Annotated in this window: 75 protein-coding genes and 1 riboswitch; of the genes, 46 read left to right on the top strand and 29 right to left on the bottom strand. The window is 54.8% G+C overall.

Annotated elements, in window-relative coordinates; translation table 11 throughout:
- Positions 1-225: 225 nt before the first annotated feature.
- From metA to aceK, 4 genes are all read left to right on the top strand, one after another.
- On the top strand, positions 226-1,155 hold the full coding sequence (gene metA, locus ACSEMK_RS22515; RefSeq protein WP_045396850.1) for a homoserine O-acetyltransferase MetA: 930 nt from the start codon (positions 226-228) through the stop codon (positions 1,153-1,155).
- Between the two features lie 260 nt (positions 1,156-1,415).
- Positions 1,416-3,017, top strand: coding sequence for a malate synthase A (gene aceB / locus ACSEMK_RS22510; protein ID WP_430915469.1), 1,602 nt, complete (start codon positions 1,416-1,418; stop codon positions 3,015-3,017).
- A gap of 31 nt (positions 3,018-3,048) precedes the next feature.
- Entirely contained in the window at positions 3,049-4,353 is a 1,305-nt protein-coding gene (gene aceA / locus ACSEMK_RS22505) for an isocitrate lyase (protein ID WP_015368800.1), read from the top strand.
- Between the two features lie 100 nt (positions 4,354-4,453).
- Complete coding sequence (gene aceK / locus ACSEMK_RS22500; protein ID WP_271032799.1) at positions 4,454-6,238, top strand: bifunctional isocitrate dehydrogenase kinase/phosphatase; 1,785 nt, start codon at positions 4,454-4,456, stop codon at positions 6,236-6,238.
- Between the two features lie 51 nt (positions 6,239-6,289).
- On the opposite strand, the gene iclR is transcribed toward aceK, so the two are convergent.
- Positions 6,290-7,120, bottom strand: coding sequence for a glyoxylate bypass operon transcriptional repressor IclR (gene iclR, locus ACSEMK_RS22495; protein WP_020079887.1), 831 nt, complete (start codon positions 7,118-7,120; stop codon positions 6,290-6,292).
- Positions 7,121-7,315: 195 nt separating this feature from the next.
- Here iclR and metH point away from each other — a divergent pair, with 195 nt between their 5' ends.
- Entirely contained in the window at positions 7,316-10,999 is a 3,684-nt protein-coding gene (gene metH, locus ACSEMK_RS22490) for a methionine synthase (protein ID WP_213317897.1), read from the top strand.
- Positions 11,000-11,293: 294 nt separating this feature from the next.
- On the top strand, positions 11,294-12,925 hold the full coding sequence (locus tag ACSEMK_RS22485) for a Na/Pi cotransporter family protein (protein ID WP_015368796.1): 1,632 nt from the start codon (positions 11,294-11,296) through the stop codon (positions 12,923-12,925).
- Between the two features lie 69 nt (positions 12,926-12,994).
- On the opposite strand, the gene pepE is transcribed toward ACSEMK_RS22485, so the two are convergent.
- Positions 12,995-13,684, bottom strand: coding sequence for a dipeptidase PepE (gene pepE / locus ACSEMK_RS22480; protein WP_271032798.1), 690 nt, complete (start codon positions 13,682-13,684; stop codon positions 12,995-12,997).
- Between the two features lie 146 nt (positions 13,685-13,830).
- On the opposite strand from pepE, the gene ACSEMK_RS22475 reads away from it, so the two are divergent.
- Complete coding sequence (locus ACSEMK_RS22475) at positions 13,831-14,076, top strand: YmjA family protein (RefSeq protein ID WP_020079884.1); 246 nt, start codon at positions 13,831-13,833, stop codon at positions 14,074-14,076.
- A gap of 61 nt (positions 14,077-14,137) precedes the next feature.
- On the top strand, positions 14,138-15,013 hold the full coding sequence (gene rluF / locus ACSEMK_RS22470) for a 23S rRNA pseudouridine(2604) synthase RluF (RefSeq protein WP_213317898.1): 876 nt from the start codon (positions 14,138-14,140) through the stop codon (positions 15,011-15,013).
- On the opposite strand, the gene ACSEMK_RS22465 is transcribed toward rluF, so the two are convergent.
- The 3 genes from ACSEMK_RS22465 to rtcR form a co-directional block, all read right to left on the bottom strand.
- Positions 15,010-15,282 (bottom strand): DUF3811 domain-containing protein, encoded by a 273-nt coding sequence (locus tag ACSEMK_RS22465; protein WP_045379134.1) that lies wholly within the window; start codon positions 15,280-15,282, stop codon positions 15,010-15,012. The genes rluF and ACSEMK_RS22465 overlap by 4 nt on opposite strands.
- A gap of 126 nt (positions 15,283-15,408) precedes the next feature.
- The gene (gene panS, locus ACSEMK_RS22460; RefSeq protein ID WP_015368789.1) at positions 15,409-16,338 is read right to left on the bottom strand and encodes a ketopantoate/pantoate/pantothenate transporter PanS; all 930 of its coding nucleotides are present in this window, start codon (positions 16,336-16,338) and stop codon (positions 15,409-15,411) included.
- 125 nt (positions 16,339-16,463) lie between these two features.
- On the bottom strand, positions 16,464-18,035 hold the full coding sequence (gene rtcR / locus ACSEMK_RS22455) for an RNA repair transcriptional activator RtcR (RefSeq protein WP_213317899.1): 1,572 nt from the start codon (positions 18,033-18,035) through the stop codon (positions 16,464-16,466).
- Between the two features lie 418 nt (positions 18,036-18,453).
- On the opposite strand from rtcR, the gene ACSEMK_RS22450 reads away from it, so the two are divergent.
- The 3 genes from ACSEMK_RS22450 to ACSEMK_RS22440 are packed head-to-tail and all read left to right on the top strand — an operon-like array spanning position 18,454 to position 21,607.
- Positions 18,454-19,596, top strand: coding sequence for a slipin family protein (locus tag ACSEMK_RS22450; RefSeq protein ID WP_213317900.1), 1,143 nt, complete (start codon positions 18,454-18,456; stop codon positions 19,594-19,596).
- Positions 19,586-20,812 (top strand): RtcB family protein, encoded by a 1,227-nt coding sequence (locus tag ACSEMK_RS22445; protein WP_213317901.1) that lies wholly within the window; start codon positions 19,586-19,588, stop codon positions 20,810-20,812. The genes ACSEMK_RS22450 and ACSEMK_RS22445 overlap by 11 nt, the downstream gene beginning before the upstream one ends.
- A gap of 6 nt (positions 20,813-20,818) precedes the next feature.
- The gene (locus ACSEMK_RS22440; protein ID WP_213317902.1) at positions 20,819-21,607 is read left to right on the top strand and encodes a nucleotidyltransferase domain-containing protein; all 789 of its coding nucleotides are present in this window, start codon (positions 20,819-20,821) and stop codon (positions 21,605-21,607) included.
- Positions 21,608-21,664: 57 nt separating this feature from the next.
- Here the strand turns inward: ACSEMK_RS22440 and lysC are convergent, their stop codons facing one another.
- Positions 21,665-23,014, bottom strand: coding sequence for a lysine-sensitive aspartokinase 3 (gene lysC / locus ACSEMK_RS22435; RefSeq protein ID WP_087858850.1), 1,350 nt, complete (start codon positions 23,012-23,014; stop codon positions 21,665-21,667).
- A gap of 183 nt (positions 23,015-23,197) precedes the next feature.
- A riboswitch (Lysine riboswitch) is annotated at positions 23,198-23,431 on the bottom strand.
- Between the two features lie 340 nt (positions 23,432-23,771).
- Here lysC and pgi point away from each other — a divergent pair.
- Positions 23,772-25,421, top strand: coding sequence for a glucose-6-phosphate isomerase (gene pgi, locus ACSEMK_RS22430; protein ID WP_020079879.1), 1,650 nt, complete (start codon positions 23,772-23,774; stop codon positions 25,419-25,421).
- Positions 25,422-25,470: 49 nt separating this feature from the next.
- Here pgi and ACSEMK_RS22425 read toward each other — a convergent pair whose 3' ends face one another.
- From ACSEMK_RS22425 to ACSEMK_RS22405, 5 genes are all read right to left on the bottom strand, one after another.
- Positions 25,471-25,950, bottom strand: a complete 480-nt coding sequence (locus tag ACSEMK_RS22425; protein ID WP_087858849.1) for an acyltransferase — start codon at positions 25,948-25,950, stop codon at positions 25,471-25,473.
- A gap of 108 nt (positions 25,951-26,058) precedes the next feature.
- Positions 26,059-26,439 (bottom strand): Rid family detoxifying hydrolase, encoded by a 381-nt coding sequence (locus tag ACSEMK_RS22420; protein WP_430915471.1) that lies wholly within the window; start codon positions 26,437-26,439, stop codon positions 26,059-26,061.
- A 20-nt stretch (positions 26,440-26,459) separates the two neighbouring features.
- Positions 26,460-26,780: an AzlD domain-containing protein gene (locus tag ACSEMK_RS22415; RefSeq protein ID WP_015368778.1), complete on the bottom strand. Its 321-nt coding sequence runs from the start codon at positions 26,778-26,780 to the stop codon at positions 26,460-26,462.
- On the bottom strand, positions 26,773-27,513 hold the full coding sequence (locus ACSEMK_RS22410) for an AzlC family ABC transporter permease (protein WP_430915472.1): 741 nt from the start codon (positions 27,511-27,513) through the stop codon (positions 26,773-26,775). The genes ACSEMK_RS22415 and ACSEMK_RS22410 overlap by 8 nt, the downstream gene beginning before the upstream one ends.
- A gap of 83 nt (positions 27,514-27,596) precedes the next feature.
- Positions 27,597-28,874: a serine dehydratase subunit alpha family protein gene (locus ACSEMK_RS22405; RefSeq protein ID WP_430915473.1), complete on the bottom strand. Its 1,278-nt coding sequence runs from the start codon at positions 28,872-28,874 to the stop codon at positions 27,597-27,599.
- Between the two features lie 364 nt (positions 28,875-29,238).
- Between ACSEMK_RS22405 and psiE the strand changes: the two genes are divergently transcribed.
- Complete coding sequence (psiE, locus tag ACSEMK_RS22400) at positions 29,239-29,649, top strand: phosphate-starvation-inducible protein PsiE (protein WP_015368775.1); 411 nt, start codon at positions 29,239-29,241, stop codon at positions 29,647-29,649.
- Between the two features lie 193 nt (positions 29,650-29,842).
- Here the strand turns inward: psiE and malG are convergent, their stop codons facing one another.
- The 3 genes from malG to malE all read right to left on the bottom strand — a co-directional run bounded on the left by malG (position 29,843) and on the right by malE (position 33,612).
- Positions 29,843-30,733 carry a maltose ABC transporter permease MalG gene (gene malG, locus ACSEMK_RS22395; protein WP_015368774.1) on the bottom strand — a complete coding sequence of 297 codons (891 nt, stop codon included), beginning with the start codon at positions 30,731-30,733 and terminating at the stop codon, positions 29,843-29,845.
- Between the two features lie 14 nt (positions 30,734-30,747).
- The gene (gene malF, locus ACSEMK_RS22390; protein WP_113374990.1) at positions 30,748-32,292 is read right to left on the bottom strand and encodes a maltose ABC transporter permease MalF; all 1,545 of its coding nucleotides are present in this window, start codon (positions 32,290-32,292) and stop codon (positions 30,748-30,750) included.
- 129 nt (positions 32,293-32,421) lie between these two features.
- Positions 32,422-33,612 (bottom strand): maltose/maltodextrin ABC transporter substrate-binding protein MalE, encoded by a 1,191-nt coding sequence (gene malE, locus ACSEMK_RS22385; RefSeq protein ID WP_087858845.1) that lies wholly within the window; start codon positions 33,610-33,612, stop codon positions 32,422-32,424.
- Positions 33,613-33,982: 370 nt separating this feature from the next.
- Here malE and malK point away from each other — a divergent pair, with 370 nt between their 5' ends.
- The 5 genes from malK (at position 33,983) to ubiA (ending at position 39,112) form a co-directional block, all read left to right on the top strand.
- Entirely contained in the window at positions 33,983-35,092 is a 1,110-nt protein-coding gene (gene malK / locus ACSEMK_RS22380) for a maltose/maltodextrin ABC transporter ATP-binding protein MalK (RefSeq protein ID WP_015368770.1), read from the top strand.
- 99 nt (positions 35,093-35,191) lie between these two features.
- Positions 35,192-36,490 carry a maltoporin gene (locus ACSEMK_RS22375; protein WP_015368769.1) on the top strand — a complete coding sequence of 433 codons (1,299 nt, stop codon included), beginning with the start codon at positions 35,192-35,194 and terminating at the stop codon, positions 36,488-36,490.
- Positions 36,491-36,596: 106 nt separating this feature from the next.
- Entirely contained in the window at positions 36,597-37,544 is a 948-nt protein-coding gene (malM, locus tag ACSEMK_RS22370) for a maltose operon protein MalM (RefSeq protein ID WP_087858844.1), read from the top strand.
- Positions 37,545-37,732: 188 nt separating this feature from the next.
- Entirely contained in the window at positions 37,733-38,230 is a 498-nt protein-coding gene (gene ubiC, locus ACSEMK_RS22365) for a chorismate lyase (protein WP_087858843.1), read from the top strand.
- Positions 38,231-38,242: 12 nt separating this feature from the next.
- Positions 38,243-39,112 carry a 4-hydroxybenzoate octaprenyltransferase gene (ubiA, locus tag ACSEMK_RS22360; RefSeq protein WP_015368766.1) on the top strand — a complete coding sequence of 290 codons (870 nt, stop codon included), beginning with the start codon at positions 38,243-38,245 and terminating at the stop codon, positions 39,110-39,112.
- A 51-nt stretch (positions 39,113-39,163) separates the two neighbouring features.
- Here ubiA and plsB read toward each other — a convergent pair whose 3' ends face one another.
- On the bottom strand, positions 39,164-41,587 hold the full coding sequence (plsB, locus tag ACSEMK_RS22355) for a glycerol-3-phosphate 1-O-acyltransferase PlsB (protein ID WP_087858842.1): 2,424 nt from the start codon (positions 41,585-41,587) through the stop codon (positions 39,164-39,166).
- A 130-nt stretch (positions 41,588-41,717) separates the two neighbouring features.
- Between plsB and ACSEMK_RS22350 the strand changes: the two genes are divergently transcribed.
- The 4 genes from ACSEMK_RS22350 to ACSEMK_RS22335 all read left to right on the top strand — a co-directional run bounded on the left by ACSEMK_RS22350 (position 41,718) and on the right by ACSEMK_RS22335 (position 44,598).
- Positions 41,718-42,086 (top strand): diacylglycerol kinase, encoded by a 369-nt coding sequence (locus ACSEMK_RS22350; RefSeq protein ID WP_087858841.1) that lies wholly within the window; start codon positions 41,718-41,720, stop codon positions 42,084-42,086.
- Between the two features lie 122 nt (positions 42,087-42,208).
- A complete protein-coding gene (gene lexA / locus ACSEMK_RS22345) occupies positions 42,209-42,817 on the top strand; it encodes a transcriptional repressor LexA (RefSeq protein WP_015704040.1) in 609 nt (202 codons plus the stop codon).
- Positions 42,818-42,887: 70 nt separating this feature from the next.
- Entirely contained in the window at positions 42,888-44,213 is a 1,326-nt protein-coding gene (gene dinF / locus ACSEMK_RS22340) for an MATE family efflux transporter DinF (RefSeq protein ID WP_430915474.1), read from the top strand.
- A 175-nt stretch (positions 44,214-44,388) separates the two neighbouring features.
- The gene (locus ACSEMK_RS22335; protein WP_015704042.1) at positions 44,389-44,598 is read left to right on the top strand and encodes a CsbD family protein; all 210 of its coding nucleotides are present in this window, start codon (positions 44,389-44,391) and stop codon (positions 44,596-44,598) included.
- Positions 44,599-44,678: 80 nt separating this feature from the next.
- On the opposite strand, the gene zur is transcribed toward ACSEMK_RS22335, so the two are convergent.
- A complete protein-coding gene (gene zur / locus ACSEMK_RS22330) occupies positions 44,679-45,194 on the bottom strand; it encodes a zinc uptake transcriptional repressor Zur (protein WP_045379090.1) in 516 nt (171 codons plus the stop codon).
- 114 nt (positions 45,195-45,308) lie between these two features.
- Here zur and ACSEMK_RS22325 point away from each other — a divergent pair, with 114 nt between their 5' ends.
- From ACSEMK_RS22325 to pspG, 3 genes are all read left to right on the top strand, one after another.
- On the top strand, positions 45,309-45,797 hold the full coding sequence (locus ACSEMK_RS22325) for a cupin domain-containing protein (protein ID WP_430915475.1): 489 nt from the start codon (positions 45,309-45,311) through the stop codon (positions 45,795-45,797).
- A gap of 102 nt (positions 45,798-45,899) precedes the next feature.
- Positions 45,900-46,898: a tRNA dihydrouridine(20/20a) synthase DusA gene (gene dusA, locus ACSEMK_RS22320; RefSeq protein WP_430915476.1), complete on the top strand. Its 999-nt coding sequence runs from the start codon at positions 45,900-45,902 to the stop codon at positions 46,896-46,898.
- A gap of 141 nt (positions 46,899-47,039) precedes the next feature.
- Complete coding sequence (pspG, locus tag ACSEMK_RS22315; protein ID WP_015368757.1) at positions 47,040-47,282, top strand: envelope stress response protein PspG; 243 nt, start codon at positions 47,040-47,042, stop codon at positions 47,280-47,282.
- A gap of 193 nt (positions 47,283-47,475) precedes the next feature.
- On the opposite strand, the gene ACSEMK_RS22310 is transcribed toward pspG, so the two are convergent.
- Positions 47,476-48,459, bottom strand: coding sequence for a quinone oxidoreductase (locus ACSEMK_RS22310; RefSeq protein WP_213794922.1), 984 nt, complete (start codon positions 48,457-48,459; stop codon positions 47,476-47,478).
- 432 nt (positions 48,460-48,891) lie between these two features.
- On the opposite strand from ACSEMK_RS22310, the gene dnaB reads away from it, so the two are divergent.
- The 6 genes from dnaB (at position 48,892) to ACSEMK_RS22280 (ending at position 54,666) form a co-directional block, all read left to right on the top strand.
- Positions 48,892-50,307 carry a replicative DNA helicase gene (gene dnaB, locus ACSEMK_RS22305; protein WP_015368755.1) on the top strand — a complete coding sequence of 472 codons (1,416 nt, stop codon included), beginning with the start codon at positions 48,892-48,894 and terminating at the stop codon, positions 50,305-50,307.
- 31 nt (positions 50,308-50,338) lie between these two features.
- Positions 50,339-51,418 (top strand): alanine racemase, encoded by a 1,080-nt coding sequence (alr, locus tag ACSEMK_RS22300; protein ID WP_316425521.1) that lies wholly within the window; start codon positions 50,339-50,341, stop codon positions 51,416-51,418.
- A gap of 184 nt (positions 51,419-51,602) precedes the next feature.
- A complete protein-coding gene (gene tyrB / locus ACSEMK_RS22295; protein ID WP_430915477.1) occupies positions 51,603-52,796 on the top strand; it encodes an aromatic amino acid transaminase in 1,194 nt (397 codons plus the stop codon).
- Positions 52,797-53,036: 240 nt separating this feature from the next.
- Positions 53,037-53,750, top strand: coding sequence for an acid phosphatase AphA (gene aphA / locus ACSEMK_RS22290; RefSeq protein ID WP_015368752.1), 714 nt, complete (start codon positions 53,037-53,039; stop codon positions 53,748-53,750).
- A gap of 142 nt (positions 53,751-53,892) precedes the next feature.
- Positions 53,893-54,309 carry a secondary thiamine-phosphate synthase enzyme YjbQ gene (locus ACSEMK_RS22285; RefSeq protein WP_113374999.1) on the top strand — a complete coding sequence of 139 codons (417 nt, stop codon included), beginning with the start codon at positions 53,893-53,895 and terminating at the stop codon, positions 54,307-54,309.
- Between the two features lie 3 nt (positions 54,310-54,312).
- Positions 54,313-54,666, top strand: coding sequence for an MmcQ/YjbR family DNA-binding protein (locus ACSEMK_RS22280; RefSeq protein ID WP_087858835.1), 354 nt, complete (start codon positions 54,313-54,315; stop codon positions 54,664-54,666).
- A 1-nt stretch (position 54,667) separates the two neighbouring features.
- Here ACSEMK_RS22280 and ACSEMK_RS22275 read toward each other — a convergent pair whose 3' ends face one another.
- The 3 genes from ACSEMK_RS22275 to uvrA form a co-directional block, all read right to left on the bottom strand.
- A complete protein-coding gene (locus tag ACSEMK_RS22275) occupies positions 54,668-54,985 on the bottom strand; it encodes a hypothetical protein (protein WP_430915478.1) in 318 nt (105 codons plus the stop codon).
- Entirely contained in the window at positions 54,985-55,392 is a 408-nt protein-coding gene (locus ACSEMK_RS22270) for a hypothetical protein (protein WP_430915479.1), read from the bottom strand. The genes ACSEMK_RS22275 and ACSEMK_RS22270 overlap by 1 nt, the downstream gene beginning before the upstream one ends.
- Positions 55,393-55,534: 142 nt before the next feature.
- Positions 55,535-58,360, bottom strand: coding sequence for an excinuclease ABC subunit UvrA (gene uvrA, locus ACSEMK_RS22265; protein ID WP_045396741.1), 2,826 nt, complete (start codon positions 58,358-58,360; stop codon positions 55,535-55,537).
- Between the two features lie 254 nt (positions 58,361-58,614).
- On the opposite strand from uvrA, the gene ssb1 reads away from it, so the two are divergent.
- Positions 58,615-59,139: a single-stranded DNA-binding protein SSB1 gene (gene ssb1, locus ACSEMK_RS22260; protein WP_015368746.1), complete on the top strand. Its 525-nt coding sequence runs from the start codon at positions 58,615-58,617 to the stop codon at positions 59,137-59,139.
- Positions 59,140-59,219: 80 nt separating this feature from the next.
- Here the strand turns inward: ssb1 and ACSEMK_RS22255 are convergent, their stop codons facing one another.
- Positions 59,220-60,800 carry a lytic transglycosylase F gene (locus ACSEMK_RS22255; RefSeq protein ID WP_213317915.1) on the bottom strand — a complete coding sequence of 527 codons (1,581 nt, stop codon included), beginning with the start codon at positions 60,798-60,800 and terminating at the stop codon, positions 59,220-59,222.
- Positions 60,801-61,251: 451 nt separating this feature from the next.
- On the opposite strand from ACSEMK_RS22255, the gene iraM reads away from it, so the two are divergent.
- A complete protein-coding gene (iraM, locus tag ACSEMK_RS22250) occupies positions 61,252-61,605 on the top strand; it encodes an anti-adapter protein IraM (protein WP_087858830.1) in 354 nt (117 codons plus the stop codon).
- A gap of 70 nt (positions 61,606-61,675) precedes the next feature.
- Here iraM and ACSEMK_RS22245 read toward each other — a convergent pair whose 3' ends face one another.
- A complete protein-coding gene (locus ACSEMK_RS22245; RefSeq protein ID WP_015704055.1) occupies positions 61,676-61,957 on the bottom strand; it encodes a YjcB family protein in 282 nt (93 codons plus the stop codon).
- 550 nt (positions 61,958-62,507) lie between these two features.
- On the opposite strand from ACSEMK_RS22245, the gene ACSEMK_RS22240 reads away from it, so the two are divergent.
- On the top strand, positions 62,508-64,112 hold the full coding sequence (locus ACSEMK_RS22240; protein WP_113375004.1) for an EAL domain-containing protein: 1,605 nt from the start codon (positions 62,508-62,510) through the stop codon (positions 64,110-64,112).
- Here the strand turns inward: ACSEMK_RS22240 and soxS are convergent.
- Positions 64,097-64,426, bottom strand: a complete 330-nt coding sequence (gene soxS, locus ACSEMK_RS22235; protein ID WP_430915480.1) for a superoxide response transcriptional regulator SoxS — start codon at positions 64,424-64,426, stop codon at positions 64,097-64,099. The genes ACSEMK_RS22240 and soxS overlap by 16 nt on opposite strands.
- Positions 64,427-64,510: 84 nt before the next feature.
- Here soxS and soxR point away from each other — a divergent pair, with 84 nt between their 5' ends.
- The 4 genes from soxR (at position 64,511) to ACSEMK_RS22215 (ending at position 69,427) form a co-directional block, all read left to right on the top strand.
- Positions 64,511-64,969 carry a redox-sensitive transcriptional activator SoxR gene (soxR, locus tag ACSEMK_RS22230; protein ID WP_087858828.1) on the top strand — a complete coding sequence of 153 codons (459 nt, stop codon included), beginning with the start codon at positions 64,511-64,513 and terminating at the stop codon, positions 64,967-64,969.
- A 274-nt stretch (positions 64,970-65,243) separates the two neighbouring features.
- Positions 65,244-65,912 carry a glutathione S-transferase family protein gene (locus ACSEMK_RS22225; RefSeq protein WP_087858827.1) on the top strand — a complete coding sequence of 223 codons (669 nt, stop codon included), beginning with the start codon at positions 65,244-65,246 and terminating at the stop codon, positions 65,910-65,912.
- 371 nt (positions 65,913-66,283) lie between these two features.
- Positions 66,284-67,633 (top strand): NCS2 family permease, encoded by a 1,350-nt coding sequence (locus ACSEMK_RS22220; protein WP_015368730.1) that lies wholly within the window; start codon positions 66,284-66,286, stop codon positions 67,631-67,633.
- A gap of 147 nt (positions 67,634-67,780) precedes the next feature.
- The gene (locus ACSEMK_RS22215; RefSeq protein ID WP_015368729.1) at positions 67,781-69,427 is read left to right on the top strand and encodes a Na+/H+ antiporter; all 1,647 of its coding nucleotides are present in this window, start codon (positions 67,781-67,783) and stop codon (positions 69,425-69,427) included.
- A gap of 130 nt (positions 69,428-69,557) precedes the next feature.
- Here the strand turns inward: ACSEMK_RS22215 and ACSEMK_RS22210 are convergent, their stop codons facing one another.
- Positions 69,558-70,439, bottom strand: a complete 882-nt coding sequence (locus tag ACSEMK_RS22210) for a LysR family transcriptional regulator (protein WP_087858825.1) — start codon at positions 70,437-70,439, stop codon at positions 69,558-69,560.
- Between the two features lie 103 nt (positions 70,440-70,542).
- Between ACSEMK_RS22210 and ACSEMK_RS22205 the strand changes: the two genes are divergently transcribed.
- The 7 genes from ACSEMK_RS22205 to ACSEMK_RS22175 all read left to right on the top strand — a co-directional run bounded on the left by ACSEMK_RS22205 (position 70,543) and on the right by ACSEMK_RS22175 (position 77,613).
- Positions 70,543-70,953, top strand: a complete 411-nt coding sequence (locus tag ACSEMK_RS22205; protein WP_113375005.1) for a CidA/LrgA family protein — start codon at positions 70,543-70,545, stop codon at positions 70,951-70,953.
- The gene (locus tag ACSEMK_RS22200) at positions 70,946-71,635 is read left to right on the top strand and encodes an LrgB family protein (RefSeq protein ID WP_087858823.1); all 690 of its coding nucleotides are present in this window, start codon (positions 70,946-70,948) and stop codon (positions 71,633-71,635) included. The genes ACSEMK_RS22205 and ACSEMK_RS22200 overlap by 8 nt, the downstream gene beginning before the upstream one ends.
- Before the next feature lie 450 nt (positions 71,636-72,085).
- Positions 72,086-72,646 (top strand): fimbrial protein, encoded by a 561-nt coding sequence (locus ACSEMK_RS22195; protein WP_162750243.1) that lies wholly within the window; start codon positions 72,086-72,088, stop codon positions 72,644-72,646.
- 53 nt (positions 72,647-72,699) lie between these two features.
- On the top strand, positions 72,700-73,386 hold the full coding sequence (locus ACSEMK_RS22190) for a fimbrial assembly chaperone (protein ID WP_087858822.1): 687 nt from the start codon (positions 72,700-72,702) through the stop codon (positions 73,384-73,386).
- On the top strand, positions 73,340-75,913 hold the full coding sequence (locus ACSEMK_RS22185; protein WP_430915482.1) for a fimbria/pilus outer membrane usher protein: 2,574 nt from the start codon (positions 73,340-73,342) through the stop codon (positions 75,911-75,913). Before ACSEMK_RS22190 ends, ACSEMK_RS22185 begins: the two co-directional genes overlap by 47 nt.
- 22 nt (positions 75,914-75,935) lie before the next feature.
- Entirely contained in the window at positions 75,936-76,499 is a 564-nt protein-coding gene (locus ACSEMK_RS22180; RefSeq protein ID WP_430915483.1) for a fimbrial protein, read from the top strand.
- 19 nt (positions 76,500-76,518) lie between these two features.
- Entirely contained in the window at positions 76,519-77,613 is a 1,095-nt protein-coding gene (locus ACSEMK_RS22175) for a type 1 fimbrial protein (protein ID WP_430915484.1), read from the top strand.
- Between the two features lie 41 nt (positions 77,614-77,654).
- On the opposite strand, the gene actP is transcribed toward ACSEMK_RS22175, so the two are convergent.
- From actP to acs, 3 genes are all read right to left on the bottom strand, one after another.
- Positions 77,655-79,304 (bottom strand): cation/acetate symporter ActP, encoded by a 1,650-nt coding sequence (gene actP / locus ACSEMK_RS22170; protein WP_435336646.1) that lies wholly within the window; start codon positions 79,302-79,304, stop codon positions 77,655-77,657.
- Positions 79,301-79,615 (bottom strand): DUF485 domain-containing protein, encoded by a 315-nt coding sequence (locus tag ACSEMK_RS22165; RefSeq protein ID WP_045398145.1) that lies wholly within the window; start codon positions 79,613-79,615, stop codon positions 79,301-79,303. Before ACSEMK_RS22165 ends, actP begins: the two co-directional genes overlap by 4 nt.
- Before the next feature lie 183 nt (positions 79,616-79,798).
- Complete coding sequence (acs, locus tag ACSEMK_RS22160; protein WP_015704069.1) at positions 79,799-81,757, bottom strand: acetate--CoA ligase; 1,959 nt, start codon at positions 81,755-81,757, stop codon at positions 79,799-79,801.
- Between the two features lie 414 nt (positions 81,758-82,171).
- Between acs and gltP the strand changes: the two genes are divergently transcribed.
- Positions 82,172-83,482: a glutamate/aspartate:proton symporter GltP gene (gene gltP / locus ACSEMK_RS22155; RefSeq protein WP_045398139.1), complete on the top strand. Its 1,311-nt coding sequence runs from the start codon at positions 82,172-82,174 to the stop codon at positions 83,480-83,482.
- Positions 83,483-83,517: 35 nt separating this feature from the next.
- Here gltP and ACSEMK_RS22150 read toward each other — a convergent pair whose 3' ends face one another.
- Both ACSEMK_RS22150 and ACSEMK_RS22145 read right to left on the bottom strand, forming a co-directional pair.
- Positions 83,518-84,201 carry a tetratricopeptide repeat protein gene (locus tag ACSEMK_RS22150; protein ID WP_087858852.1) on the bottom strand — a complete coding sequence of 228 codons (684 nt, stop codon included), beginning with the start codon at positions 84,199-84,201 and terminating at the stop codon, positions 83,518-83,520.
- A 201-nt stretch (positions 84,202-84,402) separates the two neighbouring features.
- Positions 84,403-85,513: molybdopterin-dependent oxidoreductase (locus ACSEMK_RS22145; RefSeq protein ID WP_435336645.1), on the bottom strand; the 1,111-nt coding region annotated here is incomplete at its 5' end.

Raw genomic sequence — 85,513 nt, 5'->3', positions numbered from 1 at the left:
CGTAGCAACCCGTAGCCCGGGAAAGGCGCCTCGCGCCGCCCCCGGGGAAAGCGACCATATCAATACTTCCCCGGCCTGCACTGCCTGCGTGAGATCCAACCTTTTAAATCCTCCTTGAAACTTTCTCACCTTCCACTTGCAGACTCGACATTTTGCTTATTCCTGGTTATTGTCAGCTATCTGGATGTCTAAACGTTTATACGTATGTAATGGGGTGATACAGCTATGCCAATTCGGGTGCAGGACGAGCTACCGGCCGTCAATTTCTTGCGCGATGAAAACGTCTTCGTGATGACGACATCGCGTGCCACCACTCAGGAAATCCGCCCGCTGAAGGTGTTAATTCTCAATCTAATGCCAAAGAAGATCGAGACGGAGAATCAGTTCCTGCGGCTGCTGTCGAACTCGCCGCTACAGGTCGATATCCAACTGCTACGCATCGATGCGCGTGAGTCGCGTAATACGCCGACGGAGCATCTGAATAACTTTTACTGCAACTTTGACGACATTCGCGAGCAGAACTTCGATGGTCTTATTGTTACCGGCGCGCCGTTGGGGCTGGTTGAATTTAACGATGTTGCCTACTGGCCACAGATCAAACAGGTACTGGAGTGGGCTAAGGATCACGTCACGTCAACACTATTTGTCTGTTGGGCGGTACAGGCGGCGTTGAATATTCTTTATGGTATCCCCAAGCAAACTCGTACCGAAAAGATCTCTGGCGTTTATGAACACCATATTTTGCACCCGCATGCGCTGCTGACTCGCGGGTTTGATGACACCTTCCTTGCGCCTCATTCGCGCTATGCCGACTTCCCGGCCGGGCTGATTCGTGATTACACCGACCTCGACATTCTTGCTGAAACCGAAGATGGCGATGCCTATCTTTTCGCCAGCAAAGATAAACGTATCGCTTTTGTTACCGGTCACCCTGAATACGATCCGCATACCCTGGCAAGTGAATACTTCCGCGATCTGGAGGCTGGTTTAGCGCCACAGCTTCCGGACAACTACTTCCCGAATAACGATCCAAACAATAAACCGCGGGCGACCTGGCGCAGCCATGGCAATCTCCTGTTTGCTAACTGGCTTAACTATTACGTCTACCAAATCACACCATACGATCTGCGTCATATGAATCCAACGCTGGATTAATCTACCAGCGCGTACGATCCTAAAGCGTTTCAGCATCTCGCCTCAGGCACCTTAGGGTGCCTTTTTTATTTCCGAAAATTACTTCCCCTTCTATTTAAACTTTAATTTCTTTGTTATCAAAGTGTTGAATTGATTTTAAATTAAAAATGGAAATTGTTTTTGATTTTGAAAAATTCTTGAGTAGTCTTAATTGTGCTGAGCGAAAAGCAGACAACGATCTTTCGCTCGCGCTACCAGGATCAACCAAGAGGAGCTGCACAATGACGCACCAGGCGACAATGACCGATGAACTGGCCTTCAGCCAGCCTTATGGCGAGCAGGAGAAGCAAATTCTGACTGCGGAAGCGGTGGAGTTCCTGACGGAACTGGTGAGCCGTTTTATGCCTGAGCGTAATCAGCTGTTGGCGGCACGCGTCCTGCAACAGCAGGCCATTGATGGTGGTAATCTTCCTGATTTTATTTCGGAAACGGCTTCCATTCGTAATGGTGGCTGGAAGATACGCGGTATTCCGGCCGATTTGCAGGACCGCCGCGTAGAAATCACCGGTCCGGTTGAACGCAAGATGGTAATTAACGCCCTGAATGCTAACGTTAAAGTCTTTATGGCTGATTTCGAAGACTCGCTGGCGCCGGATTGGCACAAAGTGATTGATGGCCAAATCAATCTGCGCGATGCGGTCAATGGCACCATCAGCTACACCAACGAAGCGGGGAAAATTTATCAGTTGCAGCCCGATCCCGCGGTACTGGTCTGCCGCGTTCGCGGCCTGCATCTGCCGGAGAAGCACGTTACCTGGCGTGGTGAGGCGATTCCCGGCAGTTTGTTCGATTTTGCGCTCTATTTCTTCCACAACTACCAGGCGCTGCTGGCGAAAGGGAGCGGCCCCTATTTCTATCTGCCGAAAACCCAGTCCTGGCAAGAGGCGGCATGGTGGAGCAAAGTCTTCAGTTTCACCGAGGATCGTTTTGAGCTGCCGCGGGGCACCATTAAGGCCACGTTGCTGATTGAGACGCTGCCGGCAGTATTCCAGATGGATGAAATCCTGCATGCGCTGCGCGACCATATTGTTGGCCTGAACTGCGGGCGCTGGGACTATATCTTCAGTTATATCAAGACGCTGAAAAATCACCCCGACCGTGTCCTGCCGGATCGCCAGGTGGTGACGATGGATAAACCTTTCCTGAGCGCCTATTCACGCCTGCTGATTAAGACTTGCCATAAGCGCGGCGCCTTCGCGATGGGCGGTATGGCGGCGTTTATCCCGAGCAAAGATGCCGAACGCAATCGTCAGGTGCTAAATAAAGTCACCGCCGATAAAGAGCTGGAGGCCAACAATGGCCACGATGGCACCTGGATTGCGCATCCGGGCCTTGCGGATACGGCGATGAACGTCTTTAACCGCGTACTGGGTGAACATCCTAACCAGCTGTTTGTTACCCGCAATGACGACGCGCCGATTACCGCCGAGCAGCTGCTGGCTCCCTGCGAGGGCGAGCGTACTGAAGCCGGCATGCGCGCCAATATCCGCGTAGCGGTGCAGTACATTGAGGCCTGGATCTCCGGCAACGGTTGCGTACCGATTTACGGCCTGATGGAAGATGCGGCGACGGCTGAGATTTCGCGTACCTCTATCTGGCAGTGGATCCATCACCAGAAAACCCTGAATGACGGTACACCGGTTACCAAGGCGCTGTTCCGCCAGTGGCTGGCTGAAGAGCTGATGGTGATTCAGGAAGAGTTGGGGGAACACCGCTTCAGCCACGGTCGCTTTGACGATGCGGCGCGGCTGATGGAGCAAATCACCACTTCCGACGAACTGATCGACTTCCTGACTCTGCCAGGTTACCGCCTGTTGGCGTAATTCACCCCATCACAATATGGAGCATCTGCACATGAAAACCCGTACCCAACAAATCGAAGAATTAAACAAAGAGTGGACGAACCCGCGCTGGGAAGGCATTACCCGCCCATATAGCGCGGAAGAGGTGGTGAAGTTACGCGGCTCGGTGAACCCGGAATGCACGCTGGCGCAGCTTGGCGCGGCGAAAATGTGGCGTCTGCTGCATGGTGAAGCGAAAAAGGGTTATATCAATAGCCTTGGCGCGTTAACCGGCGGCCAGGCGCTGCAGCAGGCGAAGGCGGGCATTGAAGCCATCTACTTGTCTGGCTGGCAGGTCGCCGCCGACGCCAACCTGGCCTCCAGTATGTACCCGGATCAATCGTTGTACCCGGCTAACTCGGTGCCGTCGGTAGTTGATCGGATCAACAACACCTTCCGTCGCGCCGATCAGATCCAGTGGGCGGCGGGGATTGAGCCGAACGATCCGCGTTTTATCGACTATTTCCTGCCGATCGTCGCCGACGCGGAAGCCGGTTTTGGCGGCGTACTGAACGCCTTTGAGCTGATGAAATCGATGATTGCGGCCGGTGCAGCGGCCGTGCATTTCGAAGATCAGCTGGCGTCGGTGAAGAAGTGCGGACATATGGGCGGCAAGGTGCTGGTGCCGACGCAAGAAGCGATTCAGAAGCTGGTCGCTGCGCGCCTGGCGGCGGATGTGATGGGCGTGCCGACGCTGCTTATTGCCCGTACCGACGCCGATGCCGCTGACCTGATTACCTCGGATTGCGATCCTTACGATCGCGAGTTTATCTCCGGCGATCGCACCAGCGAAGGTTTTTATCGCACCCATGCCGGAATCGAACAGGCAATCAGCCGCGGCCTGGCCTACGCCCCTTACGCTGACCTGGTATGGTGTGAAACCTCCAAACCGGACATTGAACAGGCACGCCGTTTCGCCGAGGCGATTCACGCCCGCTTCCCGGGCAAGCTGCTGGCCTATAACTGCTCGCCATCCTTTAACTGGAAGAAGAATCTCGACGATAAAACCATCGCCAGCTTCCAGCAGCAGCTATCGGATATGGGCTATAAATTCCAGTTCATTACCCTGGCGGGTATTCACAGCATGTGGTTCAACATGTTCGACCTGGCTCACGCCTACGCGCAGGGCGAAGGCATGCGTCACTATGTCGAAAAGGTTCAGCAGCCGGAGTTTGCCGCTGGGCCGGAAGGCTACACCTTCGTCTCGCATCAGCAGGAAGTGGGCACCGGGTACTTCGACAAAGTGACCACCATTATCCAGGGGGGGACCTCGTCGGTAACGGCGCTGACCGGCTCGACCGAAGAATCACAGTTTTAAGCAATGCCCGGTGGCGCTGCGCTTACCGGGCCTACAAAGGTGTAGGCCGGATAAGCTAACGCGCCATCCGGCATGATGTTGTGCCGGATGGGGGAAAGCGATGACGCGTGGCCTGGAACTACTGATTGCCCAAACCATTTTACAGGGATTCGACGCCCAGTACGGGCGTTTTCTGGAAGTCACTTCCGGCGCGCAGCAGCGCTTTGAACAGGCTGACTGGCACGCCGTGCAGCAGGCGATGAAGCAGCGTATCCATCTCTACGATCACCACGTGGGTCTGGTGGTAGAACAGCTGCGCTGCATTACCGAAGGGAAAAGTACCGACGTCGATTTTCTTCTGCGGGTGAAACAGCAGTACACCCAACTGTTGCCGGATTACCCTCGCTTTGAAATTGCGGAGAGCTTTTTCAACTCGGTCTACTGCCGACTGTTTGACCACCGCTCGCTGACCCCCGAGCGGCTCTTTATTTTTAGCTCCCAGCCGGAACGTCGTTTTCGCACGATTTCGCGACCGCTGGCGAAGGACTTTTATCCCGAACGCGGCTGGGAATACCTGATGCATAACCTGCTTGCCGATTTGCCGCTGCGCCTGCCGTGGCAAAACAAAGGGCGTGATATCGGTTATATCGTCAGTCATTTACGCGAAGCTCTCGGTGGCGAGTTGCTGTCGCAGTCGCATCTGCAGGTGGCGAATGAGCTTTTTTATCGTAATAAAGCCGCCTGGCTGGTGGGTAAATTGATCACGCCGATGGCGACGCTGCCGTTCCTGCTGCCGATACATCGTAGCGATGACGGGCAGCTGTTTGTTGATGCCTGTCTGACGACTCACGCCGAGGCGAGTATCGTCTTTGGTTTCGCCCGCTCCTATTTCATGGTCTACGCGCCGCTGCCCGCGGCGCTGGTTGAATGGCTGCGCGAGATTCTGCCGGGAAAAACTACCGCCGAGCTGTATATGGCGATAGGCTGTCAGAAGCATGCTAAAACGGAAAGTTATCGCGAGTACCTGCACTATGTTACCCGCAGTGATGAGCAATTTATCGAAGCGCCTGGCATCCGTGGGATGGTGATGTTGGTCTTTACCCTGCCGGGATTCGACCGGGTATTTAAGGTGATTAAAGACCGCTTTGCGCCGCAAAAAGAGATGACCGCCGCCCACGTTCGTGCCTGCTATCAGCTGGTCAAAGAACACGACCGCGTCGGGCGAATGGCGGATACTCAGGAATTTGAAAACTTTGTGCTCGATAAGCGACAAATTGCGCCCGGGCTGATGGCGCTGTTGCAGGCGGAAGCGGGGAATAAGTTGACCGACCTCGGCGATCGCATTGCCATCAGTCATCTTTATATTGAACGACGGATGGTGCCGCTCAATATCTGGCTGGAGCAGGTGGAAGGCCAGGCGCTGCGCGACGCGGTAGAAGAGTACGGTAATGCCATTCGCCAACTGGCGGCCGCCAATATCTTCCCCGGCGACATGCTGTTCAAAAACTTCGGCGTCACGCGCCACGGACGGGTGGTATTCTACGATTACGATGAAATTTGCTATATGACCGAGGTGAATTTCCGCGATATTCCGCCGCCGCGCTATCCGGAAGATGAGTTGGCCAGTGAACCCTGGTATAGCGTGTCCCCTGGCGATGTCTTCCCGGAAGAGTTCCGTCACTGGTTGTGCGCCGATCCGCGGATCGGGCCATTACTGGAGGAAATGCACGCCGATTTGCTGCGTGCCGATTACTGGCGCGAATTACAGACGCGCATTAAAAACGGGCACGTGGAAGATGTTTACGCTTACCGGCGTAAGCAGCGTTTTAGCGTGCGTTATGGCGCCGACAGTAGGCCGGATAAGGCGTTTACGCCGCCATCCGGCAAGGTGCGCCGATCTGCCTGATGGCGCTACGCTTATCAGGCCAACTTAAAATGCCCCTCTGGGGCATTTTTATTATTTAACCCCGCCGTATGCCAACGTGACTTCCTTGGCGGCCTTAATGACAAGCGCGCCAAGCTCGGTCACCCGATCATCGGTCATGCGTGAAATCGGCCCGGAGATGGAGATTGCGGCGAACGGCTCGCGGTGTTCGTCGTAAATGCAGGAAGCGATACAGCGCAGCCCCAGCGCATGTTCTTCATCATCAAATGAATAGCCGCGTTTACGCGTCTGGGCCAAATCCTCTTTCAAATGTACCGGAGAAACCAGGGTGGCGTGGGTGTAAGCATGCAGCCCTTTCCGATGTAGCAGCGTGGTGACCTCTTCTTCGCTCAACTGCGACAGAAACGCTTTTCCGGCGCCTGACGCGTGCATCGGCAATTTGCCGCCAATCGGCGCCGACATGCGCATCAGCTGCGTACATTGCACCTGGTCGATGATAATCGCCTGATGATCGCTTTTATCCAGTACCGCCAGGTTGACCGTTTCGCCGGAATCTTCCATCAGCTGGCGCAGAATAGGATGGACGATGGCCAGCAGATTGCGGCTTTGCAGGAAGCTGCTGCCGACGACAAACGCATGCGCGCCAATCGCCCAGTGCCCCAGCTCGCCGACCTGGCGCACAAAACCGAGCTGCTGCATGGTGGTAAGCAGACGATGGGTGGTGGAGTTAGGTAGCCCCGCCTGCTGCGCCAGTTCGGTGAGCGCGACGCTGCTATGCGATTCAGAAATCCATTCAAGCAGTTTCAGACCGCGGGTAAGCGACTGCACTTGTCCGCCAGCCTGAGCGGCAGGGGCGGCGGCAGCGGGTTTTCTGCCGCGTTTGGCGGGAACCGGGGTAGCCATGATGAACTCCTTTTTTCTGTATCGTGGAAATGATTTTCGTTTTATTTGGCGATAATGCAATCACAACCGGACTGATCGGAGGAGTGAAGTTGAACTTGTCTCATGTTGCTGCAGGTTTCCTTTTCCGGCAGGTTGGTTTATGCCAGTATGGTTTGTTGGCTTTTTGGTCTGAGTTGAGCGCTGTCGGGAGTCTGTGTGAGTAACAAAGTAGAACAATTACATCAGCAGTTAAGAGAACGCATTCTGGTTCTGGACGGGGGCATGGGCACCATGATCCAGGGCTATCGTCTGAGTGAGCAGGATTTCCGCGGCGAACGCTTTGCCGATTGGCCGTGCGACCTGAAAGGCAATAACGACCTGCTGGTGCTCAGCAAGCCTGAGGTCATCCGCGAGATCCACGACGCCTATTTCGCCGCCGGCGCGGACATTATCGAGACCAACACCTTCAACTCGACAACCATCGCGATGGCGGATTACCAGATGGAATCCCTGTCGGCAGAAATCAACTTTGCCGCCGCGAAGTTGGCTCGCGCCAGCGCCGATGCATGGACCGCGCGTACGCCGGAAAAACCGCGCTATGTGGCGGGGGTGCTCGGGCCGACCAACCGCACCGCTTCTATTTCTCCGGACGTCAACGATCCGGCATTTCGGAATATTACGTTCGATCAGCTGGTGGCCGCCTATCGTGAATCCACCAAAGCGCTGGTGGAAGGCGGCTCGGATCTCATTCTGATTGAAACGGTCTTTGACACCCTGAACGCCAAAGCGGCGATTTTCGCGGTCAAAGAAGAATTTGAGGCGCTTGGCGTCGAGCTGCCGATTATGATTTCCGGCACTATCACCGATGCCTCCGGACGTACACTGTCCGGGCAGACGACCGAAGCGTTCTATAATTCGCTGCGCCACGCCGATGCCCTGACCTTCGGCCTGAACTGCGCGCTGGGGCCAGATGAGCTGCGCCAGTACGTGCAGGAGCTTTCGCGGATCGCCGAATGCTACGTTACCGCGCACCCGAACGCCGGCCTGCCGAACGCCTTCGGCGAATATGATTTGGATGCCGACACCATGGCGGCGCAAATTCGCGAATGGGCGCAGGCAGGTTTCCTTAATATTGTCGGCGGCTGTTGCGGCACCACCCCGGAACATATCGCCGCCATGAGCCGGGCGGTAGAGGGCTTGCCGCCGCGCCAGCTGCCTGAACTCCCGGTTGCCTGCCGTCTGTCGGGCCTGGAGCCGCTGAACATCGGCGACGATAGTCTGTTCGTCAACGTGGGCGAGCGGACCAACGTTACCGGCTCCGCTAAATTTAAGCGCTTAATCAAAGAAGAGAAATACAGCGAAGCGCTGGACGTGGCGCGTCAGCAGGTGGAAAGCGGCGCGCAGATTATCGATATCAACATGGATGAGGGGATGCTCGATGCCGAAGCGGCGATGGTGCGTTTCCTCAACCTGATAGCGGGTGAACCGGATATTGCCCGCGTGCCGATTATGATCGACTCCTCCAAGTGGGAAGTCATCGAAAAAGGGCTCAAGTGTATTCAGGGCAAGGGCATCGTTAACTCGATCTCGATGAAAGAGGGCGTCGAACTCTTTATTCATCACGCTAAGCTGGTTCGCCGCTACGGCGCGGCAATGGTGGTCATGGCCTTTGATGAAGTGGGCCAGGCCGATACCCGCGAGCGCAAAATCGAAATTTGCCGTCGCGCCTACAAAATCCTCACCGAAGAGGTCGGCTTCCCGCCGGAAGATATTATCTTCGACCCCAACATTTTTGCCGTCGCCACCGGTATTGAAGAGCACAATAACTACGCTCAGGACTTTATCGGCGCCTGCGAAGACATTAAACGCGAGCTGCCGCATGCGCTGATTTCCGGCGGCGTCTCCAACGTGTCGTTCTCGTTCCGCGGTAACGATCCGGTACGTGAAGCGATCCACGCCGTCTTCCTCTACTACGCTATCCGCAACGGTATGGACATGGGTATCGTCAATGCTGGCCAACTGGCGATATACGACGATCTGCCTGGCGAGCTGCGCGACGCGGTTGAAGATGTGATTCTTAACCGCCGCGATGACAGCACCGAAAGATTGCTTGAGCTGGCGGAAAAATATCGCGGCAGCAAAGTGGACGACGGCGCTAACGCTCAGCAGGCGGAATGGCGCAGCTGGGACGTGAAAAAACGTCTTGAATACTCGCTGGTCAAAGGGATTACCGAATTTATCGAGCAGGATACGGAAGAGGCGCGCCAGCAGGCCGAACGGCCGATTGAGGTGATTGAAGGGCCGCTGATGGACGGCATGAACGTGGTCGGCGACCTGTTCGGCGAAGGCAAAATGTTCCTGCCGCAGGTGGTAAAATCCGCGCGGGTGATGAAACAGGCGGTGGCCTACCTCGAACCTTACATCGAAGCCAGCAAAGAACAGGGCTCCAGCAACGGTAAGATGGTGATCGCCACCGTGAAAGGCGATGTGCACGATATTGGTAAAAACATCGTCGGTGTAGTGCTGCAGTGCAACAACTACGAAATTATCGATCTCGGCGTGATGGTGCCGGCAGAGAAAATCCTGCGTACCGCGCGCGAAGAAAACGCCGATCTGATTGGCCTCTCCGGGCTTATCACGCCGTCGCTGGACGAAATGGTCAACGTGGCGAAAGAGATGGAGCGTCAGGGCTTCACCATCCCGCTGCTGATTGGCGGGGCGACGACCTCGAAAGCCCATACCGCGGTGAAAATCGAACAGAACTACAGTGGCCCGACGGTCTACGTGCAGAACGCCTCGCGTACCGTAGGGGTGGTCTCAGCCCTGCTGTCGGCAACCCAGCGCGATGATTTTGTCGCCCGTACGCGTAAAGAGTATGAAACGGTGCGTATTCAGCACGGGCGCAAAAAGCCGCGCACGCCGCCTGTGACTCTGCAGGCGGCGCGGGAAAACGATCTGGCGTTTGATTGGGAGAGCTACACTCCGCCGGTAGCCCATCGTCTGGGCGTGCAGGAGGTGGAAGCCAGCATCGAAACGCTGCGTAACTACATCGACTGGACGCCGTTCTTTATGACCTGGTCGCTGGCGGGTAAATATCCGCGTATCCTGGAAGATGAAGTGGTGGGTGAAGAGGCGCAACGCCTGTTTAAAGACGCCAACGATTTGCTGGATAAACTCAGCGCCGAAAAAACGCTCAACCCGCGCGGTGTGGTCGGGTTGTTCCCGGCCAACCGCGTTGGCGACGACGTGGAAATCTATCGTGATGAAACCCGCACCCACGTGCTGACGGTCAGCCATCACCTGCGCCAGCAAACCGAAAAAGTCGGCTTCGCGAACTACTGCCTCGCCGATTTTGTCGCACCGAAGCTGAGCGGTAAAGCGGACTATATCGGGGCTTTCGCGGTGACCGGCGGGCTGGAAGAAGACGCGCTGGCGGAAACCTATGAAGCGCAGCACGACGACTATAACAAGATCATGGTCAAAGCCATCGCCGACCGCCTGGCGGAAGCCTTCGCCGAGTATCTGCATGAGAAGGTGCGTAAGGTTTACTGGGGCTATGCGGCCAATGAGAATCTCAGCAATGAAGAGCTGATCCGCGAAAACTACCAGGGGATCCGCCCGGCGCCCGGTTATCCGGCCTGCCCGGAACACACCGAGAAAGCGACCATCTGGGAACTGTTGGATGTGGAAGCGCGTACCGGCATGAAGCTCACCGAGTCCTTCGCCATGTGGCCTGGCGCATCGGTTTCCGGCTGGTACTTCAGCCATCCGGACAGTAAGTACTTCGCCGTGGCGCAGATCCAGCGCGACCAGGTGGAAGATTACGCCCTGCGTAAAGGGATGACGGCGGCGGAAGTTGAGCGTTGGCTCGCCCCTAACCTCGGTTATGATGCCGACTAACGAAATATGTTTCGTTACAACAAACAGGGCGCTCTTTGAGCGCCTTGAGGTTGATGACAAGCCTCATGCAACCGTTGGACTTACCGATTGCGCCAGATAAAAAACATGGAAAATCAATTTATTGATTTTCGGCTGATAACCACAAAGAAGGAAAAACCACGTTTTTTCCTTCTTTGCCAGCAGTCAGACAGGGCGCTCTTTGAGCGCCTTGTCTCTTTATTGAAGTTAACCCCTTATACTGAAGGGAGGTTTAAACCTCAGGAACACTTATTACGATAAGGAGAAGCTGATTCTGTGTTAACGCTGTTACACCTACTTTCCGCCGTAGCCCTACTGGTGTGGGGGACCCATATTGTGCGCACCGGCGTGATGCGCGTCTTTGGCGCGCGCCTGCGTACCGTGCTCAGCAGCAGCGTGGAGAAAAAACCGCTCGCCTTCTGCGCGGGGATTGGCGTCACCGCGCTGGTGCAGAGCAGTAACGCCACCACCATGCTGGTGACGTCGTTTGTGGCCCAGGATCTGGTCGCGCTGGCGCCAGCGCTGGTCATGGTGCTGGGTGCGGATGTGGGGACGGCGCTGATGGCGAGGGTACTGACCTTCGACCTCTCCTGGCTATCGCCGCTGCTGATATTTATCGGCGTTATTTTCTTCCTCGGGCGTAAACAGACCCGCGCGGGCCAGCTTGGACGGGTGGGTATCGGCCTCGGGCTTATCCTGCTGGCGCTGGAGCTTATCGTCCAGGCGGTGCATCCGATTACCCAGGCCAACGGCGTTCAGGTGATTTTCGCCTCGCTGACCGGCGATATCATGCTGGATGCGCTGATTGGCGCCGTGTTCGCCATTATCAGTTACTCCAGCCTGGCGGCCGTGCTGCTGACCGCAACGTTAACCGGCACCGGGGTGATCTCTTTCCCGGTGGCGCTATGTCTGGTTATCGGCGCTAACCTTGGCTCAGGCCTGCTGGCGATGCTTAACAACAGCGGCGCCAATGCGGCGGCGCGGCGGGTGGCGCTTGGCAGCCTGCTGTTCAAGCTGGTGGGGAGCTTGATAATTTTGCCATTTGTGCACGTACTGGCGGATGTCATGCACAAATTGCCGCTGGAAGAGTCGGAGCTGGTCATCTACTTCCACGTCTTCTACAACCTGATTCGCTGCGTGGCGATGGTGCCATTCGCCGGGCCGATGGCGAACCTGTGTAAACGCCTGATCCGCGATGAGCCGGAGCTGGATAACCATCTCAAGCCGAAGCATCTGGATCCCTCGGCGCTGGATACGCCGGCGCTGGCGTTGGCCAATGCCGCCCGTGAGACCCTGCGTATCGGCGACGCCATGGAGCAGATGCTGGAAAGCCTGCGCAAGGTGATGCACGGCGAGCCGCGTGAAGAGAAAGAGCTGCGACGGATGGCGGACGATATCAACGTTCTGTATACGGCGATTAAGCTTTATCTGGCGCGGATGCCGAAGGACGAGCTGGCGGAAGAGGAGTCTCGCCGCTGGGCGGAAATTATCGAGATGTCGCTCAACCTGGAGCAGGCGTCTGACATCGTCGAGCGAATGGGCAGCGAAATCGCCGATAAATCTCTGGCGGCGCGGCGCGCATTTTCCGTCGAGGGGCTAAAAGAGTTGGATGCGTTATACGAGCTACTGCTCAGTAACCTGCAGCTGGCAATGTCGGTCTTCTTTTCCGGCGACGTGCCGAGCGCCCGTCGGTTGCGCCGCAGTAAGCACCGTTTTCGTATTCTTAACCGCCGTTACTCGCACGCGCACGTTGACCGCCTGCATCAGCAAAACGTGCAGAGTATCGAAACCAGTACGTTGCATCTGGCGCTGTTGGGCGATATGAAGCGTCTGAACTCGCTGTTCTGCGCTGTTGCCTATAGCGTGATGGAGCAGCCGGATGAAGACGACGAGCGGGATGATTATTAGCTGAATGTACGCAGGGTAACCCGGATAAGGCGCAACGCGCCGCTATCCGGGTAATGTTCGCCAACCAGCCTAGAAACGGTGGCCCGCAGCCAGGATTACCGCTTCTTCTCCTGCTTTGAACAACAGCGTCGGGTTCGGGCCGCCGAGCGTGGCGTGTCCGTCGCTGACCTGAATCCAGTTCCCCTCCGGCAGGCCAATCACCGTTAATTCCGGCGCCACGACCAGCAATTCGCGAATACGTTGCTCACGGGTCTCACCCTGATGCCCGGTCGGCAGCGCGTTGGTGAAGTGTGGATTAATCTGCAGCGGGAACAGCCCTAACGCGTCAAACCCCTGAGGATCGACAATTGGCATATCATTGGTGGTGCGAATGGTCGGGCAGGCGAGGTTAGAACCCGCGCTCCAGCCGATATACAACGCCCCGCGTTTGACGACATCGACAATCGGCGCCAGCAGCCCGCGGCTGCGACACTCTTTCAGAAGCTGGAAGGTGTTTCCGCCGCCGACGATGACCATCTCGGTACTTTCAATGGCGGCGATAGGGTCGGCGACGCTGTGGATACCGGTTACGCTGACGCCCATCGGCGCCATGACTGCGGCGGCTTTGGCGGTGTAATCATCCCAGCTTTGCGTCACCCCGGCGAAGGGAATAAATACCGCCGAACGGCGGCCTTTGACCTGGCCGGCAATCAGCGGCAGCGCATGTTCCATCCAGGCTTTGCCCGGCAGCGTAGAGTTACTCAGTAACAGCAGTTCCATCTTTTCATCCTGTGTAAGCATGTCATTTGACGCCGATTCTATCATTGGCCCGGCGTCGGGGCGCTGATATGGCTCACGGTGCAGGCAAGCTGAATGTTATTATCGGGGCCGAAAAACGCAGATGCTAACTCCCCCGGAGACGACCTATGAACAATGAAATACCGCTGAAATATTATGACATCGTGGATGAGTACTCGACGGAGTGCGCAGAAGCGGTAAAAGAGTCCGAGCGCGATTGTCTGGCGCATTACTTTCAACTGCTGATTACGCGCTTAATGAATAACGAGGAGATCAGCGAGGAAGCGCAGCAGGAGATGGCCCGTGAAGCAGGCATTGCCGAACAGCGTATCGACGATATCGCCAATTTCCTCAATCAATGGGGTAATGAATAACGCCATCCCTGTTTTTTATCGCCAGTAAGGTGAGGTATATTTCGCTGTCAAAGGAGAAACTATGCTGACCGACTCATCTACTCGATTAAACAAATACATCAGCGAAAGCGGGATTTGCTCGCGCCGCGAAGCAGACCGCTTTATTGAACAAGGCAACGTCTTTATCAACGGCAAGCGCGCCGCCATTGGCGATCAGGTGAAGCCTGGCGATGTGGTGAAAGTGAACGGTCAGCTGATTGAGCCGCGAGAAGCCGATGATTTGGTGCTGATTGCGCTGAATAAGCCGGTAGGTATTGTCAGCACTACCGAAGATGGCGAGCGCGATAATATCGTCGACTTCGTGAACCACAGTAAACGCGTGTTCCCGATTGGCCGTCTCGATAAAGATTCCCAGGGGTTAATTTTCCTGACCAACCACGGCGATCTGGTGAACAAAATCCTGCGCGCTGGCAACGACCACGAAAAAGAGTATCTGGTTACCGTCGATAAACCGGTTACCGATGAATTCATTCGGGGCATGGGAGCGGGCGTACCGATTCTCGGTACCGTGACCAAGAAATGTAAGGTCAAGAAAGAAGCGCCGTTCGTGTTCCGCATTACGCTGGTTCAGGGGTTAAACCGTCAGATCCGCCGCATGTGTGAGCATTTCGGCTATGAAGTCACGAAGCTGGAGCGGACGCGCATTATGAACGTTAGCCTGACGGGCATTCCGCTGGGTGAGTGGCGCGATTTAACCGATGATGAGCTGATCGACCTGTTCAAGCTGATTGAAAACTCCTCTTCCGAAGCGAAGCCAAAAGCTAAACCGAAGGCCAAAGCGGCGACCGCCGGGATCAAGCGCCCGGTGGTGAAGATGGAAAAAACCAACGATAAAGGCCGCCCGGCCTCGAACGGTAAACGTTTCGCTCAGCCGGGACGTAAAAAGAAAGGCCGCTAACGCCTGCCGCGGGTCGGCGTATTCGCCGACCACGAAAATGTCGCTTCTTTGTCTACTTTGTAAGCCTGCTGTTTTTTCGCCTGGCGGGCTTTCTTCGCTTCCGCTTCGCGCTGCGCCATCAGCTTATCGATATATTCCTTTTTTACGCTGTTCGTTTCCGCATTGCTCAGCGGGCGGCCGTGCGCGATACGCGCGCGGTCCAGCAGCGTTTTCAATTCGCGCTGTTCGCGCTCGGTCATCTCTTTTTGTGTAATGCGGGGGAGTGCCATGGTGGTGCCCTCAATCAGACCAGAGAGTCCAGTGTACGGCAATAGGTGAATTACCGATAGCTTACCCTTGCGAGAATGCAAGGGGAGGGAAGACACGTCCGGGCATATGGCCCGGACGTATACCGATTAGCGCTGGTTGCCTTTTTTGGTTGTCGGCTTACCGGACCAGTAACCCGCCAGCAGCGAGCCGGAAAGGTTATGCCATACCGAGAACAGCGCGCCGGGCAGGGCGGCCAGCGGGCCGAAGTAAATTTTCCCGAGGGCCGCGGCGAGGCCAGAGTTCTGCATACCCACTTCGATAGCCAGAGTGCGGCAGGTGGATTCATCAAAACCGAACAGGCGCCCGCCCCAGTAGCCGCCGAGCAGGCCGATGGCGTTATGCAGAATGACCGCCACGATGACTACCAGGCCAACCGAGGCGATATGCGATGCCGAACCGGCGACCACGGCGCTGATAATCGCCAGAATGCACAGCATGGAGAAGGCGGGAAGGAACGGCTCCACCGCCTTCACCACTTTTGGCAACAGGTGATGAACAATCAGACCGAGGCCGATTGGGATCACCACGATTTGCAGGATGCTTAGCAGCATACCCATCACATCGACCTGAATGTGCGCATCAACGTACAGGCGCGTCAGAAGCGGCGTGGCGACCACGCCAACTAGCGTAGAAACGGAAGAGATAGTTACCGACAGCGCGACATCACCTTTCGCCAGATAGATCATGACGTTGGAAGCGGTTCCGCTGGCGACGCTGCCGACCAGCACCATCCCGGCGGAGAGCTCTGGCGGCATGTGGAACAGCAGCGCCAGTACCCAGGCGGCGAGCGGCATCACCAGGTAATGCAGAAAAATTCCCGCTGCGACCGGCGCCGGTCGTGACAGCACGCGCTTAAAATCGTCCAGCTTCAAATGGACGCCCATGCCGAACATAATCAGCATCAGCAGCGTGGTGACCCACGGGCCGATAGGGGTAAAAGTGGTTGGCGTGTAATAAGCCAATACGGAGAGCAGCAGCGCCCATAACGGGAACAGCCGCGTAAGCGTGGCGAGCATAGTGTATTCCTTGCGACAGTGTTTGTTGTGTTGGTGTTGTTATAAAAAAGCCGGGTTCGAGCCCGGCTATAGGTATTGTTTATCGCGCCAAGGAATAATATTCAAACAAATTATGCTCATGATGATTAGCCCAGGCTTTCCCAACTGAGACCAAAGCGGGCGAGGTACTTGCGTAACCGGTCGGCATCATTCGGATTGGCCTTTTTCAGCCGGGAGACCGCAAACAACTCACGACCGGCTTCAGATAGCGAAGCGCTGCGGCGGCAAACCTCCAGCACCGTTTCCAACTGACGGCGATCGAACAGATCGATCTCGTCGATGACGGCGGGAAGAGGATCGTTGATCTGCCAGCTTTCGCTCAGTCGCGAAATTTCCTCATCGACCACATCCAGCGTAATTCGGCCCTGTTCGGCGAGGGTCGCCATGCGGGTCACCGAGGCGCCAAGCTCGCGAAAATTTCCGCGCCACTGGGCCCGCGGCGAACTGGCGAAAGCCAAATAGCGCACGCGCGCGTCTTTATCAAAACGTATTTGCTGCTGTCTGGCGCTGGAGAAACGTTGCAATTCGTACTCAATATTGGGCGCAATATCTTCTCTACGCTGCGCCAGACCGGGTAGCGCAAAGCTCCACATGTTGATACGCGCGTATAAATCCTCACGAAAGCGGCCATCGGCGACCCACTGGCGCATGTCGCGGTGGGTACCAGCAATCAGTTGAAAATCACTGTGCACTTCTTTGTCGGAGCCAAACGGGAAAAAGCTTTTTTCTTCAATCGCTTTTAGCAACATCGCCTGTTCATCGAGGCCCAGTTCGGCAATTTCATCGAGAAACAACACGCCGCCATCGGCCTCGCGTAGCAGGCCGCTACGCGCCGCTTGCGCGCCAGTAAAAGCGCCTTTGACGTGGCCGAATAGCGTCGACATGGCGTTATCGCCACGCAGCGTGGCGCAGTTAATGGCGACAAACTTACCCGCCACCAGGTGGCGTGACTGGCGTAGCTGGAAAATGCGTTTCGCGAGAAAGGATTTGCCCGCGCCGGTAGGCCCGGTGAGTAGAATCGGATCGGTTGAACGCAGAGAAACCCGCTCAATGCGATCGATAAGCTTATTGAAGGTGGCGTTGCGGGTTTCAATCCCGTCCTTAAGAAATGAAACGGACTGCTGTTGTTCACGCTGAAAACGGCTGGTTAGAGTGGCATAGCGGCTTAAATCCAGATCGATAACCGAGGCGGTACCGGCCGCGATTTGCTCGTCGGTGGCGCCTTTTGGCGCCGGCCCGGTCTGCAGCAAACTGGCGGGCAGATAGCGCGCCTCGGTCAACAGGAACCAGCAGATCTGCGCCACGTGCGTTCCGGTGGTGATATGCACCAGATACTCTTCATTGTCGGTATCGAACGGATAGCGGGTCGCAAAATCAAGAAAGGCGGCATACACCTCTTCGAAATCCCAGGGATTGGCGATGGCTACAGCATGCGGATGTACTTCGGTTTGTGGCGAGACCAACGCCACATCTTCGGCGAGCTGCTGCGCCATGCCGATGTCACGAGGCTGATGCAGTAGTTCCAGCCGATCAATGGGCATTTCAGCTTGTTGGCACAACCCAACCGTTGGCCGCCATTTGCGAAAACGGTTGGCGCGCTTGCCACGTTTATCGAGCACCGTCCCCAGTACGCCAATAACCACCCGACGTTTTCTCATGATTTATCCCACAAGATAAAATTAGATACTTAAGGATAAAAACATATCTTGCCGTAGGCAATCTGAATAGATGCTTAATAAATAAAAGTCATTAATTTTCATTTGGTTAAAAAATTATTTTGTTGTTTTACGTTTTTGGCACGCTTCTGGCAATAACTCTATTGTCAACGCGCTGAAATGCAGGGGGTTAAACCCCGCCGGCGCTGTAGAAACGGCGCAGTCCGTTTTTCTGCCGCGTTCCGTCAGCAACTGACACCCATTGTTATGAGCAAAAAATCAAAATAATAAATCGGGGAACTGCGAGTTTGGCGGTCCCCAAAACAGGTTGCCGATAATAACGCCGGGCGCCAGGCAAAAGGGAGTTCCCCTGCCGCTTCGCCTTTGCATCCGCGCCTGCTCCATTTTTAAGGAACGAATAATGGCTAAGAAAATAACGATACGAAAAGGTCAATTAGGTCTGCTGGCGAAAGCGGGCGACTACTATCAGGTACTGGAAGCCGGCGAGCATCGCTTACCGTGGTTTTCCACGCCGGAAGTGCTGATTGTCACCACCGACGGCAGCGAAGTACCGCAGGCGTTGGCCGACTATATGCGCCGCTTCCAGCCTGAATGGATCGGCCGTTACTGTCTGGCGGCTGATATGGCGGAAGAGGAAGCCGGCGCGCTGTATATCGATGGCGTACTGCAGGAGATCATCCCGCCAGCGACGCGCCGCCTGTACTGGCAATATGATAATGCGCTGAAGCTGGTACGCATGGATACCCGCGCGGTGCTGGTACCCGCCGAGGTGATGAACGCGGTACTGCAACCTCGGCGCAGCGGCGCGGTAAAAGGGCGTGAGTCGATACTGACGGTACAGGTTCCTGCCTGGCATGTTGGGGTGTTGAAAATTGACGGCGAGCTGCAGAACGCTCTACCACCCGGTTTGACTGCCTACTGGAAGATTAACCATCTGGTGGAAGCCGAAGTGGTGGATACTCGTCTGCAGGTGCTGGAGGTCAGCGGTCAGGAGATCCTGACCAAAGACAAAGTTAATTTACGTCTGAATCTGGCGGCGAACTGGCGTTATCAAGACGTGCTGACGGCATTTTGCCAGTTAACTAAACCGCTGGATCATCTGTATCGTGAACTGCAGTTCGCGCTGCGCGAAGCGGTCGGTACACGTACGCTGGATGAGCTTTTAGAAAATAAACAGATGATTGATGAAGTGGTGAGCGCGCAGGTGAAAGAGCGTATGGCGCCATTCGGCATCGAGATTGCCTCGTTGGGAGTAAAAGATATCGTCCTGCCAGGCGACATGAAGGCCATTTTGTCGCAGTTGGTGGAAGCGGAGAAATCGGCCCAGGCCAACGTTATCCGCCGCCGGGAAGAGACGGCGGCAACCCGTTCTTTATTGAACACCGCCAAAGTAATGGAAAACAATCCGGTCGCCCTGCGCTTAAAAGAGCTTGAAACGCTCGAACGCGTCGCGGAGCGAATCGATAAAATTTCCGTATTTGGCGGGCTGGACCAGGTATTACATGGACTTATCAACATTAATGGAGTGAACCATGGCGCATAACGATTATCACCTGCTGACGGCGGAAAATAGCGCGCCGATCAAAATGTGGACCCGCGGCGTGCCGGTAGAGCCGGAAGCGCGCGTCCAGTTGCTGAATACGGCAAAAATGCCGTTTGTCTTTAAACATCTGGCGGTGATGCCGGACGTGCATCTCGGGAAAGGCTCGACCATTGGCAGCGTGATCCCGACAAAAGGGGCAATCATTCCGGCGGCCGTCGGCGTGGATATTGGCTGCGGTATGATTGCGGTGCGTACTTCGCTTATTGCCAGCGATCTGCCGGATAACCTGGGTGGGTTGCGCAGCGCGATTGAGCAGGCGGTACCGCACGGGAGAACTAACACGCGCTCCCGCCGTGATAAAGGCGCCTGGGAGACGCCGCCGCAGGAAGTCGATCAGCAGTGGTCGTTACTGGCACCGCGCTTTAAGCGCCTGACGGACAAATATCCGCAGTTGTTGAAAACCAATAATCATCAGCATCTCGGGACATTGGGTACCGGCAATCACTTTATTGAAGTGTGCCTGGATGAACAGCAGCGGGTATGGGTGATGCTGCATAGCGGTTCGCGCGGCGTCGGCAATGCTATCGGCAACCTGTTTATTACCCTGGCGCAGAACGATATGCAGCAGCATATTGCTAACCTGCCGGACAGAAATCTGGCCTACTTTCAGGAAGGTAGCCCTCACTACGAGGATTACATCGAGGCGGTGGAATGGGCGCAGGATTTCGCCAGGCATAATCGCGAGGTAATGATGGCGCGGGTACTGGCGGCGCTATCGGCCATTGTGACGAAACCGTTTATGACCCAGCAGGAGGCCGTCAATTGCCACCATAACTATGTGCAGAAAGAGCGGCACTTTGGCGAAGAGGTTCTGGTCACGCGTAAAGGCGCGGTATCGGCACAGAAGGGGCAGATGGGCATCATTCCCGGCTCAATGGGGGCAAAGAGCTTCATTGTGCGCGGATTGGGTAATGAAGAGAGTTTCTGCTCATGTAGCCACGGCGCAGGACGCGTGATGAGCCGAACGGCGGCGAAAAAGCAGTTCACCGTCGCAGACCAGATCCGCACCACCGCCCATGTCGAATGCCGAAAAGATAGTGAGGTGATCGACGAAATTCCGCTGGCTTATAAAGACATTGAGGCGGTGATGGCCGCGCAATCGTCGCTGGTGGAGGTGGTACATACCCTGCGTCAGGTCGTCTGTGTCAAAGGATAAAAAATAATGAGTGAAAATAGCGTCGATGCCGCGATGCGCCAGCGCGTGCGGCGGCAGTTAGCCGACATAGAACAACGCTACCAGGTCAGAGTGCTGTATGCCTGCGAATCGGGTAGCCGTGGCTGGGGTTTTGCCTCGCCGGATAGCGATTATGATGTTCGCTTTTTATATGTTCATCAACCCGAATGGTATTTACGTGTGGAAGCGCAGCGCGATGTTATCGAACTGCCGATTGATAATGAGCTGGATGTCTGCGGCTGGGAGTGGCGCAAAGCGCTGGGGCTATTGAAAGCGGCGAACCCTACGCTTATAGAGTGGCTGGATTCACCGGTGGTGTATCAGCAGGATGCGTCGACAGTGGCGGCGTTAAAAGCGCTAGTGCCGCAGTGGTTTTCACCGCTGCGCGCTCGTTGGCACTACTATTCAATGGCGCGGAAGAACTTTCGCGGTTACCTGCAAGGTGAGCAGGTACGGTTGAAAAAATACTTCTATGTACTGCGCCCGCTGTTGGCAGTGCGCTGGGTTGAAGCCGGTAAAGGCGTGCCGCCGATGCGTTTTAGCGAGCTACTGGCGGGCAGTGAACTGGAACCCGCCCTGCGTAATGAAATTGATGAGCTGCTGGTTCGCAAACAACGTGCCGGCGAAGCTGAGTACGGCATGCGACGCCCGCTTTTGCATGCCTTTATTCAACATGAGCTGGCGTGCGGCGAGATAGCGCCGGAGCTGCCGGATAGCCGAACGGGGCGCGTTGAGCAACTCGATCGCTTGCTGATGAACACGGTACTGGCGCCATAAAAAAGGCCCGGCTTCTGACGAAACCGGGCCTTTTGATAACGGGCTTTCCCGTCGCGATTATTCAAACAAATTATGATGCAGCTTCTGCACCACTTTCTCCGCGTCGTCGCCAGGCACCAGGAAGCACAGGTTGTGGCTGGATGCGCCGTAACAGATCATGCGGATATTGAACGGTTCCAGTACGCCAAACACCTCTTTACCGACGCCGCAGGCTTTCGATAGCTCGTTGCCGATCAGGGCGACCAGCGCCAGATTTTCTTCCACTTCGACGCGGCACAGTGAAGAGAGCTCGGTCAGCAGCGCCTGGGTGAGCAGAGTGTCGCCAGCGGAGGTTGAACCGGTGGTGTCCATGGTCAGCGCAATACTCACTTCCGAGGTGGTGATCAGATCGACGGAAATATTATGCCGCGCCAGAATACCGAACACTTCTGCAAGGAAGCCGCGGGAGTGCAGCATATGCAGGCTGTGCAGGGTCAGCAGCGTTTGACGACGACGCAGCGCCAGCGCGCGGAACAGCGGTGGATTTTCGGTTTTATGACAGACCATCGTGCCGCCGGCTTTAGGTTCTTTGCTGGAGCCGACGAATACCGGGATATCGCTACGTACGGCCGGCAGCAGGGTGGCCGGATGCAATACCTTGGCCCCGAACGTGGCCATCTCCGCGGCTTCAGCGAAAGCGATCACATCGATGCGCTTCGCCGCTGGCGCGACGCGCGGATCGGTTGTGTAGATCCCAGGGACATCGGTCCAGATATCCACACGGCTGGCGTTTAAGGCTTCGCCGAGCAGCGCGGCGGTGTAGTCGCTGCCGCCGCGGCCAAGGGTGGTGGTGCGGCCTTTGGCTTCACTGCCGATAAAGCCCTGGGTAATCACCAGGCCTTCTTCCAGCCGTGGCGTTAGTTGTTGCTGCGTCAGTTCCGCCAGCGCGGCGATATCTGGTTCGGCGCGGCCGAAACGATCGTTGGTGCGCATCACTTTACGTACGTCGAACCACTGCGCCGCAATACCACGCTCGCGTAGGATCTCAACGAACAGTAAGGTGGACATCAGTTCGCCGTGGCTCACCAGTTCATCGGTCAAGGCTTCCGAGCTGGCCAGCGAGGCGGCTTCCGCCAGGGTAGTAATGTTTTCCAGCAGACGCTCGATCTCTTCGCGAATAACGTTGGGATAACGTAAACGCTCCAGAATATTGAACTGGATTTGGCGCATTTCATCGAGCTTAGCGAAACGTTCGGTGGGTTCCAGCCCTGCCGCTAAAGCAACTAAGATATTGGTAACGCCAGCCGATGCGGATAACACCACTACGCGGGTATTCGCATCCAGCAGCGCGACGTCGACGCTACGATTCATCGCGTCGAAATCGGCCACGCTGGTGCCGCCGAACTTAGCAACAACTAAATCTGTCATAACAACCTCGTGTCAGGGGGCCTGACTTATTAAAACGATTCCTGAACAACCGCTCCTGGTTCGGGCTGGAAATAACCGGAGCGCTACAAAATGTCTTAATAAGCCAGGCCAAATTAACTCAGCCATGGCACAAGGGAAGAGCGAAAAGTAGGGTGGGCGCAGAGCGATAAACAAACTACGATGTCACCCAGAAGTGCTCCACCTTGTAGACCCGTTCGCCGATGACGCGCATCGGTTCGCGAGTATGAAACGCCCGACTGCGAACGCTTCTGGTGACAACCCAGGGGATTCAGCCCCTGTGGCCGGCGACAGACTTAACCAGATGCCTGTGCGCCTCGGCGTTGCTCCCCCTCACGTATTTTCCCCGGACTGGTTCCTCCAATACGGTTACCTGGGCAACGCACCTCTTCTGGCAATTACTGACGTCTTTCACTATGCCTGGGGAGAGACTGGTCATTATACCCCCCAACGATACTCTTCGCTGTAGCGTGAAATGCGCGAGCAATACATACCTACGGTTCCGTAGGCAGTTCAGCTATATAAAGGCTTCCGGACGGGTATGTCAACGACAGGGTTATGCGGATTTTTCATGCATCGGCGGATAACAGAAAAAAGCCTAATGATCGCTATAATATGGGAGCTCTTTACCCTATTTCTGACCCCCGTCAACGGCATAACACAAAAATCATCACAATTTTCCGCCGCTGAGGCTACAATCGACCGAAGTCACATTTTTCAAATCAGAAGAGTATTGCTAATGAAAAATATCAACCCAACGCAGACAGCTGCATGGCAGGCATTACAGAAACACTTCGATGAAATGAAAGACGTCACTATCAGCGAGCTTTTCGCCAAAGATAGCGATCGTTTCTCTAAATTCTCCGCTACTTTTGACGATCTGATGCTGGTGGACTTCTCCAAGAACCGCATCACTGAAGAGACGCTGTCTAAGCTGCAGGATCTGGCGAAAGAGACCGATCTGGCCGGCGCTATCAAGTCGATGTTCTCCGGCGAAAAAATTAACCGTACCGAAGACCGCGCGGTACTGCACGTCGCGCTGCGCAACCGCAGCAATACGCCGATTGTGGTTGATGGCAAAGATGTCATGCCGGAAGTCAACGCGGTGCTGGAGAAGATGAAAGCCTTCTCAGAAGCGATTATCTCCGGTAGCTGGAAAGGCTACACCGGTAAACCGATCACCGACGTGGTGAACATCGGTATCGGCGGTTCAGACCTCGGCCCGTTCATGGTGACCGAAGCGCTGCGCCCGTATAAAAACCATCTCAACATGCACTTCGTTTCTAACGTTGACGGCACTCATATCGCCGAAGTGCTGAAAGCGGTGAATCCGGAAACCACGCTGTTCCTGGTGGCTTCTAAAACCTTCACCACTCAAGAAACCATGACCAACGCCCACAGCGCGCGTGACTGGTTCCTGGCGACCGCGGGCGACGAGAAACACGTGGCGAAACACTTCGCGGCGCTCTCCACCAACGGTAAAGCGGTTGGCGAGTTCGGTATCGATACGGCTAACATGTTTGAGTTCTGGGACTGGGTTGGCGGTCGTTACTCCCTGTGGTCCGCCATCGGTCTGTCTATCATTCTGTCCGTCGGCTTCGACAACTTCGTTCAGCTGCTGTCCGGCGCCCACGCCATGGACAAACACTTCTCCACCACCCCGGCTGAGAAAAACCTGCCGGTACTGCTGGCGCTGATTGGCATCTGGTACAACAATTTCTTCGGCGCCGAAACCGAAGCGATTCTGCCGTACGATCAGTACATGCACCGCTTTGCCGCTTACTTCCAGCAGGGCAACATGGAATCCAACGGTAAGTACGTTGACCGTAACGGCAACGTTGTGGATTACCAGACTGGCCCAATCATCTGGGGCGAGCCGGGGACTAACGGCCAGCACGCGTTCTATCAGCTGATCCACCAGGGCACCAAAATGGTACCGTGCGATTTCATCGCCCCGGCTATCACCCATAACCCGCTGTCTGACCACCATCAGAAACTGCTGTCTAACTTCTTCGCCCAGACCGAAGCGCTGGCCTTTGGTAAATCCCGCGAAGTGGTTGAGCAGGAATATCGCGATCAGGGTAAAGACCCGGCTCAGCTTGAGCACGTGGTGCCGTTCAAAGTGTTCGAAGGCAACCGTCCGACCAACTCCATCCTGCTGCGTGAGATCACCCCGTTCAGCCTGGGCGCATTGATTGCGCTGTATGAGCACAAAATCTTCACCCAGGGCGCGATCCTCAACATCTTCACCTTCGATCAGTGGGGCGTTGAGCTGGGTAAACAGCTGGCTAACCGCATCCTGCCGGAACTGAAAGATGGCGCAGACGTTAGCAGCCACGACAGCTCTACCAACGGTCTGATTAACCGCTATAAAGCCTGGCGCGCATAAGCGCTGCGCAATTAAGCCTGAATGCCGACCCTCGGGTCGGCATTTTTATTTATAGCCGCCGCAGCAGCCTCGCCGGGTTGCCCGCCCAAACGCCTTTCTCAGTGATGGATTTTGTCACCACGCTACCGGCGCCGATGACCACGCCATCGCAGATACTCACCGCCAGAATGGTGGCGCCGCTGCCGATAGACACGTCATTGCCGATTTCAATGCGCCCCCAACTGTCGCGGTCGGCATTCGGTTTGCCATCGCGGAACATGTCGTTGGCGAACATCACGCCGTGGCCGATAAAACAACGTTGGCCGATGGTGACGTACTCGCAGATAAAACTGTGGGACTGGATTTTGCTGTCCGCGCCGATGCGCGTGTGCCCTTGAATCTCGACGAACGGCCCGACGAAGACGTTATCGCCGAGCTGGCAATCATAGAGGTTGGCGGGCTGGTATATGACCACGTTTTCGCCGCAGATGACGTTGCGAACGCCGGTATCGCGAAGCGTAAAAGGGGGAATATTTGGCTCATTCGACATGCTGCATTCCTCGTTCGGATCTCATCGTATAGTGCCTGCAAAATGAGCAATGAGGAACGGCGAAAAACGGTGGGGAAGGAGGCTGGAGGTTTCCCCCCAGCCGGGTGATTAACGAGCGAAGGCGATGGCTTCGATTTCGACGCCGGCGTCTTTCGGCAGCCTTGAGACCTCCACGCAGGAACGCGCCGGGAAGGCGGCCTGATGCTTGGTAAAGAAGGCCTCATAAGCGGCGTTGATGGCGGCAAAATCCTGCAGGTCTTTGACAAACACCGTGGTTTTAACAATCTGCCCCACCGAGAGTCCGGCAGCTTCAACGATGGCTTTCACATTTTCCAGCGATTGCCGCGCCTGTTCGGCGATATCGCTGGGCATGGTGCCGTCCAGCGGATTAATCGGTAGCTGACCGGAGGTGATGGTCATCGCGCCGAGATTGACGCCCTGCACGTACGGGCCGATAGCGGCAGGCGCGTCAGCGGTGGTAATAATCATACGGTTTATCCTTCAAACGGTTACATAAAATAATTCAACAGCACCAGCGAGCCAACGCCGCTCACTACCACCCATACCAGGCCTAAACGGAAACTGGCGAGCGTGCAGATAATGGCGGCAATCACCTTCGGATTCTTTAAGTCAAACTCCATGCTGGAATTCACGCTCAGGATCTGAATGGTGATAATGGCCGGCAGGACGGTGACCGGGACGAAGCGCAGCGTTTTCGTCACCCGTTCGGACATCTGGATTTTTCCGGCCAGGCCGATAAACGAAAATCGGATCAGGAAGGTCACGGCGGCCATACCCAAAGTCAGGGCGATAAAGTAGCTATTATTCATGTTCCAGCGCCTCCACGAGCGGCATCCCGGATTCGGCAATCGCTGCCTGTTTACGTTCTTCAGTCAGGTCGACGCACAGCCCGGCGAGCACGCCAAGTACTGAGGCGACGACAATACCCAGGGAGTAGGGCAGGATGACCAACAGCACGCCGGAGACGGCGGCCACCACGGCGGCGACGGTACAGGCCTGGCTTTTTATTTGCGGCACCACGATGGCGATAAAGGCGGCGACCATGGCGAAATCCAGACCATACTTTTCAATATTCGGGAAGGAAGCGCCGACCAGCGCGCCGAGGAAATCGGCCAGTACCCAAATCGCCCAGAAGGTGATCATCGCCGAGCCATAAAACAGATATTTATCCTGCTTATTGCCCTCCATCTCTTTGACGGTGGTGGCGTACACTTCGTCGGTCAGCGCGTAGGACATAAAGCATTTTTTAAAGAAGGATGCTTCACGGACGGTACCGGAAATAGAGGCACTGTACAGTACATGACGTAGGTTAATTATTAATGTGGTGAATATAATAACCCCGAGCGTAGCGCCGGTTTTAAGCATATTTAATGCCAGCATTTGCGCCGAACCGGCAATAACAATCGCCGACCACGCCGTGCTCTGCCAGACGCTCATGCCTGCGCTGACGCTTAATGCGCCGACAATAAATGAAAATGGAAAGTCGCCGATGCACAGCGGCATAATGGCGCTGGCGCCACGGAAGATGACTTTTTTATTCATCTGCTATACCTGCTAATTTATAAATAATAATGTGGGTAGGGTAGGTTAATCAGGGCCTGAATATTCAGGCCCGTTAAATATTATTATTTAGCGACCATAATGCTAATAATTTCTTTATCGGTGAGGGTCATTGGTTTAATCACCAGGCGGCACAGGTTATTAATAGTCTGCTCGACATCGGCGCAGACAATACCATCATTGGCGCCAGCGCAGCTATTTTGCATCGCCATCAGTACCGCCTTAAACGCGCTGGATACCACGGACGAGACTTTCATCGCACAGCTATTAGAGGCGCCATCACAAATCATGCCGGTAATATCGCTGACCATATTAATAATCGCGGTATTAATGGTGTTGATATCGCGGGTAAACAGCCAGGCCATCCCGGCAGCTGCGCCCATGGCGGCGGTTGAGGCCGCGCATAGCGCAGATAAGCGCGTATAACGAGAATGAATTGAGATGGCGGTGAGATGAGATAGAGACAAAGCGCGCGCCAGGGTCTCTTCATCGACGCCGAGATGCTCTGCAACCACCACTACCGGCATGGTTGCCGTAATGCCCTGATTGCCCGAACCGAAGTTAGACATTGCGACTACCGGCGCGCCGCCCATGCGGGCATCTGAAGCGGCGACGGTGTTGATGATCACCTTGCTTAACAGATCGTTGCTCATCAGGCCGTTTTTCACGGCGTCAGAAAAGGTACCGTTAATGTTCAGGCCATATTTTTTGGTTTTGCCTTCTGCCGCCAGCGCGGAGTTTAAGCGCGCGGCTTCAAGAATAAAGCGAATATCATTAAAGTCGGCGCTATTAATAAATTCGTAAGCCTGCTGTAGCGAAAAAGTGGGCAGCGTTTCGTGCCGGGCGCGCGCATTCTGTTTTTCGCTTAGTGGCTGCGGCTGGCCATTAATATAAAGCTCGACCACGTTGGTGTGGGTTCCTTTCACCACGACGCGGCAGGTATTCTCGTGATCTGAGAGAATTAGATCCAGATGAATAAAGTCCGGGGTCTCTTCGACGGCAATATCAACGGCATGATTGGCGATCAGTTTCTGCGCCATTTCGACGTGTAGCGGGGTGATATCTTCCAGCGTTTTTAATCCCTTTTGCGGGTTGCCGCCAAATGCGCCAATTGCGGCGGCCAGCGCTACACCGCAAACGGTGGTGCCGGGAATAGTGACACCCATCGCGTTTTTATAGAGATTGGCGGAAATAAAACCGCTAATGTTAGTACAAGGGTTTTCTAAATATTGTGCGGCGTAGGCGGCAGCGAAGGAAATAGCGACAGGTTCAGTACAACCTAAAGCCGGGGCAACTTCTTGTTTGAGCCATTTTACGTACAGGGAAGCGTTATCGGAGTTCATAATGATTTAATGTCCAAAATTAAATTTTATTCAACTGCGATAATGCTAAGACAAAGGATGAGAAAAATCTTACCCTAATAGCCATATAAATAATGCGGATTAGAGAAAAATTTTATCTTGTGGCAGATTTTAAGATATAACTGTTTCAAATGGTAAATGTTTTAAATTTCAGTTGGTTATTTGGTTGTGTCCTAAGCGTAACGGATGATTTGGTTAACTTGCTCACAGCGTTGCGGGAAGTAAAATTTTCTCTTAGTTGCATTTACCGCGTTGAAGGACCGATGCTGCTCGCAAAGCGAAGTAGATCTGGATCACACTTTTGCGCTATACAGATCAACAACGTTCATGCATTTGAGGTGTCACTATGCCGTCGGTATATCGTCCGCTGGTTAATTTTGTTGCGAAGGCCATGCAGGCCGTGCTGAACCTGGCGCTGCTGTGTCTGGGAATTATTCTGGTGGTGTTCCTGGGAAAGGAGACCCTGCATCTGGCGCACGTGCTGTTTACGCCGGAGCCGGTGAGTAAGTACAAGCTGGTTGAAGGGCTGGTGGTCTATTTTCTCTACTTCGAGTTTATCGCGCTGATTGTGAAATACTTTGAGTCCGGTTTTCACTTCCCGCTGCGTTATTTCGTCTATATCGGTATTACCGCGATTGTGCGGCTTATTATCGTCGACCATGAGTCGCCGATGGCGGTGCTGATTTACTCTGCGGCGATCCTTATCCTGGTGATTACCCTGTGGTTGTGTAATTCCAACCGTCTTAAACGGGAATAAAAAAAGCGGCCTCCAGGGCCGCTTGACCGACAATCACAAATGAAATTTATGTAGGGTCCAGTAGAGGATTGCAGTGGCATTTGCCCTACTTTTTCAGGGAGAGGTGGGCTGCCGTACCCGGTTGGGGTCGTGTACCACATCCCACCCTCTCTGAAATTTGGGGCGGTAAAACAAGGGACTAACATGATGAAACTTAACCTTTCACCCCGCCCGCCGTCAGGCCGTTAACCAACCAGCGCTGAGCCAGCAGGAAGACGACGGTAATCGGAATCGCCGACAGTACTGCCGCGGCGGCGAAGTCACCCCACAGGTAGTTCTGCGGATTGAGATACTGCTGCATCCCGACAGCCAGGGTATAGCTGTTTACATCGCGTAGCAGCAACGAGGCCACCGGCACTTCGGTAATCGCGGCGATGAACGACAGAATAAACACGACCGCCAGAATCGGTACCGACAGCGGCAGCAGCACCAGGCGGAAAGCCTGCCATGGAGTGGCGCCATCCAACGCGGCCGCTTCTTCCAGTGAGCCATCGATAGTTTCGAAGTAGCCCTTAATTGTCCAGACGTGCAGCGCGATACCGCCCATATAGGCGAAGATCACCCCGCCGTGAGTGTTGAGGCCGACGAAAGGCAGATATTGACCGAGGCGGTCGAACAACGCATACAGCGCCACCAGCGACAGCACCGCCGGGAACATCTGGAAAATCAGCATCCCTTTGAGCAGCGTCGCTTTACCCGGGAAGCGCATACGGGCGAAAGCGTAAGCGCAGGTGGTGGAGAGGGCGACGATGCCGATCGCAGTAATCCCGGCCACTTTAATTGAGTTCCACAGCCACAGCAGGACCGGGAACGGCGGCGGCGTTACCCGGCCATCGGCGTGTTCGACGCTGAAGCCTAATGCCAGACGCCAGTGCTCCCATGAGATGGTATCCGGGATCAGACTGCCGGTCGCGAAGTTGCCTTCGCGCAGCGAGATAGCGATAACCATCAGCAGCGGAAACATAATCGCGGCGATAAAAATCAGTAGCAGGAGATGCGTGGTAAATAAACGTAGCTTCTGCGATTTGGGTTGGACCATAGCCATTGTCGTTATCTCCCTTAATCAAACTTCATGCGCGTGGCTTTCAGATTCACAATCGCTAACGCCCCAACCAGCAGGAAGATAAGCGTGGCGATAGCCGCCGCCAGGCCGAAGTCCTGACCGCCGCCGCCTTCAAAGGCGATACGATAGGTGTAGCTCACCAGCAGGTCGGTATAACCGGCCGGCGTGGTGGTGCCGAGACGGTCCGGGCCACCGTTGGTTAACAGTTGAATCAGTACGAAGTTGTTAAAGTTAAAGGCGAAGCTGGCAATCATCAGCGGCGTGAGCGGCTTGATCAGCAGCGGTAGCGTAATTTTAAAGAAGTTCTGAAACGGGCCCGCGCCATCCATCGCCGACGCCTCGTACAGATCGTCCGGAATCGCCTTCAGCAGCCCCATGCACAGAATCATCATGTACGGGTAGCCCAGCCAGGTGTTGACGATGATGATCATCGTGCGTGCGGTGGTTGGGTCGCTAAACCAGGCTGGTTTAATGCCGAACAGCGCGCTCAGCATCATGTTGATTTCACCAAAGCTCTGGTTAAACAGCCCTTTGAAAATCAGTATTGAGATAAATGACGGCACTGCATACGGCAGAATCAACAACACGCGGTAAATCGCTTTGCCCTTCAACGCTTCCCACTGCACCAGGCAGGCCAGCACCATTCCCACGGCGACGGTCAAAATCACCGTCAGCACCGAGAACACCACGGTCCAGACGAAAATGGCGAAGAACGGTTTCTGGATCCCTTCATCCTGGAAAACGCGGGTGAAGTTATCCCAGCCGATGGTAACGGTATAACCCGGGCTCAGCTTCTCATTGCCCCAGCTGCCATCGGCATTGATGGATTGATAAAAGCCGATGTCGGCGTTAGGGCGATATTTTACGCCGCTTTGGTTGTTAGTGAGCGTGCCGTCGTTGGCCAGCGCGTACAGCGGTTGGGTACCGGAGAACTGGCGCAGTGAACTCATAATCACTTTGCTTTCATCCGGCAGCACGGCGGTCAGTTGGTTCAGCGCGGCGCGGTTCTGGGTGATTACGCGTAAATTCGCGCGTTCGCCTTGCGGCAGGACATCGGCTTCTTTTAACGCCAGCTTCTGCTCGCCGCCAAATTTAAAGGCTTCGGAGAGATAATTTTTACCGCTTTCACCGTCCGTCAGCGCCAGCTGCCACTCATCGCCCGCCGGGTAGAGTGAGAAGTTATAGGCTTTGCCGGCCTGGAAAGAACGGTCCATCAGTACCTGCTGGGCGCGTTCGAAGGTGAGCTGGTTGGTGCTGCTGTAGTTAGTGAAGGCGATGGCAATGGTACAGATCAGCGGAAACAGAACAAACAGCCCCATCCCGGCGAGACCCGGATAAACATAGCGCCAGGCGTAAGCCTTGCGATTAGAAAAAATATACAGGCCAACCGAGCTTAAAATCAGCGTCATGATGGCGAACAGGTACTCCCCCTGGGCGTACATTAAAACAACAAGGTAACCCACCAGCAGGCACAGCAAACCAATCACAGACCATGTGAGTTGCGGGCTTTGCCACCAGTGTTTCTTTTTAACGGCATCCATGGGGATCATCCTCTACAACGTTAAATATCTGTCGACAAGAGTGCCTGATGGCGCTGTGCTTATCCGGCCTACAAAGCGTGTAGGCCGGATAAGGCATTTATGCCGCCATCCGGCACGTGTGCGACGGTATTACTTGGTGATACGGCCCTGTGCATCCTTCAGTGCGGCATCGACGGTCTGACGGCCGCTTGCGGCGTTGATAACCGCGGTACGGACGGCATACCAGAATGCAGACATCTGCGGAATGTTCGGCATGATTTCGCCTTTCTGCGCGTTAGCCATGGTGGCGGCGATACGCGGGTCTTTTTCCAGCTTCTCCTGGAAGGATTTCAGCGCCACGGCGCCCAGCGGTTTATCGTTGTTCACCGATTCCAGGCCCTGATCGGTCATCAGGTAGTTTTCAAGAAACTCTTTCGCCAGTTCTTTATTCGGGCTGGCGGCGTTAATCCCGGCGCTCAGTACGCCAACGAATGGTTTAGACGGTTTGCCTTTGAAGGTCGGCAGCAGAGTAACGCCGTAGTTAACCTTACCTTTGTCTATGTTCGACCACGCCCACGGACCGTTGATGGTCATCGCGGTTTCGCCTTTGTTGAACGCCGCTTCCGCGATGGAGTAGTCGGTGTCGGCATTCATGTGTTTATTCTTGATGAGGTCGACCAGGAAGGTCAGACCGGCTTTTGCCCCGGCGCTATCGACGCCGACGTTTTTCACGTCGTATTTGCCGTTTTCAAACTTAAACGCGTATCCGCCATCGGCGGCAATCAGCGGCCAGGTGAAGTACGGTTCTTGCAGGTTGAACATCAGCGCGCTCTTACCTTTCGCCTTCAGCTCTTTATCCAGCGCAGGGATCTCTTCCCAGGTTTTCGGCGGGTTCGGGACCAGGTCTTTGTTATAAATCAGCGACAGGGCTTCCACTGCCACCGGGTAAGCGATCAGTTTGCCGTTGTAGCGTACGGCATCCCAGGTGAACGGATAGAGTTTGTCCTGGAACGCTTTATCCGGGGTGATTTCCGCCAGCAGACCGGACTGCGCGTAGCCGCCAAAACGGTCATGCGCCCAGAAGATGATATCCGGGCCGTCGCCGGTCGCCGCAACCTGCGGAAACTTCTCTTCCAGCTTATCCGGATGTTCTACGGAAACTTTAATGCCGGTATCTTTTTCGAACTTTTTACCCACTTCAGCGAGGCCGTTATAGCCTTTATCGCCGTTAATCCAGATAACCAGCTTACCTTCTTCAATTTTTGCGAGGGCAGAGGCGGAAAACATCATCGTCGTCAATGCAGACAGCGCGAGGATGCGAGCGCCAGTTTTGATTTTCATATACCCGTCCTATTTGGTGATGTGCTCGTGGATACACTTGAGTGGTTTAACGCTGATGAGTTTCCTTTTTTAACAACCTCTTTCCATCCTCCCTATGTCTACGCCCCGCCCGCCGTTTATGTGATCCGCATTGCAGAAATGCCGGTAATGGGCCCTGGAGCACATAAAAAAGCCACCGTTTTTGTCGCTTCGATCACGAAATGACCTTTTGCCGGGAACTTCCGGCGGCGAGAGGCAATTTCTCATCCTCCCGTCTCCTCCCCCATCAAAAACCCGGGGGGTGGAGGATTTGCCAACGTAATGAATGCCGCATAGTCAGCCCATCTTGAATGTGTCTTTAAGTGACAGGTTGTAACGAAGGGAGAAGGGCATGGCGAGCGTACAGCTACGAAATGTAACGAAAGCCTGGGGCGACGTGGTGGTATCTAAAGATATCAATCTCGAGATCCAGGATGGGGAGTTCGTCGTGTTTGTAGGACCGTCGGGCTGCGGCAAATCCACCCTGCTGCGTATGATTGCCGGACTGGAAACGGTCACCAGCGGCGATCTGTTTATTGGCGATACCCGAATGAACGATGTGCCGCCCGCCGAGCGCGGTATCGGCATGGTATTCCAGTCTTATGCGCTCTATCCCCACCTTTCCGTTGCCGAAAACATGTCTTTTGGCCTGAAGCTGGCCGGAGCGAAAAAAGAGGTGATTAACCAGCGCGTGACCCAGGTCGCCGAAGTGTTACAGCTGGCGCACCTGCTGGAGCGTAAGCCGAAAGCGCTCTCCGGCGGCCAGCGTCAGCGCGTGGCCATTGGCCGTACCCTGGTCGCCGAGCCGCGGGTTTTCCTGCTTGATGAACCCCTGTCCAACCTTGATGCCGCACTGCGCGTGCAGATGCGTATCGAAATCTCCCGTCTGCATAAGCGCCTTGGCCGCACGATGATTTACGTCACCCACGATCAGGTGGAAGCCATGACCCTGGCCGACAAAATTGTGGTGCTGGATGCCGGCCGCGTCGCGCAGGTCGGGAAACCGCTGGAACTCTATCACTATCCGGCAGACCGCTTTGTCGCGGGCTTTATCGGTTCGCCGAAGATGAACTTCCTGCCGGTCAAAGTCACCGCGACCGCCATCGAACAGGTACAGGTCGAACTACCGAACCGCCAGCAGGTCTGGCTGCCGGTAGACAGCGCCCACGTTCAGGTCGGCGCCAATATGTCTTTGGGCATCCGCCCGGAACACCTGCTGCCGAGCGACATCGCCGATGTCACCCTTGAGGGCGAAGTGCAGGTGGTCGAACAGCTTGGTCACGAAACGCAAATTCATATCCAGATCCCCGCCATCCGTCAGAACCTGGTGTACCGCCAGAATGACGTGGTGTTGGTAGAAGAGGGAGCCACATTCGCCATCGGTTTGCCGCCGGAGCGCTGCCATTTATTCCGTGAGGATGGCACCGCTTGTCGTCGGTTGCATAAAGAGCCGGGCGTATAAGGTTCCCCATTAAAAGAAGACGCGAACCCAGCGCGCAGCCAACCATGCGGCGGCCGACGGGGAAGTGTTCAAAGAAAAGCAATGATCTCAGGAGATAGAATAATGATTACTCTGCGCAAACTTCCACTGGCGGTAGCCGTTGCGGCGGGCGTGATGTCTGCCCAGGCGCTGGCTGTCGATTTCCACGGCTACGCGCGTTCCGGTATTGGCTGGACCGGCAGCGGCGGCGAACAGCAGTGCTTCCAGGCCACCGGCGCTCAAAGTAAATACCGTCTCGGTAACGAATGTGAAACTTACGCTGAACTGAAACTGGGCCAGGAAGTGTGGAAAGAGGGCGATAAGAGCTTCTACTTCGATACCAACGTTGCCTACTCGGTATCGCAGCAGAACGACTGGGAATCTACCAGCCCGGCCTTCCGTGAAGTTAACGTGCAGGGTAAAAACCTGATCGACTGGCTGCCGGGATCAACCCTGTGGGCCGGTAAGCGCTTCTATCAGCGTCATGACGTTCACATGATCGACTTCTACTACTGGGATATTTCCGGTCCAGGCGCCGGTATCGAAAACATCGATCTGGGCTTCGGTAAACTCTCTCTGGCCGCCACTCGTTCTTCTGAATCCGGCGGCTCGGCAACCTATGCTGACCGCGATCCGCTGACTGGCGAACGCGTTTACGATCATCTGGTACCGAACGACGTCTTCGACGTGCGTTTAGCGCAGATGGAAACCAACCCGGGCGGTACGCTGGAGCTGGGCGTGGACTATGGTCACACCAACGTGCCGGATGACTACTACCTGCAGCCGGATGCATCGAAAGATGGCTGGATGTTCACCGCTGAACATACCCAGAGCATCCTGAAAGGCTACAACAAATTTGTTCTGCAGTACGCGACCGACGCCATGACCTCCAACGGTAAAGGCGTACCGCAGGGCGGCAGCATCAATAACGATGGTTCCATGTGGCGTGTGCTTGACCACGGCGCGGTCTCTCTGGCGGACGATTGGGACATGATGTACGTCGCCATGTACCAGGACGTCAACCTGGACAACAACAACGGTACCAAATGGTGGACCGTCGGCGTACGTCCTATGTACAAATGGACGCCGATCATGAGCACCCTGTTGGAAGTCGGCTACGACAACGTCAAATCGCAGAAAACCGGCGACAGCAACAACCAGTACAAAATCACCCTGGCGCAACAGTGGCAGGCGGGCGACAGCATCTGGTCCCGTCCGGCAATTCGTCTGTTCGCCACCTACGCGAAGTGGGATGAGAAGTGGGGTTACACCGATAGCGGTGTTGCCATGCGCGATACCTCTGGTACCGGCATCAACACTTCCAGCCGCGGCGACAACGATGAGTGGACCTTCGGCGCCCAGATGGAAATCTGGTGGTAATGCAATCCGCATCATGATGAGTAAAGAGGGGCGGCAGCCCCTCTGTTTTCGGCCCAGCGCGCTATTGCCTGGCTAACGCTCGGCCATAGGAATTGAGGTGATAACAATGAATATGAAGAAAAGTCTCGTTGCCCTCTGCCTGTCCGCCGGCCTGCTGGCCAGCGTACCCGCAGTCAGTTTTGCTGATGTCAATTTCGTGCCGCAGAATACCTCTGCCGCGCCGTCAATCCCGGCTTCCTCGCTGCAGCAGTTGACCTGGACGCCGGTCGATCAATCGAAAACCCAAACCTCCAAAGTGGCGATCGCCGGACAAACGTTGAATGTCCCCGGTATCGCCGGGCCGGTGGTGGCCTATAGCGTACCGGCCAATATCGGCGAGTTAACCCTGACGCTGACCAGCGAAGTCGACAAACAGACCAGCGTCTACGCGCCAAACGTGCTGATCCTCGATCAGAGCATGACGCCGTCCGCCTTCTTCCCGAGCAGCTATTTTACCTATCTGGAGCCGGGCGTAATGAGCGCCGACCGCCTGGAAGGAGTAATGCGCCTGACGCCGGCGCTGGGACAGCAGAAAATTTATGTGCTGGTGTTTACCACTCCTCAGGATCTGCAGCAGACCACTAAATTAATCGACCCGGCGAAAGCCTACGCGAAAGGCACCGGTAACGCGGTGCCGGACATTCCGGATCCGATCGCTAAACATACCACTGACGGCACCTTGAGCCTGAAGGTGAAAACGTCTTCGAGTTCCAGCGTGCTGGTGGGCCCGCTGTTTGGATCTTCCGGCCCTGGCCCGGTGACCGTCGGCAATACCGCGGCGCCGGTCTATAACGCCCCGTCCGCTGCGCCTGTTGTCGCGCCGGCTGCTGCCGCCCCAGCGGCGAAAAGCGAACCGATGCTTGACGATACCGAAACCTACTTCAACAACGGTATCAAGAAAGCGGTGAAACAAGGCGATATCGACAAAGCCCTGAAATTGATGAACGAAGCTGAGCGCCTCGGCTCGAAATCTGCTCGTTCCACCTTTATCAGCAGTGTAAAAGGCAAGGGGTGACCGTCTCCCCACAATGCTGATGTTTAGGCACAGCCTTTAGGTGCGTCCGCCTGGACGCACTTTTTTTTATCGCGCAGCGGCAACTGTTGCATGCCTGTTGCGCGGATGATCGTATATTGACGTTTGCCCGCCCTCAAAACGCTATTCTGCGATACAATGCCTGCACGTTTTGTACCGGAGAATCAGGCATGCCACATCCTGCGCTTACGCAACTGCGTGCGCTGCGCTATTTTGCCGCCATACCCGAGCTGGACGCGCCGCTGCGCGACTGGCTGTTGCTGGAAGACTCAATGACCAAACGCTTTGAGCAACAAGGGAAAAAGGTCACCGTGACCATGATTAACGAAGGTTTCGTCGGGCGCGACGCGCTGGCTGGCGAAGAATCCCTGCTGCCGGAAGAAGCGCGTTATTGGCTCCGGGAGATCATTCTTTGCGCCGATGGCGAACCCTGGCTTGCCGGTCGTACCCTCGTGCCGGAATCGACGCTATGCGGCCCGGAATTAGCCCTGCAGCAGCTGGGGCAGACGCCGCTGGGCCGGTATCTGTTTACATCGTCGACGTTAACCCGTGATTTTATTGAGATTGGTCGTAGTGCACAGCTGTGGGGGCGACGTTCCCGTCTCCGGCTGAGCGGCAAACCGCTGCTGCTGACAGAGCTTTTTCTGCCTGCATCGCCATTGTATTAAGAGGAAGAGAAAATGGAGTGGAGTCTGACGCAGAATAAGCTGTTGGCGTTTCACCGCCTGATGCGTACTGACAAACCAATCGGCGCGCTATTGCTGCTGTGGCCGACGCTGTGGGCGTTATGGGTGGCTTCACCCGGGGTGCCGCCGTTGTGGATTCTGGCGGTGTTTGTCGCTGGCGTCTGGTTGATGCGCGCCGCCGGCTGCGTGGTGAATGACTATGCCGACCGTAAATTTGATGGTCACGTGAAGCGTACGGCTCGTCGCCCGCTACCAAGCGGCGAGGTCACGGAAAAAGAAGCGCGGATATTATTCGCGGTGCTGGTAGGGCTCTCCTTCCTGCTGGTGCTGACGCTCAATACCATGACCATCCTGCTGTCGGTCGCGGCGCTGGCGCTAGCCTGGGTTTATCCCTTTATGAAGCGCTATACCCATCTGCCGCAGGTGGTGCTGGGCGCGGCCTTTGGCTGGTCGATCCCGATGGCTTTCTCGGCGGTGAGTGAAGCGCTGCCGCTCAGCTGCTGGCTGATGTTCCTCGCTAATATTCTGTGGGCGGTCGCTTACGATACCCAGTATGCGATGGTCGATCGCGACGATGATGTCAAAATCGGCATTAAGTCGACGGCGATCCTGTTCGGTGAAAACGATCGTTTGATTATCGGTATTCTGCAGGTTGCCGTGCTGGTATTGATGGGCGCGGTGGGCTGGCTGAATGGGCTGAACTGGGCATTCTACTGGTCGCTGTTTATTGCGGCAGGATTGTTTGTCTGGCAGCAGAAGCTTATCTTCAAGCGCGAACGCGATAACTGCTTCAAAGCGTTTATGAATAATAACTACGTTGGGCTGGTGCTGTTTCTCGGTCTGGCGATGAGTTACCTGCAGTAAATCCTTCTTTCCCCGACTCGCGCCGCGAGCCGGGGAACAGAAGCCGCAATATTATGCGTCGTCCTGAGCGGCGCTCTCAATCGTCAAACGTACATCTGACGTAATCAAATCCGCCAGCATCTGGTAGACCTTCAGGGTCTCTGCCGGCTCGGCATCGCCGGTATCGCTGATGTAGCCTTCGTCACGCAGGGTCAGCACCAGGGTACTGAACACCGCCTTATCGAAGAACTCCGGCGCGTTGATACCGTGCAGTACCGACAGACGCTGCGCCATGGTGCGGCTCTCTTTTTCCAGCGTACTGCGGTTGATGGACGGGTTGGCGCTCAACAGCCAGAAGGTGATCGCGTAGCGCTGTAACGTCTCGCGCGCGCCGGCGGCCAATAGCTGCAGGGAACGAGAGTGCGCCGGGTTGACGCTCATCTCATCGCCATTCAGTACCACCAGACCCTGACGCTGCATTTCCGCCATCAGCGCATCGATAACGCCCGCCAGTTCTGCTTTTTCCCAGCGCAGGAACAGCTCGGCTTTCAGGAACGGATAGAACATCTCGACATGACGCAGCACTTCGCTACGGGAGATGCGGCGATGCTGGGTCACGATAGCGGCCAGCAGCGACGGCATCACCAGCATATGGGCGATGTTGTTGCGATAGTAGGTCATCAGCACCGCCTGCTCGCGCGGCAGGATGATGATATCGCCGATGGTGTCTTTCTCGACTTCGAACTTGTTCATCTGCAGCGCGTGGTCGATAAGCTCGCTGGCGGAAGCCGTCGGCGCGGTCGAATCGGTGGAGTACGGCACGTTACGCAGTAGGTCGAGGTAGCAATCCAACTGCTGGGTCAGCTGCTCACGGGTCAAAGAACGCTGACGCGACGCCAGAAGCGCCGTACAGCACAGGTTCATGGCGTTGGCCGCCCCGGCATTGTTGATGCGCACCATCAGATCGGCGGCGATATTATTCACCGTCGGCGTCAGCCAGGAAGGGCGGACGGCTTCTATAGGATCGATGGCTTCGCGCCATTCCGGTACGTGCTGATTGAGGTAGGTCATCAGCGGCAGCGGTTCGCCGAAGTTAACGTAGCCCTGGCCGAGATTACGCAGCTTGCTGAGGCCGCGCACCATCTGCGGCAGGCTCTCTTTTTCTTTTGTCGCGCCGCGCAGCTCTTTGGCGTAGGTACCGACTTCCATCACGTGCTCGTAGCCGATATAAATCGGCACCAGCGTGATGGGGCGGCTACCGCCGCGCAGCATCGCCTGGATAGTCATCGACAGGGTGCCGGTTTTCGGATCCAGCAGACGGCCGGTACGGGAACGCCCGCCTTCGACAAAGTATTCCACCGAATAACCACGGCTGAACAGCTCGCCAAGATATTCGCGGAATACCGTGGAGTAGAGCTTGTTGCCCTTAAAGGTACGGCGAATAAAGAAAGCGCCCAGGCGGCGGAAAATCGGCCCGGCCGGCCAGAAGTTGAGGTTTATGCCGGCGGCGATATGCGGCGGCACCAGCCCCTGATGATAAAGCACATAAGAGAGCAGCAGGTAGTCCATGTGGCTACGGTGACAGGGCACATAGACAATCTCATGGCCGTCATGCGCCAGCTGGCGTACGCGCTCGGCGTTATGCACGTTAATCCCCTGATACAGACGGTTCCAGGTAAAGCCCAGAATACGGTCAGTCAGGCGGATCATTTCATAAGAGAAGTTAGCGGCAATCTCTTCCATCAGCGCGATGGCGTTCTGCTGGGCCTTCTCGTGAGATATCTTCTTGCTGCGCGCTTCATCTTCTACCGCGCGGGCGATAGCTTTCGATGCCAGCAGCTTGTTGAACAGATCCTGGCGGGCAGGGAGGCGCGGGCCGACGGCGGCCAGACGTTGACGGGCGAAGTGCATACGCGCCACGCGGGCCAGCTTCTGGGCGATGATTTTATCGGTCCCGTGCTCATCCGCCATGCGACGCAGAGAGACAGAAGGCGAGAAACGCACGAAGCTATCGCGGCCAAGCCAGGAGACGGCGAAGAATTTCTGAATACCGTTAAGCATCCGCAGCGGCGGATTCTCTTCGCCTTTTTCACGACCCGGCGCGCGGCCGAACATGACCGACACCGGTACCATTTGCACGTCGAGGTCGGGATGATTACGGTGCAGATCCAGGTAGTCGTGGAAAAGCTTGATGGACTCTTCTTTCGGCGTGTAGTAGGTAAACACGCGCGGACCGCCGTGGATGAAAACGTAGCGCGGCAGCAGTGTGCCGTCGATTTCCAGCGGTTCAAAAGGGTCGGGTAAATCATGCGCCAGGCACTGGGCGCGCAGGGTCAGCAGGTCCGCCTTGGAGTTATAAGGCAAGACGTACATTATCGGACGCGAGGTATCGAGCCCTAATTCCTGAGCAGGTTCTGCCGGAATAGACTTGCTTTTTACCAGCACCCGTAATGGTAAATTCAGTAATTTATAGTAAATTCGTTGCCAGCCGGACATAAACGATGTGAAGCCTCTGGTTAATCATGCAAATGCGCGGCAAGAATAACAGAAAGCGTACAAAATTTCCGTTGTCACACGGCAAACACGTACACTCAGCGACGTCATTTACATTAAAAGGTTCTTTTTGATGGCCAATAATACCACTGGGTTAACCAGAATCATTAAAGCAGCAGGTTATTCCTGGAAAGGTTTCCGCGCGGCGTGGGTGAACGAAGCCGCTTTCCGCCAGGAAGGCGTCGCCGCTATTGTGGCCGTGGCGATAGCCTGCTGGCTGGATGTCGATGTCATTACGCGAGTCCTGCTCATTGGCTCGGTCCTGTTAGTGATGATAGTCGAAATTCTAAACAGCGCGATTGAAGCGGTGGTTGACCGAATCGGGCCTGAGCATCATGAGCTTTCCGGGCGCGCCAAGGATATGGGCTCGGCGGCGGTACTGCTGGCGATAATCATCGCGTTGATCACCTGGACCATGCTTTTGTGGTCGCATTACCGCTAAGTCTTGTCGGCAACGCTCGCAAAACGCAAAGAATCTCCTGATTTTTATATGATATGTGGTTCCAAAATCACCATTAGCTGTATATACTCACAGCATAACTGTATATACACCCAGGGGGCGGAATGAAAGCGTTAACGACCAGGCAGCAAGAGGTGTTTGATCTCATCCGGGATCACATCAGCCAAACGGGCATGCCGCCGACGCGTGCGGAAATTGCTCAGCGCTTGGGGTTCCGTTCCCCGAACGCGGCGGAAGAACACCTCAAAGCGCTGGCGCGTAAAGGCGCGATTGAAATCGTCTCCGGCGCTTCACGCGGCATTCGTCTGCTGACGGAAGAAGAACATGGCCTGCCGCTGATTGGCCGCGTCGCCGCGGGCGAGCCGCTGCTGGCGCAGCAGCATATTGAAGGTCACTACCAGGTTGATCCAGCGATGTTTAAACCGAATGCCGACTTCCTGCTGCGCGTTAGCGGGATGTCGATGAAAGACATCGGTATCCTCGACGGCGATCTGCTGGCGGTGCATAAAACTCAGGACGTGCGTAACGGCCAGGTCGTCGTCGCGCGTATCGATGAAGAAGTCACCGTAAAACGTCTGAAAAAGCAGGGCAACGTCGTTGAACTGCTGCCGGAAAACAGCGAGTTTTCCCCAATCGTCGTCGATCTGCGCCAGCAGAGCTTCACCATTGAAGGTCTGGCCGTCGGCGTGATCCGTAACGGTGAGTGGCTGTAACTCCCGTCCTAACGCAGCGTCATCATGATGCATGACGCTGCGATGTTCCTCCTCTGTCTGGTCCCTCTTCATGCTGCTCAACGCCGCCGATAAAGCACTGTGGCGCCTCGCGCTACCGATGATTTTCTCGAACATTACCGTTCCGCTGTTGGGGCTGGTCGATACCGCCGTTGTCGGCCATCTTGATAGCCCCGTATACCTTGGCGGCGTCGCCGTCGGCGCGACGGCGACCAGTTTCCTCTTTATGCTGCTGCTGTTCCTGCGAATGAGCACCACTGGCTTAACCGCTCAGGCCTATGGGGCCAAAGATCCGCAGCGGCTGGCGCGCGCGCTGGTGCAACCGCTGATCCTGGCGCTGGCCGCCGGGCTGCTCATCGTTCTGTTCCGCATGCCGCTCATTGACCTCGCGCTGCATATCGTCGGCGGCAGCGAGGCGGTACTGGAACAGGCCAGGCGGTTCCTTGAAATCCGCTGGCTCAGCGCCCCGGCGTCGTTGGCCAACCTGGTGCTGTTAGGGTGGTTGCTTGGCGTCCAGTACGCTCGCGCCCCGGTCATCCTGCTGGTGGTCGGTAATTTGCTGAATATCGTGCTCGATCTGTGGCTGGTGATGGGGCTGCATATGAACGTGCAGGGGGCGGCATTGGCGACGGCGCTGTCGGAATACGCCACCTTTATCATCGGCCTGCTAATGGCGAAACGGGTGCTGGCGCTACGCGGCGTGACGTTTGCCATGTTGAAAGAGGCGTGGCGCGGCAATATGCGGCGCCTGCTGGCGCTTAACCGCGACATCATGCTGCGTTCGCTGTTGCTGCAGCTCTGCTTTGGCGCCATCACCGTCTTCGGCGCCCGTCTTGGCAGCGACGTGGTGGCGGTCAATGCGGTACTGATGACCATGCTGACCTTTACCGCTTACGCGCTGGACGGTTTTGCCTATGCCGTCGAAGCCCATTCCGGGCAGGCCTACGGCGCGCGTGACGGTAGCCAACTGCTGGAAGTCTGGCGCGCGGCCTGCCGGCAATCGGGAATGGTCGCGCTGGCGTTCGCGCTGATCTATAGCTTGGCGGGTGAGCATATCGTCGCGCTATTGACCTCTATCCCATCATTGCAGCAGCTGGCAGACCGCTATCTGTTCTGGCAGATGATCCTGCCGGTGATTGGCGTCTGGTGTTATCTGCTGGATGGCATGTTTATTGGCGCGACGCGCGGCGCGGAGATGCGTAATAGCATGGCGGTAGCCGCCGCGGGGTTTGCGGTAACGTTGCTCTCTGTGCCCATGCTCGGCAACCACGGCCTATGGCTGGCGCTGGCGGTGTTCCTCGCGCTGCGTGGAATTTCGCTGGCGCTCATCTGGCGCCGCCACTGGCAGCGTGGCACCTGGTTTAATTCACCCTCCTGAATGTAAGTATCCCGGCTGAGCGCAGCGCGAGCCGGGAAAATTCCCCCAGCGTTTTCAATCGGCATGATGGTTAAAAATTCCGAATAACGAATCGTCGTCAGCATTGTCATCTATAGTTATTACCATGTCCGGAACAAAACGGGCTGTTAACCCACCGAATCATGAGGACGTAATGATGAATAAAGACGAAATCAGCGGTAACTGGAAACAGTTGAAAGGTAAAGCCAAGGAACAGTGGGGTAAACTGACCGATGACGATATGACGGTCATTGAAGGGAAGCGCGATCAGCTAGTCGGTAAAATTCAGGAACGCTACGGCTATGCGAAAGATCAGGCCGAAAAAGAGGTGTCTGACTGGGAGCGTAAGAACGATACGCGCTGGTAGCGAATTCTGTTTTGACCCCCTGTTTATGCCTGTCTAACGGCATAGCGATATGCCGTAGCTTCCCGCTGACGTCGCCCGACTCAGCGGGCTTTCTTTTTAATCTGGATAGTATGATCGTGATGGCAGTGTTCGCGGGCGCTGCAGGCTTCGACTTCCACGCAGGCCGCGCACAACCCATGCGCTTCAATCACATTATGCCGTAGAGCAAAGCCCATTCTGGCCGCCAGCGTATGCATGATATCTTCTACGCCTTCCGCACACTCTTCTTTGACCACGCCGCAGCGATCGCAGATAAACATCGCCGAACTGTGGGTGGGCTGATCGAAAAGGTGGCACAGCACATAGCTGTTGGTCGATTCCACTTTGTGCACAAAACCTTGCTCCAGCAGAAACTCCAGCGCGCGATAGACCGTCGGCGGCTTCGCCTGCGGCTCTTTTTCACGCAGCAGATCCAGCAGATCGTAGGCGCTAATCGCCCCTTGCTGCAGGCTCATCAGACGCAACACTTCCAGACGCTGCGGGGTCAGGCGTACGCCACGTTGCACGCAAAGCTTTTCAGCCTGCGCTAACATTTCTTGCGAAGTGGTGTTATCCATGAGCATCCTCTGGTTGCGTGATGTTGAAACTGTTACTTTATCACGAACCAGGTAAAACGCCGAGATCCTGCAAGCTTTGCTATACCTGATGTATCTCATTTTCGGGAGAAAACGATGAAACGACCTGATTGCATTCGACATTGGCGCGAACTGGAAGGTGCGGATGATTCCACCTACCCCGATAGTCACGAGCTTTTTTCTATTGGCGCGCCTCTTGCCCACGGCCTACGGCTAAATCGGCTGGGCATCCATCATGAACGTTTACCGCCGGGACGAAGAACCTCTTATCCGCATGCGGAAAGCGATGAAGAAGAGTTTATCTATGTGCTGGAAGGTTTTCCGGAAGTCTGGATCAATGGCTATCTATGGAAGCTGGAGCCGGGCGATAGCGTTGGTTTTCCGGCGGGAACTGGCGTATGTCATACCTTCCTGAATAATACCGAGCAGGAGGTGCGGCTGCTGGTCGTTGGCGAAGCGAATAAAAAGCACAACCGTATCTACTATCCGTTGAACCCGGGTTATGCCGCGACTCGCCAGGACCGCTGGGTAGATCATCCTCCGCAGTTCTTTGGCCCGCACGACGGTAAACCGCGTAAAATATAGGCCACATTTTCACCATGGTGCGTGGCGTTCGACGCTATGCGCCGTGGTTTGTGTTTGTGCTATAGTAGCGCCCCTTTTTACCCGGATGCTTATTTATTCGCCATGATGCCAGAATCCACGTCTACCGCTTTTGCCGCCCACCGTTTTTCTATCGCGCCCATGCTCGATTGGACCGACAGACATTGCCGCTACTTCCTGCGTCTGCTGTCGCGCCATACTCTGCTGTACACCGAAATGGTCACCACCGGCGCGATAATTCACGGTAAAGGCGACTACCTGGCCTATAGCGAAGAAGAACATCCGGTAGCGCTGCAGTTGGGCGGTAGCGATCCTGCGGCGTTAGCGCAATGCGCGAAGCTCGCCGAGGCGCGCGGCTATGATGAGATTAACCTCAATGTAGGTTGCCCCTCTGACCGCGTGCAAAACGGGATGTTTGGCGCCTGTCTGATGGGCAATGCCGCGCTGGTGGCGGACTGCATCAAAGCGATGCGCGACGTGGTGTCGATCCCGGTAACGGTAAAAACCCGTATTGGCATTGACGATCGGGATAGCTATGAATTCCTGTGTGATTTCATTGAGACCGTCTCCGGCAAAGGGGAGTGTGAAATGTTCATCATTCACGCCCGTAAAGCCTGGCTTTCCGGCCTGAGCCCGAAAGAGAACCGCGAAATCCCGCTGCTGGATTATCCGCGCGTCTGGCAACTGAAACGTGATTTTCCGCATCTGACGATGGCGATTAACGGCGGAATTAAATCTCTGGCAGAGGCTAAACAGCAGCTTGAGCATATGGACGGCGTGATGGTGGGGCGCGAAGCCTATCAAAACCCGGGCATTCTGGCTTCTGTGGATCGCGAGATTTTCGGCGTCGACGGCGCGGATGCCGATCCGGTGGCGGTGGTGCGCGCAATGTATCCCTATATCGAGCGAGAGCTCAGCAGCGGTACCTATCTTGGCCATATCACCCGCCATATGCTGGGATTGTTCCAGGGGATCCCCGGCGCGCGTCAGTGGCGCCGCTATCTCAGCGAAAACGCCCACAAAGCGGGCGCCGATATTAACGTGCTGGAGCACGCGCTGAAGCTGGTTGCCGATAAGCGTTAAACTTTTCGCTAAAAACTGGTCTATTTCGCCACGCCCTACAGCACTGCTGTGGGGCGTTTTGTTTTAATTCAATGGGTTATAACTGGCACGATTCTTGAAATAGCCAATCAGCTATCTGGTTATTTATTTCGGGAGAAGACCATGCTGGAACTCTTATTTGTTATTGGCTTTTTTGTCATGTTGCTGGTCACCGGCATCTCGCTGCTTGGCATTATTGCCGCGCTGGTCGTCGCCACCGCGCTGATGTTCTTTGGCGGCCTGTTCGCATTAATGTTTAAGCTGCTACCCTGGTTGCTGCTGGCGGTGGCCGTCGTATGGGTCATTCGGGCGATGAAATCGCCGACCACAACCCGCTATCGCCGCGAAGATCGCTGGCGCTACTAAGCCATCATTTTGGGGATTGAGCGGTGTGTCACAACCTGAGTAATTTTGCATAAAACAGCGTAGGCATTGCGTATTAAATCTGTCACTATTAGCGCGATAACGAATTCATCGCGCTGTACCCTACATACAGCCGAACAAAAAAAGTCAGGGCCTCCTTCGGGAGGCCCTAAACTTTTCCGGCGATCTCATCCCGTTACGGTAGCAGCAGGCTCGATCCCTCGGTCACCCGGCTTTCCAGGATCTCATGCGCGCGTCTGGCGTCACGCAGGGCGTATTTCTGATTATCCGCCACATCGACTTTGATCACGCCGCTGGCGATCAGCGAAAATAGCTCGTTGCTGGCTTCCGTCAGCTCTTCCCGGTTGGTGATGTAGCCTTGCAGAGAAGGGCGGGTCACATACAGTGAGCCTTTCTGATTGAGGATACCCAAATTCACGCCGGTTACCGGGCCAGATGAATTGCCGAAGCTGACCATCAGCCCACGCCGCTGAAGACAATCGAGCGAGGCTTCCCAGGTATCTTTACCCACGGAATCGTAAACCACGGCGACTTTTTTACCGCCGGTTAGCGCTTTGACGCGCTCGGCAATATTTTCTTCGCGATAGTTAATGGTTTCCCAGGCGCCGGCCTGCCGGGCGCGCTGCGCTTTTTGCTCGCTGCCGACGGTGCCGATAAGTTTCGCCCCAAGCGCTTTCGCCCACTGGCAGGCAATCAGCCCCACGCCGCCCGCCGCCGCATGGAACAAGAAGGTTTCATTGGCTTTTATTTCATAGGTTTTGCGCAGCAGATACCAGACGGTCAGCCCTTTAAGAAACGAGGCGGCGGCCTGCTCAAAGGAAATCGCATTCGGCAAAATCGCCGCTTTATCGGCATGTACGTTATGCACCGAACTATAAGCGCCAAGCGCGGACTGGGCATACACCACCCGATCGCCAACGTTGATATGTTTAACGCCGCTGCCGATTTTAGTAACGATACCGGCGGCTTCAGTGCCCAAACCGCTCGGCAGCGAGGGCGGTGGATACAAGCCGCTGCGGATGTAGGTGTCGATATAGTTGATACCGATAGCTTTGTTTTCTACCTGGATTTCGTGCTCGGCAGGATCGTTAGGGGTAAACTCGACCGCATGCAGAACCTCGGGGCCTCCGTGCGCGGGAAATTCAATTCGTGTTGCCATGTTTGCTCCTGTGCTGTTCTGATGTTATTGAATAAGCTTAACAGTCCGCTGCACAGGTGAGGGATTTTATTGCCGCGGATTTGATGAGGCGTACAAGGATAGCTTGCGGCTGTTGTACGGGCGCAGGAGTGAAGGACATGGAGCGTTTATGCTGAATTATAATTTTGACTACATTATTACCTTGATGGTTATGATGTTAGTGGTAGCGGCAGCGATGGTGTGTTTGATGTTGTTGTCGTTAAAGTCCAATAACCACAGAAAATTTTTTATTTTTGTCTGTGTGGCGATGGCGCTATTGGTTACGATGGCTTTCCATTATGGATGATAGCGTTCATCCATCAATTCCTCTTTCCGAAAACAGCAGTTCTATTGCGGCAACACGTTTGCCGCTATACTGTCACGCTCAATTGCGTATCGGTGAATTCTTAAGTTATGGCAGGAAATAAACCCTTCAACAAACCACAGACAGAACCTCGCGAACGCGATCCGCAGCTCGCCGGGTTGAAAGTCCCGCCGCACTCGATTGAAGCGGAACAGTCGGTGTTGGGCGGTTTAATGCTGGATAACGAGCGCTGGGACGACGTCGCCGAAAGGGTGGTGTCGGAAGATTTCTATACCCGTCCGCATCGTCATATCTTTACCGAGATGGCGCGCCTGCAAGAGTCAGGCAGCCCGATTGACCTGATCACTCTCGCGGAGTCGCTGGAGCGTCAGGGGCAACTGGATAGCGTCGGCGGCTTCGCCTACCTGGCCGAGCTCTCTAAAAATACGCCAAGCGCGGCGAACATCAGCGCGTATGCCGACATCGTGCGCGAACGCGCGGTGGTGCGTGAAATGATTTCGGTGGCCAACGAGATCGCCGAAGCCGGTTTCGACCCCCAGGGGCGCACCAGCGAGGACCTGTTGGATCTGGCGGAATCCCGGGTATTTAAAATTGCCGAAAGCCGGGCCAATAAAGACGAAGGGCCGAAGAACATCGCCGATGTGCTCGATGCCACCGTCGCCCGTATTGAACAGCTGTTCCAACAGCCGCATGATGGCGTCACCGGGGTGAATACCGGCTATGACGACCTCAATAAAAAGACCGCCGGGCTACAGCCTTCGGATCTGATTATCGTCGCCGCGCGTCCATCGATGGGTAAGACGACATTTGCGATGAACCTCGTGGAAAACGCAGCGATGCTGCAAGATAAGCCGGTATTGATCTTCAGTCTGGAGATGCCATCCGAGCAGATCATGATGCGTTCTCTGGCCTCGCTATCGCGCGTCGATCAGACCCGTATCCGTACCGGCCAACTGGACGATGAAGACTGGGCGCGGATCTCCGGCACGATGGGTATCTTGCTGGAAAAACGTAATATCTATATCGATGACTCCTCCGGCCTGACGCCGACCGAAGTGCGTTCGCGCGCCCGCCGTATCGCCCGTGAGCACGGCGGTATCGGTCTTATCATGATCGACTACCTGCAGCTGATGCGCGTACCGTCGCTCTCCGACAACCGTACTCTGGAGATCGCCGAAATTTCCCGCTCGCTGAAGGCGCTGGCAAAAGAGCTGCAGGTACCGGTGGTGGCGCTGTCGCAGTTGAACCGCTCTCTGGAACAGCGCGCCGATAAACGTCCGGTCAACTCCGACCTGCGTGAATCCGGCTCTATTGAACAGGATGCCGACTTAATCATGTTCATCTACCGTGATGAGGTTTATCACGAGAACAGCGATTTAAAAGGTATTGCTGAAATTATCATTGGTAAACAACGTAACGGCCCGATCGGTACGGTACGACTGACCTTTAACGGCCAGTGGTCGCGTTTCGATAATTATGCCGGCCCTCAGTATGACGATGAGTAAACCTCCGTCTGTCTTTTTTTAAGGAATTCAAATGCAAGCGGCAACTGTAGTTATCAACCGCCGCGCTCTGCGACACAACCTGCAACGCCTGCGTGAACTGGCTCCTGCCAGCAAACTGGTTGCGGTGGTGAAAGCGAACGCCTACGGACACGGCCTCCTTGAGACCGCGCGAACGCTGACCGACGCCGACGCCTTCGGCGTCGCCCGCCTGGAAGAGGCGCTGCGCCTGCGTGAAGGGGGCATTACCCAACCGATATTGCTGCTGGAAGGCTTCTTTGAAGCGGCGGATCTGGCGCTGATTTCCGCGCAGCAGCTGCATACCGTGGTACATAGCCCGGAACAGCTGGCGGCGCTCGAACAAGCGGAACTGGCCGAACCGGTTACCGTCTGGATGAAGCTGGATACCGGTATGCATCGTCTTGGCGTACTGCCGGAACAGGCCGAAGCGTTTTATCAGCGGCTAAGCCGGTGCAAAAATGTTCGCCAGCCGGTGAATATCGTCAGCCATTTCGCCCGTGCCGATGAGCCGGAATGCGGCGCGACCGAGCGTCAGCTGGATATTTTCACCACCTTTACCGAAGGGAAACCGGGGCTGCGTTCTATTGCCGCCTCGGGCGGGATCCTGCTGTGGCCGCAGTCGCATTTCGACTGGGCGCGGCCGGGCATCATTCTCTACGGCGTTTCTCCACTGGAGAACCACTCTACCGGTGAGGATTTCGGCTGCCTGCCGGTGATGTCGCTGACCTCCAGCCTGATTGCGGTGCGCGAGCATAAAGCCGGGGAGCCGGTGGGCTATGGCGGCACCTGGATTAGCGAGCGCGATACTCGCCTCGGCGTCGTGGCGATGGGCTATGGCGACGGTTATCCGCGCGCCGCGCCCTCCGGCACGCCGGTGCTGGTCAACGGCCGCGAAGTGCCGATAGTCGGTCGCGTGGCGATGGATATGATTTGCGTTGACCTCGGTCCTCAGGCGCAGGATAACGCCGGCGATCCGGTTGTATTATGGGGAGAGGGGCTCCCCGTTGAGCGCATCGCGGAAATAACGAAAGTGAGTGCTTACGAACTTATCACCCGACTGACCTCCAGGCTGGCAATTCGTTACCTCGACTAACTACGGTCAGTGGCATATTTCCCCGATTACGCTACGCTTATCGGGGAAATGAGCAGGGGCGGCGCGCGGCGTCGCCCATGTTTGCAGCGATCTTTGTCGATAACTTACCAACATCCCCTCGACCTTCCCCAACTTCCGGTTTATTGTGTAAATACCTGCTTTCGTAAACCTGGAGATACATCTCGTGTTTCAAAAAGTTGACGCCTACGCCGGCGACCCTATTCTCTCCTTGATGGAGCGTTTCAAAGAAGATCCGCGTAGTGACAAAGTGAACCTCAGCATCGGTTTGTACTACAACGAAGACGGCATTATTCCGCAACTACAGGCCGTGGCGGATGCCGAAGCACAACTCAATGCTCAGCCGCACGGCGCCTCGCTGTATCTGCCGATGGAAGGGCTCAATAGCTACCGCCACGCCATTGCGCCGCTGCTGTTTGGCGCCGACCATCCGGTGCTGAAACAAAATCGCGTAGCGTCAATTCAAACTCTGGGTGGCTCTGGCGCGCTGAAGGTTGGCGCCGACTTCCTCAAGCGCTACTTCCCGCAGTCTCGCGTATGGGTCAGCGATCCGACCTGGGAAAACCACATCGCTATATTTGAAGGGGCTGGGTTCGAAGTAAGTACTTACCCCTGGTTCGATGATGAGAGCAACGGCGTGCGTTTTGAAGCCTTCCTCGCCAAACTACAGACGCTCCCTGAGCGCGATATCGTGCTGCTGCATCCGTGTTGCCACAACCCGACGGGCGCCGATCTGAGCAACGCGCAGTGGGATGAAGTGGTTAAGGTGTTGAAAGCACGCAATTTAATTCCTTTCCTCGATATCGCCTATCAGGGCTTTGGCGCCGGTATGGAAGACGATGCCTACGCTATTCGTGCGATTGCCAGCGCCGGCCTGCCGATGCTGGTCAGCAACTCATTTTCCAAAATCTTCTCACTGTACGGCGAACGCGTCGGTGGGTTGTCGATTGTCTGCGATGATGCGGAAACCGCAGGCCGCGTGCTGGGTCAGTTGAAAGCGACGGTGCGCCGCAACTACTCAAGCCCGCCGAATTTTGGCGCGCAGGTGGTCGCGGCGGTGCTGAACGACGCGGCGCTGAAAGCCTCATGGCTGGCGGAAGTGGAAGCGATGCGTACCCGCATCCTGGCGATGCGCCAGACGCTGGTAGAGGCGCTGAAAGAGGCCGTTCCCGGCAAGAACTTTGACTACCTGCTGAAGCAGCGCGGTATGTTTAGTTACACCGGTTTAAGCGCGGCACAGGTGGATCGTCTACGCGAAGAGTTTGGCGTCTACCTGATTGCCAGCGGGCGGATGTGCGTGGCAGGACTTAACTCGCGTAACGTCCAGCGCGTGGCTCAGGCGTTTGCCGCTGTAATGTAAGTACTCACTTACTAAATCTCCCTCGCCAGCGTTAAGGCGAGGGGGAATATACCCCGAAGTGTGATCATGCTCTTTTTATATGACATCTGAGCAGAAAATCCTTTCTATCTGTGTGGGCAGGCGTTAAGGTCTTGGTGCATTTATAAGCTCACTCATTATTAAAAATAACAACGAATTGAATTTGCAATCCTGAGTAACGCAGGTTCAGCCGCCCTGTGTACGACGGGTGAAGGGATAAATATGCGTAAGTTAACTTTGGCCATTAGCGCCACCTGTCTGTTGTTCGCTCTTAATAGCTCCGTTGTCGCGCGCGCTTCCACCCCGCAGCCCATTTGGGAAGGGACGAATGTCGCGAAACTTGCCGAACAGGCGCCGATACATTGGGTATCCGTAGCGCAAATCGAAAATAGCCTGCTTGGCCGCGCGCCGATGGCGGTGGGGTTCGATATCGATGATACCGTGCTGTTCTCCAGCCCTGGTTTCTGGCGTGGGCAGAAAACCTATTCTCCGGGCAGCGAAGCCTATCTGAAGAACCCCGAGTTCTGGGAAAAGATGAATAACGGCTGGGACGAGTTCAGTATGCCGAAAGAAGTGGGCCGCCAGCTGATTGCGATGCATATTAAGCGCGGCGACAGCATTTACTTCGTGACCGGCCGCAGCCAGACCAAAACTGAGACCGTCTCTAAAACCCTGCAGGATGATTTCCTCATCCCCGGCGCTAACATGAACCCGGTGATTTTTGCCGGCGATAAGCCAGGCCAGAACACCAAAACCCAGTGGTTACGGGAGAAGAATATCAAAGTCTTCTACGGTGACTCTGACAACGACATCTCGGCGGCCCGCGACGCCGATGCGCGCGGAATTCGCGTGCTGCGCGCGGCAAACTCCTCCTACAAACCGCTGCCGATGGCCGGCTCGCAAGGGGAAGAGGTGATTGTGAATTCAGAATATTAAGGCGTGCGGAACACGGCGCTTCTGAACATGAAAAAGGCAGCCGCAGGCTGTCTTTTTTTTGTACGAATTTCAGCGTTTGAGGTTTTACCTTTTCGCTTCTTGCTGCAAACTTAGAAGGATTCACACATTACAGGAGTCGTTTATGTGGCATCAGCAAACCCTGACATTAGGCCCGAAATCTCGTGGTTTCCATCTGGTGACCAATGAAATTATTGGTCAAATTCGCGAACTCTCGCATATCAAGGTTGGCCTGCTGCATCTGTTACTCCAGCATACTTCCGCTTCCCTGACGTTAAATGAGAACTGCGATCCCACGGTCCGTTTTGATATGGAACAGCATTTTCTCAACGCCGTACCAGACAACGCGCCGTATGAACACGATTATGAAGGTCCTGATGATATGCCCTCGCACATTAAATCATCGCTGCTGGGCGTTTCTCTGATGTTGCCGGTGCAGAACGGCAACGTCATATTAGGGACCTGGCAGGGGATCTGGCTGGGGGAGCATCGTATTCACGGCGGCTCGCGGCATATCGTCGCAACGCTTATGGGAGAATAAAAAATGACCATATCGGATCTACTACAGTACTGCATGGCGAAGCCGGGCGCGGAACAAAGCGTTCATAGCGACTGGAAAGCGACGCAAATCAAGGTCGCAGACGTGCTATTCGCCATGGTGAAAGAAGTGGAGGATAAGCGGCCGGCCGTTGCGCTTAAAGCGAGTCCCGAGCTTGCCGAACTGCTGCGCGAACAGCATCGCGATGTTCGCCCCAGCAGGCATCTGAATAAAGCTCACTGGAGCACGGTCTTCCTTGATGGCTCCCTGCCGGATTCGCAGATTTACTACCTGGTGGACGCCTCTTATCAGCAGGCGGTCGACCTGCTGCCGGAAGATAAGCGGCGGCAGTTAGCGTAGCTTATAGCCCGCCTGCCAGCGCCAGCAGCGCGATATCGAACAGCTTTAATAACGTCGACTGCAGCTGCGCCTGGCGTGCGATGCTCTGGTTGTTGGCGCGAATGCGGGCAATATCGCGCTGACCTTCCAGCAGTAGCCGTAGATCGTCTTCGGTCAGCCAGCCCTGAGCTTTTTGCTGTAATGCCTGCAGTAAAAAGATGGCGCTATCGCGTACTTCGTGCTGCTCATCGCCAAGTACTTTATTCAGTATTGGTATCCATTCGGCGCTATCAATCGCGCAAGCGGACAACAGCGCGCGAATTTCCATGGTTGTCGGCATTATTCCCTCCCTGTTCGCTGACATTCGCCAGCGATAGCCTGTTGATAAAGATAAAGGGTCTGCCGCGTTAAATATTGCGCTTCGGCAGGAGTAAAGGGCGCGCCCAGCATCTGGCGATGGGCGTAAACGCGCAGATAGTTACCTTCAAGTATCCTGAAATTTTCCTGGCGCAACGCATCGCTGTGATCCATCGCCTGCGCGAACTGCTGGCGAATTTGTTCATCTTCTGCGTTCAATTGCTGATCGTCCTCCGTGGCTGCGGTGGCGATGAACTGCAAATGCAACTGCTTGAGTGTGAGCAATTGCTGATAGGCCGTATCGCTGTAGCGGCCAACCCACGAGCAGGCGCTTAACGCACATAGCGCGGCGGCGATGATAAATAACGGAATGAGGCGTGGTACTCGCATAGTTTTCCCGGTATCGGTGGGCGATAGCGGCTATCAGACGCCAGAGTGAGGCGCCGGGCAAATCACGAAGTCTCAGCGTAAAAAAATGAGATGAAATGAGATGAAATGAGGCCTCTTCCACTGCGGGAAGAGGCCTGAGAGATTACTTAAGCAAGGGCTTCAGGAAGCGCGCCGTGTGCGAGGCTTCACATTCGGCAACGGTTTCCGGCGTGCCGGAAACGAGAATCTCTCCGCCGCCGCTACCGCCTTCCGGGCCGAGGTCGACAATCCAGTCGGCGGTTTTAATTACGTCGAGGTTGTGCTCAATGACCACGATGGTATTGCCCTGATCGCGCAGCTGATGCAGCACGTCCAGCAGCTGCTGGATATCGGCGAAATGCAGACCGGTAGTCGGTTCATCAAGGATATACAGCGTCTGGCCGGTACCGCGCTTGGATAGTTCGCGCGCCAGCTTCACGCGCTGGGCTTCACCGCCGGAGAGCGTGGTTGCCGACTGGCCAAGACGAATATAGGTCAGGCCAACATCCATCAGGGTTTGCAGCTTACGCGCCAGCGCCGGAACGGCATCAAAGAACTCGCGCGCTTCTTCGATGGTCATATCCAGCACTTCGTGGATAGTTTTGCCTTTGTACTTAATTTCCAGCGTTTCGCGGTTATAGCGTTTGCCTTTGCACTGGTCGCACGGTACGTAGATATCCGGCAGGAAGTGCATCTCAACCTTGATCACCCCGTCGCCCTGACAGGCTTCGCAGCGGCCGCCGCGGACGTTAAAACTGAAGCGGCCCGGCGTATAGCCGCGTGAACGTGATTCCGGCACTCCGGCAAACAGTTCGCGCACCGGCGTGAACACGCCGGTATAGGTTGCAGGGTTTGAGCGCGGCGTGCGGCCAATCGGGCTCTGGTCGATATCGATGACTTTATCGAAGTGCTCCAGCCCCTGGACATCGCGATATGGCGCCGGTTCGGCAATCGTCGCGCCGTTCAACTGGCGCTGGGCGATGGGGAACAGGGTATCGTTAATCAGCGTTGATTTACCGGAACCGGAAACGCCGGTAATGCAGGTAAACAGGCCGACAGGCAGCGTCAGCGTCACATCCTTGAGGTTGTTGCCGCGCGCGCCAGTAAGCTTCAGCACTTTTTCCGGATCGGCGGCGACGCGCTGTTTCGGCACTTCGATTTTGCGTTTACCGCTCATGTACTGCCCGGTGAGGGATTCTGGTACCGCCATAATGGCGTCCAGCGGCCCTTCGGCCACCACCTGGCCGCCGTGCACGCCAGCGCCGGGGCCGATATCGATAACATGGTCGGCGGCGCGAATGGCGTCTTCGTCATGTTCAACGACAATGACCGTGTTACCCAGGTTACGCAGGTGGATAAGCGTACCGAGCAGGCGTTCGTTATCACGCTGGTGCAGGCCGATGGAGGGCTCATCCAGCACGTACATCACGCCAACCAGCCCCGCGCCAATCTGGCTCGCCAGACGAATACGCTGCGCTTCACCGCCGGAGAGCGTCTCCGCCGAACGAGAGAGCGTCAGGTAGTTCAGGCCGACGTTGACGAGGAACTTCAGGCGATCGCCAATCTCTTTCAGCACTTTCTCGGCGATTTGCGCCCGCTGGCCAGACAGCTTCAGGTTATTGAAGAAGTCCATCGCGTGGCCGATGCTCATATCGGAAATGGTTGGCAGCGGCGTGTTTTCCACAAATACATGGCGCGCTTCGCGACGCAGACGCGTGCCTTCACAACTGGCGCACGGACGGTTGCTGATGAATTTCGCCAGCTCTTCGCGCACTGCGCTGGATTCCGTCTCTTTGTACCGGCGCTCCATGTTGTGCAGCACGCCTTCGAACGGATGGCGGCGTACTGACGTGTCGCCGCGGTCGTTCATGTATTTGAATTCAATATTCTCTTTACCAGAACCGTACAACACGACTTTATGCACATTAGCGCTGAGGGTGCCCCAGGGCGCTTCAACATCAAACTTATAGTGATCGGCCAGCGACTTCAGCATCTGGAAGTAGTAGAAGTTGCGGCGATCCCAGCCGCGGATGGCGCCGCCAGCCAGCGAGAGCTCCGGATTCTGAATCACTCGATCGGGATCGAAATACTGTTGAACGCCAAGGCCGTCGCAGGTTGGACAGGCCCCTGCCGGGTTGTTGAAGGAGAACAGACGCGGCTCCAGCTCACGCATGCTATAGCCGCAAATCGGGCAAGCGAAGTTGGCCGAGAACAGCAGTTCTTCCGCTTTACTGTCATCCATGTTGGAAACAATGGCGGTACCGCCTGAGAGCTCCAGCGCGGTTTCGAAAGATTCCGCCAGACGCTGCGCCAGATCGTCGCGCACTTTAAAGCGGTCGATAACCACTTCGATCGTGTGTTTCTTTTGCAGCTCTAATTTCGGCGGATCCGAAAGATCGCAGACTTCGCCATCGATCCGCGCGCGGATGTAGCCCTGACTGGCAAGGTTCTCCAGCGTTTTGGTGTGCTCGCCTTTACGTTCTTTAATGATGGGCGCCAGCAGCATCAGGCGCTGACCTTCCGGCTGAGAGAGCACGTTATCGACCATCTGGCTGACGGTCTGCGCGGCCAGGGGCACGTCGTGGTCCGGACAGCGCGGTTCACCGACGCGGGCGTACAGCAGGCGCAGATAGTCATGGATTTCAGTAATCGTACCTACCGTCGAACGCGGGTTGTGGGAGGTCGATTTCTGTTCGATAGAAATCGCCGGCGACAGCCCTTCGATATGATCGACGTCCGGTTTCTCCATCAGCGACAGGAACTGTCGCGCGTAGGCGGAGAGCGATTCGACGTAGCGACGCTGGCCTTCGGCGTACAGGGTGTCGAAAGCGAGTGAGGATTTGCCAGACCCAGAAAGCCCGGTGACGACAATAAGTTTGTCGCGCGGAATGACGAGGTTGATGTTTTTGAGATTATGGGTGCGGGCGCCCCGAACTTCGATCTTATCCATTCACCTTTCCCGGTAGGTAGATACACGGATTGCCTGGTTTGCTTAAAGGACAAACGGCAGAAACGGCTAATTATGACACAATTTAACCTGTCTGGATATACAGTATTGGAATGGCGCTGCAGTAAGAGGGTGAAAATTTGCATAGCAGCGGCATGTTTTCTGGAATTGGCTTCGCAGCTATCAAATTGCCCCTTTGTGGTGTTAGAATTCCCGGTTTACACTTATACAAAACGTATTATTCAGGAGATTCGATCATGGCCAGCAGAGGCGTAAACAAGGTGATTCTCGTCGGTAATCTGGGGCAGGACCCGGAAGTACGCTACATGCCAAGTGGCGGCGCTGTCGCCAACTTCACGCTGGCAACTTCCGAATCCTGGCGCGATAAGCAAACCGGCGAAATGAAAGAGCAGACTGAATGGCACCGCGTTGTGCTGTTCGGCAAACTGGCGGAAGTCGCGGGCGAATACCTGCGTAAAGGTTCTCAGGTTTATATCGAAGGCCAGCTGCGTACCCGTAAATGGACCGATCAGTCAGGCCAGGACAAGTACACCACTGAAATCGTGGTAAACGTCGGCGGCACCATGCAGATGCTGGGCGGCCGTCAGGGCGGCGGCGCACCGGCAGGCGGCGGCCAGCAGCAGGGCGGTTGGGGTCAGCCTCAGCAGCCGCAGGGCGGCAACCAGTTCAGCGGCGGCGCGCAGTCTCGTCCGCAGCAGCAGGCCCCGGCAGCGCCATCTAACGAACCGCCGATGGACTTCGACGACGACATCCCGTTCTAAGGTTTTCCTTATTACGTACTGCCTGTGCAGTAAACCAACAAAAAGCCCCGATTGTTCGGGGCTTTTTTCATTTCAGGCTCTCAGGCTGCCGGGGCCGAAGCTTCAGGAGCGGTTGGCGGAGCCGCGTCTGGTTGAAGCTTACCTGTTCCTGGCTCGGGTAGCGGGGTGGCGGTCGCTTTTTGTTTACGGGCGATATCATCCATTATCAGTCGATAGGCAATGTAGTATTTATAGATATTGCTGACATAGGTCACCGTCTCAGCGCCGATTTTTTCCGCGGCGAGATTCTCAACGTTGCCAAACCAGATGTTCGGATCAAAACCGCGTTTTTGGGTTTCCGTACGTAGACGCGCGATACGCGCCGGGCCCGCATTGTAGGACGCGAACGAAAACAGCGCTTTATTAAGCGGCGTCATTGGCTGATCGCCATAGTAATGATCAATCATCCAGCGCATATACTTCACGCCGGCATGAATGTTGGGATCGATTTTCTTAATATCGCCAACTTTTAGTTCCTTGCCGGTCGCGGGCATGACCTGCATTACGCCGATTGCGCCAACGTGGCTGCGTACTGATTGATTGAGCCGCGATTCCTGATATCCCTGGGCGGCCATCAGCAGCCAGTCGACATCATAGCGTTCGCCATATTTTCTAAAAATTTCCACCATCTGCAAAAACTTAGCGCGCTCTCTGTTGGCTGCGGCGTTTTTAACGTAGGTCGCGCTTTTCAGGTAGCGCAGCAGAATCGTGTTTCCCAGGGTGCTGCCTTGACGATTATTCTTCACGAAATTATTCAGCACCGCGAGAAGCTGCGGGTTGTCTTTGCGGACCGCCCAGGCGATGTCGCCGCCATCTCGTAACACAATGTCGTCATGCACCTGAATTTTTGGAAACACCTGTTTCCAGAAAATCGCTTTATGGCGATCCACCACGATCAGGGGTATCAGATCGGCATTGAGCATTTCGAGAAGATCCTCATCCTCGAGCGCTTCTGGTGCTTCCTGCAAAATGACCGGCGGCAGCGCTGCTTTGGCAAAGCGGGCGTTAAGCGCCTGCAAACTTTCGTAATAGCTGGATGAGCGTCGAACAAACACGGTTTTACCGGAAAGCTGCTCCAGGCTTTTTACCTCGGGCGATGATGGCCCCGAAACTAATAGTTCTTTGACATCGCTATAGAGCGGGGTGGTAAAGGCGACCTGCTCCTGACGCGATGAAGTAATCGTGAGATTGGCGGCAGCGATATCCCCTTTGCCTTCATTCAGTGCCTTGAACAGGTTATCCCGCGTCACCGGGATAAAAACGATCCGCACTTTGAGGTGTTTCTGCTTCAGCTTCTTCTCTTTTGCCAGCTTGCTATTGAGATCTTTTTCTAAAGCGATGAAAAGATCGTGGGTGGCGCCGCGTTGGGTACCCTTGTCGATAAAAAAGAACGTTTTGCTGTAGGTTGTCAGCACCCGGATCGCCCGCCGATTGATCATATCGGGAAGATCGCCTTTTTGTGGCTGCATGATGTGATCCATATCGATGGTCAGCTCAGCTTTATCCTTATGTGCCGGCGACGCTTTACTCGTCGAAGCCGCTGAAGCGGAGAAGGCAAACAGTATGGCGAGAAGGCAGCAGGAAACCATCGCCAGGCGACGTTGAAAACCGAAGATGTTCATGATGCGGCACTCTGCAGGGGGATGGTTATATTTTAGTCAATGCAAACGCGCCCCTGTGCCTTTTTCTATCTACCTCCCTCGTGTGCTGCTCGGCGTAGGTGGTATTTGCCTGTTTGCGAGAATTCAAAGGACAGAGGCACTTCTCATACTAGAAAATATTTTCATTTTGCGATTGCTAATTGATTATTCCGCCCACTTGAATATCAAAATGATATTTTTGTCTGCTATTTAAAATATATTGTAAGGTTAGTTATAGTCTTTGCATGGTTTTGTTTTTTTAGTATTAATACATAATTCGTAGAATGCCCGGGTTAGCTTACTTCAAGAGAGGTATAGCCGAGATGTATCAGGCTTGGTCTATATCACAATATTAATCAGCCACCTTGCAGATAACGGCCTGGAGTGCTATCACTAAATTTCCCGTAACAGATTTTACTTACAAGGATGGAAGATGAAATGGACGATTCTTAACACCCTTATCTGCCCGCATACCGGCGTTGCATTCTCGTCAATATCGGGGCTGCGGTTTCTGAAGTTTATTATCTGGTATGAAGCCGATCTTTTATTAATTCCTGGCGAAACCATGAAGCTTTATTCATCTAAAGTTTTAATTAATGATCAATATCATTCATTAAAAATTTATAACATCACGTGTTATGACGATAAACAGTGGGAAACGTTAAGAGAGCGGCCAACCTGTCCGTATAATTTCGAGGTCGCGGAGCCGGAATCTTGTCTTTATCAATCGTATTGTGCGGTTAAGCGCTGCCCGAACGAGCGTCTGCGGCCGATGTTATGCGGATAATATTAGCTCGGGTAGAGAAGAACATCATCGTTGCTGAAAATAAAAAAGCTTCCCGCAGGAAGCTTTTTTATCAGGTCATCATCATTGGCCACTCTGGCGGCGTCTGACTCATGACTTCAACCATGACATCTTTAATGTTGCCCCAGATTTTGGCGACATCCACCATGGTGATACCTAACAAGCCGGTGGCAAACCAGCAGGCGGCAGCCAGACCCAGACAGCTACAAATAATCGCTAAGCCGGCATAGTCGCTTTTACGTAATTGAATATTCAGCGAGCTGGCCAGGAACATCAATACCGCGCTCACCAGGGGCCAGCGCAAAAGTACGACACTGGTAGTAATGGAAGCCATTAACTTATCCTATCTCTCAAAGAAATTCGGGAGCCTTAGACAACCTGGCGCGATTATCAATAATGAGACGCTCTGGCTATCTGGGGGCACTTCAGGGAGTGATGAAACGACAGTTCTGTTTCATCAACTTGTGTGAACTATATCACATTTGTTGAATTATTCACCAGACAAAAAATGACCTTTTTTGACATTTAAAAACCATGTTATGAGTGTGGTTAATTACGCGGCAATGCGTACCAGCTTGTCTGATGGCCGTTTTTCGACGCCGTTAAGGACCGGACCTGGACTGCCGATAATTGATCTACGGGTTTTGTTACTTATTACGAGTAATTGTACGGAGAAACCGAATTAGTAAGTGGCTAGTGTCTTAATTATTACGAGAATGTTTCTCGATCCATCTATAAGTAAGTATGATTCATCATTATTAGGTGTGAGGTTTTTACATAAACGTGTTCGTTGCTGAAATTCGCTGTTTTTTATAACAGTCGGTAATGCCTGGTTTTTGTCCTTATACCGTGATTGAGGCGTATCGCATGGATAAAAAGCGGAAATGAATCGTAACGCGCCGCATAAGGCGTTAAGAATATTCTTCATCATACTGGTGGTTGTACTGCCGGTGGTGTTGGCGTTGTGGTTTGCGCAAATCAGGGCCAAGGAAGAAATCTCAGATAGACTGCAATCGTTTTCGCAGCTGGCGCTGCAAAAAACGGAAATGGTCATTCATGAATCCGAGCAGGCGCGCGAAAAAGCCATGCAGTTTACCGGGTTAATGTGTTCCCCTCAGCATCAGCAGTACATGTTGAATATTGTTCGCGGACTACTGTACGTTGATGACCTGATTTACGCGAGCGGTAACACTTTCCTTTGTTCCACAGCGGTCCATCCCGAAGAGGGCTGGAGAATATCCGCGGCGAATTATACTCGAAATCCCGACATCTCCATCTACTACTATCGCGATACGCCGTTTTATCCCGGCTATGATATGAATTATATGCAGCGCGGGCATTATGCCGTGGTGGTTAACCCCCTCTCTTATAGTTCAGTCATTTCCAGTGATAAAGATTTAGCCTACGGCGTCTTCGACACCAAAACGAACATGTTTTTCTCCGTGAGTAAAAACGTTGATGCCAGGGAGCTTCATCGTCTTATTCGCCACGAAGACGCTTTTTTCAATCAGGATGGCCGGGTTTATACCGTCGCCCATTCGTCGATTCGGCCGATTGCGGTCATCATGTCCACCTCGCGCGCCAGCTATTACGCCAGCCTGTACGATCAGGTTACTTTGACCCTGCCGTTAGGAATTATTTGCAGCATATTGATTCTGATGGTCTGGTCGCGAAGCCGTCAGCAGTATCATTCGCCGCGCAATAAGCTGCAGCGAGCGTTAAGCCACCGCCAGCTTTGTCTGCATTACCAACCTATTATCGACATCAAGAATAACCGCTGCGTCGGCGCCGAGGCGCTGCTACGCTGGCCGGGATTTGACGGTCCGGTGATGAGCCCGGCGGAGTTTATTCCGTTGGCGGAAAACTCAGGCATGATTGCTCAGGTAACAGATTACGTGGTTGACGAGTTGTTCAACGATCTTGGTGAATACCTGGCCAGGCATCCGCAGCTCTATATCGCGATTAATCTTTCGGCATCCGACTTCCATTCCGCGCGGTTAATTGCGCAGATTACTGAGAAAGCGCGCAGCTATGCGGTTTGCGTGAAGCAAATCAAAATTGAAGTCACCGAAAGGGGATTTATCGATGTGCCGAAAACCACGCCGGTGATTCAGGCTTTCCGCGAGGCGGGCTACGAGATAGCTATTGATGATTTCGGCACCGGTTATTCCAACCTGCATAACCTCTATTCGCTCAACGTCGATATTCTGAAGATTGATAAATCCTTTATCGATACGCTGACCACCAACAGCACCAGTCATCTGATTGCTGAACATATCATCGATATGGCGCGTAGCCTGCGTTTAAAAACCATCGCTGAAGGGGTAGAAACGCTGGATCAGGTGGATTGGTTACTTAAGCGCGGCGTACAGTTTTGTCAGGGATGGCACTTTGCGAGGGCAATGCCGCCGCAGGAGTTTATGCAGTGGCTGGCCAAGTCCCCGATCTTACTGCGTACGCCGCACGACGGTCGTCAGGCGGAAATCTGATGACGGTAGTCGCTGGGAGTGCGATCGAACTCCCGGCGGAACACCCGCGAGAACGTCTGCTGCGAGACGTATCCCAAATCCATCGCAATATCAAAAATAGGACGCTGCGTGGTTCTCAGCGCTTCAGCAGCGAGCAGTAGCCGGCGCTGACGAATGTAATCACCCAGCGTTTGGTGGGTAACGGTACGGAACATCCGCTGCAGATACCATTTCGAGTATCCCGATTTTTTAGCGACTGCATCAATGTTAAGTGGTTGATCGATATGTTCATCAATCCATTCAATAAGCGTTTGGATAATATCCTGATGGGACATAAAGCGGCCTCTCTCAATTCTCGATTCGTCGTTTTGTCTGTCGGCGAGTATAATTCCTCAAGTTAACTTGAGGTAAAGAGCTTTATGGAAAAGAAATCAGCCCGTATCAAAATGCTGCTTTCTCCTGGAGAAGTGGCTAAACGAACCGGCGTCGCCGTCTCGGCGCTGCACTTTTATGAAAGTAAAGGGCTTATCCGCAGCCAGCGTAATGCCGGCAATCAGCGGCGATATCGCCGTGATGTACTGCGAGCGGTAGCCATTATCAAGATTGCGCAACGTATTGGCATTCCGTTGGCGACCATCGGCGAGGCATTTGGCGTCCTGCCGGAAGGACATAATCTGAGCGCCAAAGAGTGGAAACAGCTGTCGTCGCAATGGCGGGAGGAGCTGGACCGGCGTATTCACACCCTGACTGCGCTGCGTGATCAACTCGACGGCTGCATCGGCTGTGGTTGTTTATCGCGCCGCGATTGCCCATTACGCAACCCAGGAGATAAGTTGGGTGAAGAGGGGACCGGCGCACGCCTGCTGGAAGAGGATTAATCGTGATACCTGCAAAAAACTAAAGCGCCACAACAGGGCGCTTTAGTTGTTTTCCGGTCTTTGTCTTTCGCATTATCCCGCTGGCTCACGGGAGGGTTTCCCCCGACGTCGACTCCCCTCAGGTATTGCGCAATGTGTTGAAGGAGGTTCCGGATTGCGTCGACAATGTAATTGTGGCACAGCCTGCTGATTTTGCCTGTTGGCGTTGCCGAAATTTTTCCGTCATTGGCCGCCTGTTCCTATAGTTAATTTGAACGAACAACAGGAGAGCGCCATGTTGACGGTCCATCACCTCAACCAATCCCGCTCGCAGCGCGTGCTGTGGGCGTTGGAAGAACTGCAATTGTCCTATCAGGTCGTCTGCTACCAGCGTGAAAAAAACATGCAGGCGCCGCCGGAGCTGAAAAAAATTCACCCGTTGGGTAAATCGCCGGTGCTTGAGGATCAGGGCGTAGTGCTGGCGGAGTCCGGCGCGATTCTGGAATATCTGCAGGAGACCTACGATAGCGCCCAGCAGCTGAAGCCGCAGGGGCGGGAAGATAAACTGCAATATCGCTTTTGGCTCCATTATGCCGAGGGATCGTTAATGCCCTTGTTGTTGATGAAGCTTATCTTCGCCAGCCTCGGCAAACCGCCGGTGCCGCTTGGCATGCGCACGCTGGGCGGGGCGTTGGGCAAAGGGGTGCAAAAGGCGTGGCTGGATAGACAGCTGGCGACCCATGCGGCATATATTGAACAGCATCTGGCTGGCCAGCCGTGGTTTGCCGGCGGCGCGCTGAGCATGGCGGATATTCAGATGAGCTTTCCGGTGATGGCGTTACTGGCGCGCGGCGGCATTCAAGACCTGCCGCACACCCGCCGCTGGCAGCAACAGGTTGAATCGCGACCGGGCTGGCTGAATGCTATCGAGCGCGGCGGGCCGTTTACCCTACCTGGCGGTTAATGCGCTGAAAGCGGATTAAAACATATAAAAATGTTAATGCTTTGCGCATTGACGATAACGTTTGCGCATCGTTTGTCTATTTCCTGAGCTTTGGCGGCGAAATTTGGCAAAATACGACAAACTTCAGTTGAAAAGGGTCGTCTAAAGACAGGATAATCGTTTGCCTTTTTACTTTGCTCGTTTTTTCCCCTGCCGATAGGGGGAGCAAAGACATTCCATACATCGCATTGTATGTGCGGAGTTAAACGTTTGCTTTTTCTCAGCCTCCCTCCTGGCGCCGGGAAACAGCACAAGGAGATGGCGTTTAACTGGCAGTGGATGGTCCATCACGCATGCAAGCGAACGATCAAAATTTTCAGGGGAAGTTTTCTATGTCTACGCCTTCAGCGCGTACCGGCGGTTCTTTAGACGCCTGGTTTAAAATTTCAGCTCGCGGCAGCTCCGTACGTCAGGAAATCGTTGCCGGATTAACCACCTTCCTGGCGATGGTGTACTCCGTCATCGTAGTGCCGGGAATGTTAGGCAAAGCCGGTTTTCCGCCGGCAGCGGTGTTCGTCTCGACCTGCCTGGTGGCGGGCGTCGGTTCATTAGTGATGGGTCTGTGGGCTAACCTGCCGCTGGCTATCGGCTGTGCGATTTCGCTGACTGCCTTTACCGCTTTCAGCCTGGTGCTGGGACAACACATCAGCATTCCGGTGGCATTAGGCGCCGTGTTCCTGATGGGGGTATTGTTCACCATTATCTCCGCCACCGGTATTCGTAGCTGGATCCTGCGCAATCTGCCGCAAGGTGTGGCGCACGGAACCGGCATCGGTATCGGCCTGTTCCTGCTGCTGATCGCCGCCAACGGCGTCGGCCTGGTAATTAAAAACCCGCTGGACGGCCTGCCGGTGGCGCTGGGCAATTTCGATAGCTTCCCGGTGATGATGTCGCTGATTGGCCTGGCGGTGATTATCGGCCTGGAAAAACTGAAAGTGCCGGGCGGTATTCTGCTGACCATTATCGGGGTCTCCATTATCGGGCTGATTTTTGATCCCAACGTCCACTTCTCCGGGATTTTCGCCATGCCGTCGCTGAGCGATGACAAAGGCAATTCGCTGATTGGCAGCCTCGATATCATCGGCGCGCTGAACCCGGTGGTGCTGCCAAGCGTGCTGGCGCTGGTTATGACCGCGGTATTCGACGCCACCGGCACCATTCGCGCGGTCGCCGGCCAGGCTAACCTGCTGGATAAAGACGGGCAGATCATCAACGGCGGCAAAGCGCTGACTACCGACTCCCTGAGCAGCGTGTTCTCCGGCGTGGTGGGCGCAGCCCCTGCTGCGGTGTATATCGAATCGGCGGCCGGTACGGCGGCGGGCGGTAAAACCGGCCTGACGGCAGTCACCGTTGGCGTGCTGTTTCTGCTTATCCTGTTCCTTTCCCCGCTCTCCTATCTGGTTCCGGCCTATGCGACCGCCCCAGCGCTGATGTACGTTGGCCTGCTGATGCTGAGCAACGTGGCGAAAATCGACTTCAATGACTTCGTGGATGCGATGGCGGGGCTGATTACCGCGGTGTTCATCGTGCTGACCTGCAACATCGTAACCGGCATCATGATCGGTTTTGCGTCGCTGGTGATTGGCCGCGTGGTATCCGGCGAGTGGCGTAAGCTCAATGCGGGCACCGTGATCATCGCGGCGGCGCTGGTCATCTTCTATGCTGGTGGGTGGGCGATTTAACTTTTCCTGCTAACGACGGGCGGCTTTGGCCGCCCGTTTAATTTTTCAGCCACATCCTGTTTCCTTTTGCGTTAATCTGAGTAGCGTATCATTTCGAGACATGACGCCTCGGATGTAAAAAAAGAAAACGCAGCAAACAGGGAACACATGGAAATATTCTTCACCATACTCATCATGACCCTCGTGGTCTCTCTCTCCGGGGTGGTTACACGCGTACTGCCCTTTCAGGTTCCATTACCGTTAATGCAAATCGCCATCGGCGCGCTGTTGGCCTGGCCGACCTTTGGTTTGCACGTCGAGTTCGACCCTGAACTCTTCCTCGTTTTGTTTATCCCGCCGCTGCTGTTTGCCGACGGCTGGAAAACGCCGACCCGCGAGTTTATCGAGCACGGGCGAGAAATCTTCGGCCTGGCGCTGGCGCTGGTGGTGGTCACCGTGGTCGGTATCGGCTTCCTGATTTACTGGATTGTGCCGGGGATCCCGCTGGTTCCGGCATTCGCCCTTGCGGCGGTGCTGTCGCCGACCGATGCCGTGGCGTTGTCCGGTATTGTCGGCGAAGGGCGGATACCGAAGAAAATCATGGGCATTCTGCAGGGCGAAGCGCTGATGAACGACGCTTCGGGCCTGGTGTCGTTAAAATTTGCCGTTGCCGTGGCAATGGGCACGATGGTGTTCACCATTGGCGGCGCTACCGTTGAGTTCCTGAAGGTGGCGATTGGCGGCATCCTGGCCGGTTTCGTGGTCAGTTGGCTGTATGGCCGCTCAATGCGTTTCCTCAGCCGCTGGGGCGGCGATGAACCGGCAACGCAAATTGTGCTGCTGTTCCTGCTGCCGTTCGCTTCCTACCTGATTGCCGAACATATCGGTTTCTCCGGGATCCTGGCGGCGGTGGCCGCAGGGATGACCATCACCCGTTCCGGGGTGATGCGTACCGCGCCGCTGGCTATGCGCCTGCGCGCCAACAGCACCTGGGCAATGCTGGAGTTTGTGTTTAACGGCATGGTGTTCCTGCTGTTGGGTCTGCAGCTACCGGATATCCTGTCGAGTTCGCTGGTGGCGGCAGAAGCCGATCCTAACGTTGAAACCTGGATGCTGTTCACCGATATCGTGCTGATTTACGCCGCGCTGATGCTGGTGCGTTTCGGTTGGCTGTGGACGATGCGTAAGCTTAGCCAGCGCTTCCTGAAGAAGAAGCCGATGGAGTTTGGCTCCTGGACCACCCGTGAGCTGCTGATCTCCTCCGTCGCCGGGGTGCGCGGGGCGATTACTCTCGCCGGTGTGCTGTCGATTCCGCTACTGCTGCCGGACGGCAACGTCTTCCCGGCGCGTTACGAGCTTATCTTCCTGGCCGCCGGGGTGATTCTTTTCTCCCTGTTCGTCGGGGTCATCGCGTTGCCGATTTTGCTGCGGCGTATTGAGTCTACCGACCACGTACAGCAGCGCAAAGAAGAGCGTCTGGCGCGCGCCGCGACGGCGGATGTGGCGATTGTCGCGATTCAGAAAATGGAAGAACGCCTGGCGGCGGATACCAAAGAGAATATCGACAACCAGCTGTTGACCGAGGTAAGTTCGCGCGTCATCGGTAACCTGCGTCGCCGTGTGGATGGCCGTAACGATGTCGAAACCTCGATGCTGGAAGAGAGCCTTGAGCGCCGTTTCCGTCTGGCGGCGCTACGTTCGGAGCGCGGTGAGCTGTACCACCTGCGCGCGACGCGGCAAATCAGCAACGAGACGTTGCAGAAGCTGCTGCACGATCTCGACCTGTTAGAAGCGCTGTTAATCGAAGATCAGTAACTTTAAGTCCCGGTAAGCACGACGCTTATCGGGACTACTCGCGGTGCCGTTTTTTGTCGGGTGGCGGCTAACGCCTTACCCGACCTACAGTATATATGTAGCCCCGGTAAGCGTTAGCGCGACCGGGGAGTTACTCCAGCCAAAATGACTTACTGCACTCCAGCCATGCCTGGGCGCTACGCGACATATATACGCCTTCCCGCCAGATCATCCCTAATTCCCAACGTAATTCGCTCTCCAGCGGGATCCAGTAAAAATCCTCGGCATCCAGCCGCTGGCAAATCGGCTCCGGCAAAATCGCTACGCCAATGCCCGCCTGCACCATTGCCGCCAGAAAATCCCACTGGCCGCTGCGTACGGCGATACGCGGCTTCACGTCATGCTCGGCAAACAGGCGCATCAGCTGCTGGCTGAGGGCAAAATCTTCGTTGTAGATAACCAACGGATGCTGCGCCAGCTTCTGCGGCGAGATCGAGGTGATATCCTGCCATTGCGCCGTCTTTGGCACGAGGACGCAGAGCGGATGGCTGAAGAGCGACAGCGTGGTCAGTCCGCTGGCCTCATCGACCGGTAGCGCGGTCATCGCCAGATCGAGCTCGCCGTTGCTAACCGCCTGCTGTACCGTCAGCCCGCCGAACTCGGAAATTTTCAGCTCCACGCCGGGATAACGCAGGCGAAACCGGCTGATGGGCTCAGCCATCAACATGCCGACCATCGGCGGGATCCCCAGCCGCAGCACGCCTTTATTCAGATGGTTGATATCGCTGAGCTCGGCTTTTAACTGGCTGAATTCGCCGAGTATCGCCTGCCCGCGTTCGAAAACTACCCGGCCGGTATCGGTTAATAACAGCTTACGGCCATCACGGATAAGCAGAGTGCAGTTGAGCTCGTCTTCCAGATTTTTGAGCATCTTGCTGATGGTGGGCTGCGTGACGAAGAGCTTCTCCGCCGCGCGGGTAAAGCTTTGCTGGCGGACGACTTCGACAAAATATCGCAACGTACGTATATCCATGATTATTCCCTGAGACTATACCTGTGATGATTTTAATTCATTTCTGTCAGTAAGGGCGGCTCTCTATACTTCACGTCTGTCTTATTTTTAGGGAATTCCGCTCATGGCCTTCGCGCCAGCACGTGTTGCGCCTTTCGTGGCGCGACGTCTTCAGGTACCGGTTCAGGTACTGCTCTATGCCGGGCTGTTTGTCTGCGCTGAATATCTGGTTAATTGGCTTCATCTCCCGCTTCCGGCCAATCTTGTCGGCATGTTGATGCTGCTGATGCTTATCGTCTGCCGGGTGATACCGCTGAACTGGGTGCGCGCAGGCGCGCGCTGGCTGCTGGCGGAGATGCTGCTATTTTTCGTCCCGGCGGTGGTTGCCGTCGTTAACTATGCGCAACTGCTGATGGTGGACGGCTGGCGTATCTTCCTCGTCATCGCGCTAAGCACCACCCTGGTATTGGGCGCCACGGCGTGGGTAGTGGATAAGGTTTATCGCTACGAAGTGAGCAGGTTGAAAGATGAGTGATTTTACCCTGAGCGTGTTGTGTCTGGCGGTCACCCTCGTGCTCTATTTTGCCAATAAGCGTCTCTATCGCCGCTTCCACAAACTGCCGTTGATGCCGCTGGTGCTGACGCCGGTATTGTTGGTGCTGATCCTCGTCTTTGGTCATATTTCCTACCAGAGCTATATGGGCGAGTCGCACTGGCTACTGTGGCTATTGGGGCCAGCCACCATCGCCTTCGCCGTGCCGGTCTATGACAACATGGCGATTATCAAGCGTCACTGGATGTCGTTGACTGCCGGGGTGGTAACGGCTTCGCTGGTGGCGGTAACCACTTCCGTCTGGCTGGCGCGTCTGTTTACTCTTTCAGATGAGATCCAGCGAAGTCTGGCGGTGCGCTCGGTGACCACGCCGTTTGCGCTGGCGGCAGCGAAACCGCTCGGCGGTCAACCCGACTTAGTGGCGCTGTTTGTGGTGGTTACCGGAGTCTTTGGCATGGCGATTGGCGACGTGCTGTTCTTACGCTTGTCGATAAGCGCCGGCATGGCGAAAGGAGCCGGCTTTGGCGCGGCGTCCCACGGCGCCGGGACCGCTCGTTCTTACGAGCTCGGGCAGCAGGAGGGCGTGGTCGCCAGCCTGGTAATGATGCTTTCCGGCGTAGTGATGGTACTGGCGGCGCCTTTGGTGCGCTGGGCGATATTTTGAACTTCAGCAGTTTTACCCCGAAGTACAGCGGGTAAGGCTGCTGATATTAGAATGAGTTAAGAAACTACGTATATATAAGATGTTTGGCGTAATTAATATTTAAAGTGTTTAGGCTTTATTCCGAATCCATCAGGATACATTAATTTTATTTCTGGTTGAGTGTATATCTAATTTGTTGATGTGTATGAATTTATGTTTTGTGATGCCTGGTGATAAATTTCTGCTAATAAGTGATGTTAGCTCTTCTTATTGAAAAATATTTTCTGCACGATATTCTTTTTCCGTGGGATATTATTATTGAATGGATTCAATGAGTGACCACGTGGTGAAGTATGACGGGTATAAATTGATCTTATCATTATTTGCATGACGCATTTGTAATGCGAATATTGAATTCCATTCTCTAATATACCTGCATGAAGCAATTGACGGATTGATTGTCATTTTACAATGGATATGGGAATTCATATGAAAATCAGTAAAAAATATTTATTCAGCGCGCTGGCGATTTCCGCCTCCTGTATGTTGTCTACTATTACGCAAGCGGCGCCGAATACCATTACCTTCACCGGTACCGTTTCAGATACAACCTGCACCGCAACCATTGACGGCGGCGTAACTGCGATTGCCATGGGGACCGCATCGGTTGCAGATTTAAAAGCCTATACCTACGGTGCGGCGAAAAACTTTTCCTTTAAGCTGGCTGATTGCCCAACCACTGAAGAGGGAGGGAGCACTATCGCTCGCGTAACATTTGGTGGTGAAGCAGACAGCGCTAATAGCGATTATTTTAAAAACCAGGCAGGCTCGGAAGCGGCATCAGGCGTTGCCGTTGCTATCTTCGACAATGCGGGAAATTTACTCAAAAATAACGTTGAGGGCGCCGATGTTGATATCTCCTCTGGTGAGGCGACCATCCCTTTTACGGTAAAAATGGCTAAATCAGGAAGCGCTGACCCAACTAAAGGCGCAGTACAAACCACTGTGACTTATAACGTGACTTACTATTAATATTATTCATGGAGCAAGGGGAATCTATCCTGATTCCCCTGGAATAAAATCAGATGAGATATTTTCTGTTATTTTTCGGGTTATTATCTATCACCAGCGCGCAAGCGAGCGTAGTGGTTGGCGCAACTCGCGTGATATTTGACGGTGCAAAAAATAATGCCGAAGTAGCTGTAGAGAATAAAGATAATAGCTCTGATATTGTTCAGTCGTGGGTCTCATTGGTGGATGCCACATCTCCGGCGAAAGACTCATTTATCATTACCCCTCCGCTTTTTCGCTTAAAAGCGGGAGAAAAAGGTTTCGTGCGAATAGTGCGTTCCGGTAAGCCTCTGGCCGCCGACCGTGAATCCATGTTTTGGCTTAACATTAAAGGTATTCCGGCAATGAATAATATGCCAGATACTAATATGGTTCAGTTTGCTATCAATTCAAAGATAAAACTTATCTACCGTCCCGCTGAGCTTAAAAACAGTTCGCCAGAAATGTATGCCGGGAAATTACAATGGCAGCGCTTGGGAAGCTTTATTAGTGTAAAGAACAACTCACCACTTTATATGAACTTCTCGCAGATTGGCATTAACGGTAGGAATATTTCTGGCGGATGGTTTGCCGCCCCGTTTACGACGTTAAAAATACCAGCTGAAAGTAATTTATCCTCGACAGGGAAACAATCGATCACATGGAGCGTGATTAATGATTATGGTATGTCAGGAAAGAAATACACTGCGATCGTACAATAGTTCGAAGTTAATATACTGCCGTATTATTTTAATCCTGTCCGCTGCCGCGTTGAGCGTTAGCGTACAGGCGAGTGAATATTTTAATCCCCATCTCCTTGAGGTTACGGAAAGCCAATCAACTGCTGTCGATTTATCCTATTTTTCTCAGGAAGCGGTGCCGCCGGGCCGCTATAGCCTGGATGTTTATATAAATGATAAATTTGTTTCTTCTGAATCTATTGATTTTAAAAAACATTCCGGCGATGCCGCGATGGCGGTTCAACCTTGCATTCGGCTTGAGCTTCTTAAAACGTGGTTAATTAATACCGAGAGTTACCCGAAGCTTGCTGCCGCGGGAACGGAATGCGCTCGCCTGTCTGCCATTCCGGGGCTGGAGTACACCGTCGAACTCGCCCAGCAGCGGATTAATTTTTCGATTCCACAGGTCGCGTTACTGAATCGGCCAAGAGACTATGTGCCGGAAAATCAGTGGCAGCAAGGCATCAATGCCGGTGTACTCAATTACAGCCTATCCGGCCAGCGTAGCATTCCGCGTCATGGCGGCGCCGCGACGGAGAGTCAGTTTGTCAGCCTGCAGCCAGGTATTAATTGGGGAGCGTGGCGTATACGCAACTACAGCACGCTTAACCATAGCGATGATGGCAGCCGGTGGGAATCGGTTTATAGCTATCTTGCGCGAGATATTCATCGGCTGAAAAGCCAGTTGGTGATGGGCAATACCTATACCGCCTCGGATATTTACGACAGTTTGAACTTCACTGGTCTACAGCTAAGTTCGGACAAAGAAATGCTACCAGATAGCCTGCATGGTTTTGCGCCGACGATTAAGGGAATTGCGCGGACAACGGCCGAAGTTTCTGTTTATCAAAACGGCTATAGTATTTATAAAACGACGGTTGCCCCCGGCGCCTTTGAGATAAAAGATCTGTACTCTACCGGTAGCGCTGGCGATTTGTACGTCAATATTAAAGAGTCAGATGGCAGTCAGCAAAGTTTCGTCGTTCCTTACGCATCATTGGCGATTTTGCAGCGCGAAGGGCAGTTGGATTACACGTTTAGCAGCGGTAAGACCCGCTCGGCCAATTCAGGCGGTAAAGAATATAATTTTGTCCAGTCAACTTTGGCTTACGGGCTTTCCAGCAACGCCACGCTCTATACCGGGTTTCAGCAAGCTGAAGATCGGTATACGAATATACTCGTAGGTACCGGATTCAATCTCGGTGTTGTTGGCGCTCTTTCGCTGGATGCTTCCGGCTCTTTGGCTGAGATGAAAAATAACGATAACTCGCTCTTTGCAACTAAAGAGAAAGGGCAATCCTATCGCCTGCGTTTTAATAAAAGTTTTATGCAATCGGGGACCAGTTTTTCCGTCGCGGGTTATCGCTATTCCACTTCCGGATATTATTCTTTTGCCGACTTTATTGATGAGACTACCGCTGATAGTGACCGCACTTCATTAACCGGTCGCAAAAAAGGTCGTTTTGATGCGTCAATTTCGCAAACGCTATCTGGCTACGGCTCACTGTCGCTTTCACTGGTCAATGAAACGTATTGGGATAACTCAAGAATGGCCTCATTAGGCATTGGTTATAGCGGTACTATCGGCAAAGTGTCTTACTTTGTTAATTACTCATACAACCGTAATGTCCAAAGTACAGACGATAGCGGGGAGAGCAATCCAGACAGCGACACTATCGTGTCACTCACGCTGAGTGTGCCGCTCGGCGAAACGATGTCAGCCAATTACAGTATGAGCGCAGGTCGTAAAAGCGATACCACGCACAGTGTCGGTCTTAACGGGATGATGCTTGCCGATCGTTCGCTGAACTGGAACGTTCAGCAAGGCTATGACGCCAGTGATAAAAGTATCTCCGGAAATATTGGCGTGGGTTATCAGGGATCAAGGGGCGAAGTGACCGCCGGATATGGTTACGATCGCTATAGCAACCACTACAACTATACGCTGCGTGGCGGCATGGTTGCTCATTCAGGTGGCCTTACGTTTTCTCGTTTTCTGGGGGAAAGCTCGGCGCTGGTTGAAACGCCAGGCGTCAGCGATGTGACGGTGCGCGGTCAAACGAACGTCAGCACCGATTCGGCGGGTTACGCTATTGTGCCTTATATCCGCCCTTATCATAGCAACAACTTGTCATTAGATGAGCAGCAGGTCACTGGCGCCGAAGTGGATAACGTGGTGAGAACCGTGGTGCCGACGCGCAACGCCATCGTGAAAGTAAAATACGATACCTATATTGGCTATAAGGCAATGATTACCTTAAAAACGAAGTCTGGAATTGTTCCATTTGGCGCCATCGTGTCTCTGGATAATAATAATGGACGAGCCAATGATATCCGCAGCAATATTGTTGGTGATGGCGGGCAGGTATATGTAACGGGTCTCCAGAAAAAAGGTGCGCTGCTTGTGAAATGGGGCAGCGGTAGCAATGAGCAGTGTCGGGCAGTTTATGACTTTAGCGGCCAGGTTTCGGACCAGGATATCATTTTCTATCAGGCTGTTTGTTATTAACTTATCACGCTGAGAGTAATAAATGAGTAAAGTTAAAAAAATAACTTCGGTATTAACTTGCGCCCTTGTTTTATTGCCCGGCAGCTTTTTTATCGCGCCTTGCGCGCTGGCATATGATGAGTCAAGTACGCTTAATATTAACGTCACGGGAAGTATCGAGGAGCCCTCCTGCGAGGTGGCGGTTAAACCGTCAACCACCATCGACTTAGGCACGGTGTCCTATCAAACTCTGACGGGGAAAGCAGGTTCCCATGGGCAAAGTACGCCGGTTAAATTAGAGTTTACTAACTGTGCTGCGGGTTTAACGTCGGTTACGCTATCATTCAGTGGTTCATCTTATGATGATACTTATCCTTCAATCTACAAAAGTAATCAAACAGGCAGTAACGGCGCCAGCGGCGTCGGAATGCAATTGCTTAGCCAGATCGACCAACAAACCTTAGGCCCCAGCGAACGCTATCTCTATACCTTTGATAACACTGATACGCATACTTTTAATATGCTTGCTCGAATGTATTCACCCTATGGAAAAATAAGCGCTGGCGTAGTGGGTTTTACGGCCACGTTTGATGTGGCCTATAAATGATATTTATACAGGGAAGAGTATGAAAAAATACATTTTACTGTTACTGGTTATTATCTTTCCTGTTTATGGTTGGACCTGTGATGGGATTAACTATGGCAGCGTCTCTATGACCAATTTGCCGGAGAAAATCCTCGTCAATGCCGGTAGCTATTCGGCTGGTACTATTTTATATGACTCCGGCAAAATTACGCGCGCGCAGACAACGTTATTAAATTGTGAAGGTGAAACCTACGCGCTTTTTAAGTGGGCATCAGACAATGCGGGTACGCTAATTGGCGATAATATCTATACCACCTCGGTTTCAGGCGTTGGTATTCGTGTGAAAGTCTGGCTAAATATCACTGGTGAGTACGGTGGCGATACCAACGATTTTAGCAGTGATTATCAAACGCATTATATTGGCGATGCGAACTATTATCTGGGCAAGCCTACGGGATTTGGTGATAGCTTCGCGACAACCAGTTACTCGCCCGCGTATCAACTACAGTTGGTCGCCACCGGCGGGCCGATCGCCAGCAATAGTACTTTAACGTTTGGCGATCCGATTTCCAGAGTATCGGTTCAGGATAATGTCGGCACCACCAGTATTTCTCCCTTGCATATCAGCGGCACCACCACGATTCAACTGACCCCGATGGGCTGTGTAACCAATAGCTCGGGGCTCAACTTCGCGATGGGGACGGTCAGCGCCTCGGCGTTTAATACCGCGACGAAAGTGGGCTCCGTCCGGCAATCTGTCACGCTCGCCTGCGAACCCGGGACTAACGTATCGATGCGGGTGACGGCGGCACAAGCGGGCGGTGATAATCCTGATAACACGGTGATGGCGCTGACGGCAGATAGCAATGTCGCCACCGGCGTTGGCGTGCAGCTTAATCTGAATGGCGAGGCGCTACCGTTGAATACGGATATCAGCTTGTATTCTTCAAGCCGCACCACGGTGACCAATAGCGGCGCGGATGCTGGCTATACTATTTTTACTAATCCTGATAGCCCCGGCGGCGCCTATGCTTTAGACACGTTGCTATTCTCAACCAATTACTACAAAACAGGGGCGACGGTGACGGCGGGCTCGGCAAATGCGGCCGGGGTGATAACTTTTACCTATAACTAAACCTCAGCCTCCTCCCCAGCGCGAGGAAGAGGCTGATACGCTTAGTGCGCCTGACCGCGTTCGATACCGATACCGGTTTGCGAACGGATGAACTGAGCGCGGAACTGCTCGCGCTCGCGCATCCCTTCGGCGGAGTTATCGGTAATCGAGAACAGCCAGATGCCGATGAATGCGATGGCGATGGAGAACAGCGCCGGGTATTCATACGGGAAGACGGCTTTCTCGTGTCCGAGGATCTGCACCCATATGGTCGGGCCGAGGATCATTAGAATCACCGCGGTCAGCAGGCCGAGCCAGCCGCCAATCATCGCGCCGCGGGTGGTCAGTTTCGACCAGTACATCGACAGCAGGATAATCGGGAAGTTACAGCTGGCGGCGATAGAGAACGCCAGGCCGACCATGAAGGCGATATTCTGGTTTTCGAACAAAATCCCCAGCAGAATCGCCACCACGCCAAGGATCAGCACGGTGATTTTCGATACTTTCAGCTCCTGACGTTCGGTCGCGCCTTTACGGAACACGTTAGCGTAAAGATCGTGAGAGACCGCCGATGCCCCTGCCAGCGTCAGCCCGGCGACAACCGCCAGAATTGTGGCGAACGCCACCGCCGAGATAAAGCCGAGGAACAGGTTACCGCCGACGGCATCCGCCAGATGTACTGCCGCCATGTTGTTGCCGCCGATAAGCTGTCCGGCCGCGTCTTTAAACGCCGGATTCGCCCCCACCAGCATGATCGCGCCAAAGCCGATGATAAAGGTCAGAATATAGAAGTAACCCATGAAACCGGTGGCGTAGAACACGCTCTTACGCGCTTCTTTGGCGTCGCTGACGGTGAAGAAACGCATCAGAATATGCGGCAGGCTCGCGGTACCGAACATCAAGCCGAGACCGAGCGACAGCGCCGATATCGGGTCTTTCACCAGCCCGCCGGGGCTCATGATCGCCGCCCCTTTCGGGTGGACCGCCATCGCTTCAGTGAACAGATTATTGAAACTGAACCCGACGTGCTTCATCACCATAAAGGCCATAAAGCTGGCGCCGAACAGCAGCAGGACCGCTTTGATAATCTGCACCCAAGTGGTGGCAAGCATGCCGCCGAACAGCACGTACAACACCATCAGCACGCCGACCAGCACCACCGCCACGTGGTAGTTGAGGCCGAACAGCAGCTGGATGAGCTTACCGGCGCCAACCATCTGCGCGATCAGATACAGCGCCACCACCACCAGCGAACCGCAGGCGGAGAGGGTGCGAATCGGCCCCTGCTTCAGGCGATAAGACGCTACGTCGGCAAAGGTATAGCGGCCGAGGTTACGCAGGCGTTCGGCGATCAGGAACAGGATAATCGGCCAGCCGACGAGGAAGCCGAGCGAGTAGATCAGACCGTCGTAGCCGGAAGTGTAAACCAACGCGGAAATGCCGAGGAACGAGGCCGCGGACATAAAGTCGCCGGCAATCGCCAGACCGTTCTGGAAACCGGTGATATTGCCGCCTGCGGTGTAGTAATCGCTACGCGAACGTACGCGTTTTGACGCCCAGTAAGTGATATACAGCGTCAAGGCGACGAAAATCACGAACATGATAATCGCCTGCCAGTTGGTCGGCTGACGCTGCACCGCGCCGGTAATGGCATCGGCGGCGTTGGCGGCGAAAGGGAGCGTGGCGGCAAGCGCCGTCAGGACTTTTTTCATGATGCTTGCACCTCGCTAATCACGCTTTTGGTCAACTTGTCGTATTCGCCGTTTGCCCGCCAGACGTAAATCCCGGTCAGAACGAAGGAGATGATAATGACGCCGATGCCAATAGGGATACCGCGGGTGACGCTGGTGCCTTCATGCAGCGGCGTTCCCAGCCAGCCTGGCGCGAAGGCGATAAGCAAAATAAAACCTACGTAAATGACCAGCATAATGACTGACAGAATGGCGGCAAACCGTTGCCGTGATGCTACTAACTCCCTGAAATGCGCACTATTTTCTATCCGCTGACAAATTTGTTCATTCATCTTAGCGTCTCCAGAGGTAACCCTTATGTCATCCATCGGCTATCCGTCGGCAACAGTGACCCGCCCGACGTTATTACGTCGAGTAGCCGCTGGTTTACCGCTTTCCTGCTGAACAGAATCCTTGGGGGGAGTTTATGTTTTTAACCTCTCCCTCCTAAGAGGGAGAGGGGGGTAGGTATCGTGTTAAGAAGGCATCGCAATGGCCTGCTTCTCTTCGAGCAGTTTGTCCACTACGCCCGGATCGGCCAGCGTCGAGGTATCCCCGAGATTACTGGTATCGCCAGCGGCAATCTTACGCAGAATACGGCGCATGATTTTGCCGGAGCGGGTTTTCGGCAACGAGTCGGTCCAGTGCAGTACATCCGGCGTCGCCAGTGGGCCAATCTCTTTGCGCACCCAGTTACGTACTTCGGCATACAGTTCCGGCGTCGGCTCTTCACCGTGATTCAGCGTCACGTAAGCGTAGATGGCCTGGCCTTTGATGTTATGCGGAATGCCGACCACCGCCGCTTCGGCGATTTTCGGATGCGAAACCAGCGCGGATTCAATTTCCGCGGTGCCCAGACGGTGGCCGGAGACGTTAAGTACGTCATCGACGCGACCGGTTATCCAGTAATAACCATCTTCGTCGCGACGGGCGCCGTCGCCGCTAAAGTACATATTTTTAAAGGTCGAGAAGTAGGTCTGCTCGAAGCGTTCATGATCGCCAAACAGGGTACGCGCCTGGCCAGGCCAGGAGTCGGCGATCGCCAGGTTGCCCTCGGTCGCGCCTTCCAGCGGCGTCCCTTCGTTGTCCACCAGCACCGGCTGGACGCCGAAGAATGGACGCGTGGCGGAACCGGCTTTCAGCTCGGTGGCGCCCGGCAGCGGGGTAATCATGAAGCCGCCGGTTTCGGTCTGCCACCAGGTGTCCATCACCGGGCACTTCTCGTTGCCGATCTTCTTCCAGTACCACTCCCAGGCTTCCGGGTTAATCGGCTCGCCGACCGAGCCGAGAATGCGCAGTGAGGAACGATCGGTACCTTCGATAGCTTTGTCGCCTTCCGCCATCAGCGCGCGGATCGCCGTCGGCGCGGTGTACAGAATATTGACCTGATGTTTGTCCACCACCTGGCACATGCGCGCCGGGGTCGGCCAGTTTGGCACGCCTTCAAACATCAGCGTGGTGGCGCCGCAGGCCAGCGGGCCGTACAGCAGGTAGCTGTGACCGGTGACCCAGCCCACATCGGCGGTGCACCAGTAGATATCGCCCGGATGATAATCAAAGACGTATTTGAAGGTGGTCGCCGCATACACCAGATAGCCGCCGGTGGTGTGCAGTACGCCTTTCGGCTTGCCCGTTGAACCGGAGGTATAGAGGATAAAGAGCGGGTCTTCGGCGTTCATTTCCACCGCTTCATGCTGGTCATCCGCTTTTTCAATCAGATCGCTCCACCACAGATCGCGACCTTCCTGCCAGTCGATTTTGCCGCCGGTGCGTTTGAGTACCACCACGTGCTCGATGCTGGTGACGTGCGGGTTTTTCAGCGCATCGTCGACGTTTTTCTTCAGCGGGATGGCGCGACCGGCGCGTAACCCTTCGTCAGAGGTGATCACCAGGCGAGCGCTGGAGTCGATAATACGACCGGCAACCGCTTCCGGCGAAAAGCCGCCGAAGATAACCGAATGGATGGCGCCGATGCGCGCGCAGGCCAGCATGGCCACGGCGGCTTCCGGCACCATCGGCATATAGATAGCAACGACATCGCCTTTTTTAATGCCCAGATCGAGCAATACGTTGGCAAAACGGCAAACATCGCGATGGAGCTGACGATAAGTGATGTTTTTGCTCTGGCTGGCATCGTCGCCTTCCCAGATGATCGCGGTCTGGTCGCCGCGCTCGTGCAGATGACGGTCGAGACAGTTGGCCGCGAGGTTCAGGGTGCCATCTTCATACCATTTAATGGAGATGTTTCCCGGGGCGAAAGAGGTATTTTTCACCTGCGTGTAGGGCTTAATCCAATCGAGGATTTTGCCTTGCTCACCCCAGAAGGCATCTGGGTTGGTGATGGATTGTTGGTAGTTCACCTGGTACTGTTGCGGATTCATCAGGCAATGTTCCGCAATCTCTGCGGGAATAGGGTGTTTATGTATTTGGCTCATGGCTTTTTTTCTCCTTTAACTTGTTAAATATATGTCAAATAACCGTTAAGAATAGGGGCTTTATGAGCTTTGTTTACTATTTGGGGGGCAGATCACGCATTGATTAAACTGAATGAAATTCAATCAAATGAAACTTTGAAGTGAAATAATTCATTTACTGTATTTATAGAAACTGAATGTGTTAAATATTTTTTATAACAAATACTTATGCAATGTAATGCGCTGAAATGGGCGGATTTATGCAGAAAACCAGAGGAAAGCGCTGTTCTTAAAGGCTTGCGCAGCATGCCGTGCAAATGATACTGATATTGCGCGTTAAATAACCCCATAAAGCAACGCAACACAATTCATACCCCTTTCAGTGGGTGCCATTACCTCCCGGAATGGTGCCTTTCATTGAGGAAGTCAGTAGTGATGAAAAAAACAAAAGTCAGCCTGGCCTGGCAGATTTTGCTAGCCCTGGTGCTTGGCATACTTCTGGGCAGCTACCTGCATTACCACGCCGAAAGCCGTGATTGGTTAATCTCAAACCTCCTGACCCCGGCGGGCGATATCTTTATCCACCTGATTAAAATGATTGTCGTCCCGATTGTCATCTCGACGCTGGTGGTGGGCATTGCGGGTGTAGGCGACGCCAAGCAACTGGGCCGCATCGGCGCCAAGACCATTATCTATTTTGAAGTGATCACCACGGTGGCGATTGTGCTGGGGATCACCCTGGCGAACGTCTTCCAACCGGGCAGCGGCATTGATATGTCGCAGCTGGCGGCGGTCGATATCTCGAAATATCAGAACACCACCGCAGAGGTGCAGAGCCACGCTCACGGCCTGATGGGGACTATCCTGTCGCTGGTGCCGACCAATATCGTCGCCTCGATGGCGAAAGGCGATATGCTGCCGATTATCTTCTTCTCGGTGCTGTTCGGTCTGGGGCTTTCTTCCCTGCCGTCTACTCACCGCGAACCGCTGGTGACCGTGTTCCGCTCCATCTCCGAAACCATGTTTAAAGTGACGCACATGGTGATGCGCTATGCGCCGGTCGGGGTCTTTGCCCTGATCTCGGTGACCGTCGCCACCTTCGGCTTCGCTTCGCTGTGGCCGCTGGCTAAGCTGGTTATCCTGGTTTACTTCGCGATTCTGTTCTTCGCGCTGGTGGTGCTGGGTATCGTGGCGCGGGTATGTGGGCTGAGCATCTGGATCCTGATTCGCATCCTCAAAGATGAGCTGATTCTGGCTTATTCCACGGCGAGCTCCGAGAGCGTGCTGCCGCGTATCATTGAGAAAATGGAAGCCTACGGCGCGCCGGCCTCAATCACCAGCTTCGTAGTGCCGACCGGCTACTCCTTTAACCTCGATGGTTCGACGCTATATCAGAGCATCGCGGCGATCTTCATCGCCCAGCTGTATGGTATCGACCTCTCCCTGTGGCAGGAAATCACTCTCGTGCTGACGCTGATGGTGACCTCGAAAGGCATCGCGGGCGTACCGGGCGTCTCCTTCGTGGTGCTGCTGGCGACCCTGGGTAGCGTGGGGATCCCGCTGGAAGGGCTGGCGTTTATTGCCGGCGTCGACCGTATCCTCGATATGGCGCGTACCGCGCTGAACGTGGTCGGCAACGCGCTGGCGGTGCTGGTTATCGCTAAGTGGGAACATAAGTTTGATCGCAAGAAAGCGCTGGCGTATGAACGCGAAGTGCTGGGCAAGTTTGATAAAACCGCCCAATAAGATGTCAGAGCCCGGCCATTCGCGCCGGGCTTTTTTTAGCCTTTGGTTATCCTGTCGAACTCTTCACATCCGGTATCAAACCCCTCCTGACAGCTGACGTTAAGCCAATGCAGCGCTTTTTGCGGGTTTGGTTCGATAAAACCTTTCTCTCCCTGCTGGAACATCATCCCAGCCCAATATTCGGCATAGCCGGTGCGTGAAAGCGCCGAGCTGCCTTTGAAGTACTGCGCGGCCTTGAGGTCATCTTCCGGCGGCAGCACGCCGCTGGCGTAGATAAGCCCCAGCAGCATCTGCGCATCGACGGCAGAGTCGCTCTCTTCATCTTTGGCCGCATCCTGCAGCAGCCTGATGGCGTGCGCATAATCGGTGGGGCCAGCCTGCTGATTGACCAGCACGCGGGCGAGGATAATCTCGCCGGCCTTGCTGCCGGCCTGCACGGATTTTTCCGCTAGCTGTCGGGCCTGTTGATAGTCGGCCTGCTGCGGATTACGGATTTTAAGCTGAGCCAGCAGCGCCAGCGCGTCGCCATCGCCCTGCGCCGCCGCTTTCTGCGCCCAGTATTCAGCCTGTTGATAGTTGCCGGAGCTAACCCAGGTATCCGCCAGATAAAACTGCGCGCGTGGGTCGCCAGCTTCGGCCTGCTGTTGGTATTGGCTGCCCGGATCTGCAGCGTCTGCGGCGAAGCTTGTCAGCGCCAGCAGTAAATAGAGGTATTTCATTTTTTTATTATCAGTAAGGAAGACCCCCGCAGTATAAAGGGAGGCGGAAAAGAAGAAAATGGCGGGAATTAGCGGGGTGAATACCCGGATAGCGGCGCGTAGCGCTTTATCCGGGCTACGGTTCGGTAGTCGGTTGGTCGCCCCGGTAAGCGTAAGCGCCACCGGGGAGGGTTCCCGGATATCGGGTATGGCCGCCGAACCTTAACCCATCGCACTTTCGCGCAGGCGGGCTTTCAGCTTGTTGTACTCGTCGATCACGTACTGCTCCGCCGCGCGCTGATCGGCAATCCGCTCAACGTTAACCGCGCAGTACTTGTACTCCGGCGTTTTGGTTATCGGGCTCAGGTTCTCCGACACCAGCTCGTTACAGGCGCCGATCCACCATTGGTAGGTCATGTACACCGCGCCTTTATTCGGCCGATCGCTGACCTGCGCGCGGGTGATGATGCGCCCCTTACGCGAATTGACCCACACCAGCGCTTCATCCTCGATGCCTAACCGTTCGGCGTCGGCGGTGTTGATTTGCGCATAGCCCGGTTCATCCGCCAGCGCCGCCAGCGCCGCACAGTTGCCGGTCATCGAACGGCAGGAGTAGTGACCGACTTCGCGTACCGTTGAGAGCACCATCGGGTACTCGTCGGTGAGCTTATCGATCGGCGCGACCCAGTCGCAGGTGAAGAACTGCGCCAGCCCGTTCGGGGTATCGAACTTCTCTTTAAACAGATACGACGTCCCCTGGTCGGCGTCGGACTCGTCGCGGCATGGCCACATGACATAGCCGAGCTCGCCCATTTTTTCATAGGTAGCGCCGTAGAAGTCCGGGCACAGATGCCGCAACTCATCCCAGATCTCCTGGGTGTTGTTGTAGTGCATCGGATAGCCCATCCGGGTGGCGATTTCGCTGATAATCTGCCAGTCGGTTTTCAGGTCCCACTTCGGCTCCACCGCTTTAAAGAAGCGCTGGAAGCCGCGGTCCGCTGCGGTATACACGCCTTCGTGCTCGCCCCACGAGGTGGATGGCAGGATGACGTCGGCCGCGGCGGCGGTTTTGGTCATGAAAATATCCTGGACGATAACCAGTTCCAGCTGTTCAAACGCCTTGCGCACCGCGGAAAGCTCGGCATCGGTCTGCAGCGGATCCTCGCCCATAATGTACGCCGCGCGGACTTCACCGTGTTCGGCGCGGTGCGGCAGCTCGCTGATGCGATAGCCGGTATGTTCCGGCAGGCTGTCGACGCCCCAGGCTCTGGCAAACTTCTCGCGGTTTTCCGGGAACTTAACGTACTGGTAGCCCGGATAGGTATCCGGCAGT

It is taken from the genome of Klebsiella sp. K-3 (assembly GCF_051207495.1).
Lineage (GTDB): Bacteria > Pseudomonadota > Gammaproteobacteria > Enterobacterales > Enterobacteriaceae > Klebsiella > Klebsiella aerogenes.
This window is presented reverse-complemented; position numbering and strand designations above follow the sequence as displayed.

Bases quoted from the DNA above. Each gene is read 5' to 3' on its own strand.
- metA (WP_045396850.1), top strand. From the start codon at position 226: ATGCCAATTCGGGTGCAGGACGAGCTACCGGCCGTCAATTTCTTGCGC.
- aceB (WP_430915469.1), top strand. From the start codon at position 1,416: ATGACGCACCAGGCGACAATGACCGATGAACTGGCCTTCAGCCAGCCT.
- aceA (WP_015368800.1), top strand. From the start codon at position 3,049: ATGAAAACCCGTACCCAACAAATCGAAGAATTAAACAAAGAGTGGACG.
- aceK (WP_271032799.1), top strand. From the start codon at position 4,454: ATGACGCGTGGCCTGGAACTACTGATTGCCCAAACCATTTTACAGGGA.
- iclR (WP_020079887.1), bottom strand. From the start codon at position 7,120: ATGGCTACCCCGGTTCCCGCCAAACGCGGCAGAAAACCCGCTGCCGCC.
- pepE (WP_271032798.1), bottom strand. From the start codon at position 13,684: ATGGAACTGCTGTTACTGAGTAACTCTACGCTGCCGGGCAAAGCCTGG.
- ACSEMK_RS22475 (WP_020079884.1), top strand. From the start codon at position 13,831: ATGAACAATGAAATACCGCTGAAATATTATGACATCGTGGATGAGTAC.
- rluF (WP_213317898.1), top strand. From the start codon at position 14,138: ATGCTGACCGACTCATCTACTCGATTAAACAAATACATCAGCGAAAGC.
- ACSEMK_RS22465 (WP_045379134.1), bottom strand. From the start codon at position 15,282: ATGGCACTCCCCCGCATTACACAAAAAGAGATGACCGAGCGCGAACAG.
- panS (WP_015368789.1), bottom strand. From the start codon at position 16,338: ATGCTCGCCACGCTTACGCGGCTGTTCCCGTTATGGGCGCTGCTGCTC.
- rtcR (WP_213317899.1), bottom strand. From the start codon at position 18,035: ATGAGAAAACGTCGGGTGGTTATTGGCGTACTGGGGACGGTGCTCGAT.
- ACSEMK_RS22450 (WP_213317900.1), top strand. From the start codon at position 18,454: ATGGCTAAGAAAATAACGATACGAAAAGGTCAATTAGGTCTGCTGGCG.
- ACSEMK_RS22445 (WP_213317901.1), top strand. From the start codon at position 19,586: ATGGCGCATAACGATTATCACCTGCTGACGGCGGAAAATAGCGCGCCG.
- ACSEMK_RS22440 (WP_213317902.1), top strand. From the start codon at position 20,819: ATGAGTGAAAATAGCGTCGATGCCGCGATGCGCCAGCGCGTGCGGCGG.
- lysC (WP_087858850.1), bottom strand. From the start codon at position 23,014: ATGACAGATTTAGTTGTTGCTAAGTTCGGCGGCACCAGCGTGGCCGAT.
- pgi (WP_020079879.1), top strand. From the start codon at position 23,772: ATGAAAAATATCAACCCAACGCAGACAGCTGCATGGCAGGCATTACAG.
- ACSEMK_RS22425 (WP_087858849.1), bottom strand. From the start codon at position 25,950: ATGTCGAATGAGCCAAATATTCCCCCTTTTACGCTTCGCGATACCGGC.
- ACSEMK_RS22420 (WP_430915471.1), bottom strand. From the start codon at position 26,439: ATGATTATTACCACCGCTGACGCGCCTGCCGCTATCGGCCCGTACGTG.
- ACSEMK_RS22415 (WP_015368778.1), bottom strand. From the start codon at position 26,780: ATGAATAATAGCTACTTTATCGCCCTGACTTTGGGTATGGCCGCCGTG.
- ACSEMK_RS22410 (WP_430915472.1), bottom strand. From the start codon at position 27,513: ATGAATAAAAAAGTCATCTTCCGTGGCGCCAGCGCCATTATGCCGCTG.
- ACSEMK_RS22405 (WP_430915473.1), bottom strand. From the start codon at position 28,874: ATGAACTCCGATAACGCTTCCCTGTACGTAAAATGGCTCAAACAAGAA.
- psiE (WP_015368775.1), top strand. From the start codon at position 29,239: ATGCCGTCGGTATATCGTCCGCTGGTTAATTTTGTTGCGAAGGCCATG.
- malG (WP_015368774.1), bottom strand. From the start codon at position 30,733: ATGGCTATGGTCCAACCCAAATCGCAGAAGCTACGTTTATTTACCACG.
- malF (WP_113374990.1), bottom strand. From the start codon at position 32,292: ATGGATGCCGTTAAAAAGAAACACTGGTGGCAAAGCCCGCAACTCACA.
- malE (WP_087858845.1), bottom strand. From the start codon at position 33,612: ATGAAAATCAAAACTGGCGCTCGCATCCTCGCGCTGTCTGCATTGACG.
- malK (WP_015368770.1), top strand. From the start codon at position 33,983: ATGGCGAGCGTACAGCTACGAAATGTAACGAAAGCCTGGGGCGACGTG.
- malM (WP_087858844.1), top strand. From the start codon at position 36,597: ATGAATATGAAGAAAAGTCTCGTTGCCCTCTGCCTGTCCGCCGGCCTG.
- ubiC (WP_087858843.1), top strand. From the start codon at position 37,733: ATGCCACATCCTGCGCTTACGCAACTGCGTGCGCTGCGCTATTTTGCC.
- ubiA (WP_015368766.1), top strand. From the start codon at position 38,243: ATGGAGTGGAGTCTGACGCAGAATAAGCTGTTGGCGTTTCACCGCCTG.
- plsB (WP_087858842.1), bottom strand. From the start codon at position 41,587: ATGTCCGGCTGGCAACGAATTTACTATAAATTACTGAATTTACCATTA.
- ACSEMK_RS22350 (WP_087858841.1), top strand. From the start codon at position 41,718: ATGGCCAATAATACCACTGGGTTAACCAGAATCATTAAAGCAGCAGGT.
- lexA (WP_015704040.1), top strand. From the start codon at position 42,209: ATGAAAGCGTTAACGACCAGGCAGCAAGAGGTGTTTGATCTCATCCGG.
- dinF (WP_430915474.1), top strand. From the start codon at position 42,888: ATGCTGCTCAACGCCGCCGATAAAGCACTGTGGCGCCTCGCGCTACCG.
- ACSEMK_RS22335 (WP_015704042.1), top strand. From the start codon at position 44,389: ATGAATAAAGACGAAATCAGCGGTAACTGGAAACAGTTGAAAGGTAAA.
- zur (WP_045379090.1), bottom strand. From the start codon at position 45,194: ATGGATAACACCACTTCGCAAGAAATGTTAGCGCAGGCTGAAAAGCTT.
- ACSEMK_RS22325 (WP_430915475.1), top strand. From the start codon at position 45,309: ATGAAACGACCTGATTGCATTCGACATTGGCGCGAACTGGAAGGTGCG.
- dusA (WP_430915476.1), top strand. From the start codon at position 45,900: ATGATGCCAGAATCCACGTCTACCGCTTTTGCCGCCCACCGTTTTTCT.
- pspG (WP_015368757.1), top strand. From the start codon at position 47,040: ATGCTGGAACTCTTATTTGTTATTGGCTTTTTTGTCATGTTGCTGGTC.
- ACSEMK_RS22310 (WP_213794922.1), bottom strand. From the start codon at position 48,459: ATGGCAACACGAATTGAATTTCCCGCGCACGGAGGCCCCGAGGTTCTG.
- dnaB (WP_015368755.1), top strand. From the start codon at position 48,892: ATGGCAGGAAATAAACCCTTCAACAAACCACAGACAGAACCTCGCGAA.
- alr (WP_316425521.1), top strand. From the start codon at position 50,339: ATGCAAGCGGCAACTGTAGTTATCAACCGCCGCGCTCTGCGACACAAC.
- aphA (WP_015368752.1), top strand. From the start codon at position 53,037: ATGCGTAAGTTAACTTTGGCCATTAGCGCCACCTGTCTGTTGTTCGCT.
- ACSEMK_RS22285 (WP_113374999.1), top strand. From the start codon at position 53,893: ATGTGGCATCAGCAAACCCTGACATTAGGCCCGAAATCTCGTGGTTTC.
- ACSEMK_RS22280 (WP_087858835.1), top strand. From the start codon at position 54,313: ATGACCATATCGGATCTACTACAGTACTGCATGGCGAAGCCGGGCGCG.
- ACSEMK_RS22275 (WP_430915478.1), bottom strand. From the start codon at position 54,985: ATGCCGACAACCATGGAAATTCGCGCGCTGTTGTCCGCTTGCGCGATT.
- ACSEMK_RS22270 (WP_430915479.1), bottom strand. From the start codon at position 55,392: ATGCGAGTACCACGCCTCATTCCGTTATTTATCATCGCCGCCGCGCTA.
- uvrA (WP_045396741.1), bottom strand. From the start codon at position 58,360: ATGGATAAGATCGAAGTTCGGGGCGCCCGCACCCATAATCTCAAAAAC.
- ssb1 (WP_015368746.1), top strand. From the start codon at position 58,615: ATGGCCAGCAGAGGCGTAAACAAGGTGATTCTCGTCGGTAATCTGGGG.
- ACSEMK_RS22255 (WP_213317915.1), bottom strand. From the start codon at position 60,800: ATGAACATCTTCGGTTTTCAACGTCGCCTGGCGATGGTTTCCTGCTGC.
- iraM (WP_087858830.1), top strand. From the start codon at position 61,252: ATGAAATGGACGATTCTTAACACCCTTATCTGCCCGCATACCGGCGTT.
- ACSEMK_RS22245 (WP_015704055.1), bottom strand. From the start codon at position 61,957: ATGGCTTCCATTACTACCAGTGTCGTACTTTTGCGCTGGCCCCTGGTG.
- ACSEMK_RS22240 (WP_113375004.1), top strand. From the start codon at position 62,508: ATGAATCGTAACGCGCCGCATAAGGCGTTAAGAATATTCTTCATCATA.
- soxS (WP_430915480.1), bottom strand. From the start codon at position 64,426: ATGTCCCATCAGGATATTATCCAAACGCTTATTGAATGGATTGATGAA.
- soxR (WP_087858828.1), top strand. From the start codon at position 64,511: ATGGAAAAGAAATCAGCCCGTATCAAAATGCTGCTTTCTCCTGGAGAA.
- ACSEMK_RS22225 (WP_087858827.1), top strand. From the start codon at position 65,244: ATGTTGACGGTCCATCACCTCAACCAATCCCGCTCGCAGCGCGTGCTG.
- ACSEMK_RS22220 (WP_015368730.1), top strand. From the start codon at position 66,284: ATGTCTACGCCTTCAGCGCGTACCGGCGGTTCTTTAGACGCCTGGTTT.
- ACSEMK_RS22215 (WP_015368729.1), top strand. From the start codon at position 67,781: ATGGAAATATTCTTCACCATACTCATCATGACCCTCGTGGTCTCTCTC.
- ACSEMK_RS22210 (WP_087858825.1), bottom strand. From the start codon at position 70,439: ATGGATATACGTACGTTGCGATATTTTGTCGAAGTCGTCCGCCAGCAA.
- ACSEMK_RS22205 (WP_113375005.1), top strand. From the start codon at position 70,543: ATGGCCTTCGCGCCAGCACGTGTTGCGCCTTTCGTGGCGCGACGTCTT.
- ACSEMK_RS22200 (WP_087858823.1), top strand. From the start codon at position 70,946: ATGAGTGATTTTACCCTGAGCGTGTTGTGTCTGGCGGTCACCCTCGTG.
- ACSEMK_RS22195 (WP_162750243.1), top strand. From the start codon at position 72,086: ATGGATATGGGAATTCATATGAAAATCAGTAAAAAATATTTATTCAGC.
- ACSEMK_RS22190 (WP_087858822.1), top strand. From the start codon at position 72,700: ATGAGATATTTTCTGTTATTTTTCGGGTTATTATCTATCACCAGCGCG.
- ACSEMK_RS22185 (WP_430915482.1), top strand. From the start codon at position 73,340: ATGATTATGGTATGTCAGGAAAGAAATACACTGCGATCGTACAATAGT.
- ACSEMK_RS22180 (WP_430915483.1), top strand. From the start codon at position 75,936: ATGAGTAAAGTTAAAAAAATAACTTCGGTATTAACTTGCGCCCTTGTT.
- ACSEMK_RS22175 (WP_430915484.1), top strand. From the start codon at position 76,519: ATGAAAAAATACATTTTACTGTTACTGGTTATTATCTTTCCTGTTTAT.
- actP (WP_435336646.1), bottom strand. From the start codon at position 79,304: ATGAAAAAAGTCCTGACGGCGCTTGCCGCCACGCTCCCTTTCGCCGCC.
- ACSEMK_RS22165 (WP_045398145.1), bottom strand. From the start codon at position 79,615: ATGAATGAACAAATTTGTCAGCGGATAGAAAATAGTGCGCATTTCAGG.
- acs (WP_015704069.1), bottom strand. From the start codon at position 81,757: ATGAGCCAAATACATAAACACCCTATTCCCGCAGAGATTGCGGAACAT.
- gltP (WP_045398139.1), top strand. From the start codon at position 82,172: ATGAAAAAAACAAAAGTCAGCCTGGCCTGGCAGATTTTGCTAGCCCTG.
- ACSEMK_RS22150 (WP_087858852.1), bottom strand. From the start codon at position 84,201: ATGAAATACCTCTATTTACTGCTGGCGCTGACAAGCTTCGCCGCAGAC.